Annotated in this window: 112 protein-coding genes, 5 pseudogenes, 1 riboswitch and 1 other annotated feature (2 of these 119 cut by a window edge); of the genes and pseudogenes, 17 read left to right on the forward strand and 100 right to left on the reverse strand. The window is 37.6% G+C overall.

Translation table 11 applies throughout. The annotated features are described in order from the left end of the window. From PYW42_RS09870 to PYW42_RS09890, 5 genes are all read right to left on the reverse strand, one after another. On the reverse strand, positions 1–129 hold the 5' end (the start) of the coding sequence (locus tag PYW42_RS09870) for a hypothetical protein (RefSeq protein WP_010707318.1). The gene continues 402 nt to the left of window position 1, outside the view; only the first 129 of its 531 coding nucleotides appear in the window; its start codon is at positions 127–129; its stop codon lies beyond the left edge, outside the window. Positions 130–644: 515 nt separating this feature from the next. Next, positions 645–2,363 carry a proline--tRNA ligase gene (locus tag PYW42_RS09875; RefSeq protein WP_002359769.1) on the reverse strand — a complete coding sequence of 573 codons (1,719 nt, stop codon included), beginning with the start codon at positions 2,361–2,363 and terminating at the stop codon, positions 645–647. Positions 2,364–2,434: 71 nt separating this feature from the next. Beyond that, positions 2,435–3,703, reverse strand: a complete 1,269-nt coding sequence (gene rseP / locus PYW42_RS09880; protein ID WP_002408800.1) for an RIP metalloprotease RseP — start codon at positions 3,701–3,703, stop codon at positions 2,435–2,437. A gap of 1,335 nt (positions 3,704–5,038) precedes the next feature. After that, complete coding sequence (locus tag PYW42_RS09885) at positions 5,039–8,188, reverse strand: type I restriction endonuclease subunit R (RefSeq protein ID WP_002410834.1); 3,150 nt, start codon at positions 8,186–8,188, stop codon at positions 5,039–5,041. A 12-nt stretch (positions 8,189–8,200) separates the two neighbouring features. Continuing rightward, on the reverse strand, positions 8,201–8,449 hold the full coding sequence (locus tag PYW42_RS09890; protein WP_256586871.1) for a restriction endonuclease subunit S: 249 nt from the start codon (positions 8,447–8,449) through the stop codon (positions 8,201–8,203). A gap of 97 nt (positions 8,450–8,546) precedes the next feature. Between PYW42_RS09890 and PYW42_RS09895 the strand changes: the two genes are divergently transcribed. Beyond that, on the forward strand, positions 8,547–9,506 hold the full coding sequence (locus PYW42_RS09895; RefSeq protein WP_000221326.1) for an IS30-like element IS6770 family transposase: 960 nt from the start codon (positions 8,547–8,549) through the stop codon (positions 9,504–9,506). A gap of 8 nt (positions 9,507–9,514) precedes the next feature. Here the strand turns inward: PYW42_RS09895 and PYW42_RS09900 are convergent. Further along, positions 9,515–10,012 (reverse strand): annotated as a pseudogene (locus PYW42_RS09900) (restriction endonuclease subunit S); the annotation flags it as partial. A 57-nt stretch (positions 10,013–10,069) separates the two neighbouring features. Between PYW42_RS09900 and PYW42_RS09905 the strand changes: the two are divergent. After that, positions 10,070–10,751 (forward strand): annotated as a pseudogene (locus tag PYW42_RS09905) (IS6-like element IS1216 family transposase). 293 nt (positions 10,752–11,044) lie between these two features. Here the strand turns inward: PYW42_RS09905 and PYW42_RS09910 are convergent. The 8 genes and pseudogenes from PYW42_RS09910 to PYW42_RS09945 all read right to left on the reverse strand — a co-directional run. After that, a complete protein-coding gene (locus PYW42_RS09910; protein WP_002362847.1) occupies positions 11,045–11,854 on the reverse strand; it encodes a triose-phosphate isomerase family protein in 810 nt (269 codons plus the stop codon). A 73-nt stretch (positions 11,855–11,927) separates the two neighbouring features. Continuing rightward, positions 11,928–12,575, reverse strand: a complete 648-nt coding sequence (gene fsa / locus PYW42_RS09915) for a fructose-6-phosphate aldolase (protein WP_002380569.1) — start codon at positions 12,573–12,575, stop codon at positions 11,928–11,930. Between the two features lie 70 nt (positions 12,576–12,645). Further along, on the reverse strand, positions 12,646–13,311 hold the full coding sequence (locus tag PYW42_RS09920) for a bifunctional 4-hydroxy-2-oxoglutarate aldolase/2-dehydro-3-deoxy-phosphogluconate aldolase (RefSeq protein WP_002388302.1): 666 nt from the start codon (positions 13,309–13,311) through the stop codon (positions 12,646–12,648). Next, on the reverse strand, positions 13,311–14,411 hold the full coding sequence (locus PYW42_RS09925; protein WP_002362844.1) for a PTS fructose transporter subunit IIC: 1,101 nt from the start codon (positions 14,409–14,411) through the stop codon (positions 13,311–13,313). The genes PYW42_RS09920 and PYW42_RS09925 overlap by 1 nt, the downstream gene beginning before the upstream one ends. A gap of 17 nt (positions 14,412–14,428) precedes the next feature. Further along, a complete protein-coding gene (locus PYW42_RS09930; RefSeq protein ID WP_002362843.1) occupies positions 14,429–14,740 on the reverse strand; it encodes a PTS fructose transporter subunit IIB in 312 nt (103 codons plus the stop codon). Between the two features lies 1 nt (position 14,741). Continuing rightward, positions 14,742–15,194 (reverse strand): PTS sugar transporter subunit IIA, encoded by a 453-nt coding sequence (locus tag PYW42_RS09935; protein ID WP_002362842.1) that lies wholly within the window; start codon positions 15,192–15,194, stop codon positions 14,742–14,744. Next, complete coding sequence (locus tag PYW42_RS09940) at positions 15,187–17,145, reverse strand: BglG family transcription antiterminator (RefSeq protein ID WP_002362841.1); 1,959 nt, start codon at positions 17,143–17,145, stop codon at positions 15,187–15,189. The genes PYW42_RS09935 and PYW42_RS09940 overlap by 8 nt, the downstream gene beginning before the upstream one ends. A gap of 279 nt (positions 17,146–17,424) precedes the next feature. Beyond that, positions 17,425–17,613: pseudogene (locus PYW42_RS09945) on the reverse strand (family 1 glycosylhydrolase); the annotation flags it as partial. Between the two features lie 103 nt (positions 17,614–17,716). Between PYW42_RS09945 and PYW42_RS09950 the strand changes: the two are divergent. Continuing rightward, a pseudogene (locus tag PYW42_RS09950) lies at positions 17,717–18,445 on the forward strand (transposase); the annotation flags it as partial. Positions 18,446–18,447: 2 nt separating this feature from the next. Then, positions 18,448–18,780 (forward strand): sugar phosphate isomerase family, encoded by a 333-nt coding sequence (locus PYW42_RS09955; protein WP_002362835.1) that lies wholly within the window; start codon positions 18,448–18,450, stop codon positions 18,778–18,780. 68 nt (positions 18,781–18,848) lie between these two features. On the opposite strand, the gene PYW42_RS09960 is transcribed toward PYW42_RS09955, so the two are convergent. Genes PYW42_RS09960 through PYW42_RS09995 form a run of 8 tightly spaced genes read right to left on the reverse strand, consistent with a single transcriptional unit; the run spans position 18,849 to position 25,950 of the window. Beyond that, on the reverse strand, positions 18,849–19,385 hold the full coding sequence (locus PYW42_RS09960; RefSeq protein ID WP_002362834.1) for a histidine phosphatase family protein: 537 nt from the start codon (positions 19,383–19,385) through the stop codon (positions 18,849–18,851). Continuing rightward, positions 19,382–19,873: a hypothetical protein gene (locus tag PYW42_RS09965; protein ID WP_002362833.1), complete on the reverse strand. Its 492-nt coding sequence runs from the start codon at positions 19,871–19,873 to the stop codon at positions 19,382–19,384. The genes PYW42_RS09960 and PYW42_RS09965 overlap by 4 nt, the downstream gene beginning before the upstream one ends. A gap of 23 nt (positions 19,874–19,896) precedes the next feature. Further along, entirely contained in the window at positions 19,897–21,042 is a 1,146-nt protein-coding gene (gene dgoD, locus PYW42_RS09970) for a galactonate dehydratase (protein WP_002362832.1), read from the reverse strand. A gap of 14 nt (positions 21,043–21,056) precedes the next feature. Continuing rightward, a complete protein-coding gene (locus PYW42_RS09975) occupies positions 21,057–22,424 on the reverse strand; it encodes a PTS galactitol transporter subunit IIC (protein WP_002388305.1) in 1,368 nt (455 codons plus the stop codon). 24 nt (positions 22,425–22,448) lie between these two features. After that, complete coding sequence (locus PYW42_RS09980) at positions 22,449–22,727, reverse strand: PTS sugar transporter subunit IIB (protein ID WP_002362830.1); 279 nt, start codon at positions 22,725–22,727, stop codon at positions 22,449–22,451. A gap of 47 nt (positions 22,728–22,774) precedes the next feature. Next, the gene (locus PYW42_RS09985; protein ID WP_005469866.1) at positions 22,775–23,233 is read right to left on the reverse strand and encodes a PTS sugar transporter subunit IIA; all 459 of its coding nucleotides are present in this window, start codon (positions 23,231–23,233) and stop codon (positions 22,775–22,777) included. A gap of 46 nt (positions 23,234–23,279) precedes the next feature. Next, positions 23,280–23,897 (reverse strand): bifunctional 4-hydroxy-2-oxoglutarate aldolase/2-dehydro-3-deoxy-phosphogluconate aldolase, encoded by a 618-nt coding sequence (locus tag PYW42_RS09990; protein ID WP_002362827.1) that lies wholly within the window; start codon positions 23,895–23,897, stop codon positions 23,280–23,282. A gap of 10 nt (positions 23,898–23,907) precedes the next feature. After that, positions 23,908–25,950, reverse strand: coding sequence for a BglG family transcription antiterminator (locus tag PYW42_RS09995; RefSeq protein WP_002411299.1), 2,043 nt, complete (start codon positions 25,948–25,950; stop codon positions 23,908–23,910). A 262-nt stretch (positions 25,951–26,212) separates the two neighbouring features. Here PYW42_RS09995 and PYW42_RS10000 point away from each other — a divergent pair. Beyond that, positions 26,213–26,894 (forward strand): annotated as a pseudogene (locus tag PYW42_RS10000) (IS6-like element IS1216 family transposase). 33 nt (positions 26,895–26,927) lie between these two features. Here PYW42_RS10000 and PYW42_RS10005 read toward each other — a convergent pair. The 6 genes from PYW42_RS10005 to PYW42_RS10030 all read right to left on the reverse strand — a co-directional run bounded on the left by PYW42_RS10005 (position 26,928) and on the right by PYW42_RS10030 (position 31,099). Beyond that, entirely contained in the window at positions 26,928–27,146 is a 219-nt protein-coding gene (locus tag PYW42_RS10005; RefSeq protein WP_002392002.1) for a restriction endonuclease subunit S, read from the reverse strand. Beyond that, the gene (locus PYW42_RS10010) at positions 27,139–28,731 is read right to left on the reverse strand and encodes a type I restriction-modification system subunit M (RefSeq protein WP_002388306.1); all 1,593 of its coding nucleotides are present in this window, start codon (positions 28,729–28,731) and stop codon (positions 27,139–27,141) included. Before PYW42_RS10010 ends, PYW42_RS10005 begins: the two co-directional genes overlap by 8 nt. Positions 28,732–29,239: 508 nt before the next feature. Beyond that, entirely contained in the window at positions 29,240–29,965 is a 726-nt protein-coding gene (locus PYW42_RS10015) for a hypothetical protein (RefSeq protein ID WP_002362722.1), read from the reverse strand. Positions 29,966–30,118: 153 nt separating this feature from the next. Then, positions 30,119–30,445 carry a hypothetical protein gene (locus PYW42_RS10020; protein WP_002287730.1) on the reverse strand — a complete coding sequence of 109 codons (327 nt, stop codon included), beginning with the start codon at positions 30,443–30,445 and terminating at the stop codon, positions 30,119–30,121. A gap of 36 nt (positions 30,446–30,481) precedes the next feature. Next, entirely contained in the window at positions 30,482–30,847 is a 366-nt protein-coding gene (locus PYW42_RS10025) for a zinc ribbon domain-containing protein (protein ID WP_002287729.1), read from the reverse strand. 36 nt (positions 30,848–30,883) lie between these two features. Beyond that, a complete protein-coding gene (locus PYW42_RS10030) occupies positions 30,884–31,099 on the reverse strand; it encodes a helix-turn-helix transcriptional regulator (RefSeq protein ID WP_002296546.1) in 216 nt (71 codons plus the stop codon). A 128-nt stretch (positions 31,100–31,227) separates the two neighbouring features. On the opposite strand from PYW42_RS10030, the gene PYW42_RS10035 reads away from it, so the two are divergent. Then, the gene (locus tag PYW42_RS10035; RefSeq protein ID WP_002287726.1) at positions 31,228–31,563 is read left to right on the forward strand and encodes a helix-turn-helix domain-containing protein; all 336 of its coding nucleotides are present in this window, start codon (positions 31,228–31,230) and stop codon (positions 31,561–31,563) included. Between the two features lie 75 nt (positions 31,564–31,638). Here the strand turns inward: PYW42_RS10035 and PYW42_RS10040 are convergent, their stop codons facing one another. Both PYW42_RS10040 and PYW42_RS10045 read right to left on the reverse strand, forming a co-directional pair. Then, positions 31,639–33,636: a hypothetical protein gene (locus PYW42_RS10040; protein ID WP_002362716.1), complete on the reverse strand. Its 1,998-nt coding sequence runs from the start codon at positions 33,634–33,636 to the stop codon at positions 31,639–31,641. A 97-nt stretch (positions 33,637–33,733) separates the two neighbouring features. Then, positions 33,734–34,009 carry a helix-turn-helix domain-containing protein gene (locus PYW42_RS10045; RefSeq protein WP_002287723.1) on the reverse strand — a complete coding sequence of 92 codons (276 nt, stop codon included), beginning with the start codon at positions 34,007–34,009 and terminating at the stop codon, positions 33,734–33,736. 231 nt (positions 34,010–34,240) lie between these two features. Here PYW42_RS10045 and PYW42_RS10050 point away from each other — a divergent pair, with 231 nt between their 5' ends. Together PYW42_RS10050 and PYW42_RS10055 are read left to right on the forward strand one after the other, a co-directional pair. Further along, positions 34,241–34,975, forward strand: coding sequence for a helix-turn-helix transcriptional regulator (locus PYW42_RS10050; protein WP_002332746.1), 735 nt, complete (start codon positions 34,241–34,243; stop codon positions 34,973–34,975). Positions 34,976–35,013: 38 nt separating this feature from the next. Then, the gene (locus PYW42_RS10055) at positions 35,014–36,156 is read left to right on the forward strand and encodes a tyrosine-type recombinase/integrase (RefSeq protein ID WP_002362715.1); all 1,143 of its coding nucleotides are present in this window, start codon (positions 35,014–35,016) and stop codon (positions 36,154–36,156) included. 94 nt (positions 36,157–36,250) lie between these two features. Here PYW42_RS10055 and sufB read toward each other — a convergent pair whose 3' ends face one another. The 11 genes from sufB to PYW42_RS10110 all read right to left on the reverse strand — a co-directional run bounded on the left by sufB (position 36,251) and on the right by PYW42_RS10110 (position 46,524). Further along, positions 36,251–37,645 (reverse strand): Fe-S cluster assembly protein SufB, encoded by a 1,395-nt coding sequence (gene sufB / locus PYW42_RS10060; RefSeq protein WP_002356769.1) that lies wholly within the window; start codon positions 37,643–37,645, stop codon positions 36,251–36,253. Between the two features lie 18 nt (positions 37,646–37,663). Then, the gene (gene sufU / locus PYW42_RS10065) at positions 37,664–38,131 is read right to left on the reverse strand and encodes a Fe-S cluster assembly sulfur transfer protein SufU (protein ID WP_002411117.1); all 468 of its coding nucleotides are present in this window, start codon (positions 38,129–38,131) and stop codon (positions 37,664–37,666) included. After that, the gene (locus PYW42_RS10070) at positions 38,118–39,353 is read right to left on the reverse strand and encodes a cysteine desulfurase (RefSeq protein WP_002411116.1); all 1,236 of its coding nucleotides are present in this window, start codon (positions 39,351–39,353) and stop codon (positions 38,118–38,120) included. Before PYW42_RS10070 ends, sufU begins: the two co-directional genes overlap by 14 nt. Continuing rightward, the gene (gene sufD / locus PYW42_RS10075; protein WP_002368983.1) at positions 39,350–40,636 is read right to left on the reverse strand and encodes a Fe-S cluster assembly protein SufD; all 1,287 of its coding nucleotides are present in this window, start codon (positions 40,634–40,636) and stop codon (positions 39,350–39,352) included. Before sufD ends, PYW42_RS10070 begins: the two co-directional genes overlap by 4 nt. A gap of 14 nt (positions 40,637–40,650) precedes the next feature. Continuing rightward, positions 40,651–41,421 (reverse strand): Fe-S cluster assembly ATPase SufC, encoded by a 771-nt coding sequence (gene sufC, locus PYW42_RS10080; protein ID WP_002356763.1) that lies wholly within the window; start codon positions 41,419–41,421, stop codon positions 40,651–40,653. 369 nt (positions 41,422–41,790) lie between these two features. Next, complete coding sequence (frr, locus tag PYW42_RS10085; RefSeq protein WP_002356762.1) at positions 41,791–42,348, reverse strand: ribosome recycling factor; 558 nt, start codon at positions 42,346–42,348, stop codon at positions 41,791–41,793. A 3-nt stretch (positions 42,349–42,351) separates the two neighbouring features. After that, positions 42,352–43,074: a UMP kinase gene (gene pyrH, locus PYW42_RS10090; protein ID WP_002356761.1), complete on the reverse strand. Its 723-nt coding sequence runs from the start codon at positions 43,072–43,074 to the stop codon at positions 42,352–42,354. A 260-nt stretch (positions 43,075–43,334) separates the two neighbouring features. Then, on the reverse strand, positions 43,335–44,216 hold the full coding sequence (tsf, locus tag PYW42_RS10095) for a translation elongation factor Ts (RefSeq protein WP_002356760.1): 882 nt from the start codon (positions 44,214–44,216) through the stop codon (positions 43,335–43,337). Positions 44,217–44,321: 105 nt separating this feature from the next. After that, positions 44,322–45,107, reverse strand: coding sequence for a 30S ribosomal protein S2 (gene rpsB / locus PYW42_RS10100; protein WP_002356759.1), 786 nt, complete (start codon positions 45,105–45,107; stop codon positions 44,322–44,324). Between the two features lie 183 nt (positions 45,108–45,290). Further along, complete coding sequence (locus tag PYW42_RS10105) at positions 45,291–45,728, reverse strand: GNAT family N-acetyltransferase (RefSeq protein WP_010816156.1); 438 nt, start codon at positions 45,726–45,728, stop codon at positions 45,291–45,293. 19 nt (positions 45,729–45,747) lie between these two features. Further along, a complete protein-coding gene (locus PYW42_RS10110) occupies positions 45,748–46,524 on the reverse strand; it encodes a TrmH family RNA methyltransferase (RefSeq protein WP_002356757.1) in 777 nt (258 codons plus the stop codon). A gap of 106 nt (positions 46,525–46,630) precedes the next feature. Here PYW42_RS10110 and PYW42_RS10115 point away from each other — a divergent pair, with 106 nt between their 5' ends. Both PYW42_RS10115 and yidC read left to right on the forward strand, forming a co-directional pair. Then, positions 46,631–46,906: an acylphosphatase gene (locus PYW42_RS10115; protein ID WP_010706543.1), complete on the forward strand. Its 276-nt coding sequence runs from the start codon at positions 46,631–46,633 to the stop codon at positions 46,904–46,906. 166 nt (positions 46,907–47,072) lie between these two features. Further along, the gene (yidC, locus tag PYW42_RS10120; RefSeq protein WP_002411113.1) at positions 47,073–48,005 is read left to right on the forward strand and encodes a membrane protein insertase YidC; all 933 of its coding nucleotides are present in this window, start codon (positions 47,073–47,075) and stop codon (positions 48,003–48,005) included. A 33-nt stretch (positions 48,006–48,038) separates the two neighbouring features. On the opposite strand, the gene PYW42_RS10125 is transcribed toward yidC, so the two are convergent. The 12 genes from PYW42_RS10125 to PYW42_RS10180 all read right to left on the reverse strand — a co-directional run bounded on the left by PYW42_RS10125 (position 48,039) and on the right by PYW42_RS10180 (position 59,293). Continuing rightward, entirely contained in the window at positions 48,039–48,230 is a 192-nt protein-coding gene (locus tag PYW42_RS10125; RefSeq protein ID WP_002382766.1) for a DNA-directed RNA polymerase subunit alpha C-terminal domain-containing protein, read from the reverse strand. 39 nt (positions 48,231–48,269) lie between these two features. Further along, positions 48,270–50,354: a glycine--tRNA ligase subunit beta gene (gene glyS / locus PYW42_RS10130; RefSeq protein WP_002411111.1), complete on the reverse strand. Its 2,085-nt coding sequence runs from the start codon at positions 50,352–50,354 to the stop codon at positions 48,270–48,272. 1 nt (position 50,355) lies between these two features. Beyond that, a complete protein-coding gene (gene glyQ, locus PYW42_RS10135) occupies positions 50,356–51,264 on the reverse strand; it encodes a glycine--tRNA ligase subunit alpha (RefSeq protein WP_010816157.1) in 909 nt (302 codons plus the stop codon). 730 nt (positions 51,265–51,994) lie between these two features. Beyond that, positions 51,995–52,789 carry a DNA repair protein RecO gene (recO, locus tag PYW42_RS10140; protein ID WP_002382765.1) on the reverse strand — a complete coding sequence of 265 codons (795 nt, stop codon included), beginning with the start codon at positions 52,787–52,789 and terminating at the stop codon, positions 51,995–51,997. A gap of 82 nt (positions 52,790–52,871) precedes the next feature. Beyond that, on the reverse strand, positions 52,872–53,774 hold the full coding sequence (era, locus tag PYW42_RS10145; RefSeq protein WP_002359745.1) for a GTPase Era: 903 nt from the start codon (positions 53,772–53,774) through the stop codon (positions 52,872–52,874). Between the two features lie 13 nt (positions 53,775–53,787). Then, positions 53,788–54,189, reverse strand: coding sequence for a diacylglycerol kinase family protein (locus PYW42_RS10150; protein WP_002382764.1), 402 nt, complete (start codon positions 54,187–54,189; stop codon positions 53,788–53,790). Next, entirely contained in the window at positions 54,173–54,652 is a 480-nt protein-coding gene (ybeY, locus tag PYW42_RS10155) for an rRNA maturation RNase YbeY (protein ID WP_002356745.1), read from the reverse strand. Before ybeY ends, PYW42_RS10150 begins: the two co-directional genes overlap by 17 nt. Further along, positions 54,652–56,850, reverse strand: a complete 2,199-nt coding sequence (locus PYW42_RS10160) for an HD family phosphohydrolase (protein WP_002382763.1) — start codon at positions 56,848–56,850, stop codon at positions 54,652–54,654. The genes ybeY and PYW42_RS10160 overlap by 1 nt, the downstream gene beginning before the upstream one ends. A gap of 28 nt (positions 56,851–56,878) precedes the next feature. Then, positions 56,879–57,793: a PhoH family protein gene (locus PYW42_RS10165; protein ID WP_369810298.1), complete on the reverse strand. Its 915-nt coding sequence runs from the start codon at positions 57,791–57,793 to the stop codon at positions 56,879–56,881. A 242-nt stretch (positions 57,794–58,035) separates the two neighbouring features. Further along, entirely contained in the window at positions 58,036–58,485 is a 450-nt protein-coding gene (locus PYW42_RS10170) for a GatB/YqeY domain-containing protein (protein ID WP_002356741.1), read from the reverse strand. Between the two features lie 25 nt (positions 58,486–58,510). After that, positions 58,511–58,687 carry a 30S ribosomal protein S21 gene (gene rpsU / locus PYW42_RS10175; protein ID WP_002356740.1) on the reverse strand — a complete coding sequence of 59 codons (177 nt, stop codon included), beginning with the start codon at positions 58,685–58,687 and terminating at the stop codon, positions 58,511–58,513. A 165-nt stretch (positions 58,688–58,852) separates the two neighbouring features. Further along, the gene (locus PYW42_RS10180) at positions 58,853–59,293 is read right to left on the reverse strand and encodes a Fur family transcriptional regulator (RefSeq protein WP_002387080.1); all 441 of its coding nucleotides are present in this window, start codon (positions 59,291–59,293) and stop codon (positions 58,853–58,855) included. A gap of 98 nt (positions 59,294–59,391) precedes the next feature. Between PYW42_RS10180 and PYW42_RS10185 the strand changes: the two genes are divergently transcribed. Beyond that, a complete protein-coding gene (locus PYW42_RS10185) occupies positions 59,392–60,249 on the forward strand; it encodes a pyruvate, water dikinase regulatory protein (RefSeq protein WP_002389973.1) in 858 nt (285 codons plus the stop codon). A 42-nt stretch (positions 60,250–60,291) separates the two neighbouring features. On the opposite strand, the gene thrB is transcribed toward PYW42_RS10185, so the two are convergent. From thrB to guaD, 12 genes are all read right to left on the reverse strand, one after another. Next, positions 60,292–61,155: a homoserine kinase gene (gene thrB / locus PYW42_RS10190; RefSeq protein ID WP_002359743.1), complete on the reverse strand. Its 864-nt coding sequence runs from the start codon at positions 61,153–61,155 to the stop codon at positions 60,292–60,294. After that, on the reverse strand, positions 61,152–62,207 hold the full coding sequence (gene thrC, locus PYW42_RS10195; RefSeq protein ID WP_002356733.1) for a threonine synthase: 1,056 nt from the start codon (positions 62,205–62,207) through the stop codon (positions 61,152–61,154). Before thrC ends, thrB begins: the two co-directional genes overlap by 4 nt. Positions 62,208–62,209: 2 nt before the next feature. Further along, a complete protein-coding gene (locus tag PYW42_RS10200; protein ID WP_002359742.1) occupies positions 62,210–63,502 on the reverse strand; it encodes a homoserine dehydrogenase in 1,293 nt (430 codons plus the stop codon). Positions 63,503–63,553: 51 nt separating this feature from the next. Beyond that, complete coding sequence (locus tag PYW42_RS10205; RefSeq protein WP_002356730.1) at positions 63,554–63,862, reverse strand: ArsR/SmtB family transcription factor; 309 nt, start codon at positions 63,860–63,862, stop codon at positions 63,554–63,556. 116 nt (positions 63,863–63,978) lie between these two features. Beyond that, positions 63,979–64,761: a pyrroline-5-carboxylate reductase gene (proC, locus tag PYW42_RS10210; protein WP_002362189.1), complete on the reverse strand. Its 783-nt coding sequence runs from the start codon at positions 64,759–64,761 to the stop codon at positions 63,979–63,981. 106 nt (positions 64,762–64,867) lie between these two features. Continuing rightward, entirely contained in the window at positions 64,868–66,592 is a 1,725-nt protein-coding gene (locus PYW42_RS10215; RefSeq protein ID WP_010816158.1) for a phospho-sugar mutase, read from the reverse strand. Between the two features lie 120 nt (positions 66,593–66,712). After that, positions 66,713–68,164, reverse strand: a complete 1,452-nt coding sequence (locus PYW42_RS10220; protein WP_002411109.1) for an aminotransferase-like domain-containing protein — start codon at positions 68,162–68,164, stop codon at positions 66,713–66,715. Between the two features lie 134 nt (positions 68,165–68,298). Next, a complete protein-coding gene (locus PYW42_RS10225; RefSeq protein WP_002356724.1) occupies positions 68,299–69,327 on the reverse strand; it encodes a permease prefix domain 1-containing protein in 1,029 nt (342 codons plus the stop codon). Beyond that, the gene (locus tag PYW42_RS10230) at positions 69,324–69,656 is read right to left on the reverse strand and encodes a PadR family transcriptional regulator (RefSeq protein WP_002356722.1); all 333 of its coding nucleotides are present in this window, start codon (positions 69,654–69,656) and stop codon (positions 69,324–69,326) included. Before PYW42_RS10230 ends, PYW42_RS10225 begins: the two co-directional genes overlap by 4 nt. 161 nt (positions 69,657–69,817) lie before the next feature. Continuing rightward, a complete protein-coding gene (guaC, locus tag PYW42_RS10235; RefSeq protein WP_002362677.1) occupies positions 69,818–70,795 on the reverse strand; it encodes a GMP reductase in 978 nt (325 codons plus the stop codon). 141 nt (positions 70,796–70,936) lie between these two features. After that, complete coding sequence (locus PYW42_RS10240) at positions 70,937–72,268, reverse strand: nucleobase:cation symporter-2 family protein (RefSeq protein ID WP_002359736.1); 1,332 nt, start codon at positions 72,266–72,268, stop codon at positions 70,937–70,939. Between the two features lie 3 nt (positions 72,269–72,271). Continuing rightward, on the reverse strand, positions 72,272–73,657 hold the full coding sequence (guaD, locus tag PYW42_RS10245; protein WP_002411108.1) for a guanine deaminase: 1,386 nt from the start codon (positions 73,655–73,657) through the stop codon (positions 72,272–72,274). A 219-nt stretch (positions 73,658–73,876) separates the two neighbouring features. Here guaD and PYW42_RS10250 point away from each other — a divergent pair, with 219 nt between their 5' ends. Continuing rightward, positions 73,877–74,503 carry an MBL fold metallo-hydrolase gene (locus tag PYW42_RS10250; protein ID WP_002411107.1) on the forward strand — a complete coding sequence of 209 codons (627 nt, stop codon included), beginning with the start codon at positions 73,877–73,879 and terminating at the stop codon, positions 74,501–74,503. 40 nt (positions 74,504–74,543) lie between these two features. Next, positions 74,544–75,254: a histidine phosphatase family protein gene (locus PYW42_RS10255; protein WP_002411106.1), complete on the forward strand. Its 711-nt coding sequence runs from the start codon at positions 74,544–74,546 to the stop codon at positions 75,252–75,254. 49 nt (positions 75,255–75,303) lie between these two features. Here PYW42_RS10255 and PYW42_RS10260 read toward each other — a convergent pair whose 3' ends face one another. The 5 genes from PYW42_RS10260 to PYW42_RS10280 all read right to left on the reverse strand — a co-directional run bounded on the left by PYW42_RS10260 (position 75,304) and on the right by PYW42_RS10280 (position 80,547). After that, the gene (locus PYW42_RS10260) at positions 75,304–76,152 is read right to left on the reverse strand and encodes a MurR/RpiR family transcriptional regulator (RefSeq protein ID WP_002382748.1); all 849 of its coding nucleotides are present in this window, start codon (positions 76,150–76,152) and stop codon (positions 75,304–75,306) included. 86 nt (positions 76,153–76,238) lie between these two features. Next, on the reverse strand, positions 76,239–77,693 hold the full coding sequence (locus PYW42_RS10265) for a PTS transporter subunit EIIC (RefSeq protein WP_002382747.1): 1,455 nt from the start codon (positions 77,691–77,693) through the stop codon (positions 76,239–76,241). A 22-nt stretch (positions 77,694–77,715) separates the two neighbouring features. Further along, the gene (murQ, locus tag PYW42_RS10270; RefSeq protein ID WP_010816159.1) at positions 77,716–78,606 is read right to left on the reverse strand and encodes an N-acetylmuramic acid 6-phosphate etherase; all 891 of its coding nucleotides are present in this window, start codon (positions 78,604–78,606) and stop codon (positions 77,716–77,718) included. Continuing rightward, entirely contained in the window at positions 78,581–79,690 is a 1,110-nt protein-coding gene (locus PYW42_RS10275) for a DUF871 domain-containing protein (RefSeq protein ID WP_002382746.1), read from the reverse strand. The genes murQ and PYW42_RS10275 overlap by 26 nt, the downstream gene beginning before the upstream one ends. Positions 79,691–79,986: 296 nt before the next feature. After that, entirely contained in the window at positions 79,987–80,547 is a 561-nt protein-coding gene (locus PYW42_RS10280; protein WP_002382745.1) for a PTS sugar transporter subunit IIA, read from the reverse strand. A gap of 115 nt (positions 80,548–80,662) precedes the next feature. Between PYW42_RS10280 and PYW42_RS10285 the strand changes: the two genes are divergently transcribed. Beyond that, entirely contained in the window at positions 80,663–81,493 is an 831-nt protein-coding gene (locus tag PYW42_RS10285; protein ID WP_002356708.1) for an undecaprenyl-diphosphate phosphatase, read from the forward strand. Positions 81,494–81,531: 38 nt separating this feature from the next. On the opposite strand, the gene PYW42_RS10290 is transcribed toward PYW42_RS10285, so the two are convergent. The 3 genes from PYW42_RS10290 to PYW42_RS10300 are packed head-to-tail and all read right to left on the reverse strand — an operon-like array spanning position 81,532 to position 84,007. Then, the gene (locus PYW42_RS10290; RefSeq protein WP_002374323.1) at positions 81,532–82,317 is read right to left on the reverse strand and encodes a ChbG/HpnK family deacetylase; all 786 of its coding nucleotides are present in this window, start codon (positions 82,315–82,317) and stop codon (positions 81,532–81,534) included. Positions 82,318–82,336: 19 nt separating this feature from the next. Further along, entirely contained in the window at positions 82,337–82,960 is a 624-nt protein-coding gene (locus tag PYW42_RS10295; protein ID WP_002411104.1) for a DUF47 domain-containing protein, read from the reverse strand. Positions 82,961–82,972: 12 nt separating this feature from the next. Beyond that, positions 82,973–84,007: an inorganic phosphate transporter gene (locus PYW42_RS10300; protein WP_002356704.1), complete on the reverse strand. Its 1,035-nt coding sequence runs from the start codon at positions 84,005–84,007 to the stop codon at positions 82,973–82,975. A gap of 210 nt (positions 84,008–84,217) precedes the next feature. Here PYW42_RS10300 and rpsT point away from each other — a divergent pair, with 210 nt between their 5' ends. Further along, positions 84,218–84,469 (forward strand): 30S ribosomal protein S20, encoded by a 252-nt coding sequence (gene rpsT / locus PYW42_RS10305; protein ID WP_002356703.1) that lies wholly within the window; start codon positions 84,218–84,220, stop codon positions 84,467–84,469. Between the two features lie 86 nt (positions 84,470–84,555). On the opposite strand, the gene PYW42_RS10310 is transcribed toward rpsT, so the two are convergent. Further along, the gene (locus PYW42_RS10310) at positions 84,556–85,113 is read right to left on the reverse strand and encodes an acyl-CoA thioesterase (protein WP_002382741.1); all 558 of its coding nucleotides are present in this window, start codon (positions 85,111–85,113) and stop codon (positions 84,556–84,558) included. A gap of 168 nt (positions 85,114–85,281) precedes the next feature. On the opposite strand from PYW42_RS10310, the gene PYW42_RS10315 reads away from it, so the two are divergent. Continuing rightward, the gene (locus PYW42_RS10315) at positions 85,282–86,223 is read left to right on the forward strand and encodes a ketopantoate reductase family protein (protein ID WP_002411102.1); all 942 of its coding nucleotides are present in this window, start codon (positions 85,282–85,284) and stop codon (positions 86,221–86,223) included. Between the two features lie 51 nt (positions 86,224–86,274). Here PYW42_RS10315 and holA read toward each other — a convergent pair whose 3' ends face one another. The 19 genes from holA to PYW42_RS10410 form a co-directional block, all read right to left on the reverse strand. After that, a complete protein-coding gene (gene holA, locus PYW42_RS10320) occupies positions 86,275–87,303 on the reverse strand; it encodes a DNA polymerase III subunit delta (RefSeq protein WP_002411100.1) in 1,029 nt (342 codons plus the stop codon). A 57-nt stretch (positions 87,304–87,360) separates the two neighbouring features. Continuing rightward, positions 87,361–89,625 carry a DNA internalization-related competence protein ComEC/Rec2 gene (locus tag PYW42_RS10325; protein WP_161936765.1) on the reverse strand — a complete coding sequence of 755 codons (2,265 nt, stop codon included), beginning with the start codon at positions 89,623–89,625 and terminating at the stop codon, positions 87,361–87,363. A 34-nt stretch (positions 89,626–89,659) separates the two neighbouring features. After that, positions 89,660–90,163 carry a ComE operon protein 2 gene (locus tag PYW42_RS10330; RefSeq protein WP_002356697.1) on the reverse strand — a complete coding sequence of 168 codons (504 nt, stop codon included), beginning with the start codon at positions 90,161–90,163 and terminating at the stop codon, positions 89,660–89,662. A 122-nt stretch (positions 90,164–90,285) separates the two neighbouring features. After that, on the reverse strand, positions 90,286–90,963 hold the full coding sequence (locus PYW42_RS10335) for a helix-hairpin-helix domain-containing protein (RefSeq protein ID WP_002384213.1): 678 nt from the start codon (positions 90,961–90,963) through the stop codon (positions 90,286–90,288). Positions 90,964–91,025: 62 nt separating this feature from the next. Next, positions 91,026–92,033, reverse strand: a complete 1,008-nt coding sequence (locus PYW42_RS10340) for a SepM family pheromone-processing serine protease (RefSeq protein ID WP_010816161.1) — start codon at positions 92,031–92,033, stop codon at positions 91,026–91,028. 48 nt (positions 92,034–92,081) lie between these two features. After that, complete coding sequence (gene coaD, locus PYW42_RS10345) at positions 92,082–92,573, reverse strand: pantetheine-phosphate adenylyltransferase (protein WP_002356693.1); 492 nt, start codon at positions 92,571–92,573, stop codon at positions 92,082–92,084. 1 nt (position 92,574) lies between these two features. Next, on the reverse strand, positions 92,575–93,168 hold the full coding sequence (gene rsmD / locus PYW42_RS10350; RefSeq protein WP_002414371.1) for a 16S rRNA (guanine(966)-N(2))-methyltransferase RsmD: 594 nt from the start codon (positions 93,166–93,168) through the stop codon (positions 92,575–92,577). Positions 93,169–93,227: 59 nt separating this feature from the next. Further along, positions 93,228–93,578: a YlbG family protein gene (locus PYW42_RS10355; protein WP_002359714.1), complete on the reverse strand. Its 351-nt coding sequence runs from the start codon at positions 93,576–93,578 to the stop codon at positions 93,228–93,230. Continuing rightward, positions 93,568–94,002, reverse strand: a complete 435-nt coding sequence (locus PYW42_RS10360; protein WP_002356689.1) for a YlbF/YmcA family competence regulator — start codon at positions 94,000–94,002, stop codon at positions 93,568–93,570. Before PYW42_RS10360 ends, PYW42_RS10355 begins: the two co-directional genes overlap by 11 nt. Beyond that, a complete protein-coding gene (locus PYW42_RS10365; RefSeq protein WP_002379682.1) occupies positions 93,999–95,123 on the reverse strand; it encodes a CAP-associated domain-containing protein in 1,125 nt (374 codons plus the stop codon). The genes PYW42_RS10360 and PYW42_RS10365 overlap by 4 nt, the downstream gene beginning before the upstream one ends. A gap of 16 nt (positions 95,124–95,139) precedes the next feature. After that, a complete protein-coding gene (locus PYW42_RS10370; protein ID WP_010816162.1) occupies positions 95,140–98,568 on the reverse strand; it encodes a pyruvate carboxylase in 3,429 nt (1,142 codons plus the stop codon). A 32-nt stretch (positions 98,569–98,600) separates the two neighbouring features. Next, a complete protein-coding gene (locus tag PYW42_RS10375; RefSeq protein ID WP_002356686.1) occupies positions 98,601–99,809 on the reverse strand; it encodes an FtsW/RodA/SpoVE family cell cycle protein in 1,209 nt (402 codons plus the stop codon). A 3-nt stretch (positions 99,810–99,812) separates the two neighbouring features. Continuing rightward, positions 99,813–100,118 (reverse strand): Fpa/YlaN family protein, encoded by a 306-nt coding sequence (locus tag PYW42_RS10380; RefSeq protein ID WP_002356684.1) that lies wholly within the window; start codon positions 100,116–100,118, stop codon positions 99,813–99,815. Positions 100,119–100,344: 226 nt separating this feature from the next. Continuing rightward, positions 100,345–102,114 (reverse strand): DNA helicase RecQ, encoded by a 1,770-nt coding sequence (gene recQ, locus PYW42_RS10385; RefSeq protein ID WP_002411096.1) that lies wholly within the window; start codon positions 102,112–102,114, stop codon positions 100,345–100,347. Positions 102,115–102,431: 317 nt separating this feature from the next. After that, positions 102,432–104,267, reverse strand: coding sequence for a translational GTPase TypA (gene typA / locus PYW42_RS10390; RefSeq protein WP_002356682.1), 1,836 nt, complete (start codon positions 104,265–104,267; stop codon positions 102,432–102,434). A gap of 220 nt (positions 104,268–104,487) precedes the next feature. After that, a complete protein-coding gene (locus PYW42_RS10395; RefSeq protein ID WP_002379684.1) occupies positions 104,488–105,270 on the reverse strand; it encodes an inositol monophosphatase family protein in 783 nt (260 codons plus the stop codon). Further along, entirely contained in the window at positions 105,271–105,549 is a 279-nt protein-coding gene (locus PYW42_RS10400) for a UPF0223 family protein (protein WP_002356679.1), read from the reverse strand. A gap of 49 nt (positions 105,550–105,598) precedes the next feature. Further along, the gene (locus tag PYW42_RS10405) at positions 105,599–106,864 is read right to left on the reverse strand and encodes a voltage-gated chloride channel family protein (RefSeq protein ID WP_010816163.1); all 1,266 of its coding nucleotides are present in this window, start codon (positions 106,862–106,864) and stop codon (positions 105,599–105,601) included. A gap of 76 nt (positions 106,865–106,940) precedes the next feature. Beyond that, positions 106,941–107,010: riboswitch (Fluoride riboswitch) on the reverse strand. Positions 107,011–107,074: 64 nt separating this feature from the next. Beyond that, positions 107,075–107,398, reverse strand: a complete 324-nt coding sequence (locus PYW42_RS10410) for a hypothetical protein (RefSeq protein WP_002384203.1) — start codon at positions 107,396–107,398, stop codon at positions 107,075–107,077. Between the two features lie 131 nt (positions 107,399–107,529). Here PYW42_RS10410 and PYW42_RS10415 point away from each other — a divergent pair, with 131 nt between their 5' ends. After that, entirely contained in the window at positions 107,530–107,823 is a 294-nt protein-coding gene (locus PYW42_RS10415; protein WP_048941565.1) for a helix-turn-helix domain-containing protein, read from the forward strand. Between the two features lie 81 nt (positions 107,824–107,904). Here PYW42_RS10415 and PYW42_RS10420 read toward each other — a convergent pair whose 3' ends face one another. From PYW42_RS10420 to pbp4, 7 genes are all read right to left on the reverse strand, one after another. After that, a complete protein-coding gene (locus tag PYW42_RS10420; protein ID WP_002356666.1) occupies positions 107,905–108,405 on the reverse strand; it encodes an HD domain-containing protein in 501 nt (166 codons plus the stop codon). Between the two features lie 155 nt (positions 108,406–108,560). Next, positions 108,561–110,252: an arginine--tRNA ligase gene (argS, locus tag PYW42_RS10425; protein WP_002411093.1), complete on the reverse strand. Its 1,692-nt coding sequence runs from the start codon at positions 110,250–110,252 to the stop codon at positions 108,561–108,563. Positions 110,253–110,325: 73 nt separating this feature from the next. Next, positions 110,326–110,529, reverse strand: a binding site (T-box leader). 42 nt (positions 110,530–110,571) lie between these two features. Next, positions 110,572–111,618 (reverse strand): tRNA (adenosine(37)-N6)-threonylcarbamoyltransferase complex transferase subunit TsaD, encoded by a 1,047-nt coding sequence (tsaD, locus tag PYW42_RS10430; protein WP_002411092.1) that lies wholly within the window; start codon positions 111,616–111,618, stop codon positions 110,572–110,574. Then, positions 111,615–112,079, reverse strand: coding sequence for a ribosomal protein S18-alanine N-acetyltransferase (rimI, locus tag PYW42_RS10435; protein WP_002359702.1), 465 nt, complete (start codon positions 112,077–112,079; stop codon positions 111,615–111,617). Before rimI (PYW42_RS10435) ends, tsaD begins: the two co-directional genes overlap by 4 nt. Positions 112,080–112,086: 7 nt before the next feature. After that, positions 112,087–112,641 carry a ribosomal protein S18-alanine N-acetyltransferase gene (rimI, locus tag PYW42_RS10440; RefSeq protein WP_002384199.1) on the reverse strand — a complete coding sequence of 185 codons (555 nt, stop codon included), beginning with the start codon at positions 112,639–112,641 and terminating at the stop codon, positions 112,087–112,089. Further along, positions 112,613–113,332 carry a tRNA (adenosine(37)-N6)-threonylcarbamoyltransferase complex dimerization subunit type 1 TsaB gene (gene tsaB / locus PYW42_RS10445; protein WP_002362637.1) on the reverse strand — a complete coding sequence of 240 codons (720 nt, stop codon included), beginning with the start codon at positions 113,330–113,332 and terminating at the stop codon, positions 112,613–112,615. Before tsaB ends, rimI (PYW42_RS10440) begins: the two co-directional genes overlap by 29 nt. Before the next feature lie 115 nt (positions 113,333–113,447). Further along, on the reverse strand, positions 113,448–115,343 hold the 3' portion of the coding sequence (pbp4, locus tag PYW42_RS10450; RefSeq protein WP_002411091.1) for a penicillin-binding protein PBP4(5). The gene runs 147 nt beyond the window's last position; the window shows 1,896 of its 2,043 coding nt (coding positions 148–2,043); its start codon lies off the right edge, out of view; it ends in the stop codon at positions 113,448–113,450.

The following is a 115,343-nucleotide window of genomic DNA, read 5'->3' on the forward strand; positions in this document are numbered from 1 at the left end:
TTTTTGAATTAAACCGATGCCTTGTTGGTAATCTTTTTCTATTGCTTTTTTATCCATGTATTGTTTCCCTCCAATTCCTATTATGATTAGTACTACAGCAGCTAAGGTACTTAGTTTTCCTTTTTTCACTGGCTTCCCTCCTTTCTTTTTTATGTACAATCATGTTTTAACACTTATTGGATTCGTCCCATAAATTCCTTTCACTAGTACAGCACCAATGCTACTGGGTTCCCTTTACTAGCCTAACTTCATTCAATCGTTTCTCTTCTGAAAGAGTATTTTCTTTAATTTTCTAACCTATTTTTTATTAGTTATAATCTCTTCCATTTAATCTAATGAATTAGCCACTATTTTATAATATCACCAACATATAATTAGTGTAAATATAATTTTAAATTTTATCTATATATGAAAAATTTGTTTAAAAACAAAAAAATATCATTTAATCAGCTTAAACCACTTATTTATTTCTTTTATTATTAAAAACAATAAAGGAAATAATTTTATATAGATTAATCTTTAAAATCGAATATTGTTTATAGCTTGAGACATTTAAGTTTTTTATTACATTAAAAAAGCTTAAAACAAAATCAGAGAAACTTTGATTTCGTTTTAAGCTTTATACTGTTATTAAGTTTGTTTATTTATTCTACTTCTGATGTTGTGTTCATCAAAATAGAAAGTGTGCTTTCTAATTCTTCTTTGCGTACTTCCAACATTTCACCAGTACGTTTGATTTTGACTTCTACCACACCATCGACTGCTTTTTTACCGACTGTGATACGGATTGGACAACCAATTAAATCAGCATCAGCAAATTTTACACCTGCGCGCTCATTGCGGTCATCAACTAATACTTCGTAGCCCGCTTCGGTCATCATTGCTTCAACTTCTTGTGATAGTTTTGTTTGATACTCATCTTTCACATTCATTTGGACCACGTGTAAATCAAATGGCGCAATTCCTGTTGGCCAATTAATACCGCGCTCGTCTGCATTTTGTTCAACGATTGCTGAAAGTAAACGACTAACGCCGATGCCATAGCAACCCATGATCACTGATTTTTCACGACCGTTTTCATCTAAAACTGTTGCGCCCATAGCATCACTATAACGCGTTCCTAATTTAAAGATATGGCCAATTTCGATTCCTTTAGTAAAGGCTAAGACACCATTGCCATCAGGAGAAGGATCGCCTTCTTGAACAAAGCGTAAATCTTCGTAACTAATTGGTTGGAAGTCACGATCTGGATTTACATTTGTCAAATGATAGCCATCTTCGTTAGCCCCAACAATGGCGTTGGCTAAATCTTGAACAGCTAAATCTGCATAAATTTTAACATCTTCGGAAACATTGACTGGACCAATTGAACCAAAGCCAGCTCCTAAGACACGGCGAGCATCTTCTTCTGTTGCTTCATCTAGGAAATCAGCGCCTAAGAAGTTTTTCAATTTGACATCATTGACATCATGATCGCCACGAACCAAGACCATTACTGGCTCTTCATCGGCAATAAATAGTACTGATTTAATAATACGTTGTGGCTCAACTTCAAAGAAGTTTGCCACTTCGGCAATTGTACCCACTTCTGGTGTTGCAATTTTTTCTAAATCTAATTGTGTTTCATGTGATTTTTTCGGCGTATAAAGACTTGTTGCCATTTCTAAATTGGCAGCATAATCACTTTCTGTTGAATAACAAATAGTATCTTCCCCAATTTCAGAAATCGCCATAAATTCTTTAGAATCTTTACCACCCATGGCACCACCGTCCCCAATAATGGCACGGAATTCTAGTCCACAGCGTTCAAAAATGCGTGAGTAAGCTTTTTCGTAATCACGGTATGATTGATCTAAACTAGCTTCATCGGCATGGAAAGAATAGCCATCTTTCATGATAAATTCACGGCCTCTTAATAAGCCAGAACGTGGGCGTTTTTCATCACGATATTTTGTTTGAATTTGGTATAAATTCAAAGGTAATCGTTTGTAAGAATTGATTTCATCACGAATTAATTCTGTGAAGGTTTCTTCATGCGTTGGACCTAAGATATAGTCACGGTCATTGCGATCTTTTAAGCGATACAAGTTAGGTCCATAAGTTTCATAACGGCCTGATTCTTTCCAAAGTTCTGCTGGTAATAACGCAGGCATTAACATTTCAACTGCATCAATTTTCTCAAATTCTTCTCGCATAATCGTTTTTAATTTTTCTAAAACACGATTGGCTAAAGGTAAATAAGAATAAATCCCTGCAGCGACTTGACGAATATAGCCTGCGCGCAACAGAATTTGATGACTTAAGACTTCTGCATCATTTGGTACTTCTCTTAACGTTGGAATTAACATTTTTGACTGTTTCATTAAAACTCTCCTCTATTTTAAAATCAACTATTTTTGATTTCTTTACACACTTTTTTACTTAAGCTTTCTCCTTAAAAGAAAAAGCGTTGAATATCGTTCCAAGTAACTAACACCATTAACACCATGACAAACCCAAAGCCAATTAACGTAATGATGCCTTCTTTTTCAGGACTAATTGGTTTTCCACGTACACCTTCAATAATGTTTAAGACAATTTTCCCGCCATCTAAAGCTGGGATTGGCAACAAATTAATAATCCCTAAGTTCATTGACAACATGGCCATTAAGAATACAACTGTACTTACTCCAGCATTGGATGCTTCTTCCGATAATTTAAACATCATGACTGGCCCACCTAGTTTGTTTAAACTAAAGCCTGTGAATAGTGAGCCGAGTGCTTTAAAAATCTGTGTCGTACTATTCAAAGTATCCTGAATACCGCCCATCAATTTTGACGGTAAATCGGTTTTCATATAAGGATAAACGCCGACTTTACCAATCGTTTGTTTTTCCACTTTTTGTTTTTCTGGTGTCACTGTTAGTTGCTCTTCTTTGCCGTTACGCTCAACTATGAACGTTAACGGCTTTTCGGGGTTCTTCTGCACAATGGTTGTAAAATCTTCGTATTTTTTGATTTTTTGATTATTAATCGATAAGACTTTATCGTTTTCTTTCAACCCAGCTTCTGCGGCTGGGCCATTAGGAATCACTTGTCCAATTTGATTCGTGTTTAAATCAGTGACGCCTCCTTGTAGAAAGACCGCTAACGTAAACAGAATAAACCCTAAGATAAAGTTATTCATGGGTCCCGCAAAGTTCGTTAAAATGCGTTGCGATAATTTCGCTGATTGAAATTGAACGTCAAGTGGCGCAATCCGCACCTCGGTACCATCACTTTCAATAATCGTTGCATCATGGTCAACTTTATAAACGGTTTCTTCTTCCTCGTTTCCATTGACATAGCCCTTGATGAATAATTCTTTTTCAAGATCAAAATCAACGACTTCCATCGGAATACTATGAGGTAATTGTACTTTTTTACTTGTATTAATTTTAACCACATTACCCACGGCATTTAACTCAACAGATAGAGGCATACCTGGTGTAATTTCTGTCATGTCTTCGCCCATCCCAGCCATTCGCACATAGCCACCAATCGGCAATAAGCGAATCGTATAAGTGGTGCCATCTTTTCCACGATGCGCAAAAATCTTTGGTCCCATTCCGATTGCAAACTCACGAACTAAAATACCCGCTCGTTTTGCAAAATAAAAGTGGCCAAATTCATGTACGAGGACAAGAATACCGAAGACAATAATGAATGTGATAATTGTTTTCATAAATGTCCTTCTTTCTTCCTTCATTCACTGACGTTCAGTGCTTTTTATTATTACATGGGAAAGTCTCGTAAAAATTGCTCTGTTCCCTTCCCGATAAACCAGTGCAACTGTTTACTGAGAACAGTCGCCACTGTTAGTGAACAAATCTTTCCTTATGTAAGACAAGTTTTATTTTAGCATATTCACTCATAAATAACCATTGGACTTGACCACTTCGTCTGGATATTTTGTGTTTTTTTAGAAAATCCGTTAATTTGAGAACGTTGCTTTAAAAATTCAATAAGAATGTGGTTTGTTTAGCTCGTTATAGAAAAAATATAAGCTATAGTTGATTGGTTCTAATAGAAATAACTTTGAATAGACAAGGAAATTTCTTATTTGTTTTTTGCAAGGCAGAACGGTAGTTGTTAAAGAAAGAAACCAGCGTTAGACGCTGGTTTCTTGAAGTATGTTGTTGGTTTGAGGTTTTAACCCACACTACCTTCCATATAGATTTTTAAATTACACACTAGTTTAAACTAAAACAAACAAGGAAACACTTACCATTTAATCATAAAATTAGCTCATATGAATATATTAGAATGTAAAATAGACTGGTCAAAATCTGGTCAAAAAAGAGGACTAATACAGGTAGTCCTCTTTTTTGTTATTTTGATATTCTAAATCATTTTTTATTGGATTATTCCCTTGTTCGATATAGACCCAAATTGATCTATCAATAATTATCAAACTGAGTCATATAGAGACAAAAATTTCAAAAATGACCTGTTAAATGGTCATCGAATATCATTTAAAATCAATACGACGGAGTCAGACACGGAGTCAAAACAAGCCCGCTGAGAGTAAAAAATATATACAGTCCCATAGGTAAAGTGCCACAGGACTGTATATTTTTTTATTTGAGATTACCTGAAATGATTCCATTTACTTTTTATCTCATTTTTTCCTACTAGTTAGTATCAAATACTCTCCTATTTTCTCAATAAACTATTTTGGGTTACATGGTATCTGAAACAGCTAAAACCTTGTCATTACAGCAAAAAATCACTTTATCTCCGTTTCATTTCAGATACATTTCACTTAAGCGGATTCCAAAAAAACAAAAGAAAAAGGAACCCCTAGTTAGCCTATGCTTTTTATTGGTTCCTCTCAAAACACGGTCATATAACAACGGGGTGGGGTAAATGAATGAAAAAGGTGGAGGAAACATTATTCAATAGCTGTCTTAAATACTTCGTTATAAAATGTGAACAAATAAAAGACATCTATCCCTATTTTCTACACTTCCACTTTACTACCATCTTTGAATCGTACAATTTTCTTAACTCTTCTCGTTTACCTCAATTCATTTTCAAGTGGAATCAGCTCATCATCTAACATTTTACGCCATGCTCGCTTCATTTCTTGTGGGTATTTAAATGGTTTCGCTTCTGGATGGTTGGCTTTATATCCTTCGTAATCCTTACTGTTGATAATTGCTTTCATATTAGGAATTGGATCTTCACCTGGCATATATTGCAGATTAGAAGCATGTAATTCTTTCTCAGAAACAAACCACTCGTTGGAAAAGACATGAATCAAATCATCACTCGCTTGTGTAAAATAGCGACGTTTAATGACAAAGATATCTTCATTACTATCTAAAGTCCCCACATCAAATGCATTTAAAATTTGTCGGTAAACTTCTTTGACTCCTTCTGTTTTATTCAATTTAGCCAAAGCTTTTTCAATTTCATCTCGTGCATCTGAACTGTTCGCAGCATAAGTTCCTAGTAATTGATCAATATAAGTAGAATCAATATCATACAACTTAGTAGTATTTTCACTATAAAATTCGATCGTTGAAAAATCTTCTCCTTCTTTTTCTGGTTCTTCCTCTATCAATGAACCTTTCACGGTCTCGTACACGCCAATTTGTTCTTCCAAAAGTTGAATTTGATTGTTCAAAGTTGAAGATTGCACAATGTCATCATTGTAATCGTCATAAGTCACTAACGATTCATACGCACGATTCAATTCTTGAAATGCTTTGACGTACTCGATACGGATTTCAAGTGGCGTATGTTCATCAATGGATTCCATGGATGAAACCTCCTTTAACTTACCATATGCTTGCTTGAATCTTTTTTTGGATTCTTGATAACTTGGACAAATCAAGCCCGATTCCTCTTTAGCTTCTGAATACAGTTTTGTCGCATCCTCGACATTCTTCTCCATTGTCGCTGGCTTACGAAACGTCACAATCAATCCTTTTGTCTTATCAGGATACGTACGATTCGTACGTGAAAAAGCTTGGATCAGTCCTGCATACTCTAGATTACGATCCACAAATAGGGTTTGAATCGTAGGCGCATCAAAACCTGTCAACAGACGATCCACTACGATCACTAAATCAATTTGTTTCCCAAATTGTTTGAATTCCGCTCTTTTTCGTGCCAAACGATTATTGATATCTCCGTTATAACGCTCAATGTCTGCTAATGACCAGGAAGTATCATAATACTGATTATATTCCTCAATAATTTTTTGCATTTCTTCTTGTTGGACACTTGAATCTCGGCTGTTTTCTTCTAATGAATAGGTAATAGCGATCCTTGGGAAATCAGGATCCTCCATCGTTCGTCCTTCACGAATGGGCTGATTGGGAAACTCTTTTGTTAACCATTCAGGTTCTTTTGTCATTTCTTTGATGGCCCGATAATACTTTTTGGCCATGTCAATGGAACTCGTGGTTAAGATTGCAGATTTCGTTGGACGGCCATTTCGAAAATCAAATTTTGTATAGGCATTATCTGGACGGAACATTTTATGGATGACTTTTTGGATATGCTCATCTACTTCAAAAACAGCAGGGTCCAAATAACTTTCTTTTTTGATTGACTCCATTTGATCGATCATACGATTGATCTGTTCTGATGAATACTCTGCATATGTTTCTACTTCTTTTAATTTCCGATAGATTTTATTCTCTAATGAAGTCGGCTCAACGGTATTTTCATGCTCTACTTGAAATCCTAAAACCGAGCCATCTTCTAATGCATTCTTGATGGTGTAGGTGTGCAAGACCTCTCCATACTGATCATGGGTCGTACGTGCCAATTGCCCTTTGGCTTGTTTCCGATTCTCAGGGAAAATCAGCGTACCTGTAAAGCCAAACCAAGTGGACTTCGGAAACATTTTTTTGATTTCTTCCATATTTTCAGCACTTAACGCTCGATGACACTCATCTACTACAAACACGATATGTTGTCCCATTAATTTTTGGAAGCGATTGGTTCCTTTTTTCTCTTCTTGTTTCTTTGCATATTTCAACGCCGCATCTAGTTTTTGACGGGTTGTAATAATCACAACATTTGCATTGGCATCTGCCAACAGAGTTTCACTTAACTCTTTGGCACTTCCTGTTCCCACGATCAAGCTATTCGCTTTGGCATTACCAGAAGAAATCCCAGTATTAAACTCCGAAGCAAATTTCGTAAACTCTGTGGTGGTCTGATTATCTAAATCTTTGCGGTCCACTAACATGATCGTTCGATCGATCCCCGATTTTCGTGCTAAAAGCTTAGTAGATACAAAACTAGTCAACGTCTTTCCTGAACCAGTCGCATGCCACACATACCCTGATTGATGTTTATTTGCGGCAATAAACAAGGCTTGAATCGCATGAACTTGATAAGGATGTAACACCATGAGGGTTTTGTTGTCTTGATCTTCACTGACAATCGTATAATCCGCAATCAAGCGATGGGCATCCGGGATATTTAGCACTTGTTTACAAAACTCATATAAGTTTTCTACTTTTTCATTGTCTTTCGTTCGCCAACTAAATAAAAACTTAGGGTGCAAGTCTTTCGGTAAGGCATTTGCAAAATACCGGGTCGTTTGTTCATTGGAAACTACAAACAACTGCAAGGTCGAAAAGATATTGTTCCGAAACATGCCTTCTTCTGCATACTTTTTGATTTGGTTAAACGCCTGATAGACGCCATCTTTTGCGGTTACTTGTTTCAACTCGATTTGGACAATCGGTAATCCATTGATTAATAAGGTAACATCAAAACGTCGATCCCGTGCTTCTATGTTACTTCCACGTTTTGCAATTTGATGAACCACTTCATACGTAGAGATTCCTCCACCAATGTCTTGATTGGAATAAAGGATAAGTGAGACAGAACCCAATTGCGAATCTTCCCGTTCAATCGTGATCCGAGCCATCCCATTTTCACCTTTTAACCATTTCGCAGCATCAAAGGGGATTTTCGTCCGTAGCAATAATTCCGTTTTGATCGTTTCAAATTCTTTATCGGTCAAAGGAGAATCATTCAGTTCTGCTTGATTATTTGAGATAATTTTTTGGCGTAAATTGACCCAAAGATCTTCTTCTGATTTTAGATCGGGACGATACGTCCACTGATTATGTCCTTCCCCAAGTACACGAATCAACTGTTCTTCGACTTCCGCTTCCTCACGGTGACTAATTTTCATTCTTCTTCCCTCCTAGACAAACATCTTTTGCAAGAAGCCTTTTTTCGTTTCTTTTAGTAAATCTAACTTGCGTTGTTGAAGAGCGATCGTGTCGTCGAGTTGTTTGAAGAAAGTGCCGATTTTAAATTGTTCATTATAGCTTGGAATAATTATTGGTACTTTAAGCAAAACATCTCGAGTTAATTGCGGCTGTGCGCCACCTGTAATATATTTTTTTAGTGAATAAGACAACAACATTGCATAGAGAAATTTTTTATTAATACGCGAATTGTAAAATTAAGTTAGAAAAATAAAAAGGCATTTATGGTACACTCAAATTGTATTTCCGACGAAAGAAAACAAAGGAGTGTAACCATAAATGACCTACAAACATCTTACCATAGACGAACTGACAATGATAGAATCATATTATCTTCAACATAATAAACCGGTTGAAATCGCTAACCGAATGGGACGTGCTATACAAACTATTTATAATGTAGTCAATAAGTTCAAGCAAGGCAAGACTGCTCTTGATTATTGGCACCAGTATAAAGAAAATAAGAAAAAATGTGGTAGAAAAGTCATTCAATTACCTGCTCATGAAGTAGATTACATTAAAGAGAAAGTCACTCTTGGTTGGACGCCTGACGTCATTATCGGGCGAAAAGAAAGGCCTGTTTCATGCGGTATGAGAACACTTTATCGTTTATTTTCTAAAGGGATATTTGATATTGACACACTACCGATGAAAGGTAAAAGAAAACCCAATGGCCATCAGGAAAAACGGGGAAAACAACAATATCAGCGCTCAATCCATGATCGACCTGATAATTATCCTGATTTCAATTCTGAGTTTGGTCACCTTGAAGGTGATACGATCGTTGGCATTCATCATAAAAGTGCCGTCATTACTTTAGTTGAAAGATTATCTAAAGTCATTATCACGATTAAACCCAACGGCCGTAAGGCATTAGATATTGAAACCGCCCTTAATCAATGGTTTTCTCGCTTCCCTAAAAACTTCTTTAAATCTATTACGTTTGACTGTGGAAAAGAATTTTCTAACTGGAAAGCCATTAGTAACCAACACGATATTGATATATATTTTGCGGACCCTGGAACACCTTCTCAACGCCCATTAAACGAGAATTCTAACGGGATTCTGCGTCGTAATGGACTGCCGAAATCAATGGATTTTAGAGAAGTGAATCAGACATTTATTTCCAGTGTCAGCAATCAACGTAATCATATTCCAAGAAAATCATTGAATTACAGAACACCAATTGAGATATTTTTGAGCTATGTACAAGAAGCATTTTATTCTAACTTAATTTGACAAATCATAATATCAAAATCTTCAACATTAATCACCATTGAATTTCCAGTAATCCAAACAGGCGCTTTAACATAACTGGGAGTTCCTGTTCCTTCTCCACGTGCAGAAATTGTTACTTGGTCTTCTAGGTGATTTGATTTTGAATAGAACCCAATGTAACCATTTGCTCCAAAAACAGGATATCCAGTATCTAATAGCTCAGATCCTGAAATAGTTGGTGGTTGATACATTTTGGCAATATCCCCCAACTTACACTGTTCCCAATCTCCCGTAAATCCAGGAAACCGGATTTCTGGCACTTTTGCTCCGTTTTTAGGGAACATTTTTTGTAAGAATCCTTTTTTCGTTTCCTTCAGCAAATCTAATTTGCGCTGATGAAGAGCGATGATGTCGTCGAGTTGCTTGAAGAAGTTACCAATTTGTTGTTGTTCTTCAATATGCGGAATTTTAAGTTCAATATTTTTTACTATTTTACTATTTAATTTAGGTGGTTCTGTTGCAAAGTTTTAAATCTACTATCAGATAAGGTAGAATAATAGAAAAAGATAGCAGGAGGAATGACGATGAGTCATTTTAAAGGAAAGCAATTTCAGCAGGATGTGATTATTGTAGCCGTGGGCTACTATCTTCGTTATAACCTTAGCTATCGTGAAGTTCAAGAAATCTTATATGATCGTGGCATTAACGTTTCTCATACGACGATTTATCGTTGGGTGCAAGAATATGGCAAACTACTCTATCAAATTTGGAAAAAGAAAAATAAAAAATCCTTTTATTCATGGAAAATGGATGAAACGTACATCAAAATTAAAGGAAAATGACATTATTTGTATCGAGCCATCGATGCAGATGGTTTAACCTTGGATATTTGGTTACGTAAAAAACGGGACACACAAGCAGCCTATGCTTTTCTTAAGCGGTTAGTGAAGCAGTTTGATGAACCGAAGGTTGTAGTCACAGATAAAGCCCCCCTCTATTACAAGTGCCTTTAAGAAACTAAAAGAATACGGCTTTTATCAAGGGACAGAACATCGTACCATTAAATACCTGAATAATTTGATTGAACAAGACCATCGTCCAGTAAAGAGACGCAATAAATTCTATCGAAGTTTACGCACTGCCTCTACCACGATTAAAGGCATGGAAGCCATTCGAGGATTATATAAGAAAACCCGAAAAGAAGGCACTCTCTTCGGGTTTTCGGTCTGTACTGAAATCAAGGTATTATTGGGAATCCCAGCTTAAATCATAGATACCGTAAGGGATTTTATTCTTTATTTAAAACTTTGCAACAGAACCTCTTTCGCTAACAGTTCCTACTGCCAAGCCTGTAGTGGACTTTCACCACCAAGTTTTCACCCATGCAGGGCGCACGCAAAAATAGCTCAATCATCAGATACAGATGATTGAGCTTCAAAATAATACTATACGTTTATAAATTGAGTTATTTTCAATAATATAACTCAATCCCTCGTGTTACATTTTGAAATTTTGAACAGTTCTATGATTTTCATAAATTAGTTTAAAACTCAAAATATTTAACATCTAATCTGCTCTACCACTTCAATCGTTTGCTGCAATCTTTCTGGGTCACTTCCAAAACGTCCCAACAAGACACCGTCTAAATCTGCTAAATCCAGCATAGTCTTGGTATTCTCTGGACTAACAGTTCCACCATAAACTACTCGAATATTATCCGCGTCCTTCCCAAATAGTTCAGTTAATGAATTCCTAATAATGGCAACCGCTCGACTGATATGAGGCGCACTGGCAGCTTTGGTTTTCCCAACGGCCCAAGCAGGTGTATACGCTATCACGATTTTCTTCAATTTATCGCGATCAATTTGATATAAAGCATTGAAAATTCGTAAAAATAATTCTTCTTTTAGTTCTTGTACATAATTCGGATTCTTGATTTCATCAATGACGTTATTCGCATCTTTTTCTTCAATCTCGCCAATACAAACAATCGGGGAAATGTCATATGCTAAAGCAAGCTTCACTTTTTTATTAATCGTCTCATCTGTCTCATTGTATAATTTTCTACGTTCCCAATGACCAAGTTCGACAAATTTCCCATGCATATCCACTAAGGATTGAATCGAAAATTCACCACTGAGTTCACCTTGATCGATCTCGGCCATATTTTGAGCACCGAAAGCAAATTGACTGCCTGTAAGAACTTTTGAAACTTGATGGATGGTACCCATTGATGGCAAAAGTACAACCTCAACTTTATGGTTTTCAGATTGATGGTTGAGAACATCAACAGCATACTCTTCTGCTTCAGAAATCAAGTTTTGCCTCATAGACCAATTCATAATTACGATGGGTTTTCTTTGTTCCATTTTGATCATCTCCATTGTTACTTCTATTTATTCTTACCTTAAAAATGACTATATAACTCACAGAAATCTGTAATTACCTATTGGAGAATGCCACCCAGTCTTTTTCAAACTGCTCGATACCCTTATCAGTTAACGGATGACTCCATAATTTCGGGAATAGATTACCAGGAATTGTCGCGATATCTGCACCTAGTTCAGCCACTTTCTCCACATGTTCAAGTCCTCGAACACTCGCGGAAATAATTTCTGCTTTGTATCCATAGTTATCTAGTACTTTTCTCAAGTTTTTAATTAAAGCCATACTGTCAGTTCCAATATCATCTAAACGACCTAAAAATGGGCTGATATAAGTAGCGCCAGCTTTTGCGGCCATCAAACCTTGAGCTACGGTAAAGACTAACGTTACATTGGTTTTGATTCCTTTTTTAGATAGAGTGTTTACTGCTTTCAATCCTTGTTCTGTCATCGGGATCTTGACGACAACATTACGTGCCCACTTTGCAAGCACTTCTGCTTCGGCGATCATTTCTTCAGCTTGCGATCCTGTTACTTCCGCACTTACAGGCCCATCGACGAGAGAACAAATTTCTTTGATGACCTCTTCAAAATCTCGTCCTTCTTTAGCAATAATTGTTGGATTCGTCGTTACTCCATCAACTAAACCCAACTCATTGATTCGTTTGATTTCATCTACATTTGCCGTATCTAAGAAAAATTTCATTATTAACCTCTTTCCGCGATTTTCTTTCAGCGTTCATTTTTTAAAGACACTATCCCCTTTGTCAATAGGGCTAGTTTGAGACATTATTTTCTCTTACAATGCTCATCATTTCCAAGGCATGTTTGGTAATCGTCGCAAAATCACCTGTATCAATCAAACGTTTATCCGTTAAATAGCCGCTAATCCCAGCACCGCTGAAACCTAGATCAAGATAGTCTTGCAAGTTATCAGGTGTGACTCCTGCTGTTGCGACTAGTTTAATATGATTGATTGGCCCAAGAATGTCCTTGATATATCCTATCCCCAAAGCTCTAACAGGGAACACCTTGACAAAATCTGCACCCGCTTCATTCGCTGAGATTATCTCGCTTGGTGTTAGCGCCCCAGGCATCGAGACCATATCTAATTCTTTTGTTCGTTTGATAACACTTGAATTCGTATTAGGCGAGATAATATATTCTGCTCCTGCTTGGTGAGCGGCTTCAACTTGTTCAATGGACAGAACAGTACCCGCTCCAATTTTAACTTCATTTCCAAACTCCTTAACCAGCGAGGCGATGGCCTTTGGAGTCTTAGTCAAACATTCAGGATCTCCTTGATCAAAAGTAACTTCTACAAGCTTTACTCCACCATCGTTTAGCGCGGACACCAAGTTAATAAGCTTTTCCCCATAAGTTCCTCGACAAATTGCAATTACTTTATTCTTTTCGATGAAATCGTTCATTTCTAGTTTCATTAGGCTTTCTCCTTTGTTAAATCCGCCACTTGACTCTTATTTTTCTTTTTTGCTGGTGTTTCTTCTAAAGCCGGCTTTAAAAAGCCAAGTATCAACGCTGTCACTAATGATCCAATTATAATTGCAGCAATAAACCATAGTTTATTGTCAACAACCGGTAATACAACAAATCCACCATGAGGAACATAGCATTTCACATTCCCAATCGCTCCAATTACACATCCTACCGCTGTCCCAATCATTGTTGAAGGCAAGATTCGTTTCATATCACTAACTACGAAGGGAATGGCTCCTTCAGTAATTCCAATACATCCCATGATTCCAGCAGCAACCGCCGCATCCCGATCACCTTCAGTAAATTTCTTTTTAAAGAATAATGTCGCTAAAAAGATCCCAATAGGTGGAATAGCCACGGCGATTCTAAACATACCGTTCGGTTCATAAATACCTTCATTCATAAGTGCAAGTGTAAACATCGAAACTGATTTGGTGATTGGTCCTCCCATGTCGACTTCTCCGAACAATCCAATAAATACTGCCAATAAAATGGCACTGCTACCGTTTAGACTGCTCATGATACTAGTTAATCCGTTCATCAAAAATGCCAATGGTGTGGCAACAACATAGATGTAAATCAAACCTAGAATAAAAACCGAAATGGTTGGTATGATCAGAATCGGTAAAATGGTTTTAATCGTTTTGCTAACTTTCCATTTTTTCATCCATTTGACCAAATATCCTGCAGCAACACCTAGAAGCATCGCCCCTAAAAATCCTGACTTTACTTCCACATCATTTACAGTAACAGGATTATTAGCAAGGAACCCTAGAATCATCCCTGGCGCCAAACCAGGCTTACCCGCAATTGAATATGCGATATAGCCGCCCAAAATAGGAATCATCATTGCAAAAGCTGCTTTACCTAAAAGGTTAATGTTCTGCATTAATTCGTTAGTAACAACAACTCCTGTATCGCTTTTTTCTCCAGTAGCAAGTGAGATGGCCAACATGATACCACCAGCAACTACTGCAGGCATCATGAAAGAAACCCCACTTAAAAATGATTTTTGAACTTCCTTTAAAGTAGCTTTGATATTCATTTTATCCTCCTTTATTTTTACCCATTTACTAACTTCTCAGCAGCATCCAATACTTTCGCAGGATACGAAATAGCATCATTGACATCAGCATTTAAAACTAATTTATCTTCAAAACGTTCTTCATTCTCAATAAAGACAGATACCGCCAAAATGACTACATCTGCTTCTTCAGCTTCTTCCTCAGTAACCTCATTCTCGATCCCGATGCTGCCTTGAGTTTCAATTTTGATTTCATGTCCTCTCTTTTTTCCTTCTTTTTCCAATGCTTCTTGAGCCATGTATGTGTGGGCTACTCCTGTAGGACATGCCGATACTCCAACGATTTTCATATTAAATTCCTCCTATTTTCTTTTCTACTTGATATAGTGAATCTAAAATTGACTCTTTGCTCCCAGTTAATAAATCATTTCTAAAACCTTCATCTAAAAGCTTTTTGCTGATTTCAGCGAGTACTTTCAAATGAAAAGTCGTTTTATTCTCTTCTGGTATTCCTAGCATAAACACCAATTCAACTGTATTACCATTTGTATCCCATTGAATTGGTTGGTTCGTTCTAAGAAAACAGATAAAAGGATTGATTACTTCTTTTGATTTCCCATGAGGGATACTTACGTCATAGCCGATCGCTGTAGAAAATTCTTCTTCTCTTTTGTTTACAGCTTTAATATAATTTGCGCTATTTTTTAAATAGCCGAACTCTTTTGCCTTTTCTGATAAATAATGAATGATGGATTTCTTATTTGTTAACGCCGAATCCAAAACGATTAAACCTTCATCAATCAATTGTTTGACCTCCTAATACTTTCACTATTTCTTCTTCATCTTTGCTAAAGATAAAACGATCGATATTTTTCTTCGTCTCAACGATCCGATAGATTTCTGATAATATTCCTTTAATATGCTTTAAATCCTTTTCTGCAACACAGATCATTAAAACAGTGTTGATCATTCGAAAATTCCAACGTATTGGTTTTACTAATGTCATAATTACTAATTTGCTTTCCTTAACTGTTGATGGTGAAGGATGTGGAATCGCCGCCCCAATTGGAAGATCTGTCACCCCTAGCTTCTCTCTATCCCAAATTGCCTGTTCGAACGAATCCGTAACGAAATCATTTTGCAAAAGCTTTTGAGTGATCCTTTTGATGCATTGTTCTTTAGTAGCAACTGTTTCGTTCAAAAAAATCAAATCTGAATCGATTATTTTTCCTAAGTGCTCAAACGGTTGATCGTTTACTTCTTCCTCATAAAATAAATCTAGATAAGTCGCGGAAACTTTTTTTAGATCTTGTTTACTCATTAGCGGGGAAACATACGTTACAGGAACATCAATTTTTTCTAATTGTACTGAAGAGATCACCAAATCAATTTTATTCAAATCTCTTTTATAGAGTGTTCGTAATGAGACAACTTCAACTATATCCTGTGGAGAGAATACCCTTTTTAAACGATTGGCAATCAGCTCTGATGTTCCGATTCCAGTAGGACAAACAATTAATATCTTACGATTTGCCGACAACCGATCGATGGCCCCTTGAAAATGGATCATCATGAACGCGACCTCATCATCGGTTAAGCGAATATCTAATTCCTTTTCAATCCCGGCCAATATTAGCCAAGTTGTACTGTATAACACAGAATACTCTCGCTTTATTTCCTCCAAAAGCGGATTACTGACAGGAACGTTCAATTTAGAACGATATATCATGGACACCAAGTGATAAAGAATGTTCATGTAGAGTTTTTCATCTCTGGTTAAGTCAACCTGAATTGAATCACTCATCTTCTGAATCATCTTTCTTACCACAGCATCGTATTCCTTCTGAATTGCTAAATCTCTCAAACGTGGTTCGAAGCCATGAGCCACTAATTGTCGATTGAAGTATTCAAAATCGTTTGAATCTAGCTTGATACTGTTATCCAGTTCAAGATTCTCTACTAATTCATTTGCTAAAAAGAAAGTTTTAAGCGACTCCACATTTTCAAATAAAAAATTATCTTGATATTCAATATGAAAACCTTCCTGCAAACGAAGAACAAATATACTGATTGACAATACTAATGATTGAAAATGATCATCAGACAATTTATCGATATTAAAGTGATCATTTGTTTGCAGAAGTCCAGAAACTTTTTTGATGATGTCCTTAGGTAAAAAACTGAATAATAAGCTGGGAAATTGAACTCTATAGCTATTGGTTAAGTCTGATTTATCAATGATAAAGTAAGCATATTGTTTAATTGCCTTTTGTATCTCAGACTCATTTCCGTTTACCTTTGTTCCATTATTATCAGAACGAATCGTGACCGAACTTCCTTCAATAACAGTCTGTATTTGATCTAAGTCATTTGAGATCGAGGTTCTGCTGACGAGAAACTCATCAGATAATAGTTGGTAAGACACCTTTTTGTTTCTCAATAATAAATATTCCGCCATTTTGATTTGCCGCTCGAGTGGAAGCTGATTGAAGTCTATTTGAGTTGAAGCTTCACCAAAAATTTTTAATATTTCATCATTTGACAAATCAGACTTACTTAGAAAAATACCTTTACCTTGCCGTTTCAAGATTTCAATTTTCCTTTTTTTTAATGCCTTATTCAGTTCATCAATGTCTTTATACAATGTACGATCGGAGATAGATAAAATCTTGGAGAAATGATTTACCGGTAAAAAATCTTTTTGCTCCAAAAGCAATCTCAATAATTTATGTTGACGCTTGCTTATTTCATGCATGATTTTTCTCCTTTCTAGGGAGCGCTTCCCTGTATCTGTAATTTATCATTTTATTCTACATTTGGATATCACATCTCGTTTCAAGATGGTTCCTGAAGTTTTCTAAACATATTGAAAATATAGGATCATAAAACCAATTTCATACAGTAAGCAATTTTTTTATCAAATAAGAAATTCTTTTAATGTCTGTCTCTTCAAATCCTCTATACAAAGAGAAACAGATTGCCCTTATCTGTTTGACAAAATAAGAGCAATCCGTTTCTACTAAATGTTTAAGAATTAATACGATAAATCTTCCCCATTAGTTGCAATAACCTTTTTATACCAGTCAAATGATGCTTTCTTGATTCTCTTCTTCGTTCCCTTACCTTCATTATCCATATCTGTATATACGAACCCGTAGCGTTTTGTCATTTCCCCGGTTGCTAAAGAGACCAGATCAATTGGCGCTCATGGTGTATACCCCATTACAGGAATCTTGTCTAAATTAATTGCATTGCTTATTTGTGTGATGTGGTCGGGGGTGCGGACATAATCCTGGACTAAAAATGAACTTAGGAGGAATATCCGTATGTTTTCCCACGAAGAACGTGTAAAAGCAATTCAGTTATTTTTAAAATATGATTGCTCCTACGCCGCTACCATTCGGAAATTAGGTTATCCGTCCGTTGGAGCACTACGTCAATGGTATAAAGAATATTTGGTATCTGGAGAGCTCCATCAGGAACTCCGGAAGAAGTCAAAGTATTCTGAAGAACAAAAAAGAGTCGCTGTGAATCATTATTTTGAATATGGTCAATGTTATGCACGAACCATTCGAATGCTTGGTTACCCAAATAAAGGCTCCTTACGACAATGGTGTGAAGAACTCGCACCAGGTGCTAGAAAACTTCGAAAAAGTGCGGTAAAGTTAACCAAAGATCAAAAAGAAGACGTGTTGAAAAAGTTCTATAAACCTCAAACCAACAGAAAAGGCTTAGCTGAAGCTGAAGGAATCAGTAGGGTTGCTCTATATCAATGGAAGGCCACTTATCTTGGAAAGGATTTCCCTCTGCCCATGACTTCAAAAAATCAAGGAAAACAAAAAGAATTACTTTTAAAGGAAGTAGAAGAGTTACAAGAACAAGTACACCAATTGCAGCTTGAGAAAGCATTACTCGAAGGAGCAGCTGAACTACTAAAAAAAGGAAAAGGCATCAATCTACTTCGTCTATCAAATCAAGAAAAGACTCTATTGATTGATGCCTTACGAAATCAATTCAACTTGAAAGATCTTCTTCAACAGCTCCAGTTGTCTAAGATTTGATACTAACACCAAACTCTCTAACAGAACAATTTGTCTATGATTTTTCTTTCTTTTCTTGTCGTGGAATCGACCTAGACGGGGTTTATGAAGCTAGCTTGGGACAAGCTAAAATCAAACAACAAATAATGAGACGGTCAAAACATTCTATTTTACTAGTTGATGAACACAAATTTGACTCGCCTCACTTTTACAAAATTGCTGATTTCGCTGATTCTCACTCAGTAATAACAAATACTTTACCGACAGAAGATTATCAAAAGAGAATCGATGATGGAATCACTGATTTTATTTGGTTGAACCCGAAACTTAGGAGCCAACCAAATGAATAGTAATTGAGCCTCATAAAAAAAGGCGATCCACCTCAGATGGATTGCCTTTTTAATATAAATATCATTAATTAATATCGTTTCCTTTCGTACCTCAACAGCTGAGTATTGTCCACATTGAATTTCAAGAAGTCAATCATCGTCTTCCCATGAAAATAATTGTCAATCACCCGAATCAAGGCATTGTGACACACCAACAAAACATCTTCGTCACTTTGTTCCAACTCTGCCAGCAAAGGATACACCCGACCGGCAACATCCATGATGGATTCGCCGTCTGGTAATGGTAGCGAGAATTCCACACGAACCTTTTGGAATTCCGGTGTTTCAATTGGTAAGCCATCATACTGTCCAAAATCCATCTCAATTAGGCGCGGTTCCACCTCAATGGGTACCGACACTTTTTCATTAATGATTCGGGCCGTTTCCTGGGCCCGCCTCAATGGTGAGACATAGATTTTAGTGATTGGCTGCTCCAAGTCGCTGACCAATTGAGCCAATTCCTCTGCTTGAGCATAACCGACTTCCGTCAGCTCAATATCCGCATGACCGCAAATTTTGCCGTCCACATTATATTGGGTCTGACCATGACGTGCTACGTAAATCATCGGGCACTCCCCTTTGCAAGCGGACGTTTCTCATCCGCCATTTCACCCAGAACCAGCTCTGAATCAGTGGCCAATTGTTGTAAAGCCGCCACCATCTCAGCTTGCGATTTGCCAAAGACCAGGGAGAAAGAATTATTCTTACTCTTGTAGAAGGAAACAAAAGAGTTGCCACCAGCTAATTCTTCAATTTGAATTTGGGGGTAGCGGGCAAACTCGCCGTTCAAGACACCTAGTTTAACGACTCCTTCTTGTGACAAGCCTTCTTTTAAGAAACCATTGATCAGGATAATAGCGGCAAAAGCCCCCAGTTTGATTTGATCCGCCAGATTACTTGGCCAAAAGATTACAAGTATCGCTACCGTCAATGCGATACTCAAACCCATACGAATCCAGCTGGTTTGAGCCGCCACGATAATTTTCTTTTGATCTTTTACTTGTAAGACGACCAACAATCCTAAAAAGCCTGCAATCACTAGTGCTTCTGCCATTTTCTATCATCCTTTACTTATTTTTACCACTCGGCGATGGTGCCGTCGTAGTTTTTCCATTGTGGGTTGGTCCAAACCAAACCTTCTTGAGAAATTTCCTTAATGCGGTCTTCATCCATTTCCAAACCAAGGCCTGGTTTAGAAGGTAGGTCAACATAGCCGTCTTTGTATTGGAAAACTTCTTTGTTTTTGACAAAATCCAACAAATCAAAGCCTTTATTGTAGTGGATACCCAAGCTTTGTTCTTGGATAAAGACATTTGGTGTACATGAGTCCACTTGCAAGGTAGCTGCTAATGCAACTGGTCCGTATGGTGCATGTGGTGCCACGGCCATATCATGAGCTTCAGCCATAGCCGCAATTTTGCGGGTTTCTAAAATTCCGCCGCAAAGGGCTACGTCTGGTTGGATAATATCGATGGCGCCTTGTTTGAAGATATTTTTAAACTGCCAGCGAGTGTACAAACGTTCGCCGGTTGCTAAAGGGACAGCAACTGCATCGGCAACTTCTTTGTAATGCTCTTCATTTTCCGGCAAGACAACTTCTTCCAAAAACATTGGGTGGAATGGCTCCAGGGCCTTCGCTAGAACTTTAGCCATTGGTTTATGCACCCGACCGTGGAAATCCACACCGATATCCATCGCGTCACCAAAACGTTCCCGAATGGATGCCACCCGTTCGACAACTTCATCCACTTTTTTGTAAGAGTCGATATAGTGCAATTCTTCGGTAGCATTCATTTTAACGGCAGTAAAGCCACGATCAAAACGGTCTTGCGCTTGTTCAGCGACTTCACTTGGCCGGTCGCCACCAATCCACGAATAAACTTTAATGTTATCCCGGGCGGCTCCGCCTAATAATTCATAGACAGGGACGTTAAAGGCTTTTCCTTTGATATCCCACAGCGCCATTTCCAATCCGGAAACAATCGTCCCATTGATGGGGCCACCACGGAAGAAGGAGCGATGCATTTCTTGGAATAAGCGTTCAATTTCAAATGGATTACGCCCAATCAAACGATTACCGATCTCATAAGCACCCGCAACAACTGTTTCAGTCTTGGTTCCGGAGATCATTTCCCCCCAGCCGTCAATGCCTTCATCGGTGGAAATCTTCACGAAGATCCATCTTGGTTTTACTTTGTATACTGTAATATCTGAAATTTTCAATTTAAACCCTCCAATTATTGTGCTTCTACTGGTTCATTCATTTCTCGGTTCACTTTTTTCACACCGTCAAAGTAGTACCATACACCTGCCAATACCAACAATAAGACCGGAATCCCGATGATTGGTTTGTAGGCAAAGGCGATGAATACCAAATAACTTTGGATCATGGAAGTTGCCGCAAATGATGAGATCAACATTGATGAAGTACCCAAGTCGATACCCACTGATTTAGCAATTGCTGTCAACATTGGGGATGTTGCAGAACCACACCATAGCAATGAAGCAGTAATGACTAAACCGATCACGATGTTTTTCAACAAATTCCCGCGAGTCAAGGCAACCACCATCGCTACCCGGAAAGGCACAACGGCCAAATCGGCAAATGGTAAAACGCGGTTTCCTGGCAAGACTAAGGCCATGGCGATTGTTAAAGGAATAATGATCAATGCTGTTGTAATAACATCTGGATTCCCAACGACAACCGCTGCATCCAATCCGATAAATAAACGTGTTCCTTTGAATTTTTCTTGGGACCATTTTTGAGCTGCATCAGAAATTGGCATCAGACCTTCCATGAACAATGAGGTCATTTTAGGAATCAAAACCAAAACGGCGGACATGCTGACACCTAATTGCAAGACGGCCTTGATATCGTAACCGGCCAAAGCACCAATCACCATCCCAATAACCAGCCCCATGATCATTGAGTCACCGAAGAACCCAAGATATTTTTGTGCATCCTTGATCGTGAATTTCGATTTGCGGAATAATGGAATACGATCCAGTAACCAGTTCAACGGCCAAGCAATCACTAAGGAAGACAAGGCGGACACAGTTGGCAAGGAAACGCCCGGAATTCCAAAGAAGCTTTCCACCATCGGTTGTGACCAGTCGGAGATTTTAAAGGTAACGATTGCCATCACAACAGAGGCACCAACACCTAAAAACACATTTTTGGTAACAAAGTAGACCATCACCCCAACGATGGCCATGTGATGGTAATTCCAAATATCCACGTCCAACGTATGGGTACGTTTCAAAACCAATAAAACGATATTAACCAGTAAGATGGCGAAAATCAGGATTGGAATGATGGGTGATGCCCACGTAACTGCGGCGATTGAACCCCAACCGACATCCAACGCATCCAGCTTAACACCGGTCCGTTCAACCATAGCCTTCGCAGCCGGGCCGACGTTAGTGGTCATAAAGTCCAAAATCAATTTGATTCCGGCAAAACCAATACCCAACGTCAAACCTGATTTAAATGCACGGGTAATCTTTAAACCAAAGATCAACCCGATGATGGTAATGATGACTGGCAACATAACTGTCGGTCCAGCATCGATAAAGAAGTTAAAGACATTCATAATGATTTTCATTTTTTCAGCTCCTTTAATCCGCTATTATTTCAATAAGTTCAAGATTTCTTCCATCGTTTTGTCAGCACCGATTCCTGTCAGGATAGGCATGCCTTTTACCACTGGCACATTGCCGGTTTGACCATCGAATTGACCGGTTGTCACCAACAAATCATACCCTTCGACTTTGCCGGGCACTTCCATTAGTTTGGTTTGGGTAGTTGCCACTTCAACTCCGTGTTCTTGCAAGTATTCTTTAACCTTTGTTGCTACCACTGTTGATGTTGCAATACCGTTTCCACATGCGACTAAAATTCTTTTCATGATAATTTCCTCCGATTGCGAGCTTTCCACTCGTGATTTTTTATTTTTTAAAAAACGGCTTTCTTTAATAAAGCCAATAATTCTGTATCATTGCGGGCGTCAATCATTTCCTGACGCAATGGTTCATCTTGGATGATGCCGACTATTTTTTGCAACATTTCCACTTGCCCATGGGGCTCACCAATTGCCATCATAATCACGATCTGAATTGGTAATTGAGCTTTATTGTCTTCCATATTATGGAAAAGTACCGGCTCTTTTAGCGTGGCAATCGCCAAAGTCGTTTTATTGACCATTTCATAATTTGCGTGGGGAATAGCAATTCCCGGGGGCGTTGATGGCAATCCCGTTGGGTATTCTTTTTCCCGATCTTGGATTGCTTGGATGTACTCCTCTTTGACATACCCTTTTTGATAAAGTTCACCTGCCAGATAGGCCAAAACTTCACTATCTGTTGAAGCTTCGACGTTTCGGAAGACAAGTTCCTCATTCAGATAAAGTTCCATACTTTCCACTCCTTGTTCATATTTCACCTGTATATCGCCCATAATATTAAATCGCTGCCAGCAATTCTTTCATTGATTGGGCAAGATTCTTAACATTCAATTCTTCGATATCCTGCTTATTGAACATCCCGGAACCCAGGCCTAAATAACTGGCGCCGTTTTCAAAAAATTCTTTAGCGTTTTCTTTACTGATGCCACCGACACCCATCAAGGGCAATTTGCCAAGAGGCGCTTGGATATCTTTGAAAAATCTCGGTGTAACTACTGCTGCTGGAAAAACTTTGACGATGTCCGCCCCTTGGGCAAACATTTGATTGACCTCTGACGGTGTCATCGCAGCCGGTACTGCCAATACACCTTTTTCATTGGCGTAGGCCAACATTTCCTCAGTAAACATGTGCGGGCCTAATAAGAATTTGGCACCAGCTTCGTAACAAGCTTTTGCCTGTTCTAAGGTTCTAACGGTGCCGGCTCCGATGTAGGTCGTATCCCCGTAGCGTTTATTCAACTCACGGATATGATCGATGGCTCCTTCAGTATTCATGGTCATTTCCACTGCAAATTGATGATCAAATTCCTGCATTGCTTGTAAAATCGCATCTGCTTGATCAAACGTGTAGCCCCGCATAATTACGGTAAATCTTGGATAATCAGCTAATTTCATTTTTTCCTCCTTAAGAACTTTGTCTTAATAATTGATAGATGGTTTTTTCATCTGCTGAAGCCACCAACTGATCAATCAAAGAATCATCTTTGGCGATATCGGCGATCTGATTGATAGCTCGTAAATGCTTGGTTAAATCAAAGAAGGATAATGGCAAAATCAAACTGATGGCCTCCCCATTCGGAAAAATCACCGGTTTTTGACAAACCATAATGCTGACACCGTCATTAATGACCCCTTTATCAACAGTGGTATGCGGGATGCAGGTTCGCATCCCCAGATAACCGGCGTAACCGGGTTGTTTGATTTGATTCACGCAATCATTAATAAAGCGTGAATCGATGATCTGATGATCCAATAATGGTTGACATGCCAGACTGACTGCCTCTTCCCAAGTCATCTCCTGATCGATTACTTGCACATAATTTGGACGCAGGTAGTGAGTCAAAGAAGGTAAGACTTGGAAATTATCCAATGGAGTACTTTCATCTTGTTTCACCAAGAAGTATTGCAACTCTTCCCGCAGAGACGCTTGATCGTTGACCGTCGCATATTTTTTGACGATTTTCAACAATTCATCCAGCGCGCGATCCACCTTAGTGATGCCCAAGTCACTTAAGACTCGGTAGCGCAAACTGATTTGTTCCTGATAAGTCATGATGGGATCAATAATGAACTGCATCATGGCGCTGTTTAAAGGTGTTGTAGTAAAAACCAAGTCGTAATCGACTTCAAACTTGTAAAAGTCTCGCACCGATAAGGAAGCCAAAAAATGAATTTCGGGAAAAAGTTTTTCCATATTGGCCCGTACTAACTTGGAAACCATAACGCCGTTGGTACAAACCACCACTGCTCGTGGCCGCTGTTTGTTCAGCTTGTTATGACTGCTTAACTGGTAGCCGAAATAATAAGACAACAAATCCAATTCGTCGTTCGGAAAGGCTTTGTTCAGCCAATTCTCGATGGGAATAATCAATTCTTTCATCAAGTCGATCAAGATTGCATGGTTGCTGTCTTTGATCAGGCTATCGACAGAATAGACCCCCAAACTCAAGTTAAAGCGGATCCGGAAACAGGCCGGTCGTAAATGACTTAATATCCGACGTTCAAAGTCTTCGCGATCATCGATCATAATCAAGGTTTGGTTTTGAAAATTTTCCACCATTTGACTGATCAATTTACGTAAATCTTGATCTGAATCGTAGTTCTGGGTGGTCTTACTTTCAAAAATATTGGAAGTCAAAAATAAGAGCGTGAACCATTCCAGGTAACTCTTGGATAAGTTCCAAGCCGTCTCGCCGACTAAAATCGTCAACATCCGGTATTCCGGTGTATTACTGACCTCACCGGGAAAGAAATCCGGTTTAGTGGATACTTTGATGCCCCGGCTGACTAAAAAACGGGCCGCCGTTTGCAGGTAATCCACCGCCTCATCGGAATAACTAAGGTGTAACATTTGTTCCATATTGTGAACCAGATGGACAATTTCTTCTTCCGTCACGCCATGAACCAACTTGCCTCGGATGGTTTCCCGACGGAAAATCGGGCACTGCTTCACCAAATCAGATAACAGTTGCAAGATTCGGTGTTCCGATCCAGCCAATTGATACCCGTTAATCCGGTCGTATTGAATTGTCAAACTGTAGTTTCTTAGTAGGGCGTCGGTTCGTTTGATATCATCCATGATGGTAGTTTTGCTGACTTCTACTATATCCAACAAATGATCCAGACTAACATATTCGATATTGGTAATCAAAGTCATCACTATCAGCGCCCCACGTTCTCCCTCCGTCAATGCCAACGTTGCTTGTTCGTCCACCGTTTCCTGATCCAACTGGGACATCATTTGGATCACTTCAATCGGTACTGTAATATCACCAGAGTGACTACGCTGGATCGTTGGGATATTTTTCATCTCCAAGTCTTCATTGAATTGGTTGATGGCATAGTTGATTTGACGACGTGTCAAATCGAGTTCACTTGTCAAAGCGGAAAGTTTCATTTCAGGGTTTTTAATAATCATTTTGAGTATTTCACGAATTCGTTTGTTCATTTGACTATCCTCCTGACAAAATCATTATATATTCACGCAAGCGCTTTTTGACGACGCTTTCATCACGATATTTGTCACACTCACTTTTTTAGTTTGTCACACCGGTGTGACACAGATAGCATAATCGGCGTTATATCAAGTGTACCATGGCGTGACAATTATTTGTTACACCAGAAAATTAGCGCAAAGGTTCTGTTGCAAAGTTTTAAATCTACTATCAGATAAGGTAGAATAATAGAAAAAGATAGCAGGAGGAATGACGATGAGTCATTTTAAAGGAAAGCAATTTCAGCAGGATGTGATTATTGTAGCCGTGGGCTACTATCTTCGTTATAACCTTAGCTATCGTGAAGTTCAAGAAATCTTATATGATCGTGGCATTAACGTTTCTCATACGACGATTTATCGTTGGGTGCAAGAATATGGCAAACTACTCTATCAAATTTGGAAAAAGAAAAATAAAAAATCCTTTTATTCATGGAAAATGGATGAAACGTACATCAAAATTAAAGGAAAATGACATTATTTGTATCGAGCCATCGATGCAGATGGTTTAACCTTGGATATTTGGTTACGTAAAAAACGGGACACACAAGCAGCCTATGCTTTTCTTAAGCGGTTAGTGAAGCAGTTTGATGAACCGAAGGTTGTAGTCACAGATAAAGCCCCCCTCTATTACAAGTGCCTTTAAGAAACTAAAAGAATACGGCTTTTATCAAGGGACAGAACATCGTACCATTAAATACCTGAATAATTTGATTGAACAAGACCATCGTCCAGTAAAGAGACGCAATAAATTCTATCGAAGTTTACGCACTGCCTCTACCACGATTAAAGGCATGGAAGCCATTCGAGGATTATATAAGAAAACCCGAAAAGAAGGCACTCTCTTCGGGTTTTCGGTCTGTACTGAAATCAAGGTATTATTGGGAATCCCAGCTTAAATCATAGATACCGTAAGGGATTTTATTCTTTATTTAAAACTTTGCAACAGAACCACCATTGAATATATAATCATCGACATAATCGATAATTCCCGTAGCACCATAATAAGGGTATTTACCTGAAATACGAAGATCTGAATCGATAGGAACACGTTTCCCGTCGAATGATTCAGTCAATTCCCCCAACTTCCGCTCTTCCCAATCCTCTGTAAATCCTGGGAAACGGATTTCTGGTCGTGTATCATTACTCATGCTTAAACACCTCCAGCGCACCTTGTAACCACGCTTCATTTTCAGGTGTTGTTTGCAGGGAAGAGATAGCTTCTAAAAGTTCTTTTTCTAGCACTTGCTGTTCTTGTCGTATCTTCTTGATGTCATTTCCGACATGAACCATATCAATTGGTTCTTCTTCTTCAAACGTATCTACATAGCGTGGGATATTTAAGTTATAGTCATTTTCTTTGATTTCATCAAAGGTTGCCAAATGAGCGTATTTCTCGACATCTTTTCTTTCAGCGTAGTTTTCGAGGATTTTTTGAATGTTTTCTTCCGATAATTTATTCTGATTTTTTCCTTTGACAAATTCTCGACTAGCGTCAATGAATAATACATCTCGATTTTGGCGGTTCTTTTTCAATACAATCACCGTCGTTGGAATCGACGTACCAAAGAACAAGTTCGCAGGCATACCAATCACGGCGTAAATACTGCCATCTTCTAATAATTTTTGACGAATGACTCCTTCTGCAGCGCCACGGAATAAAACTCCGTGTGGCAAGACGATGGCCATAGTCCCTGTTTCCTTCAAATGATAGAAACCATGAAGAAGAAACGCAAAATCTGCTTTGGATTTTGGCGCTAATTTTCCATAACGATTAAACCGAGAATCGTCTAAGAAGGTCGTATCTGCTGACCAATTAGCCGAATAAGGTGGGTTCATTACTACTGCATCAAATGTGTAAGGTTCATCTGTTGGCCAATCCTTATTCAACGTATCCCCATTGCGGAGATTCATTTCTTCGGCATCTACCCCATGTAAAATCAAGTTCATTTTTGCTAGATTGTATGTCGTTGTATTTAATTCTTGCCCATGATATTTAACGTTATCTGGGTGAGTTAAGTAGTTACGCACATTTAACATCAATGAACCTGAACCCATGGTTGGATCAAAAACACTAAAGAATCGTCGTTCTTTTTGATCCAACGTCACGATTTGTGCCATCATATCAGAAACCATATGAGGCGTGTAAAATTCTCCGGCTTTCTTCCCTGCTTCTGAAGCAAATTGACTGATCAGAAATTCATAAGCATCCCCGATCACGTCCCCATCGTGACCTAAAACTTCCACGTCATTCAATTTCTTAATGACTTCGGTAATCGTCACATTTCGTTGTTGCTCATCTGTTCCTAGTTTTTTTGATTGGAGATCCACATCATCAAATAACCCATTAAATTGATTGTAGGTAGATGCCAATTGCACAAAGGCTTTGTTTAGATCATTCAATTGGAACGTTGCTTGTTTTGCTTGATCCGCTAAGACGTTGAAAAGATACTCTGGCGAAATCGCATACCCCAAAATATCAACGATTGTTGCAATCAGATCTTCTTTTGATTCTTCATCTGAAAGTAATTCGCGATACAACATCGTTTGTTTGCTTACCGTATCATATTCCTCTAAGGATTCATCTGCTAAAAGAACCACTTGTTCCAACAAACGGTCGGATAAATATTTATAGAAAATCAGTCCCAATAAATAATTTTTATATTCTGACGCATCCATTTTGCTACGGAGATTATCTGCCGCACTAAATAATTTTTGATTTAATTCTGCACCCAAAAAGATACACTCCTATCTCTTATTTAAAGTTGCTATATACCCTCTTATTTTAGCATACTCCCTTTTAGAAAAAGCAAAAAAAAAAGAAAGAAACTTATTCTTGCTAATAAACTACGCGAAAGGAGTCTAACGTTGTTTGATATAACTTAGACTGATCGTTAACTTATTTTTTATATTTCTACATAGTTATCTTTAGAACCATTTCAGATACATATGAAACAATTACATATGATTTTTTCATAAAAAAACAGTACTGTCTAGTAGTATAAAATATACAAATTTCTTAAAAATTTTTTCACTAAAATCACTACCTGAAACAGTCTAAAACACTTATATATCAACGTTTAATGAAACTATCTCCGTTTCATTTCAGATACAAATAAATATAGTCGGGCTCCAAATCCGAAAAAAAATACCCCCAGTAGCTTATCCTAAGCTACTGGAGATGTATAAGTACGGTCATATAACAACGGGGTAGGGTAAATAAATGAAAAAGATGGAAGAATCATTATTCAATAACTTTTTTAAATACTTCGTTGTAATCAGTTACCTGTCCGTTCTTAAATACCACAGAATAATCTTTTTTCCCATTTTCAAGTAACCGAAGTGGAATATCTTTACCAACTTGCTCTGTCACTGCATTACTGATACCTGTTAGATTAGCTAATAAATCTGATAAAGATTGAGCATCTGTAGAAATCTCTGTATCAGTATTTATCGTGATTCCTTTATCTTCATTTACAAGTTTCCAAGTAGGTGGTATAGCTGTGTATGTTTCTACAAATGAATTAAGTTTTTCATTAAGTGACTTCTCTTTTATATTTCCATCTAAAAACTCTGTATATATGGCTTGAGCTATACTAAAACAAAGCTGGCCTTGTTCTAATAATTTTACATCATTAGTTAGTAAAGCTGTGTTCACGTTATCAATCGCTTCAAGAAGAGTATCTTTGGTGTCCCTAACAGCTTTAGGTGTGCCTTCTGGAATTTCCCTACTTGATACCTCGTCCATTTTATCTTCCATAAACCCCTTAAAATCATATCTTTCTCCCAAATCCATAGAAGTTTTTGAGAAAGCTTTCATTTCTGAGTCTATTTCTTCAATAATATTTAACATGTCTGATACATATTGTTTAGGCTGATTCGTTTTTAATCTATATGTGGTAAATATCTCAATTCCTCCAATTATCAATAAAATTGCCAAACAAATCCATAATAATTTTTTCTTTTTCATTTTTCCTCCTATACACTGCTGTTATAACAGTGACTAATGTAAAGATTTTCCCAGCAATCATCAGACTATTATTTACAGGGAATCAAAAAAACTCCTTAGTAAGCTTACACCTTTAGGAGTTCCTGTTTGAACGGTATGCATAATACATTTAAATCAATTTAACATTAACACCTCAGTATATGGTATCTCTACATATACACGGTCTTTTTTTGGATAGTACTCGACATTTATATTGATAGCACTTCCATTGTCTAACGTAGCTTTAGCCCGGTACGTGTTATCACCATTATCATGAGTGATCGTCACATCATCACATGTCCGATTTAAGTTATACTGTTCTTGTAAAATCTGAGTTACCAATGGTACAGATGACTTCTCTAGTCCAGATGAACCCGTCATTCTTGAAAAAATTATACCTATAATAGCCAATACAACGATACCTATAATGACAAACTTCTTATTCATATTTACTTTATTCAACTTTTTATCTCCTATCTCCAAAATGATTTTCTCTCATCAGTAACTCATTGACATCCCCAATAGTACACCAAAGATGGCTCCAGCTACCCCTGCTATCATCAAAATCGTACCCATTTGTTCATCTTTCTCTCGATATAAGTAACCCATAATAACAGCAACAGCACCAAATACCACAGGAATAAATGCTAATGATACTACCATAGAAATCCAACCAATAATCAAATACAGCTTCCCTGTCTCTTGTCCATGTACGATTTGTTCCTTCATTTCATTAATTGTCTGCTCAGTACTTTTCTTTACTGTGTCTGTTCCGGTTGTCTCATCTGTTTCTTGTAATGCTCCGCAAAACTGGCAATACTTACTTTCATTTGTTATTTCTTTACCACATTTTCTACAATACATGTCTTCTCCTCCTAAAATCATTCAATTGCTTATTAGCTAACTGTTTACTTTATTAAATACATCAGAAAACAGCTCATTTATTGGTACACTTAATATCTCAGAAAGCATTTTCATTTGATAGGGTTTAGGAATCGTTCTCCCTGTTTGCCACGAACTTACACATTGCTGTGTAACATTCATTTTTTTGGCTAACTCAGTTTGGGAAAGTCCTTTTTCTTTTCTGTATCGGCTGAGATTACTTACTTTTTTCATGATTCTCCCCTCCTGTTTTATTATATACAACAATATGATGTATTTCAACTCATAAAATATATAAATACTTCAAATGTCATTACAAATACAACAACTTGTTGTACTCTACTGAGAAGGGGGGTGTATTAATGAAACAGAAGCAATATGCAAAGGTCATTAGAGAAAAGCGAAAAGCACTCGGGTGGACACAAAAAGAATTAGCTAAAAAAATCTTCTCTACACAACAGGCAGTAGCAAGATGGGAAAATTCTGTAACAGAACCTAACCTCGATAGCTTAACAGCTCTTTCTAGAGCCCTAGGAACCCCTGTAAGCCATTTTCTAGACAATGTTGACATAGATTATGAGGAAGAGTTTTTGGCTCTCTATCGCTCTCTTAGTACTGAAGATGCAATTCGAACAATTGACTATATGAAGCTATTAAAAAGGCAAGAAAATGAACGCAATCAGCTATTGAAAGATTGAAAAATAAATAACCCACCGAACTTTAACGGTGGGTGTATTGAGATGAAATAAGATTAAGAGCTATGGATAACCTGTCTAGTTTAATATAATTGGGTCTCTTCTATTCCTTACTCTCCGTCCATCATCTCTTGTTACACTTGTAAATTGATAAATAGGAACTAATTCAACTCCTGATAATATCAATTCTTTTATTACTTCATCTATCCCTGCCCCTTTCGCTAGATATACTAAAAAACTACTGCTTGCTTTCACATTGTATAGTTTCTTAATATCCTTAGAAGCTCGTTCAAGAGTGAATCCTTGTTTAACAAAGTAGCCTCTGTTTTCTATTAAAGCATTTTTCACGCTGTTATCCCTGACATTTCGTAGGCGTTCACAAACAGTGTTAATAAGTTCTTTCTCTGTCATTAGATATGTCCCTTGCCACGATAAGCCCTGTAAAACTTCATGTGCTTCATCTAAAATCAATTGTTTTTCCTTGCTAAGTTCTGATCGGGAATTTTGAGGAAATACTCTTTTAGCCTCTTTTTCGTTAAAACATATCTTAACCCATTCATAAGAAAAATATTGATATGTAAAATGAAATTTTTCCAGAAGTGGAAGGATATCTTCATTCAATTTTTGAATCACAGAAGTTGTATTAAAAACGTCTAATCGATAGACATTGCTTCTCTTATGATTAAAGTTTCCTAACGCTTTCTCTTCCTTTAACCTATTTAGGTATTCGAGCATCTTCAAAGGAACATCTTCATCATCTAATTTTTTTATCAATCCTATAAAAGTCATAAGTGATAGTAACTTATTACATTTATCTATGTCATAAGTTTTACCATAGTAAGAACTCATTTTTTTAGCTAATTGTTCCCCCGACAAAATACAAGTCACACTTTCCTTACTATCATCAAAAAAATTAACATCAGAAAGCAAGACATCATAGACACGTCGCATTTCCTCTAGATAATTCCTTATTGTCCTGAAAAGTTTGTCTTTCATTGATTCAAGAGTGTCAAAAAGTACTTTTGATTCCTCTTTCAATTTTCGAAAATGTGTAGGATACAAGTCTAGGTTCTCTAATAGCCAATTAAATGTTTCTACCCGACTGTCTTTCTTTAAAATTAGCATCACAACTCCAATAAAATTTTCACTGATATCACAATTACTGGAATGACAATAAAAAATGGAATGCCCAGTTTTACTGGTAAAAATACTAGCAGAGGGATTATGATCGTTGTGAAACAGACATCTTAAGTTTTTACTTGACTTAAGTAATTTATTCATATCAATGGTTAACAATCTTTCATAAATCTCATTAAAAGACATGTCGGAGGAATCAAACAGGCAGTCTTTAAACCACTGTTTCATTTCTTCTTTGTCGTCATTTTTTATCAACTTAACAAAATAGGTTTCATTGACTAGTTCATACTCTCTCCCTGAATCACTTTGACAATTTTTAGAACATGTCATGGTAAAATCAATCGGAAGCTCAGTAATATCTAACATGTTGTCTTCATTAATTATTATCACTGCATCTGACTTATATCCTCCAAAAAACATTCTATTCGAAGCATTTACATTGTCATCACACCCGGGGATGTTCTTTTTCAAGTATTCGTAAACAGCAACCATTTTACCATAGTCAGTAATTGCTTCTTTTAATAGAAAGACAATCTTGTATTTTTCTAGATTTTCAGAGTACCGAATACTTTTTTGTATCGCAAACGCAGAATTATGAACTAAATTGATAGATAAAACCTTTTCTATGCTTAAGTATCTACTATCATCTTTACTCAAATCTACTACCTTCCCCTTCTCATCTTTAACAGTGTTATCGACATCCAGAATAATTACTCTGGTTTCCACAAAACTCTCCTTGTCATTGCCTTTATTCTTTGTCTTGCTTGGAATAAATGATTGTGATGAATTTAGTATCTCTACAAACTCATCTCTTGTAACTTCTCTATAGTTATCTAAACACCTATCTCTTACATCAGTTTTTTCTTTTTTTGTAACTGGCTTCTCTAATAATTTTTCTTTATCTACATAAATTGGAATATTAATCATTGATGTTTCCATTTGTGTTTCCTCCTTATAAAATTCTGTTAAAGACTAAAACATACAGATAATAAAAACAAACTCTTTATTACTATATGTTTTAGTCTTATTTGTTTACTCAACCTTTATACCGTTCCATGAAACTATCAATATCAGATTTTTTAAATCTAATGACCGTATCAATTTTTATAACAGGTAACCCGTATTGAGAAACATATTTTCTAATCGTTCCTACTGATACACCTAGATATTCACTTGCCTGCTGATAGTCCATATACTCTAGAGTGACTCCAGAAATAATGTCTTCTAGCATAGGCTTTAGCACTGTAATTATCTCTTTCACTTGTTGTTCAACTTGTATAGAAACAATGCTATCAATGATTTGTAGAGACATATTTCCCCCTCCTTTCGTGATTGCTTGAACAAATTTTCTAAGAATTATCTTCGTATTTTTTGCTCAAAATAAAAGTATTTTGTTATTAACCGATTAATCAAACAAAAAATGATTACCAGTTCATCGACATACACATAATACCTCGATAAAAAAGGGGTGTCAATAGTTTTGTAAAATTTATTTACAACACCCCTTTTTTGAGGTATACTAATTTTAGGAGGTGTGGTCAATATGATAAAACGTCCACCAATAAATTATTTAGAACGAAAAAAGATACTCGGAACAAAAATAAAAGCTATAAGAAAGAGTAAAAAATTAACACAACCAGCATTTGGTCTTATGATTAACAACGGTCAATTAATTGACAAAAAAACTATCTACGAATGGGAGAAGGGAACCTATTTACCAATACCAGAGCGATTATCCCGAATTGCTGATTTGGGAAATATGAGTATAGAGGAGTTAGTTTGTGGCAATGTAGAAGAATATATTTTGGGAATTATTCTTTATAGAGATAGCATTGTACTAGATGGTATAACATTTCCAGATAAAAACCTGTTCCAGCATCTTCGTCAACAGTTCCCACCAGTACACTCTAATTTAGATACATGGCTGGATAGATATTCCAAATTAGAACCAGAGATGCAAGAATTTATTGCTAACAAGACTTGTAATAAAGTTAAAAATGAAAAAATTAGTCTTTTCAATATCTTAAAAATAGAAGAATTATTCATCAATGCTATTGTAGAAGAATTTGACAATAACATTCTTTTCCTCACTAGCAGTATAGAAGAACTACTAGAAAGAATGGTAAATGAATGGCTACCTATTCAATTGAAAGACATGTCTTATCCCGAAGAAGCTGTGAGAGAAATTACTGATAATATAAACAAGCTAGAACAAACGATTTCATCAATTGGGAAAAAATACACTAAGAAAAAAATGAAGGGAGGTGATACCATCTAGTGGTAAGTACTCCTTGTAAACTAAGAGGAGATGATTTCATGGCAAAAATATCAAAGTACAAAAAGAAAAACGGTCAAGTGGCGTGGATGTATAAAGGACACATTGCCACCGATCCACGAACTGGTGAAAAAATAAATACTACGAGAAGAGGTTTTAGTAGCAAACAAGAAGCTCAAAAAGATTATGACGAGTACAGACATCAAATATTATACGGTGTTAAAAAGAAAGCACCTGATATGACATTTGAAGACCTGTATAATGAATGGATAACTCATCAGCGTACCAGTGTTAAAGCTTCAACAATCGCAATCTCAGTAAGATACGCAAATAATCAAGTACTTCCAGCATTTGGTAAGCTTAAACTATCGAATATCTCTGTCCCATATTGTCAAAAAGTGGTAGATGAATGGCACAGTAAATATGAAAGTTACGATTATATGAGAAAACAGACTGCACAAATTTTACGCTACGGGGTTGCAATGCAATATATTGACAATAATCCTATGGAAAAAACACTTCTTCCACGAAAAAAAGAGTATGAGAAAAATCGTAAATTTTACTCAAAAGAGGAGCTTAATAATTTACTGGATGCTTTTAAAGATTTTGGTAACATGAAACAATACGCCTTCTTCAGATTATTGGCATACACAGGTATGAGAAAGAGTGAAGTACTCGCTTTACAGTGGAAAGACATAGACACGTTTAATAAAGAACTACATGTCAATAAAACTCTTGCTGTAGATGAATTTGGTAAAGTTATAATTCAATCTCCGAAAACAAGAGCTTCTAGACGAGTTATCTCTTTAGATACTGAGACTCTTTCTATCCTCAACAACTGGAAATTACAGCAAAAAGAAGAGTATTTAAAACTTGGATACAATACTAGCTCTAAAGAGCAACATGTTTTTACAACAGTTAAAAACACTCTATACATTCCAAACACTGTTAATGATTGGTTAAGATATATTTTGAAAAAATATAACTTGCCTCGTATTACACCTCATGGGTTTAGACATACACATGCTAGTTTATTATTAGAAGCAGGAGAATCTGTCAAGGTAGTTCAACAACGATTAGGGCATGAAAATAGTAAAGTGACATTAGACATCTATGCACATATTACAAATAATGCACCTAAGAAAACAGGTCAAGACTTTGCTGATATGATGGCTCATCAGTAAAAGAGCTGGTCAAAATCTGGTCATTTCTAGTATACAGGCAAAACAAAAAAGCTAGAACCCTTATATATCAAGGGTTCTAGCTCCTATAACAGGTTTACCCAACACTGCCTTCCATCTCATAACTAATCAACCGATTCAACTCAACCGCATATTCCATCGGTAATTCTTTCGTAAATGGTTCAACAAAGCCCATAACAATCATTTCTGTCGCTTCGGCTTCAGATAAGCCGCGACTCATTAAATAATATAATTGTTCTTCAGAAATTTTTGAAACTTTGGCTTCGTGTTCTAAGGACACTTGGCTGTTATGGATTTCGTTAAACGGAATCGTATCTGATTTTGATTTTTCGTCCATGATAATCGTGTCGCATTCGATGTGGGAAATCGAGCCTGCGCTGTCTTTTCCAAAAGTCACTTGGCCACGGTAGTTAACTTCGCCGCCGTCTTTAGCAATTGATTTTGAAACAATTGAGCTAGAGGTATTCGGCGCATTGTGAATCATTTTGGCCCCAGTATCTTGGATTTGGTTAGCACCAGCAAAGGCAATCGATAACATCGTGCCACGGGCGCCTTTGCCATCTAAGTAAACGCTTGGATATTTCATGGTTGTTTTAGCTCCTAGGTTACCATCAATCCATTCGACAGTGGCACCTTCGTAAGCTTTAGCACGTTTGGTTACTAAGTTGTAGACGTTATCTGACCAGTTTTGAATAGTGGTATAACGACAATAAGCATCTTTTCTTGTAAAAATTTCTACGATGGCCGCATGCAAGCTGTTACTTGAATACGTTGGTGCCGTACAACCTTCAACATAGTGAACGCTAGCCCCTTCATCGACAATAATCAAGGTCCGTTCAAATTGGCCGGTATTTTCAGCGTTGATTCGGAAATATGTTTGTAATGGTACATCAACTCGAACGCCTTTTGGTACATAAATAAAGGTTCCACCTGACCAAACAGCTGAGTTTAAAGCGGCCAGTTTATTATCTGTTGGTGGCACAAGTTTTGAAAAATACTCTTTGAATAAGTCAGGATATTCTTTTAAAGCAGAGTCAGTATCTGTAAAAATGATGCCTAATTTTTCAAATTCTTCTTTCATGTTGTGGTAAACAACTTCTGATTCATATTGAGCCGAAGCCCCAGCTAGATAAGCACGCTCAGCTTCGGGAATCCCAATTTTTTCAAAGGTTTCTTTGATTTTATCAGGTACATCATCCCAATCGCGTGCGGGTTTGTCACTCGGTTTTTGGTAATATTTAATTTTACTAAAGTCAATATCTGACAGGTCTGGACCCCATTCTTGCATGGGCATTTTATTGAATTGTTCTAACGATTTTAAACGGAAGTCAAGCATCCATTCTGGTTCGCCTTTCACGCGAGAAATTTCGCGAACGACGTCTTCTGTTAGGCCGTCTCCGGTACTAAAGACTGGTTCCACATCGTCGTGAAAGCCAAATTTATATTCTTCTAATTCAGGTACTGTACTCAATTCGTCGTCACCCTTTCTTTATTTTTCACAATGTAAATGACCGGCTTCGCCTTGGCCGTTATTAGCAACAGCCTGCTCTAAGGCTTTCCAAGCCAAGGTTGCACATTTGATCCGAGCTGGAAATTTAGCTACGCCGCTTAACATTGCTGCATCGCCTAATTTTTCATCTTCGGCCACTTCATTTCCTTGAACAAGTTGAGAAAAATCCTCTGCTAAGGCCGTTGCTTCGGCGATTGTTTTTCCTAATACCGCATCAGTCATCATACTAGCACTTGCTGTACTGATAGAACAGCCACTTCCTTGAAAGGCGATATCTTTAATCACACCGTTTTCAATGGCCACATCCAGTTCAATCACATCTCCACAAGTAGGATTATTCAGTTCAATTGTTTGGCTAGACGCATCTAGCGTTCCGTGGTGATGTGGGTGGCTAGAATGGTCCAAAATGACTTGGCGATATAAGTTATCTAATTTAGAAAGTGCCATGCTGGAAAAACTCCTTTGTCGCTTTAATCGCTTCAACTAAGCGATCTGCGTCTTCTTTGGTATTGTATAAATAAAAACTTGCCCGTGCAGTTGCTGGCACGCTCAGATAGTTTAATAGCGGTTGCGCGCAATGGTGACCCGCTCTGACAGCGACCCCTTCCATATCTAACGCCGTAGCCACATCATGTGGATGTAAACCGTCAATATTAAAAGTAATCACACCTGTGTGGTCTTTTGGATCCTGTGGACCATAAATCGTCAAGCCCTCGATAGCTTGCAACTTCGGCAAAACATAGTGAACAAGGGCTGCTTCATGTTGATGAATGGCCTCTAAACCAATTTCTGTTAAATAATCAATGGCGGCACCTAAGGCAATTGCCCCAGCAATATTAGGTGTGCCAGCTTCAAATTTCCATGGAAGCTCTTTCCAAGTACTTTCTTGAAGATGAACAAAGTCAATCATTTCGCCACCAAATTCCACAGGTTCCATTTGTTCCAATAAATGACGTTTGCCATAAAGGACACCAATTCCAGTTGGTCCACACATTTTGTGACCACTAAATGCATAAAAATCAGCATCGATGGCTTGAACGTCCACAGGCATATGAGGAACTGCTTGCGCGCCGTCTACCACCATCACAGCGCCATTTTGATGAGCTAATTGTGTTAATTCTTCGATTGGATTAATGACCCCTAACACATTTGAAACATGAGCAATCGAAACAATTTTCGTTTTTTCTGTAATTTGTTGACGTGCACTTGCCATGTCTAAAAAGCCGTCTTCAGTGACGTCTATATACTTCAAAATGGCCCCTGTCCGTTGGGCTAATTGTTGCCAGGGAATAATGTTTGAATGATGTTCCATGTAAGATATGACGATTTCATCCCCGGCTGTAACTGCCAAGTCACCATAACTTTTGGCAATCCAATTCAAACTGGTTGTTGTTCCTCGTGTAAATAAAACTTCCGCTGTTTCTTTAGCATGTATAAATTGGCGAACCTTTTCGCGGGAGGCTTCATAGTCCTTCGTTGCTCGTTCGGCTAACGTGTGCACCCCACGATGAACATTGGCATTATCGGTTTCATAATAATGTCGTAAAACATCTAACACTGCCGATGGTTTTTGGGTTGTTGCAGCATTGTCTAAATAAACTAGCGGTTCATCATTAACTTCTTGAAATAAAATAGGAAACGATTGCCGAATGGTTGCTGCATCCATCATGCGTTTAACTTCCCTTCGATTACTTCTACAAATTCATTTTGTACTTCTTTAACTGGAATTGCTGTAATGACAGAACCTAGGAAGCCACGAATCACCAAACGTTCCGCTTCTTCTTTACGCAAGCCGCGGCTCATTAAATAATACATTTCTTCTGGATCTACTCGACCAACGCTGGCTGCGTGTCCGGCAGTCACTTCATTTTCATCAATTAAAAGAATTGGATTGGCATCACCACGAGCTTTATCAGACAACATTAAAACACGACTTTCTTGCTGTGCGTCGGCTCCTTTTGCGCCTTTTAAAATGTGGCCAATTCCGTTAAACGTTAAAGTACCACGTTCACGAATAACTCCATGTTGTAAAATATGACCAATCGAATGTGGCGCTTTGTTTGTCACTCGTGTGTCGATGCCTTGTGTTTGTTTACCTGCACTAATTGCAACGACTTTAACTTCTGAATGAGCACCTTCGCCAACTAAATCAGAATCAAAATCAGCAACAACATCGCCATCATTCATGACGCCTAGAGCCCAATCAACAGAAGCATCCCGCATAATATAGCCACGACGATTCATATAAGTCGTTACAGTTTGCCCTAATTGATCCACAGCTGAGTATTTAACTTTTGCGCCATCTTTCGCAATCACTTCCACAACGATATTTCCAGAAGCTTTCTCTGCATGATGACCAGTGGATTGAAAACGTTCTAAATAACTGAATTCACTATGATTATCTGCAACGATTAAAACATGTTTAAAGAAAGGTTGGTTGCTATCTGAATCCTGAATAAACAAAGATTCAATGGGCTCTTCAATCACTACGTTTTTAGGAACGTATAAGAAAACGCCACTATTCATGAAAGCTGCATGAGCTGCTGTCAGCTTATCTTCTTCTGGTAATACGGCTTTAGTCATATAGTATTCTTTAACTAATTCTGGGTGCTCTTGTAAAGCAGTAAAAATGTCTGTAAAAATTACCCCTTGTTCCGCTAATGAGGCTGGCAATTGCTCAAAAGCATGAAAAGATCCTTGTTGAACAATTAAAGGATTGTCTTTCATTTGATCAAAACTTGCGACATTTCCTTCAGAAGGCACATAACTTTCCATGTGAACATTTAATAAAGGCCAACGATGAAATTTCACACGATCAATATGTGGTAACTCACTTTCGTCAGCGTTTTTTAAAGCCGTTGTTCGCAATTCAGTCATCCAAGCTGGTTCTTCATGTTCTAGTGAAAAAGCGGTGACTTCGTCAAGATAATCCATTAGATTTACTTTTTTCATTTATCTTGTCCTCCTTACGCTTCTTCTTTGTAATCAATACCTAATTCTTGGCTGATACCAGCATAGCCTTCTGTTTCTAAACGTTTTGCCAAATCAGCCCCACCGGTTTTCACAACGCGGCCTTCCATCATGATATGAACAACATCCGGCGTGATATAGTTCAATAAGCGTTGGTAATGGGTAATAATTAACGCACCAAAGTTCTCGCCGCGCATTTCATTAACCCCTTTAGAAACTACTTTTAACGCATCGATATCTAAGCCTGAATCAATTTCATCTAAAATGGCAAACGTAGGCTCTAACATCAATAATTGTAAAATTTCATTTCGTTTTTTCTCGCCGCCAGAAAACCCTTCGTTTAAGTAACGCTCAGCCATTTCTTCAGGCATATTTAATAATTCCATTTTGCTATCTAATTTTTTTAAGAACTGCATGACTGACATTTTGTTGTCTTCGTCACGTTTTGCATTGATTGCTGCACGCATGAATTCAGCATTGGTAATCCCTGGAATTTCACTTGGGTATTGCATTGCTAAGAATAAGCCTAGGCGAGCGCGTTCGTCTACTTCTAAATCTAAAACGTTGACGCCGTCAAATAGAATTTCTCCTTCTGTGACTTCATAGTTAGGATTTCCCATAATTGCTGCTGATAAAGTAGATTTACCAGTTCCATTAGGCCCCATAATTGCATGGATTTCTCCAGTATTAATTGTTAAATCGACTCCTTTTAGAATCTTTTTATCTTCAATTGATACGTGTAAATTTTTGATTTCTAACACAGACATGTACAATTCCCTCCAACTTGTTTTAATCGTTTTTCCGTTCTCACTCATTTTAGCCTAATTGAGAATGAATCGCAAATTACAATTGCTAAAAATAACAACTCTTATCATCAAATTTTAGGATTCAATTTGTGAAGGAAAATTTTAAAAGGCTGATATTTCAAAGTTTCTCTATATTTTTAAGTGATCCTCCCTACACAAAGAAAAAAATTCTGGTAGAATAAAAAAATTTATTAAAGAAAGCGTTTTCTTAAATAATTACTTTAGAATGACTTTCGCAAAGAGAGCGTTGAGATACGCCTTCCTCATCTATACAAAAAAATCCAGAGCATTTGCTTCTCTGGATTCAATAATTTTTATTAGTGATTGGTTTTATACTTCTAAAAGTTCTTGTTCTTTTTCAGCAGTAATCGCATCGATATTTTTGATGCTATCGTCTGTTAATTTTTGAACATCTTTTTCAAATGAACGTAATTCATCTTCAGTGATGTCGCCATTTTTTTGAGCTTTTTTCAACTCATCCATTGCATCACGACGAACGTTACGGACAGCAACTTTTGAGTTTTCCGCTTCTTTTTTCACGTCTTTGGCTAATTCTTTCCGACGTTCTTCCGTTAATTGTGGAATCACTAAACGGATGACATTTCCATCATTGGTTGGACTAATGCCGATATCACTCATTTGAATAGCTTTTTCAATATCAGCGATAGAATTTTTGTCAAACGGTGTAATCATTAATACACGTGCTTCTGGGATATTGATACTTGCTAATTGGTTAACTGGTGTTGGTGCACCATAATATTCTACTTGAATACGGTCTAATAGACTTGCGTTCGCACGACCAGCACGAATTTGACCTAATTCACGGCGTAAGCTTTCTTCCGCTTTTGTCATTTTTTCTTTGGCTGTTGCTAAAACTTCTTTAGACATTCTTTATTTCCCCCTTACAGTTGTTCCGATATTTTCACCAAGGATGGCACGACGGATATTTCCTGCTTCATTTAGGTTAAAGACAACTAAAGGAATATCGTTATCCATACTTAATGAGCTTGCTGTTGAATCCATTACTTGCAGCCCTTTAGAAATAACATCTAAATGTGTTAGTTCTTCAAATTTTGTCGCTGTTTCATCCACACGTGGATCTGCAGAATAAACACCATCAACATTGTTCTTCGCCATTAAGATGACGTCTGCATCTACTTCTGCAGCTCGTAACGCAGCCGTTGTATCTGTCGAGAAGTAAGGATTTCCTGTTCCTCCGGCAAAAATAACAACGCGGCCTTTTTCTAAATGACGTTCTGCACGACGACGAATGTATGGTTCTGCAATTTGACGCATTTCAATTGATGTTTGAACACGTGTAGGCACACCAAGATTTTCTAATGTATCTTGCAATGCTAAGGCATTCATCACAGTAGCTAACATGCCCATATAATCTGCTTGTGCACGTTCCATGCCCATTTGAGCACCAATTTGTCCACGCCAGATGTTTCCGCCGCCAACCACGATGGCCATTTCGATACCTAATTCATGGACCTCTTTAATTTCTTGGACGATTTCTTTAATGACTGGTGGTTTAATGCCAAAACCGTCTTCTCCGGCTAGCGCTTCTCCACTTAACTTTAATACGACACGTTGATACTTAGGTTTAACCATCATAATTCCCTCCAAGATTCTCTAAAAATCATTCAATTCCTCATTTAGATGACTTTTCACCAAAATGATTTTTTAGACCAAGCAGTGCGATCCACTGGTTTTGCCTAAAAAAAGGGAGCGCATATCAAAGTTATGCGTTCCCAAATGGCTGAAAGACTGCCTTGAATCAAGCAGTAATCAATTTATGCAGCTTCCTTTGGGGATCGCTGTCTGTTTAGATACTTATGATTCACGGCTTTTCAACCGAGCGTTTGATGCTCTTAGTTTTTCATTTGGCTCATTACTTCATCCGCAAAGTTATCTTCACGTTTTTCGATACCTTCGCCAACTTCAAAACGTACGAATGATTTCACTTCGCCGCCTTTAGAAGCAACAAATTTTTCGACAGTCATATCTGGATCTTTAACAAATGGTTGGTCAACCAAAGCGATTTCTGCTTTGAATTTTTGTAGACGACCAACAACCATTTTTTCAACGATATTTGCTGGTTTACCTTCGTTTAATGCTTGTTCAGTTAACACAGCTTTTTCGTGTTCTAATTCTTCTTGAGGAATTTGAGATTCATTGACATAGCGAGGGTTGATTGCCGCGATGTGCATAGCAACATCTTTCGCTACTTCTTCGTCAGTTGTGCCATCGATAACTGTTAATACAGCAATACGGCCACCCATGTGTAAGTAAGCGCCAAATGCAGCATTGTCAGCTTTTTCGACAACTTCAAAACGACGGAAGCTGATTTTTTCACCGATAACAGTTGTTGCTTCGATTAAATCAGATTCGATTGTGCCTTTTTCAGTTTTAATAGCCATTGCTTCTTCCATCGTAGCTGGTTTGTTTTCAGCAACTTTAGTCGCAATATCTTTAACTAAATCTTGGAACATTTCGTTTTTAGAAACGAAGTCAGTTTCTGAGTTTACTTCAACGATTGCTGCAACGTTACCTACAGTTGCTACGTTTGCTAAACCTTCAGCCGCAATGCGGTCATTTTTCTTCGCTGCTTTAGCCATACCATTTTCACGTAAAAAGTCTACGGCTTTTTCCATGTCGCCTTCTACTTTTACTAATGCTTTTTTAGCGTCCATCATTCCAACGCCAGTCATATCGCGTAATTCTTTTACCATTTTAGCTGTAACGTCTGCCATTATTTGTGTCCTCCTCGGATATTATCAATTCTTTTTAAAAAAGCTATCTCAAAGGAGAATCAGGCTTTTTGTCGCCTAGCCTTTGAGACAGCTCCGTAATCATTATTATTCAGCTGATTCGTTGTTTCCTTCAACAACATCAACGATTTCTTCGATTGAAGTTGCTTCTGGTGTTTCTTCAACGAATAACTCTTCAGTTGCTTGGTCTTCCCCTTGGTTACCTTCGATGAAAGCATCAGCCATTTTAGCAGTGATTAATTTCACGGCGCGGATTGCATCATCATTTGAAGGGATTACAACATCGATCTCATCAGGATCACAGTTTGTATCAACCATTGCAACGATTGGAATGTTTAATTTGTGTGCTTCTTGAACAGCAATGCGTTCTTTACGTGGGTCAACGATGTACATTACATCTGGAATTCTCGGCATATCAGCGATACCACCTAAGAATTTTTCTAAACGTTCACGTTCTTTGTTTAAGCCAGCAACTTCTTTCTTAGGTAAAACTTCGAAAGTGCCGTCTTCTTCCATTGCATTGATTTTTTTCAAGCGAGCAATACGTTTTTGGATTGTATCCCAGTTAGTTAACGTACCACCTAACCAACGATGGTTTACATAGTATTGACCAGCGCGGATTGCTTCATCTTTGATTGCTTCTTGTGCTTGTTTTTTAGTTCCTACGAATAAAGCAACGCCGCCTTCTTCTGCAACGTTTTTCATGTAATCGTAAGCTGCATCTACTAATTTCACTGTTTTTTGTAAGTCAATGATGTAGATACCGTTTCTTTCTGTGAAGATATATTTCTTCATTTTTGGGTTCCAGCGACGAGTTTGGTGACCAAAGTGTACGCCGGCTTCTAGTAATTGTTTCATAGAAATTACTGCCATGTTGTGTTTCCTCCAGTTTGGTTTTTATTTTCCTCTTCTTTTCGTCAACTCCTTGAAGAACTACCGTAGTAGCACCACTTCGCAGATGGAAAAGAATGTGGATTTCGTGTGTGAAAATCACACCTTTAACAGTATAAGATATTTTCAGAAAAATAGCAAGCCTTAAAACTAGAAATGTCGCTCCTACTGCGCTTGCCAAACAAGATGACATTCTTCGTTTCCCGTTTCATCGATGGTTCGCTTTTGTTGGACAAAGCCTTGTTTTTGATAAAAGGCATAAGCTGCTTGATTTTCCCTGTAAACAGCCAAAGATAAGACATCCTGTTCTTCTTTTGCTACTTGCAGTAATTTCTGACCGATGCCCTTCCCTTGAAACGCTTTTTTTATAAAAATTCCTGCGATATAGTTATCCATTAATCCTAAAAACCCAATTATCTGATCCTCTTCTTCTGCTAAGATCAGTGTTGCTTTTGGTAACGCAGCGCGGACAAATGCTTTATTTTCTTGCCAATAAGTTGGCGCGACAAATGGATGAGCTTCTAGATTCGTTTGCAGCCAAATAGCCATAATGGTTTCTAATTCTTTTTCTGTTAACTGGGTTGTCTTTTTGATAGTCATCATTTTTTGACACTCATTTCTGTTATTGATTATTTTCAAAATAAAACATTAACACGCCCGCTGCGATAGCGACATTCAATGATTCTGCTTGACCTTTCATTGGAATATAAAGATTTTTCGTGGTTTCTGCTAACAATTCTGGCGAAACCCCGCTACCTTCATTGCCTAAAATCAACGCATAATTTTCCACTGCCTCTTGTTCATAATAAGCAATCGCAGCTTCATTTAGTTCTGTACCGAAAACTGGTAGACCTTGCTTCTTGAATGCCTGAACCACTTCGGTCAATTCTCGTTGGAGAACCGGCAAATGATAGTGACTTCCCTGCATTGAGCGCAACACTTTTGTATTGTAAATATCTGCTGTGCCCTTACCTAAAATCACACCTGCTAAACCTGCTGCATCAGCTGTGCGAATCATCGTACCAACATTACCAGGGTCTTGGATATTATCTAAAAGTAACCAACCACCTTTAAAAGAAAGCGACTGCTCTTGTTGCGTTTCCAAGGTGACAATTGCCAAAATTCCTTGTGAAGTTGGCAGCTCCGACAAGCTATTTAAAACCTCATCACTAACAAAAATTAATTTTTCTGTTTCTTGTTCAGCTAACCAAGTTCCCCATTCTTGTTGACCTCTTTGGTTAAACAAAATCCACTGAACATCGGCGTTGGCCTTCACAGCTTCTTCAACTAAATGAAATCCTTCTATTATATATTGGTTCAGTTCTTCTCGGTACTTCTTTTTGTGTAATTTTTTCCATTCTTTTAATTGGTTATTTTTCGTTGATGTAATTTCTTTCATAAGTCACCTCGCCTTTGTATTATAGCATGCTTCTAGCTTGCTTGGATACTTGCTAGAACCAAGAAAAATCGCTATCATAAAGAAAAAAGCAAAGGAAGTGTCTCTCATGGAAAAACTAAGAATGAATGTACAAGGGCGTGTCCAAGGTGTTGGCTTCCGCTACATGACCAAAATGGTGGCAGATCAATTAGGTGTCACTGGTTCAGTGAGAAACGAAGACGACGGGTCCGTTTCAATCACAGCAATTGCACCTGAAGACATAATGGAAACATTTATCAAAAAAATCAAAGATTCCCCCAGTCCAGCGGGACGTGTAACGTATGTTGATATTCAAGAAGACCCTTTGTTAGAAGAAACGGAACAATTTAAAGTAATCCAATAAACTTACTTTCTAACGATTGATTTCTTTGGGAAGAAGCCTTGAACAGCAAGTAGTTCCTGCTTTTTATTGATTTTTGTAAGAGCTTCTTTTCGATTTTGATTGAAAAAGAGCGCTGTTTCAAGTATAGTTAACCATGTAAAAATTTTTTAGAAAAGGACCGAATTACATGCGTAAATTAAACCGATGGCTTTACGGCTCTGGCTTACTATTTTTAGTAATGTTTTTATCAGGCTGTGTGAAAACAGGAGCAGATGGACAACCAACTGGTGAAGGTTTTGTCTATAACTTCCTTGTTTTACCGATGAGTAATGCAATTACTTATCTTGTCGATAACTTTAATTGGAACTATGGTTGGGCGATTATTTTTATCACCATTATTGTACGGATCATTATTTTACCGTTAGGCTTACATCAATCGAAAAAAAGCTTTATCCAAACGGAAAAAATGCAAGCAATCAAACCTCAAGTGGATGTTGCACAAGCAAAAATGAAACAAGCAAGTACGCGTGAAGAACAAATGGCCGCACAAGCAGAACTACAAAGGATTTATAAAGAAAACAATGTGAGTATGGTTGGCGGAATTGGTTGTTTGCCTTTATTAATTCAAATGCCTATTTTCTCTTCTCTGTTCTTTGCTGCTCGTTATACAAAAGGTATTGCCACGGCAAGCTTCTTAGGAATGAATTTAGGGCAACCAAATATGATTTTAGTGGCATTAGCTGGTTTAGCCTATTTAGCTCAAGGTTATATTTCAATGATTGGTATTCCTGAAGAACAAAAGAAAACAATGAAATCAATGCTGATTGTTTCACCATTAATGATTGTTTTCATGTCCTTTAGCTCACCTGCAGGCGTAGCGCTTTACTGGGTAGTTGGTGGTATTTTCACATGTATTCAATCTGCCATCACAAATATCCTCTTACGTCCAAGAATTAAAAAACAAGTACAAGAAGAATTGAAAAATAACCCACCAAAACAAGTGGTTACTCCTATTAAGGATGTGACACCAAAAGAAACAAACAAAGTAACGCAAAAAACGAACCAACCAAAAGCAAACGGCAATAACGGTCGCAATGCTGGAAAACAAAAACGTAAATAAAAAAAGGATCGCCTCTAAACGGCGATCCTTTTTTTACTTCAATTCTTTCCCAGTCATCTCTTCAATAGTTCGAATAGACTTTGGACCAAAGCCATGCAACGAAAGTAACGCTTTTCGGCCTCGTGCGTAGAGTTCATCCACACTGTCGATTTTTTCATTCGTTAGTGCACGAACAGCTGGCTTTGATAATTGTGTTAAAATTTGTTCAAACGTTGTTTCAGACATGCTGTCGGTTCCTCCTTAGCGGTCGAAAAACAGCGCTTTTTATTTTACAATTAATAAATCTAAGCTAGCAATTGATAACGCCATTTTAGCAATTTGCATTAATTGTTTTAATCGGTTTTGTTTGACTTTTTCATCCTCAACCATAACCATCGTTTCATTGAAGTACGCATCAATTAACGGACGTAGATTTACTAGTGCTTCATAGTTTTCTGCAATCGTGCGTGTCGCAAATGCTTCAGATAAATCGTTAACCGCTTGATACAGTTCTTTTTCTGCCTTATTTTCAAACAGACTTGGATCAATCCCTTCTTCAGTATCACCTAAAAGTTCTTGACCTTTTTTCGCTAAATTAATAACACGCGTTAAGGCTTCCATTGATGGTTTAAAATCTTGATCTTCAAAACGGCTTTTTAAAATATTTGCTGAAGCAAATAATTTCGATAAATCGGCTTGCTCAGCAGACACCACTGCATCGATAATGTCATGGCGAACATTTTTCGTCATTAATAATTGACGTAAGCGAGCTTTCACAAATTCAACGACTTCTGCTTGTCCTTCGTTTAGTAAAACGCCATATTTCTCAACATCTTGATTCACTGCTTCATCAACTTCTGTTTGTAATTGGACTAATGGGAAGGTCCAGCCTTTATCTTCAATAATTCGGATAACGCCATAGGTTTGACGACGAAGTGCATAAGGATCGTTAGAACCTGTTGGAATCATACCAACTGAGAAGAATGAAAAGACGCTGTCAAGCTTATCGGCTAAGGCCAAAACAGCCCCGATTGCTGTTTCTGGCAATTCACCTTCACTGGAAGTTGGTAGATAATGTTCTCGAATCGCCGTTGCTACGGCTGGTTTTTCGCCTTGTAATAAGGCATATTTTTCTCCCATAATTCCTTGTAATTCTGGGAATTCACCAACCATATTTGTTACTAAGTCAAATTTATAAATTTCAGAGGCACGTTTTAAATCTTCCAATTCCTCCTCAGATAAGCCAACTTTTCGACCAATGATTTGTGCAATCAAAGCAACCCGTTGCATTTTTTCATAAATTGAGCCAATCTTTTCATGGAAAGTCACATTTTTTAGTTTTTCAACACATGCTTCAATCGTTAATTTTTTATCTTCATTGTAAAAGAATTCTGCATCTTCTAAACGAGCAATTAACACTTTTTCATTTCCTTTAATCACGTTTTCAAGGTGAACATTATCCCCATTGCGAACAGCGATAAAATGCGGCATTAATAAGCCTTGGTCGTTACGAACTTCAAAGTAACGTTGGTGTTCTTTCATAGAAGTCACTAATACTTCATCTGGAACAGATAAATATTTTTCATCAAAACTGCCTACAAATGCAGTTGGATATTCCACTAAATTCGTAACTTCTTCCAATAACTCTTCATCTAAAGCTAACTGCCAATTTTTTTCTGCAGCGAGTGCGTTCGCTTGATCAACAATCATTTGTTTCCGTTCATTCGGTTGAACCACTACAAATTGTTCTTTTAATTTTGCTTCATATTCATTAGCATGTTGGAACGTCACATCGTCTCCCAAGAAACGGTGGCCACGAGAAGTTTGCCCTGTCGTCACGTCTAACACGTTGAAAGAAATTACTTCATCATCAAGTAGTGCCACAATCCAGTGAATTGGACGAATATATTCGAAATCATAGTTTGCCCAGTGCATTGTTACCGGGAAAGTTAGACTTGTAATCACGTCATTTAATTTTGTTAATACTTCTTTGGCACTTTGGCCTTTGGTAAACTTCGTCACATAGACATATTCGACACCATTTAATTCTTTGAAAACAATGTCCTCAGTTGTGACTCCTTGACCGCGTACAAAACCTTGTGCAGCTTTTGACCAATTTCCTTCAGCATCTAAAGCAATCTTTTTCGCTGGACCTTTTACTTCTTCTTCAACATCCGCTTGTTTTTCAGGAATCGCAGTTACTTTCACGGCTAAACGACGAGGTGTGGCAAAGGATTGCACTGTTTCATAGTCTAAATGATGTTCATCTAAAAATTTGATTACTTTTTCTTCAAGTTGGATACGGCTTAATGTGACAACATGTGCGGGCATTTCTTCTAAGCCAATTTCTAATAATAAATCTTTTGCCATGTTATTCTGCCTCCTTGGATACACTTTGATCTTTATTTAATAATGGGAACCCTAATTTTTCACGTTCAGCCACAAAAATTTTCGCTACGGAACGAGCCATATTCCGAATGCGGGCTAAATATCCTGCACGTTCCGTTACAGAGACAGCGCCGCGAGCATCTAATAAATTGAATGTATGGCTACATTTTAAAATATAATCATAGGCTGGGTGAACTAAGCTTTCTTCAATACAGCGTTTAGCTTCTTTTTCAAATTTGTCAAAGTTTTCTAAAAGCATTTCTTGGTTACTAATTTCAAAGGAATATTTTGAATGTTCATATTCAGGTTGGACAAAAATTTCACCATATTTAACGCCTTGTGTCCATTCTAGATCATAGACACTTTCGACTTCTTGGATATATGATGCCAAGCGTTCTAACCCATAAGTAATTTCAGAAGTGACAGGATGACATTGTAAGCCCCCGACTTGTTGGAAATACGTCAATTGGGTAATTTCCATGCCATCTAACCAAACTTCCCAACCTAAACCAGCACAGCCCATTGAAGGATTTTCCCAGTTATCTTCTACAAAACGAATGTCATGTTCTAATGGATCAATTCCTAATAATTTCAAACTTTCTAGATAAAGTTCTTGGATATTTTCAGGAGAAGGCTTCATTACAACTTGGAATTGATGATGTTGGTATAGACGGTTTGGATTTTCACCATAGCGTCCATCAGCTGGACGACGAGAAGGTTCTACGTAGGCAGCATTCCATGGTTCAGGTCCAATGGCACGTAAAAACGTGTAAGGACTCATGGTGCCGGCTCCCTTTTCTGTATCATAGGCTTGCATTAACATACAGCCATTAGATGACCAAAATTTTTGCAAGGTTAAAATCATTTCTTGTACGGTTAACTTGTTTTTCATTGTTTTCCTCCTTGGAATATTTTTTATAGACATAGGGATTGGCTTTGCTTCGGGAATGTAAATTTAAAAAGGGCTACAGAGAAACAATTTTGTAGAATGGGATAATTTTTATGCTGTTATAACGTTCCACATCTGCTCCATGTTTTTGGCTAAACAGTTTGTTTTAGCACAGAGGAGACAACGTTCCCTTTGGTCACCTTGTACTGTTCATCATCTACTCCATGTTTTTGGCTAAGCAGTTTGTTTTAACATAGAGGAGACAACGTTCCCTTTGGTCACCTTGTGCTGTTCCACATCTGCTCTGTCACCTTTGCGCCAATTGAGCTTTTTTGAATAAACGTTACTATTTTTTCTTTTGGTGTTAACTGTTTGCTTTTTTTATTCGGTTACAACGTTCCCTTTGGTCACCTTGTACTGTTCATCATCTACTCTGTCGCATTTGCGCCAATCGTAGTGATTCACAGCAAAAAGTCCCCATGCCTATTAATAGACATAGGGACGAATAATTATCGCGGTTCCACCCTACTTCCGATGTGTTCATCGGCAGCTTCGTTTGTCGTACTCCAAAGTGCCTTTCAAAAGTTCCGTGTTTCTGGCTCCCACTCTCCCAGATTCGCTTAACAGAGGGTTCTTTTTACTTCTCTTTTTCTTCGTACGTATTTAACTTCTCTATCATAATACGGTGTCTGAGGGAAGTTGTCAAATTTTTTTTAGAAAAATGACTGCTTGTTTATGTTTCTTTTTCTTCCTTCTTTCGTGGTGGAATTTTTAACGTATTTTCCCACGTTTTCATTTGATCAATAAATTTTTTGCTTTTTAAGTGCAACCCGACATATTCATCGTATAACATATCAATCGTTTCTCGAATACTTTTCTTAGTTTCTTCTTTTACTTGAATGTTTTGGACTTTTTCATAGGAGACTTGCGAAAATAAGCGAATAAAATGAATTGCTCTAGGATCTGCATGGTATCGCTGTTCATCTAAATGCCAATGTTTTTCACAAAGCACACCGCTATATCTTGAGGAATAATCAAATTTCCCTTGTGTTTCGCCACAAGCCACACAATGATGCCATTCTGGTCGTACACCAAACCGTTCTAACAATTGAATTTCAAAAATATTTGTAATGATTTCCGGATCTTTTTGCTCATTTAAAGCGGATAATGCCATGTGGGTAAATTGAAATAAATTAGGGTCATAGTGCTGATCTTCAATTGCTGCATCGACTAAGTTTAAAATATATGTTCCATATGCGTTAATAAATATGTCTTGTTGAATGTTTCGAAAAGGTTGAACTTCTTTGCTGCTATTGAGAAAAGATAAGCCTTCTTCTCTAAAATTTCCGATGTAGACGGCTTCTGTAAATGGCAGAATCGCTGGCAAAAGAGGATTATTTTTTCGATGCGCGCCTTTCACAAAAAACATCAATTTCCCATAGGATTCTGTAAAAATTTTGACGAGTTTATCCTTCTCTTTAAAATCCTTCGTAAATAAAATAATGCCTTTGGTCTCCCCTAATGCCATTCAATTCACTTCCATTTCTTATGTAAATTAGTGTAGTGTTTGGAAAGTTCGTTTATACACTCGCTTCCCAAACACTACTTTCTTAATATTCTTCTTTGCGATAACCAAAATCTTGTAAATAGATTTTTTTGTCACGCCAGTCTTTTTGGACTTTTACCCAAAGCTCCAAATACACTTTGTCATCTAATAAATATTCAATATCTTGACGCGCCTTGGTACCAATTTGTTTCAGCATTTTTCCGCCTTTGCCAATAATGATACCTTTTTGACTGTCCCGTTCCACAATAATGGTTGCTTGGACATGGACTTTATCGTTTTCATCCCGTTTCATTGAGTCCACAACGACAGCGACAGAATGAGGAATCTCATCTCTTGTTAAAAGTAACACTTTTTCACGAATTAATTCGGAAACGATAAAATATTCTGGATGATCCGTAATTTGGTCATCAGGGAAATATTGTGGTCCTTCTGGCATTTGCTCAACGAGAACATCCATCAAATGCTCAAAATTATTTCCTTCAGTGGCAGAAATGGGAATAATTTCTTTAAAGTCCATTTGTTTCGAATAGTCTTCAATAATACTCAATAAATCATCTGGATGGACTTTGTCAATTTTATTAATAATCAAGTAGACTGGACTATTATTATTTTTCAATCGTTCAATAATAAAGTCGTCACCTTTCCCGCGTTTTTGATCAGCACTTACCATAAATAAAGTAGCATCTACTTCACGCATCGCATTGTAGGCACTTTCCACCATGAAATCGCCCAAGCGGTGTTTAGGTTTGTGAATCCCTGGAGTATCGATAAAAACAATTTGTGCTTCAGGAATTGTATAAATTCCTTGAATCTTATTACGAGTTGTTTGTGCTTTGTCACTCATAATTGCAATTTTTTGGCCGACAATTCGATTTAACAATGTTGATTTTCCAACATTTGGTCTGCCGACAATGGCTACGAAACCAGATTTATGTTCAGTTGTCATTGTATTTCTCCTCTTATTTCCACATTTGAATGATTTGTAAAATTTTTGGTACAAATAGAATTAGTCCTACTAGCACTGCGAAACCGGCTGTTAATAAAACAGCTCCTGCGGCCATGTCTTTGACTTTTTTTCCGATTGGATGAAAGTGAAAATCCGTAAACATATCTACGACATTTTCAAAAATTGTGTTGATAATTTCTGCCAACCAGACAAGAAAAACGGCCAATAACAACCACAGCCATTCAGCAAGTGTTAAGGAAAACAAGAAACCAAACACAATGGCCGTGACGCCAAACGCCACATGTTTGCGCATATTACGTTCTTCTCGAAAAACTGTTTTGATTCCTTGCCAGGCAAATTCTAATGAATTAATAAAATGTTTATTTTTTCCTGTTTGCTCATCTTTTAAGGCCATACGCATCTAAAATCTCTTTCTGTAAACCAAACATTTCTTTTTCATCTTCAGGTTCCATATGATCGTACCCATTCAAATGTAAAAAGCCATGTACTGCCAAAAAGCCCATTTCTCGCTCCAATGTGTGCCCATATTCAACTGCTTGTTCTGCTGCTCGCTCTGTTGAAATAATTAAATCACCTAGATTACGTGGTAGCTCTGCCAACTCTTCATCATCAAAAATAATTGGCAATTCGTCTTCCCCTTCATCCTCTAAAGCAAAACTGATGACATCTGTAGGCATATCTTTGCCCCGATAGTCACGATTAATCACTTGGATACCTGCGTTATCTGTAAAAGTCACCGACATCTCCGTATCTTCGGCAATTTCTAGAAAACCCGCTGCAAATTGCAGCAAATTTTCGATTTCTTTGATTTCTTCTGTTGGTACTTTCTCGGTTTCATCAATGAAAGTAATATCCATTAGTCATCTCTCTTTTCTTGTTCATCTTTCATTTCTTCTGCTTCAGCTTTCATTTTTGGATACTTAATCCGTGAATGGAAGGTACTGCATAATCCATTAATTAATGATTTTTCAATGATGCGAATCTCTTTCATCGTTAACCCGCATTCATCTAATTGGCCATCTGAAATTCTATCTTGAATCACATTATGCACAAAGGCTTGAATTTTTTCGTTGGTCGGATGATCCATCGCCCGCACAGCAGCCTCACAAGTATCAGCAATACTCACAATCCCTGCTTCTCGTGTTTGTGGACGTGGCCCAGGATAACGGAAGTCTGATTCTTTAATTTCAGGATTGCGTTCTTTTGCTTTCACATAGAAAAATTTCATCAATGTTGTGCCATGATGTTGACGACAAATGTCAATCACCATTTGCGGCATATTGTACTCTTCTAAAATTTTGGCGCCATCAATTACGTGGCCAAAAATAATTTGTTTACTATCTTCTGGCAATAAAAAGTTATGTGGATTTTCTGCGCCAGCAGGTAAGTTTTCCACAAAGAAATTGGCGTGTTTAATTTTGCCAATGTCATGGTAATAACAAGCAACTCGTGTTAATAGCGACCGTCCACCAATCTCAGCAACAGCGTTAGCGCTCAAACTAGCCACCATCATGCTATGATGATAGGTACCTGGCGCTTCTTCTAACAGTTGTTTTAACAACGGATGGTTCGGATTACTTAATTCATTCAAGACAATCATACTATCATCAGTCACTAATAATTCGATATATGGATGCAAGCCCATTGTTGCTAAAAATGAAAGTACCGTTCCTGCACCTGCACAAATTAAAGCTGTCCACGTTTTACCATCTGTTAAACTCATTCCTTGATAAATCATTAAGACAACCGCCATGAAAACAGGAAAGACCACTACCCACATTAAAGCTGGGAAAACTTGCTCACTCATCCGTTTCCGTTTAACAACTGTTGCTAGAAATCCTGAGAATAAGTACATAATCAGAATAACCGTCAACGAGTTTGTGCCAATAGAATTATAAAAGATAAATAACGCAAAAACGACTTGGAAAATGGCAGCGATTATCCCTGAACGACGATTTACAAAATGATTTAGAATCAGCGGCGCAAAGGCTGCCGGATAGAACAAGGGAATATACATCAACTGCTCTGTTTGGAAAATCTGGAAGAATTTCATTAAAATAACACTGATTAGCATAGCACCCGTGTAAAAGATAATAAACGAGCGTTGTCGCGAAGGCTCAGTCACTTGTTTTGTAAAGAAAATTAACACTTCAACTTGAAGTAAAATAGCTAATGCTAATGCCACCATCGGAAAAATAGAGGTATTTTGACTAGTCATTCCTAGTAACTCAAGTTTTTCGACCGCTTTTGCATCAATTTGAGTACCTTCACGAACAATAATTTCGCCTTGATAAATCATTGCGGGTTGAACAGCATTCATCGCTTTTTGACGCAGCTCTTCTGTTCGTTTTTCATTGGCAATATCGTTTACCACAATCCCTTGGTTAACAATGTAACGAATGACTTGTTGCATGGTACTCGTAATATCTAAGTATTGAATTTTACCGTTAGCTTCTTGGCGAATTTTATCCAAATCAGATTCTCGAACGTGATTTTGCATTGCGTCATCCACCAACATCAAACTTTCTGAACGAACCTTATCCAATTGCTCAGAGGTTAATGTAAAGATTGTTTGATAAAAAACATTAGGAAAACTTTGATAAAACGTAACTTCATCTTGCGGTAAAGATTCAAACAATGACTTTAAGCTAGCTACTCGTTCTTCCACGGTCGGCGCAGGAATCGTTTCTTCCTTTTTGGCCTTCGCTTGCTTATTGCTGTACTCTTTGTCTACTTTTTCATTCGCAGAATCAATCAATTTAAATAATTTATCAATACGATTATGTTGGACAGATGCCGTATCTTCTTGATAAATATATTCGGGGGTGACAGCTTCTGCTGCCAATTTTTTTCTTTGTTCTGTTTCGTAGGTATTCTCGATATTTTTATTTGCACGAATGGTTTTCTCGGCCAGTTGACCTTCTTTAATTTCTACTCTTTTCTGATGGACACTGCCAAACATAATCATAAATAAAAGAAGAGAAAAAACGGCTAATAAAATAGGTAAGTAGGCCTTACCTAAACGATCCCCTAACTTTGTAAGTACTTTTTTCAAAAGGTACTTTCACTCCTTCCCTAACTGCTTAGGAATGCTTTTGTTGTTCTTTTTCATAGGCTTGAATAATTTGTGCTACAACCGGATGACGCACAACGTCACTGGCTTCAAAATTTACAAAGGCAATTTTTTCAATGTCTTTTAACGTACGCTCGGCGTTAACTAAACCACTTGTTACACCACGTGGCAAGTCAATTTGACTAGTATCTCCATTAACAATCATTTTTGAACTAAACCCTAAACGAGTTAAAAACATTTTCATTTGGGCAACCGTGGTATTTTGTGCTTCATCTAGAATGACAAAAGCATCATCCAATGTACGACCACGCATATAAGCAAGCGGGGCAATTTCAATAACGCCGCGTTCCATTAAACGATTTGTATGATCCATACCAAAAATTTGATATAAGGCATCGTAAACTGGACGTAAATAAGGATCGACTTTTTCTTTTAAGTCACCTGGTAAAAAGCCCAAGCTTTCGCCAGCTTCCACCGCTGGACGAGTTAAAATAATTTTTTGTACTTCGCCTTTTTTCAAAGCTGCTACCGCCATCACCACGGCTAAAAAGGTTTTTCCTGTTCCCGCAGGTCCCACCCCGAAAATGACGTCATGAGTTTTAACTGCATCGATATATTTTTTTTGACCAACATTCTTAATTCGGATGGCCCGACCATGATGGTCCTTCATAATTTCTTCTTCATACATGGCAATAAACGCCTCTAAATTTCCAGCTTTGGCCATTTTTAAAGCAGAAACGACATCTGGCGTATGCACTTTGATGCCTCGTTGAATTAATGTTTGTAGCGCTCTTAACACGGAAGCGACTAACTCTACCTCTGATGATTCGCCAATTAACTGAATAACTTCGCCACGACTATTAATCGTTACGTGGGTATTCTCTTCTAAAAATTTGATATGTTTATCATGTGTTCCTAAAAGCATGTGTGCATCATCAGAATCAGTAAGTATTAATTCCAAAGATTTTGACTGATTATCTGTCAAAAAACGTCCATCTCCTTTATTATATAGTCCTTTACAATGATACCACATTCTTATCTGTTTAAAAAGAAGTCGTACCTGATTTGACTTTGAAAGTCAAAAAAGAGAAAACCGTAAAAAGCTACCGGTTTTCTCTTTACATAAAAAAACTAGGACAGTATACTGTCCTAGTTTCGATAACGCTCTTAGTTTTCTTGTAATAATTCTTTCACAATTGCGTTAACTTGGTTGCCATCGGCTTTGCCTTTGACTTTCGGCATCATAGCGCCCATCACTTTACCAAAATCTTTTGGTGAAGTGGCGCCAGTTTGCGTCATTACCTCTTGAACTAGTTGACGAATTTCTTCCTCTGTTAGTTGTTGAGGCATATATTTTTCAACAATTGCTATTTCAACTTTTACTTTTTCAACAAGATCGTCGCGTCCCGCCTTTTCAAACTCTGATAAAGAATCTTTTCTCTGTTTCATCTCACGAGACAATACAGTGAGTTCTTCTTCTCCGTTCAATTCACGGCCCGCTTTAATCTGATCATTTTGAATGGCAGTCTTTAACATACGAAGTACGGCTAAAGTTTCTTTGTCTTTAGCTTTCATCGCTGTTTTAATGTCGTCATTCAATGTGGTTAGCAATGACATACCACCAACTCCAATTCATTCAAAACTAGAATTTTTTACGTTTTCTAGCTGCTTCAGATTTTTTCTTACGCTTTACACTTGGTTTTTCGTAGAATTCACGTTTACGTGATTCTTGTAAAGTACCCGCTTTTGAAACGGAACGTTTGAAGCGACGAAGAGCATCATCAAGAGATTCGTTTTTACGAACGACTGTTTTTGACATGTTATTCCCTCCCTCCGAGCTTAAAAAGTAACCGTTTTTCTTATTTGTGGGAAAAACCCACAAATTAAAATACTGTCCTTGTTATATTATAGCTAAAGCATAAATAACCGTCAACCACTCTACTGATAAAATACGAAATTTTTGTTTGATTTTTCGTCTTATTCGCTATTTTTCGCAACAATCGGCACAACGACCAAGTATTTCAAAGCGATGTCCTTCAATTGAACAACCTTTTAACTGTTCTTCAAAAAAATTCATCGGACACATGTGAATTTCTTCCGTTTTGCCACAAACCGTACAAATAAAGTGATGATGATGTTCCACCTCTTGGCAACAACGGAAACGAAACTTTTGCTCGCCATTTAATTCTGTTTTTTCCAGTAATTCTAAGCGCTCAAAGTCATGCAAGTTACGATAAACCGTATCATAACTGACTCCTTTAAAGGTTTCATTCATAAATTCATACACTTCACGTGCAGAAACATACCGATTTCGCTTAATCAAATAGCTCATCAGTAATTCTCGTTTTTTAGTATATTTTAATCCACTGGCTTTCATGGTTTCTAAGGCTTGTTCAATATTGGTTTTTACTGGTGCCATCGCCATTTCCTCCCTCACCAACCTAAATCAGAATCATTACGAAATAGATTCTGGACTTATGGTATAATAAAATTATTAAAAATGCAAGAAAGGACTTACCCTCTATGACTATTTCTGAAGAAAAAAAATGTGTGACGATTTTTGTCATCTCAGATTCTGCTGGCGAGACCGCTTCAAAATTGGCGGCTGCTTCAATGGCCCAGTACCCCACTGTTGATTTTACTTTGATTAGACGAACATTCGTTAAAGACGAAGATAAACTGGTGCAAGCGTTAGAAGATGCCAAAAAAGCAGAGGCCATGGTACTGCATACTATCATTAATGATCATCTCGTGGCGATTGCTAATCAATTTTTCAATGAGCATCAATTGTTCCATTTTGACATTTTGACACCACCAGTTGCGGAAATCGAACGATTAACAGGTGTCGCACCCATGCGGGAACCAGGTGCCTTACATCATCTGAATGAAAATTATTTTAAACGAATTGAAGCAATGGAATTTGCTGTCAAATATGACGATGGCAAGGACCCACGAGGCTTTTTAGAAGCGGATGTGTTACTTCTTGGCGTTTCCCGAACTTCTAAAACACCGCTAAGTCTCTTTTTAGCCAACAAGAACTTAAAAGTTGCTAATTTGCCACTAATTCCTGAAGCACATTTACCGAAACAATTATTCGAAATGGACCCTAAAAAAATTGTTGGCTTAACCAATGATCCCAATGTTTTAAACGGGATTCGTAAAGAACGAATGCGCGCATATGGATTGCCTGAAAATACTTCTTATTCAGATATTGAAAAAATTCGGCGAGAACTGGCTTTTGCTAATGATCTTTATCAAAAATTAGGTTGTATCGTTATTGATGTCGCTTCTCTTTCAATTGAAGAAACTGCCTCAATGATTCTTAATGCTTTGAACTTAGAAGATCATAGTTATTATTCCACGGAAACAGCCGAGGATTAAAAAAAACGAGAAAAAATCACTAGTGATTTTTTCTCGTTTTTTTTAAAAGACTTGAACACCTTCTTGATCAATATTGAAAATTTGGATGCTCGCTTTGGTAGATAATTTCTCCAAACTTTGAACAATTTCGTTGGTTCGTTCTTCTGGCGACAAGATTAGCACAGTTGGACCAGCACCGCTTAAGAAAGAGCCATAAGCACCTTTTTGCTGAGTTAAACGACGAATTTCTTTTAAGTGAGGAACCAATGAACGACGATACGTTTCATGCCATTTATCTTGTTCCATCATTTTGCCTGCTAAAGGTAAATCCCCGTTTAAAATTGCGGCAATCATAACATTGGCAATTGAGCTGGCCGCGACCGCTTCTTTATAAGTCAATTTTTCGGGCAAAACAGCGCGACTTTTTTCGGTAAATAATGGTTCCTCTGGAATAAATGCAATGACATCACACATTGGAAAGTGATGTTTGACATGGTAGACTTGGTTTTCTACATGGCTAGCCACCACGAAATCTCCTAAAATAGCTGGGGCAACATTATCAGGATGTCCTTCCATCTCTGTGGCCAAACGAACTTTTTCTTTAGGGGACAAATTTAAATGTGCTAGTCGGTTAGCTAATTCAATGCCTGCTACAATCACACTTGAGCTACTGCCTAGTCCTCTTGCAAGGGGAATGTCAGAAACCATCCGAATAACTTTTGGTGTTAATTCTGGTGCAATTTTCAATGCCGTTTGAATTAATAAATTCTCTTCATTAGTAGGAATCTCTTCTCCCAAAGTATGTTGAATTTCCCAAAATTCACTTTCACCTAAAACGTTGATTGTTAAATAAGCGGATAATGCAATGCCACATGAATCAAAGCCAGGTCCTAAGTTGGCACTAGTGGCAGGTACTCTTATTTTCATAGTGTTGCGACTCCTTTTCGTAAGTGCAGACGCATTTCTTCCACGTCACTCATTTTTGAAATAGCTACTTCTGTCTCCATTGCTGTATCAGGATCTTTCAGTCCGTTACCAGTAAAGACTGCCACGACGGTTTCACCTGCTTTGATTTTACCGCTTTTAACATGTTGAATAACTCCAGCTAATGAAGCAGCCGAACCAGGTTCAATGAAAACCCCATCTTGAGCAGCAATTTTTCGGTAAGCCGTTAAAATTTCTTGATCTGTCACGGCATCAATGAAACCACCGGATTCATCCCGTGCCTGTTCTGCTAGTTGCCAACTAGCAGGATTTCCAATCCGGATCGCTGTTGCCACGGTTTCAGGTTGCTCAATCACTTGGCCTTTCACGATCGCTGCGGCACCTTCTGCTTCAAAACCATGCATTCTTGGTAAAGTTGTTCCTTGTTTTTCATGCCATTCTTTAAAGCCTTTCCAGTAAGCGGAAATATTGCCGGCATTTCCAACTGGAATCGCTAAGACATCGGGCGCTTGACCTAATTGTTCACAAACTTCAAAAGCTGCTGTCTTTTGCCCTTCTAAGCGATAAGGATTCACTGAATTAACTAGCGCAACTGCCTCAGTTTTCGCAATCTCTCGCACCGCTTTTAATGCTTCATCAAAGTTACCTGGAATCGAAATAATGTCTGCCCCATACATAATAGCTTGCGCCAATTTTCCCAGTGCGATTTTCCCTTCTGGAATCACTACATACGCTTTAATGCCTGCTCTTGTGGCATACGCAGCAGCGGCGGCACTAGTATTTCCTGTAGAAGCACAAACAATCGCTTTGGCACCTTCTTCTACCGCTTTTGCTACAGCCATCACCATCCCGCGATCTTTGAATGAGCCGGTGGGATTTAAGCCTTCGTATTTTCCATATAATTGAATACCTAATTCTTTGGATAAATTAGGTAAAGGAATCAGTGGCGTATTTCCTTCGGCTAAAGAAATCATTGGTGTTTTTTCTGTTACGGGCAAATACGCTTGATACTGTTTTAACAAACCTTCATACATGTTTACTCATCTCCTATAACCTTCATTACATTCAATAACTGAAAGGCTTCCGTATTTTGAATAGCTATCACAACTTGTTGCATTTGTGCTTTTGATATCTGGTGTGTAATGGCAACAATTCTTGCTCGCTGTCCATCTGATTTCTGTTGAACTAATTGATCAAAGCTGACTTCTGCTTTAGTCATTAATTGCGTCAACTGCAAAAATTGTCCTGGTGTATCTGGAACATCTAATGAAAAATAGTACTGCCCAAATACATTTTCGGAACTCGTCAATTGTGTTTTATGTTGATACGAATTGAACATATGGCCAGTCGTTGCCAAGCGAATGTTTTTAGCAATCGTAATTAAATCACTGACCACACTGGTTGCTGTCGGTTTAGCTCCAGCTCCTGGACCGTAATACATTGATTCCCCCACGCCTGCACTTTTAATAAATACTGCATTGTACTCATTCCGAACAGATGCAATAGGGTGCTTTTGATTGACTAGCATAGGCGCCACTTCCACCGAGATACTATTCTCATTTTGTTCAGCAGAGCCAATCAATTTGATTTCATACCCCAGTTGTTTAGCCATAGCGACATCATCTAAAGACAATCCGCGAATTCCACGAATATCAACTTGTGGTAATGAAACATTCATCCCAAAAGCAAATTGACTTAAAATAACCATTTTATAGGCTGCGTCAATTCCATCGACATCATTTGTCGGATCCGCTTCAGCAAATCCCAACGCTTGCGCTTCTGCTAAAGCTTCTTCATAACTTTTATCAGCAGAAACCATTTGCGTAAGCATATAATTCGTCGTACCGTTCACAATCCCTAAAACTTGTTGAATATTGTCTGCCGCTAAGCTATTAGCAATTGTTCTTAAAATTGGAATCCCGCCAGCAACACTTGCTTCATAATATAAATCACAATGATGTTTTTGGGCTAACGCTACTAATTCACTCCCATGTTGCGCCAGTAAATCTTTATTAGCAGTCACAATATGTTTACCCTTTTCTAAAGCTTTCATGATATACGTTTTGGCTGGTTCAATGGTTCCCATTAATTCCACAACGATTTGAATCTCTTTATCTTCTAAAATATCATCAATTGAAGTTGTTAAAGAAAGACCGTATTCTTCCGCTTGCGCTTGTTTCGTTTCAAGATTTCGGACAAATGCTTTTTCAATGACTACATTCATTCCTGTCACTTGTGAAATTTTCTCTTGATGTTCTTTCAAGAGAGTTAAAACGCCAGTGCCTACAGTCCCTAATCCTAGTAACCCGATCTTTAAGGTATCCTTCATTTTTACCTCCATCAACAGCGCTATTCTAGTTACGCTATTTTTTCCTACTTTTTATCGATGTTCAATATGCTCAAAGGTCTGATTTAAAATATCTATTACATGATGATCATCCAATGTATAAAAAATCGTTTTTCCTTCGCGACGTGCCTTGACAACCCGGCTATCTCTTAATAATTTTAGTTGATGAGAAACGGCGGACTGTTCCATTCCCAATTGTTCACTAATCGCCGTTACGTTATGCTCGCCTTCTTTTAAAAGTAGCAAAATTCTTAAACGTGTTGGATCACTTAATACTTTATATAATTGACTTACTTGTTTGATTTCTTCCATTTGTTTCATTATAGTCGCCTCACTTTGCACTCATTATAACACAGAGTTTTTTAAAATAAGAACTGCGATTGTTCTTTCCTACGAAAAATATGGCACAAAGAAAGTTGGAAAAATGACAAACTTGTCGATTTTCCAACTTTCTTCATCTATTCGTGGTTGGCTTGCTGAACTGCATCCATCACGGCATAACGGAAGCCATTTTTTTCTAGAGCTACGACACCGCGAATCGTACTTCCTCCTGGAGAAGTCACTTCATCTTTCAATGCTCCTGGGTGTTTTTTCGTGTCTAAGGCTAAGGTCGCCGTTCCTTTTATCATTTGAGCGACAATTTCATAAGATAAGTCTCTTGGTAACCCTTCTAAGACTGCTGCATCTCCCAATGCTTCCATAAAGATATCAACAAAAGCTGGACTGCAACCAGCCACAGTACCAAAAGTTTCCAGTTGCGCTTCACGAATTTCTTTGACTAACCCTAAAGTAGCAAGAAGTTCCATTACCAGGTCCTTCGTTTGGCCTTCAATTGTTGGTGCCAAGGCTACGCCAATCACACCCTGATTCACGCTAACTGGTGTATTAGGAATGGCATGAACAACTTTGGCTTCTTTATTGCCAAGAGCCATTTGTGCTTCTTGTATGGTATGACCTGTTGCAACAGAAATCAATAAACTTTCGTTGGAAAAATGAGGGGCTAATTCCTGAAGGACAGGTAACACGACCTTTGCTCCTGTCGCAATAAAAATAACCTTACATTCTTGGAAAAGTGCATAATCTGTGACAAGTTGAAAGCCCCACTCTTTTTGAAGTGCTTCTGCTGTTCCACTTGAGCCGCCTTTCACATATAAATGTTCCTTCTTGACTGCCTCAGCTTTCAGTAACCCTTTAATCATGGCACCGCCCATACTGCCAGCACCGATAAAGCCAATTTTCATAGCATTCCCTCCTTAGTTAAATAAAGTGTTTGTGTCAAAAGTCAATTAGCTTTTGACACAAACACTCACATTCGTACTTTTTTCCGTACAGCCTGTTTCGTTTATTTTATTTTGTTAATTCATTAACGACTGCTTCAAACGCAGCAATTTTTTCAGAAGCTTCTGAACTACTTGTTGCTTTTGTTGCTAGATAGAATTTAATTTTTGGTTCTGTTCCTGATGGTCGGATAGCAATCCAACTGCCATCTTCTAAATGATATTTCAACACATCAGAAGGAGGCGTTTGTAATTGTTCTGTTTGACCATCTGCAAAAGTGCGTGTTAATTCTTTAAAATCTTCCGTTTGAGCAACTTGAATCCCGGCAAACTCAGTTGGCGCTTGTTCACGACATTTTGCCATTAAAGCTTTGATTTTACCGCTTCCTTCAATTCCGCTCATTGTTACGGAAATAGTTTTTTCTTCAAAGTAACCAAATTCTTCAAAGATATCTTGTAAGCCATCGTATAATGTTTTTCCTTGTTTTTTATAGAAAGCCGCTACTTCTGCTAATAAAACTAACGCTTGAATTGCATCTTTATCACGAACAAAAGGTTTCACTAAGTAACCATAACTTTCTTCAAAACCAAACATAAACGTTTGACTGTGGTCTTCTTCGTATTGTTGAATTTTTTCAGCAATAAATTTGAAACCTGTTAAAACATTAAACATCTTCGTATTATATTTCTCAGCAATCGCTGTAGCAAGTTCACTAGAAACGATTGATTTTAGAACCGCAGCATTTTGAGGCAACGTGTCTGCTTGTTGATGGGCTTCTAAAATATAATGAATCATAATTGAACCTAATTGATTTCCTGTTAATACTTGGTAGTCTCCGTTTGGCATCCGCACAGCAGCACCTAAACGATCAGCATCTGGATCTGTTGCAATCAATAAATCAGCGCCTTCTTTTTCCCCTAAACGAATCGCGTATTCAAAAGCTGAATGTTCTTCAGGGTTTGGTGACTTAACTGTAGTAAAGTCAGGATCAGCAACGGCTTGCTCAGGTACTAAAACAAATTTTTCAAAACCGGCTTGTTTTAATGCCTTTTCTCCTAACATTTTCCCAGTTCCATGTAAGGGAGTGTAAACTAATTTTAATTCTTTACCCATTTCGTTAATTAATTCTTGATTAATCGTAACTGTTTTAATTTCTTTCAAATACGCGTTATCGACTTCTTCACCAACAATGTTAATTAAACCGCTGTGGGCAACTTCTTCATCTGATAAGACATCAATTTTCAAAGGATTTTCGATACTACGAACATATTTAGTTAATGCATCTGCATCAGCTGGCGGCATTTGACCACCGTCTTCACCATAGACTTTGTAGCCATTATAGGCAGCTGGATTGTGAGAAGCCGTAATCATGATTCCCGCAAAAGCTTTAAAGTAGCGGACCGCAAAAGATAATTCTGGTGTTGGTCGTAAGCTTTCAAACACAAAAGAAGGAATATCATGTTTAGCTAATGTTTTAGCTGCTTCCATTGCAAATTCTGGAGACATATGACGTGAATCATAGGCAATAGCTACACCGCGACGTTTTGTTTCAGGATCTTGCGTATCCATAAAACGTGCAAGCCCTTCTGTCGCTTGACGAACTGTAAAGATATTCATCCGATTAATACCGGCGCCTAAAATCCCGCGCATCCCGGCAGTCCCAAATTCTAATGGTGCGTAAAATGCATCTTCACATTTTTCAGGGTCTGTATTTAAGTCCTTTAATTCATTTTTTAAATTTTCTGGAATATTTTCTTCATTTAACCATTGTTGGTAAACTTGTTCCCAAGACATGGAAAACACCTCATTTGTTTTTTTGTTTTTACTTTTTAAGTATAGCATTGGATATTCGTTTAGAAAAGGGAAGTTGTAGCGTTTTCTCTCAGCAAATGATTTTTATAAGAAAAATCTTACTTAGTGTTCTATTTTTGTTTGTCTATTTTCAGAAAGCTGTCGTGTAATCCGTACCATTCGCTCACAAAAAAGAGGAATTTCTTCTGGTGAAATTCGGGAACAGTTCAAGCGAATACTTCCACGTTTTTCACTAAAAGCTACACTTGGTGCTACCAAAACACCTTCTCGTAAAAACACTTGCCAATCTTCTGGCTTAAGTGCCCCTTGACACCAATGTGCCCATAAATAAAAGCCGCCTTTTACTGGCGAAACTTCCCATTCTGACAACGATTTAAATACTTGATATACAGCTGTTGCTCGTTGTTCCACTTGTTTATTTAATAACGTAATTTTTTCAGAAAAAGAAGGATCTTCAATCGCCATTTTAGCGAGCATCTGCGGAAAAATACTCAACGAAACATCCATCATTTTTCTGGCTTCTGCAATTTGTTTCGTCACGGAGGCGGGCGCACTTAACCAACCAATTTTCGTGGTCGAACCTAAAATTTTTGACAACGAACCGATATACAAGACATTATCTGGATCTAATTTTTTTAAAGGAGGAATTTCTGTTTTCGGGATAAAACTTAGCTGCCCAAAAACATCATCTTCTAAAATAGGAACTTGATACGTTTGACAAACTTTCACGAGCTGTTCTCTTTTTCTTAAAGGCATCACTGTCCCAGTCGGATTTTGAAAGGAAGGATTAACCATAACCATTTTGATGCGATGTTGTCGGATTGTTTGTTCTAGCGCTTCAAGATCAATCCCTTCCTCTGTCATGGGCACACCAAATAAGCGCACACCAGCAGCTTGGAAAATTGGTAAGGCATAGAAGAAAGATGGATCTTCTACGGCAACACTATCTCCTTGTCTCAATAAAACTTGTAAAACTAAAAAAAGTGCTTGTTGCGCACCTGAAGTAAGCAATAAACTTTCACTTGGTAAATGAAGCTGATATTCCGTTGCTGTAATGGCTTGGATTTCTTTTCTTAACGGCAAATAACCTAATTCATCTTGTGCTTCCTCTTTTAAAAATTGTTTCCAATTTAATGCTGGAAAATCGAAACTGGGAATTAAGTCTAACGGCAACTCGCCTGTATACATATCTAAGTCAGTCGGCAAATTTTGTTTAGCACGTAACTCAATCTCTGCCACCAAGGGATGAACTTGTTTGAACACATTTTGTTCTAAATAACGATGCCAATCCGTTCGTGGCGTCATCATTACCCCCCATTTTCCTTCGTTAACAATCGTTCCGCTCCCTCTTTTTCGCACAATCCAGCCTAAGTCCACCAGTTCGTCTAATGCATGAACAACGGTTGAACGATTGACAGACAAGTACTCTGCCAGTTTACGTTCTGAAGGGATTTTTTCGCCTGGTAATAATTCGCCTGTTTGAATCTTTTGAACAATCATTTCCATAATACTGCGATAAATGGGAACATTTTGTTCTTTTTTAAGTTGCCACATAGCAATCACCTCAACAATTGGATGAGTTAAAAGTAATCCAGTTTAATGCTTTTGTCAATCGAAAATACAAGAAAAGTGAGACAGCCGTTTTGACGAATGTCCCACTTTTCTGTTTTACTATTAACAGGTTTGTCTCAATGTTTGTGTAAAAATGCTTGGATGGTGTTATAAAAGATTCCTGCGAACATAAAGATTAACCAACTAAACCGCCAATCCCCTAAAACAAAACTAATAAATAGATAGAGTGCAACAACTAAGGGCCAATAAACGGATGCAATAATTGCACCGACAGGATTTCCCACAGGTCCTTCCTCTGTTTTTGTTTGTTGAGGGGCAAAATCAGGATGACCAACATGTTCTGAATAAAAATAAGTTTCATTCAACAATTTATTAAAACTTCCTTTAATTACTCCACCAAATATAAACAAGAAGACGCCAACCGATACTAAAAAGAAGAGCCAACTAATCCCCATCGTTCCATTATAATATTGTCCGCCCATCATTTGATGCATGGAACGGCGCATCATCAGATGAAGGCCACTACTAAAGACAACAACTGGGATTAAACCCAAAATACAAAAAACGACGCCCGCTGCCATACAAAAAATAAATGATCGTTGAAAACTTTGTTCTCTTTGTGCAACTTCTTTTTTTAACTTAATCGGAATCAATCGTTGCCCCAGTTGTTTGTCCATTGCAACAAACCGATTACCAGCAACAATAAATAATGGAACGCCGATTGCCACACCTATGAAAAGACAAACTAAACCAAGACCGTTAGAAAGAACACCACGCATACCAACCAGCAAGCCAACACCCACCATGATTGCAACAACACCAAGACCAATTTGAATAGCACCTTTACGTTGGACAGCTAAATAGTCAAGTCCTTCCTCCACTGAAATTTCTGGCAAACCGTTCATTGAATCGTTTGTTTCATCCACTTGTTTATTTTCTAAATTCAATTCTTCCATTAATTCATCAATAGTACCAAATTCAGAAATAATTGTACCAATTGCTTCATTTTCCGATTTTCCTTGGCTGAGCAAGTCTTCATAACGATCCTCAGCATTTGCTAATAAGTCCGCCTTTAATTGTTTTGTTTCAGATGTTTCAACAACGCCTGAAAATAAGCTATCAATAAATTCTTCTATAATTTTCATTTTCCCATCTCCTTTACAAATGCTTCGACGACGTCTTTTGTTACTTCCCATTCTAGTAACTTTTCCTCTAAATAACGCTCTCCTGCATGGGTTATTTGATAATAGGTCCGCTTTTTGCCATGCGTTACTTCTCCTGGAAATGATTCAATGTAGCCATTTTTCTCTAAACGTGTAAAAGCAGAATAAAGTGTCGTTTCTTTAATCGAATATTGTTCTTTAGAAATTTCACGAATGCGTTTAGAAATCGCATAACCATATGAAGCGCCGGATTGTAAGATTGAGAGAATAAAGGTATCGTTGTATCCTCGAATTGCATCACTACCAATCACATAAATTCCTCCCTCAAGTACTTCAACTATCGTACTACGTCTGTCGTTGTAATTATCTTAACACGATTACTACGATAGGTAAAGTAAAAAAAGCACGTAATGCAGAAATCATTTTAATTTCTGCACTACGTGCTGTCTTCTTTTCAGTCTATAGTTGAATGTTAAATGGTATCACCATTAAAAATAGAATTTTTTACAATCACATAATCAACTTTACGAATCGCTTCTAAATCGCGACCTCCCGCGTATGAAATGGAAGATTGTAAATCTTGTTGCATTTCGACTAAAGTATCTGCCAACTTCCCTTTATGGCGTAACCAGATTTTTTTGCCTTCAACGTTTTTCTTTTCGCCTTTTTGGAATTCAGAGGCGCTACCAAAGTATTCTTTGTAAACAACACCATCTTCCACTTTTGTTTCACCTGGTGATTCTTCATGTCCAGCAAATAGTGAACCAATCATGACCATAGTTGCCCCAAAACGCACAGATTTTGCAATGTCTCCATGGGTCCGAATCCCACCATCTGCAATAATTGGTTTCCGAGCAGCTTTGGCACACCAACGTAAAGCCGCTAACTGCCAGCCACCTGTCCCAAAGCCAGTCTTAATTTTAGTAATACATACTTTTCCTGGTCCAATCCCCACTTTGGTGGCATCGGCTCCAGCGTTTTCTAATTCGCGAACGGCTTCTGGCGTTCCAACATTGCCCGCAATAACGAACGTTTCTGGTAAAAATTTTTTCAAGTGTTGAATCATATTAATCACCGCATTTGAATGACCATGGGCGATATCAATTGTCACGTAGTCAGGAACTAAACCTTCTCGGGCTAACGTTTCAACAAAAGCGTATTCCCCTTCTTTCACACCCACACTAATTGACGTGATTAAGCCCTTTTGTTGCATTTTTTTAATAAATGGCACTCGCGCCTCTTCATCAAACCGATGCATGATATAAAAATAACCATTTTCAGCAAGGGTTTCCGCAATCGTTTCATCAATAATTGTTTGCATGTTCGCTGGAACGACAGGCATTTTAAACGAATGTTTTCCTAAAGTTACTGTAGTATCACATTCAGAACGACTATTCACGATACATTTATTGGGAATTAATTGGACATCTTCATAATCAAAAACTTTCATACTTACTGCCTCCTAGTTATTTACAAAAATAACGTAAAAACCGAACATTCGGTCATTTAACGTTCGTGTTTACAAACACCATTGTTAATTTACACTATTTACCGCCACTTGTCAAAGGCGTTTTAACGAAAATTAATCTTTTTACCCTTCTTGAACGTTTGGTAAAATGGCCTGCAATAAAATAGCAACAATTGAGGCAGTTGCCACGGGTGAACTAAATAAATATTGTAAAAATTGTGGTAGAGTTTCCAAAAACTCTTTTGGTAACAATGTCAACGCTAATGTCATAATAATCGGAACGGCAATTACATACATCTCTTTTTCATGAATTGTTACATCGCTCATGACTTTCATTCCACTTACAGAAATGATGCCACAAACAACCACAAAAACACCGCCGATAACTGGTGCCGGAATGGCCGAAATCAAGGTGGAAAGTTTTCCAGATAAGCCAAATAAGACAAACCACGCACCTGCAGCCACAAAAACCTTGCGACTAGCAACTCCAGTGATTGAAATAATCCCAGCATTTGTAGAGTAACTAGTTACTGGCGTGCCGCCAATGAATGAAGAAACTAAGCAACCTAAGCCTTCACCAATTACGCCGCGATTAATTTTTTCTTCGGTCAAAGGTTCAGCGACAACATGACTCACAGCAAACCAAGTGCCTGTTGTTTCCGCCATTAAAACCAGATAAATAACTAACATCGTGGCAATGGCTGACCAATCAAATTGGAAAGAAAAGTTAACTAATGGTAACTGAGGCAAACTAAACCAAGCCGCTTCACTAACGGCTGATAAATCAAGTACCCCTAATAATTGTGCCGCGATGCTCCCAAATAATAATGCCAAAATGACAGAAGAAACGCGGAAAATCCGCCCTTTTTTCAAAGCAGAACCTAAGAGCGCAAAGAAGATCAACGTACCCGCTGCTATAAATGCTAATAAAATATTTTGTCCTAATTCCCCTTTTGCATGGTAAATATTATCCGATAAAGCGACTGGCATTAACGAAAGCCCCACCACAAAAATAATTGTTCCTCCCACAATTGGTGGAACAAATTTAGTGATTAAACGATTAAAAATACCAGTAAATCCTAATATAATAACAACAATTGCCCCCACTAAACTAGCACCTAAAACTGCGCCCCAGCCATTTCCTTGTTGGTTATTGGCAAAATAAATTCCCGCAATTGCCCCGATTGGAATAAATGAAGGGCCTTGCGCAACTGGTAATCTCATACAAAAATGAGATTGAATAATCGTGGCAAGTCCTGCTGCTATGAATGTTGCTTGAATTAAAGAAGACGTTTGTGCTGTGCTAATACCAATAATCGAAGCAATGATTACAGGTACGACGTACACGTCCATTGCTAAGACATGCTGAATCCCTAACATAGTGGCCTGCCCAAAAGATACTGAATCTTCTGGCCCCACTGTTAAATGAAGATTATTTTGTTTCTTTTCACTCATTTTTTATACTCCTTTAGTTGCTGACATTAAATTTTTATCATGTACTTTTTCACCTTGTACCCAGACTTCTCGAATATTTTCTGGTCGTGCTAAATATAAGATTTTTTGGAAAACATCAAGCAATGATTCCCCTGGATTTTTAGGGATTCGTGCTTGTGACAAGCTTGTATTAATAATTTGAACATCCCAAGCATACCCTTTTTCTAATTTTCCAATTGGTAAACTTAGCGCTTGACCACCACCAGCAGTAGCTAAATAAAACGCTTCATTTACTGTAATCCGTGCTGTTTTAACACCTCGTACTTCTGGTTTTTTTGTAGCATCGACGCCATCTTCTAACATTCTAGAAGAAATAACCGCTTGCTTTAAATTGTCAAAAAGACTTGGTGAAAAACCACCTGAAAGATCACTACCTAAACCAACTTCTACTTGATGTTGATGTACTAATTTTGCAATCGGTGTTACTGCATTACCAAAATAAGCATTAGAGATTGGGCAGTGCGCCACAGCCGTCCCTGTTTCATGGAATAAATTCATATCTGCTTCTTCTAAAAAGCCTGCATGTGCCATCACTGCTTTTTCTGTCAATAAACCAAAATCATTCAATGCTTGAGCATCATTTTTTCCAAAACGTTCTTGAACAAATTGATGTTCCCAATCACTCTCACTACAATGACTTTGAACATGGACTTGATATTTCGCTGCTAATTCTCCTAATTCTTTAAGTGCTTCTTCTGTACAACTAGGAATGAAACGCGGAGTTACAACGGGATATACGCCTTGTTTTGTTTGCTGCGCTAATGTTTGAATTTCTTGAATAAACCGTTCCGTTTCTTCTAATGCTTGTTCCGTTGTTTGATCACGATAGTACTCTGGATTCTCATTAAGATCATCCATTACAACTTTACCAATTAAGCCACGCTGCCCTTTTTCCGCACAAATCTCTGCCAAACAACGGCTAGCTTCATAATGAATGGTTGCAAAATAAAGGGCTGTTGTTGTCCCATTAGCTAACAATTGGGTTACCAATTCATCATAGACTTGTTGGGCAAATGTTAAATCTGCAAATTTGGACTCCAAAGGAAACGTGTACGTATTCAGCCATTCATGCAATGGAATATCCAAGGCGGTCCCTGATTGTGCCCACTGAGGTGCATGGACATGTAAATCAACAAAGCCGGGTAAAAGATAAGAATCTTGGGGCAATTCTTGAAAACGTTGCGCCTCTTTTTGTTCTGCTAGCACAGTTTCATACGCTTCAGCATCTGGTTCAATTATTTCCTGAATTACTCCGGCCTCATCTATACAAAAAAGTGTCTCTTCATAGACTTTAATCTCTTGCAAATTTTTACTAGAAAAACCTGTTCCTTTTATTACAAAATGAAACATTTAATACTCCTCCTTACTATCACATGAAGATTATACATAAACTTTCGTTTAATAACTATAAAAATGTGATTTTTTTAAAAAAAATCCATGTTCAAACAAGCAAAAACCGAACATTCTAAGAATGATTTATTTTTTCTTTGGATAAACAAGAAAACTTTCTATTCTTAAGATTCTTCGGTATACTTGAAGAGAATCGTTAGAACTTTAGGAGGTCCTGAGATGATACAGATCGAACAAATTAGAACAGGTGTTATTCAAGAGAACTGTTATCTTGTTTATAATGAAGAAGCATTATTAATTATTGATCCAGGTGCAGAAGGAGCAAAACTAATTCAAGAAATTATCCGTTTAGGGAAGAAACCAGCCGCTATTTTATTAACACATACTCACTATGATCATATTGGTGCGGTAGAAGAATTGCGCCATCATTATCAAATCCCTGTTTATGTTAGTCCATTAGAACAAGCGTGGCTTTCCAATCCTATTTTGAATCTTTCAGGATTAGGCAGACATGATGATATAGCAAATATTATTGTTCAACCCGCCGAACACGAATTTAAACTAACCGATTATGAAATTGGCGGCATGAAATTTTCCGTAGTCCCAACACCTGGTCATTCAATTGGTAGCGTCAGCTTTGTCTTTGATGATTTTGTTGTTGTTGGGGATGCATTGTTTAAAGGTAGTATTGGTCGTACCGATTTACACACTGGTGATATGCAACAATTATTACACAGCATTACGACCTATCTATTCACTTTACCAGAAGAATTTCCTGTTTATCCAGGCCATGGTGATGCCACAACCATTCAACATGAAAAAGCCACAAACCCATTTTTTAATTAGAGATTTATTCACTATTTAAAGAAACTTAGGAGGAGTAGCAATGACTGAAGCAACGACACTTTATATTATTCGTCACGGAAAAACGATGTTTAATACGATTGGCCGTACCCAAGGCTGGTCAGATACCCCCTTAACCAAACAAGGAGAAGAAGGCATTTATCATTTAGGCTTAGGTCTTAGAGACATAGACTTTAAGGAAGCCTATAGTAGTGATAGTGGTCGTGCCATGCAAACCGCTCAGATTATTTTACAAGAACATCAAAACCACCAAAAGATTCCTTACCTAACCGATAAACGGATTCGTGAGTGGTGTTTTGGTTCTTTAGATGGCGGCTATGATGGTGAACTTTGGGGTGTGGTGCCACGCATTTTAGCTTTTAAAAGTTATGAAGACATGATGACCACGAAGATTACCTATCGCGAGTTAGCAAATGCTATTATTGAAGCCGATACGGCTGACTGGGCGGAGCCTTATGAAGTTATCCGTGATCGTGTTTGGTCTGGTTTCGAAGATATCGCTCATCATCGAGAAAAAAATGGTGGCGGCAAAGTCATGGTGGTTTCCCATGGACTAACAATTTCCTTTTTACTTTCCTTAATTGATGCAAGTTTGCCTATGCAGATGGCACTGGAGAATGGTAGCGTGACGACCTTAACTTACGAAAAAGGAACATTTACCATTCAAGGAATTAATGATATTTCTTATATTGAAAAGGGAAAAAAGATCGCTGAAAAGCGCTGTTTATTGTAAAAAAAGAGAAGGTTATCTGTCAAAATGACAGATAACCTTCTCTTTTTGTTTATTCTTTTAAACGTTCTACATTTTTTCTTGAGATTTGAATTTTTTCTAAGGTTTCCTTATAGTTTTTTGCTGCATAAGCAAAAAATAAAACATCGACTACATACAATTGTGCCACCAAGGAAACAGTAGCCGCACTTCTCAATGGCACGTCTTCCCCACTAGAGGTTTGGAGGACGATATCACTTTTTTCACCAATCACTGATTTTTCATCTTGTGTGATACTAATAATAGGAATCCCTTGCTGCTTCGCTAAATCAGCTAAAGTACTTGCTTCTTTATTCGTTCCAGAATTAGAAATAACAATAAAAACACTAGGCTTTTCTGTTGAGCCTAACATAGAAGCAAATAAATGATGATCCAATGTTGTAAATACCGTTCGGCCTAATCGCGTAAATTTTTGATAAATATCTTGAGCAACCAACGAAGATGCACCCAACCCATAGACAAAAATTACTTCTGTTTTTTCCAACAAATCAACGGCTTCATTCACTGCGACATCCTCTAATGTCTGACCGCTTCGCTCAACCACATGAACAAAGCGCGCCTGTAACTTTTGTTTAATGTCAGCTGTTGATTCCCCCTTAGTAACTTCAGTGTACATTTGCTGCTTCATTTGGCCAAGATTTGCAGATAATAAAAGTTTCAATTCTGTGAAGCCATTCACATCCATAGAATGACAAAAGCGAATAATTGCCGCTGGACTTGATCCTGCTTGTTTCGCTAGCTCTTGCGCATTCATTGAAATAACTGTTTCTGTATTTTTTAAAATATATTCTGCGATTTTTCGTTCTGATTTTGGTAATTGTTGTAGACGATCTTGGATAGATAAGACAATATTTTGTTGCATAAACACCCCTCCTGATACACCATTTCCTACGCAATTAAATTTTAACAAAGAAAAAGGGAGAAGCCAAGTTCTCCTTTTTCTATTTATTATTTAGTTGTTTGCATATCTTTAGGAATCCCAAAGAATAACGTTGCTACAAAACCACCTGCGTAAGCAGCCAATAAACCTAATACATAAGCAAGCCATTGGTTGTTGGCAATTAATGGAATTAAAGCCACCCCACTTGGTCCAATAGCAATCGCACCAACATTACCGAAGGCCCCAATCACCGCACCACCAATACCACCGCCGATACAAGCAGTAATGAATGGACGTCCTAATGGTAAAGTAACTCCGTAGATTAATGGTTCACCAATACCTAAAATCCCAACTGGCAAGGCACCTTTAATCATTTCAACTAATTTTTTATCTGATTTACAACGAATCCATAATGCTAAAGCTGCACCGACTTGTCCCGCACCAGCCATGGCCAAGATTGGTAATAACAAAGTCATCCCTGTTTGATTAATCATTTCAATGTGGATTGGCGTCAAAATTTGATGTAAACCAAACATTACCATTGGCAAGAAGGTTAAACCAAGAGTAAAGCCAGCAACCATGCCACCTTTTTCTAAGACAACATTGATAATACCAACTAAGCCATTAGAAATAGCTCCGGCTACAGGCATGATTAAGAAAATAGTTGCTAAGCCAATCACTAAAAGTGAAATGGTTGGCGTTACGATAATATCAATTGATTCTGGGACAATTTTATGCAATTGTTTTTCTAACAAGGATAATAACCATACGGCAAAAATAACACCGATAATTCCGCCTTGTCCTGCAGATAATGTTCCCCCAGTGAAAATATTACTGATTGGAGCATCTGGATTCATTCCTGTCAACATTGTGACTGCCCCAATAACACCACCCAACGCTGGCGTTGCACCAAAAACGCTGGCACTGTTAATCCCAGTGTAAAGAGCTAAATAAGCAAAAATCCCATTTTTAATGATATTTAAGACATCAATATATTGTTGCCATGAAGCTGAAATATCACCAGCAACAACTAAGTTAGACATAACAGCTGCAATCCCGCCAATAATACCAGCCCCAACAAAGGCAGGAATCATCGGAACAAAGATACTAGAAATGGCTTTTAACACTTTTTTAAATGGTGAAGTGTTATTTTGTTTCGCTTTTTGTTGTGCTTTCATTTGAGCGGCTTTTTCTTCTACTAAATCTTTTCCAGATTTGCCTGCTGAATCATCAGTTGCGGTGCCATGATTAAATGGTTCTCCCAATTTGACACCTGCTTGATCTACCATTTCTTGTGCAACCTTGTTAACAGTCCCTGGACCAACAACTACTTGCAACGTATCGTCTTCTACGACGCCCATAACGCCATCAATTTTTTTCAATCCTTCAATATCCACTTTGTCATAATCGCGGATATCCATACGAACACGAGTCATACAATGAATGACTTTGTCCACGTTTTCTTGACCACCAACTTCTTTATAAATCCCATCAGCAATGCGTTTAATTCTTTCTTCTGCCATGTTAAAACACCCTCCTAATTCCTTAATTTAATGTATTCTTGATAAATTGATTCCCGTCAATTAATTTTTGTGTTGCTTCTTCTTTAGTACTATCAGTTAAAATCATTACAATTGCTAACTTCACATTTTCTTCTGCTTCTACAAATTTTAGTTCGGCAACTTCATAACTACAACCCGTTGCTTCCATAATAATCCGTTTGGAACGCTCCACTAATTTTTCATTGGTTGGTTTTACATCAACCATTAAGTTATTGTAGACTTTCCCAATACCAATCATGGAAATAGTTGATAACATATTTAAAATTAATTTTTGAGCTGTCCCAGATTTCAAGCGAGTCGAACCTGTTAAAAATTCAGGTCCTGCATCTACTTCAATCGGCATTTGCGCATATTTACTAATTTCGGCATTTTTATTACATGCCACAGTTGCGGTGGCTGCTCCCACCGTTGTAGCATATTCTAAACCGCCAATTACGTAAGGCGTCCGACCACTGGCTGCAATCCCAACAACAATGTCATTTGCTGATAATTTTAGATCAACTAAATCTTGACGACCTAGTTCTTTTGAATCTTCGGCACCCTCTACTGCGACAGTCATTGCTTTTTGTCCACCAGCGATGAGGCCTTGAACCATCTCTGGCTCGACGCCAAAAGTTGGTACGCATTCGGCTGCATCTAAGACACCTAACCGACCACTCGTACCAGCGCCCATGTAGATCAAGCGGCCGCCTTGATTGAAGCTTTTGATGATGGCTTCTACCACTGGTTCAATGGCTGCTAATTCTTGACCCACTGCCATTGCACCTTTTTGGTCTTCTTGATTCATTTTTTGTAAAGCTTCTTTGACACTCATCTCATCTAAGCCCATTGTATTTTCATTTCTACGTTCAGTTGTTAAGTTTTCTAAATTCATTCTCTATCGTTCCTTCCGTGACTAGCGTAAATTGATTGCCTGCCTTGATTAACGGCAATATCGTTTGATCTTTTTCAATAATTTGTGTAATCGTATTGACTTTTTCATCTTTCGGCAAGTCCACCAGTGTGACTTGAATTTCTCCCATATAGCGACCATATTTTTCATTATCAATCGTTACGGTTCCCACTGGACGGGCTTCAGTCTGCTCTGACTCAATCGTTGCAATTTCATCTTTTCTGAACATTTCACTCGTTCTTGATAATTCACTTCGCAAAACATCTCTTGCAGCATCTAAACGATTGGTATGAGTCCCAAGTATTCGCTTCAAATAGCGGCTCTTGCTAGGTGCTACTTCTAACAGAAATTGATTGGTTTGGTGATAATAACCAAATTGAGCCATGGTTCGCTCACTAATTTTGGGATCACCAATATAAACAGCATCGACATAAGGATCAGCCATCAAACCAACAGCAGCGGCGAAAGGATTTTGCCCACGATGTTTTTCTAATGTTGGTAAACCAGCAAAAATTGGGCCTCTTGTTTGCCCATCTCCTGGCACAAAAGTAAAAACTTGTAAGCCTAATTCTTTAAGCCAGCGGTTCTTTTCATTAAAAAATGTTGTTCCAATGCCTGTTTCAGGTCTTGGATAATAATTATGCCAAGCTTCTAAGCGAGAAAAGTCCGCTTGGTGAGCCTTTAACTCAGCCACTTCTTCCAGTGTAATGGTACTAGCATTCAATCCTATATCAATCTTATGTGAAGCATGAGCCATTTGTTCTATCGTAATGCCATAGTCCATCCGGAGGCCAGTTACGCCCAACTCAATTAAAGGCTCTAATTCATCGAAAGAAAAACCCGCTCTTTTTAACGCTTCACCTGAAATATCTACCATAATTTTCATTTTTTCTGCCTTAGCAATTGCCCCTAAATCAGTCAAGCGTTGGCGGTAAAGGGAAGTATCATCTTCTGGAATGTGTAAAGAAGTGAAAATACCATCAAATCCAAGCGCTTTCATCTTTTTGATATAAATAATTGTATCGTTTGTAATCTCTTCACCAAGAAAAACTGAAATACCATACATCTTTTTAGCTCCTCTCTAATACGCTTTCATTATAACTTGTTTGAAATAATATTTCAACTATTTTTCTAAATATTTTTTAATCCCAAAATAAAATTTTATTTCTGTTCAAAAAAAACGAGCGTGGAACAAAAATCACTTTGGATTTTTGCTCCACGCTCAAAAACTGATAAACGGCGGGAACAGAACCAACTCCTTCGGAAATAAGCCGAAATTCTCCAAAAATCAAAGATCAATTTTCGGAAATTTCTTCTTATTTCTCGGAGCTAAACGGTTCTGTCCCGACCTCGTCTAATGCATTAATTGGCTGTGGCAGAGCCAACTGGTGTACCAGCTGTAACCACGCCAGTTTTCTCTAACGAAAATTGTGCTACTTTATCCATGTTGGTAATGATGACAACCATTTCAGTTCCTTTACCAGCTGCTTTAATTGCTTCTAAATTAGCAATTGCGACCACCGTATCTGCAGTCACTTGGTCGCCTTCTTTCACTTTAATAGTGAACGGTGCCCCGTTTAACTCCACCGTATCGATACCCATGTGTAATAAAATTTCAAGACCGTTTGTCATTTTTAAACCAATGGCATGTTTTGTTTGGAAAACGCTTAAAACTTCTCCTTCAATAGGTGCATAAATTTCACCATTTTCTGGAACTACTGCGTAGCCATCTCCCATCATTTTTTGTGAAAAAACAGGATCATTCACTTCACTAATTGGGATAACGGTTCCATTGGCAACGGCATACATTGTATTATTTTCGACAACTTCATTCTTTTTCTTCAAAAATCCAAACATTTCTCTTCCCCCATTTTTTAAAGTATCACTAGTATAGAAAAAAGTTTCATGAATTACAAGTGGCACCTTTGTATAATTCTAAAATTTATTTTAAAATAAGAATTTGCATTGGCATTTACTTTGTCAGCGGGTATACTTATACTTGATGTATTTTGCATTTATTTCAGAAAGGAATGGTGACATGCTTTTTGCTAACCTATGGAAAGCAATTATTCTTGGTATTATCGAAGGAATTACCGAGTGGCTTCCAATTAGTAGTACCGGACATTTAATTTTAGTGGATGAGTTTATTAAACTCGATCTAAGTAAAGATTTTATGGAAATGTTCAACGTCGTTATCCAATTGGGAGCAATTATGGCGGTTGTTATTTTATACTTCCACAAATTGAATCCTTTCTCACCAAAGAAAAATGGCGAAGAGAAAAAAGATACTTGGATTCTTTGGTCTAAAGTCTTAGTCGCTTGTTTACCAGCGGCAGTTATTGGTCTAAAATTTGATGATTATTTAGATGCACATTTTTATAACTTTTTAACAGTATCGATTATGTTAATTGTTTATGGGATTGCTTTTATTATCATTGAAAAACGAAATAAAAATGTTGCACCGAAGTGTACTAATCTAAAAGACTTCACTTATAAAGCCGCTTTAATCGTTGGTGCTTTCCAAGTACTGGCATTAATTCCAGGAACTTCACGTTCAGGAGCGACCATTTTAGGGGCAATCTTAATTGGGGCCTCACGTTTTGTTGCAACAGAGTTTTCATTTTTCTTAGGAATTCCAGTAATGTTTGGAGCAAGTTTTTTAAAAATCTTTAAATTCTTGGCCAAAGGAAATACGTTTGGATCAGAAGAAATCATTATTTTATTAACTGGCTCTATTGTTGCCTTCGTTGTTTCCATCATTGCGATTAAATTCTTATTGAATTACTTGAAGAAAAACGATTTTACAGTTTTCGGTTGGTATCGTGTAATTTTAGGTGCGATTTTAATTGGCTACTGGTTATTCTCATAAAAATAAAACCGTTGCTTTCACTATTGAAAGCAACGGTTTTATTTTTTTAAATCGCCAAACGTTATCCGCTCAATCCCCTGTTCTTCAAACCACTGACGAACACGAGGATCACAAATCGTTGCTAATTCTTTGCAGCGTAAAGTGGTATAAGAAGAATTGTCTAACACAAATTGATCCAAATACCCAACATCAAAATGCATCTCAGCAATTGCCGATTCCGGCATCCGTAATAAACCAAAGTCATCTTCTAAAAAATTCTCCACTGATACGCCTTCGTGAATATAAGATAACGCGCCAGACTCTAACAAATGTGTCACCTGGAAATAACCTTGTTGCGGTGGATATTCTTTTTCCCCACTATATTTCAGGGTTGTATGAAGTCCGTACTCTTCTGCTAATTCTAAAAATACTTGATCAACCACTTCATCACCAATCGAATGGCAATCAAAATGTTCAGGATAATGTCCAGTTAGTTCCTTAAAGCGCGTCAATTGTGCAATCGTTTCAAGTCGTACTTCTTCATATACGAAGGTTACTTGCTTTTGTTGACGATAATAAGAAGAGCGATGAAAATTGCCTTGTTCATCTACCAGTGAAGGAATCATACATGGGTCCGCACAAGGTTTCCCTAATAAAAAATTCGTATGCTGACCTACAAATAAGCCTGGATAATTTTTTGCTAACGCAACGGCATGTTCTGCTGTTGGTAAATTGGGCATCAAAAGTGTCGACGTTGTTAAACCATCGACATAACTTTTGATAATGCCATGATTAATCGCTTCTGACATCCCAAAATCATCAGCATCAATAATTACTTTAACCAACAGCTCCCCCCTCTTTTCTTTACGTATTTTTGATGACAATTCCGACAATAATATTAACAGCTGATTCACAATCATTAATCGTGCGCTCAAGCTGATCATAAACATCTTTCCACTTGATAACTTTTAATAAATCTTTTTCGTTAGTCATCAAATCTTTCATGGCGCTACTGTATAATTTATCGCCTTGAGATTCAATCGTATTGACTTCATCAATCAATGAAACTAACGTTTTAGAATTCTTAAATTTTGCAAATTCCTTCGTTGCTGATTTAACGCCTTCTGTCGCTTTAACAATATAAGCAGTTAATTCTAGCGCGGGCGCAATCATTGCTTCGACAACTAAATGATCAAGTAAATAAGACAAACTATTAATGCTATCAATAATGTTATCTAAGTGATCCGTAATATCGACAATATCTTCTCGATCAATCGGCGTAATAAAGGAAATATAGAGTTCATTTAAAATTTTGCGAACAATTTCATCATTCTCTTTTTCCAATTGATGAACCACTTCTGATTTTTTTACTAAGTTTTCTAATGAATAATTGTCTACAATTTCTTGCAAAACCTTTGCCGCTTCATAAGCATTTGTTGCTAACTGGTTTAATTCTCCAAAATAATCAAATTGTTTTTTACGTGCCATGTTTTTCTCTCCTTAAAAAATTGCAATAAATAATTTTGACATCACATAAGCGATCAGCCCACATCCTGGGAAAGTTAAAATCCATGCTATCAGCATTTCTTTCACGATACGCCAGTCAACACTTGAGATTCGCTTAGAAGCACCTACTCCCATAATCGCTGTCGTTTTTGTATGAGTAGTTGAAACTGGAATCCCAAAAGCCGATGCTAAAAATAAACAAATAGCCGTGCTTAAATCTGCAGTGAAGCCTTGATAGCGTTCGAGTTTTACCATATCCATCCCGACTGATTTAATGATTCTCATGCCGCCCACAGAAGTTCCAATGCCCATTGTAATGGAACACAGAACCATAACCCATAACGGAATCACAAAACCGCCACCTGTTTTTTCGACTAAATTATTATAAAAAAGCACTAACATGAACACGCCCATAAATTTTTGCCCATCTTGCGCACCATGTAAAAAAGCATTAGCTCCTGCACCAAAGGCTTGCCCAACTGTAAAAAATTTGTTGGCTTTTCTTCTAGGCACAGCCGAGAAAGCTTTCACAACAAGTTTGGCAATCAAATAACCGCCGCCAAAGCCCATAACGGTAGAAACAACTAGGCCAACAAGCACTTTGATCCATTCCGAGCCATTGACTGCACCCAAACCACCTAATGCCATTGCCGAACCAGTCAAACCGGCAATTAACGCATGGCTTTCACTTGTGGGAATACCAAAATACCACGCAGCAACTGCCCAAACCACAATTGAAAAAAGCGAAGCAGCCAAAGCCACCTGTGAAGCGTTTCCATTTGCGTCAAAACTAACAATGTTGCTAATCGTTTCAGCTACTTGGGCATTAAAAAAGGTCATGACTAATGCACCTAAAAAGTTCATCACAACAGCCATCCAAATTGCGACATTCGGTTTTAACACCCGAGTCGAGACAGCGGTTGCAATTGCGTTCGGCGCATCCGTCCAACCGTTAACAAAAATTACACCCATTACCAAAGTAATCGTTACCAATAATGCAATACTCACAAAGACACCACCATTTTTCATTTATCTATTTTATCATAGCATGTTTTAAAAAAAATGTATGCTTTTTTCTTAAGGCTCTGGCAAATTTTCTTATTTTTTTCTTGAAATTGTCTGTTAAGGAAAAAAACTTGTCGTCTTTTATTGCAATGGAACAATGGATTAGGTATAATGATTACTGTTGAATTACATTGGCTGACCAGTGTAAAACCTAAATCATCGGAGGTGAAACAAATGCCAAATATCGAATCTGCAATCAAACGCGTACGTACAAGTGCTAACGCGAATGCGAAAAATTCATCTCAAACAAACGCAATGCGTACAGCAATCAAGAAATTTGAAGAAGCTGTAGCTGCTGGAGCTGATAACGTCGATGCTTTATACAACGAAGCTGTTAAAGCTGTTGATATGGCTGCAACTAAAGGTTTAATCCATAAAAACAAAGCTAACCGCGATAAAATTCGTTTAAGCAAATTAGCTAAATAATGTGAGATAGAAGTTAGCATTCATGTTAGCTTCTTTTTTCATCCAAAAATGTCCAAGTCTGTTTTCACAAAGACTCGGACATTTTTTTATAAAGGTGAATCAATCCACGGTAAATCCGTTGTGAGATGTTGACTAAATAATTTAGTCTCTTCTCGCAAAGCTAAACGTTGTTGTCGTCTCGTTTCATAATTGGAACAAATCAACTTTTCTTCTGCAGTTTCTGGGACGACTGCCGCTAATTGGAAGTCACTTTCAGGATTCATATGAGACGGAATGGCTACAAAAGTTGTAAAACAAGTCGCCGCTAAATAACGCTCTCCAGTTGTTAAATCTTCTCCTACAACTTTAACAAATACTTCCATCGATTTATGATGCACACCAGAAACAAACGTTTCAACACACACTGAGTGATTTTCTTTTAAAGGTTTTAAAAAATTCAAGTTATCTAAAGATGCTGTAACTGCCCCTCTCCGACAATGTCGTGAAACGGAAATGGATGCGGCGTCATCAATTAAAGACATTAATTTCCCACCAAATAGTGCACCAAAGGGATTTAAATCAAAGGGAAATACACGATGTGTTTGAATCACTCGTGATTCTCGACAAAATTTTTCTTTCGTCATTAACGATTCCTCTACTTTCATTTATAAACTTTTCCACGCTTTACTTTAGCTTACTTTACCATTTGATGCAATCCTTACTTTTTAGGAAACATTTAAAAAATAACAAATTTGCAAGTCCCATTTATTCATTTTTAAGAAAGTTGCTGTATAATAATAACGGTTAAAGAACTTTTAAGGAGATGGATACACATGAAAATTGCAATTGCTGGTGCCGGCGCTATGGGCAGCCGTTTAGAAATTATGTTGCATCAAGGCGGAAATGATGTAACTTTAATCGATCAATGGCCCGCGCACATTGAAGCCATTCGTAAAAATGGTTTAATCGCTGATTTTAATGGAGAAGAAGTTGTCGCAAAACTACCAATCTTCTCACCAGAAGAAATTGACCATCAAAATGAACAAGTTGATTTAATTATTGCTTTAACCAAAGCACAACAATTAGATGCAATGTTTAAAGCGATTCAACCAATGATTACTGAAAAAACGTATGTACTATGTTTATTAAATGGCTTAGGTCATGAAGATGTACTAGAAAAATATGTGCCAAAAGAAAACATCTTGGTTGGCATTACCATGTGGACAGCTGGTTTAGAAGGACCGGGACGTGTTAAACTTTTAGGTGATGGCGAAATTGAATTAGAAAATATTGATCCTTCTGGTAAAGAATTTGCTTTAGAAGTCGTTGATGTCTTCCAAAAAGCTGGTTTAAATCCAAGCTATAGTAGCAATGTTCGCTACTCTATTTGGCGGAAAGCCTGTGTCAATGGCACGCTAAATGGTTTGTGTACAATCCTTGATTGTAATATTGCCGAATTTGGTGCACTACCTGTTAGTGAATCCCTTGTTAAAACATTAATCAGTGAATTTGCAGCAGTCGCAGAAAAAGAAGCCATTCATTTAGATCAAGCAGAAGTCTATACACATATTGCTCAAACTTATGATCCAAACGGTATTGGCTTGCACTATCCGTCTATGTATCAAGATTTAATTAAAAATCATCGTCTCACAGAAATTGATTACATTAATGGTGCTGTTTGGCGCAAAGGACAAAAATACAACGTAGCAACACCTTTCTGTGCCATGTTGACACAGCTTGTTCACGGAAAAGAAGAACTATTAGGAGCTAAATAATAAGAAAATGCCAGAGACAATCGTTGTATGACGATTGCCTCTGGCATTTTCTTATTTTGCTTGTGCAGTCAATTTTAAAATAAATAATTGGAATAGTAATTCTTTATCCATTTGGCCCGTTTTCATGCGGTAATCATTTTCAACTAATTCATCATAAAGTCTTTCTAATCGAGACAATTCAAATCGTCGGACTTGTTGTAACGCTAACTTGACTCGATAAGGATGAACCTTTAATGTATCAGCGATATTCGCTTGTTGATAGCCCATCTTAGCCAAAATTTTGGTTTGCAGAAAAAGGCGAATCTGATTCAATAAGATTGCATTTAACTTAATGGTTTCTTCTCCTTGTAAAAGTAAATCTTCATACAATTGAACAGCTTTTTCACTGTTTCCAGAAAGTACTTCGTTGGTTAAATCAAAAACATTATGTTCCAAAGACTTAGGGACTAATTCTTGAACCGCACCTCGTGTAATTGTCTTCGTTTCAAGGGCATATAAATACAGCTTCTGTAATTCTCCCATAATTTTTGATAAGTTCAAGTCTGTCAATTGAAGTAATAAATCAAAAGCATCGGAGCGAATAGTGTACCCTTCGCTCTCAATCGTTTGAGAAATATACTGACGAATAGCCTTTTCATCCATTGGATTGACGTCAACTACTGTGGCATTTTTTTTCAATGCTTTGGTAACTTTTTTGCGTTCATCTAATTTTTCATAAGAGGCCATAAAAACAAGAACAGTTGTTGGTGATGGACTTTCCAAATAATTCAATAAAAGATTGACATCATGTTCCACACCGTTTGTTTTTCTTTCGGCAGTTAAAAAGTAAGGATTTTCCACAAAGACAAGGCGATAATCACCAAAAAACGGAATTGTTTCCGCTTCAGCAATCGCTGCACTTAAAGGTGTTTCCTCAATATCAAATGAGAAAAAGTTAAATTGATCATCCTCTTCCGTCAACAATTCTTTCATCAATGTTGTTTTAAATAATTCAGTTAAATAAAGTTCTGTTCCTATTAATAAATACACTGGAGCGATTTTTTGCTCTCGCACTTCTTTCAAAGCTTTTTGTAACTCCATTGGCTCGCTCCTTTTCTCGTTTCTCTTGTTTATCCTATCATGTTACTTCTGGAAATACTAGTCTTGTTCTTTAACAAATTTGGCTTTAGAAAGCCCTTGCCAAGGTAACCATTGATAATAAATCATTCCTTGAAGATCGGTCCGATAATAATTTATTTTTTGCTCCTCCAGCGTCGCTAATGTCTCCTGATGAGGATGTTTAAAACGATTATTCAGTCCAGCTGAAATCAATGCTTCTCGCGGATTAAGCTGTTTGATAAATCTTTTAGTAGACGACGTTTTACTACCATGATGACCGACTTTCAAGATGTCGATTTTCAACTGGGGATAGCGAGCCAACACTTGTTCTTCTCCTTCGGCTTCCAAGTCACCAGTAAATAAAAAATGCCGTCCGCCTAATTGTGTGGAAAACACTATCGAGTCATTATTGCCCCCAATACTGCTCTTATTTGGTGATAAAATTTGAAAAGAAACGGGCCCATTAATTCGCTTGGGCGCTAAAATTGGCCGACAGTCTGTCCCGCTTTTTTGGAGTTGTTTCAAGACTTGGCGAAACGAAAAATTGGCTTCAGCTGCTCCTTTAGGAAAATACAGAACAGAAATTGGAACCTTCTGCGCAATGGCTAATAAATCGCCAAAATGGTCTTCATGTGCGTGTGTGATGATCACTTCATCTAAACGTTTGACTCCTTGACTTTTGAGAAAAGGAATCACTGAATATTCCGCTCCTGATCGACTATTTTTCCGTTGCCGCCAAGCTTCTTTGTCAAAAGACAACCGACCACCTGTATCGATCAATGTATTTTTTCTGTGAAAAGGCGCTTGGATAAACAAACTATCCCCTTGGCCTACATCGATCATTGCAACAATGCCAATTGGCGAAAGGTATTTACTATTTATCAAAACAATTAGTAGTCCGATTGAGAAAAAAATTTTTTTAGACTTGTCTGCTAAATAAATCATTGAAAGTCCGATTAGTAATAACAAACTAATTTGTATCCAAGAATTTAAATAGCCGATGGTCAGCTTCGGATTTAAGTGAACTAGCACCCACTCAAATAAGCCATTCATTGTTAAAAATAGTGGTTCGAGCAAGACTGCTAAATAGCGTGCTGGCATAATAATCACTAGAAAAAAGCTCAACGTCAAAAGCGGTAACAAGAACCGTTCAAAAATTGGTAACAAGAGAAATGTTAAGAAACTTCCTAACAAGGGCCATTCATAAAATGATTGGACTAAAATAGGTAAGGAAGCCACAGCCAATAGGAAAGAGCCTAAACAATTTTTAATGAAAGGCGAAGAATAACCAACCAATGTTTGCTCTAAAAACAGCAGAACAAAAGAAAGTAAGTAACTAAATTGACCGCCGACTGAAAAAAAGAGGGTTGGCTGAACAATCAAGTGCACTAAGAGAGTTAAACTCCAACAATCGAGGGCCGGAACCTGCCAATTAAACCGTCGATTGAACGTATTGAGGTTTGTTTGTAAAAGCGCCCGCATGACACTAACTGAGAATCCTGTTAAACCAGCATATATCAGTGAAAAACCGCATTGCCACAAAAAATAACTTTCTTGCGTTCGGCGAGCAATTCTTAGCATTAGTAAGCGAAATAAACGAAGGAAAAAAGAAACATGCATCCCTGACAAACTAAAAAGATGCAAAATGCCTAATGCTGAAAATTTATCGCTTATTTCAGCAAATTCTTCATTACGAAAACCTAAGAGCAACGCATTCATATACATTGCACTAGTCTCAGCAAAATTTTTCTGAATATGTACCATCGCCCATTTCCGCCAGCCGCTAATGATTTCTTTAAACCGCCAAGAAAAAAAAGGACGCGGTTGTCCTATCTCCTCAATGAATAAAATAGCTTCGATTCCTTGATTCTTTAAAAATAGTTGATAATTGAAGCTATTTTTGTTGGTTTGACCTTGGGGCGAGTCTAAAATACCTACAGCAGTTGCCTGAATGGTTGTGGTTAGTTGTTGCCATTGCTGTTTTTCTTTCACACTTTTTAATTGATAAAATGCCATCACTTTCTGCCTTTTGCCTTTTACGATCCAATTGGCAGGAAATTTTACTTGATCACCATCTACTTGTATTTCATCTGGTAATATCGTTAGCTGTCCTGACAAGCGGACTTCTTTAGGCAACAAAGAGACTGGCTTTAACCACTGGAAAATCAATATGCCCCCTACTATTAAAAAACTGCACAAAAAACCTCCCAATATAACAGGAAAACTTTTTGTACAGACAATACGGATAACAGTGATAGAAAAAAGAAGAGCTCCTAATAGACTAGGTGCGAAAAAACACCACAGCCCACAACTAGTCAGCAGAGCTATGAAGAACCAATTATTCCTCAGCTGAGGAAGGATTGTCCTCAAGTGTGGCAAATTCTTCTCCCCATTGTAATTCGGCAAAATATTTTGGTACTAAAGTCACTTTTTCAACCGTGGCTCCTACTTGTTCAATTAAATTTAGGGCGTACGCATCATTACGGTAATCCTTTAAATAATAAATCTTTTTAATCCCTGCTTGTAAAATCATCTTTGTACATTGCAGGCAAGGGAAATGTGTCACATAAATTTCTGCCCCTTCTGTAGGGACGCCAAACTTCGCACATTGTAAAATTGCATTCATTTCTGCGTGGATTGTTCGAACGCAATGATTATCAACAACATAGCATCCTTCATCAATACAATGCGTTCCGCCACTGACTGAACCATTGTAACCTCCTGCAATAATTCGTTTGTCGCGAACAATGGTTGCTCCGACAGTTAACCGTGTGCAAGTACTTCTTAATGATAATAAGACGCTTTGTCCCATAAAATATTGGTCCCATGGAATTCGTTCCATAATAAACCTCCTTTATTTTTAATGACTCCTGTGTTCGATTTGCCAAATCATTTAATCTTATTACAAATAGTATGTTATCCGCATCCCATAGTCAAGAATTCTCAGGAATTTTCTGTTAAAAGTTAGCCAGTCACTGTCAACATGTCTTTTAAACGTTCTACTGTTTTCTCTCCAATACCTGGAACATTTTTCAGTTCCTCGACGGTTTTAAACGGTCCTTGTTCGTCACGAAAGCGAATAATCTCTTGTGCTTTTTTCGCACCGATTCCTGAAATCGTTTGTAGCTCTGCTTCTGTTGCCCTATTAAGGTTGATTTTTTCCTCCTGATTTTGCTGAGCAGGTGCTGATTCCTGCAGCGTTTCTAATGACTGTGGCACTGGTTCTCCTTTTTTGGGCACGTAAATAATCATTTGATCTTTTACTTTTTGAGCGTAATTGACCTGGGTAGTATCAGCTTCCTCGCTCACGCCTCCAGCTAAAGCTAAAGCATCCCAAATCCGCTGCTGATTTTTTAGTTGATAGATTCCTGGTACTTTCACTGCGCCTTTAATATCAACATAGATCATTGTTTCTGCCCTTTCTTTTGTGGCATCTGTGGCGAACTCTGCCATAGTGGTCAGACTTGTCTCCTCCCACATTGTGGTGTCTACACGTGGCTCCTTATTAACCATCAAATAAATGCCCACTAATAGAGTTATCAAAATAACTATAGACGCGCCACTACCTAGCAATAGCCACTTTTTAGGTAACTGTTTCAACCAATCCATCGTTTGTCCTCCCTTCAAAATATAATTACGCATTTTTTAACAAAAAAATGCGCCTGGACCAAAAATCACTAGTAATTTTTGGCCCAGGCACACTTTTATTTTAATTTTTCTAGATAGTTCAAGGCATCTTGAACCGTTTTTACTGGGACAATTTTCATTTTTGTCCCAATTTTTTTCGCAGCTTCTTGTGCTTCTTGATAATTCGATTTGATTTTCGGCTCAACTTTTTTCATTTCTGAAGTTATTTCATCATCGGGTGCAAAGAAAATTTCTGCACCGTTCTCACTGGCAGTTACAACTTTTTTGTCAATGCCTCCGATTCTACCAACGATTCCTTGACTGTTCATCGTACCTGTTCCAGCAATTTCATGACCTTTACGTAAATCTTTATGACTTAATTGTTCATATGTCTGCAAAGTAAACATTAACCCAGCCGATGGCCCACCAATATCACCCGCTTCAATAGATACTGGGATAGAAGAATCAATTTCTGTATGATCGGTCAAACCAATACCAATCCCCGCTTTTTTATCTGTTGGCAATTCAATTAATTTGCCGGTCGCTTCTTTTGCTTTGCCATCTTGAATAAATTGAACAGTGACTTTTTGATTCACTTTTTGTGCTTTAATGTAATTCATTAATTCTTCACTGCTTTTAAAAGATTTGCCATCCACGCCTGTCACGGTATCGCCAACTTCAATTTTTCCTTTAAAACTTGAGTTGTCTTCCATCGCTAACACATAGACGCCTTTAAATTTCATCTCATATGGAACCTTCGCTAATTTTAAGGCTTGCTCAATTGCGGCGTTTTTTGAGGAATCCATATAGTATTGTTGAATTCGATTATATTCGCTATTACTACTATCTCCCATTAATTCTTTTTTAGACATAACTTCTTGAAAATCCGAAAAGTTTGCTTTTATGGCAGAAAAAATAGTGGCCGAACGAATGCCCACCGTTGTTAAATAAAAAGCACCAGACTGCGTATCTTTTTTCCCATCAACAGTTACAAACTCCTTTAAATTTTCAGTCGTTCCTGGTCCTTCAATATAATAAGGAATGGGGACGATAAACAAACCAATTAGCAGCAATGCCAATACCATTGGAATGAGTGATTTAAACGAAAATTTCTCTGTTTTTTTATCATTATTTTAGCTCCAGTCATTCTTCTTTTGTTTTAACGCGTGATAAATATTTGGAGGAAGATAGTCAGACACATCGCCCCCAAAACGTAAAACTTCTTTTAGTAAACTGGAGCTTACATGTGCATATGGTTCTTCTGCTAATAGAAAAACCGTTTCAATTTCTGGCGCCAGATGTTGATTCATTTTAGCAATGTCTTTCTCGTACTCGTAGTCTTTGACGTTTCTAATGCCACGAATCAAAAAATTAGCCCCTAATGATTTTGCACTTTCCACAGTTAACTGGGTTTCTTGCATAATAACACGCACATTTGGCATTTCTTTAGTTGCTTCTTCAATTAAATATTTTTTCTCTTCTGGCGTAAATAATGTTTGCTTACTTGTATTTATAAAAACGCCAATAATGACTTCGTCAAATAACTTCGCACTGCGTTCAATCAAATTTAAATGACCATTTGTCATCGGATCAAAACTTCCGGGAAATAGAGCAATTTTACGCATCCTACGCCTCCTGACGATAAATCGTTACTTGAGTGATTCCGTAAACGGTTTCTCTTGTTTTTTCTAGTGTGCCAATCGTTTCCGGTAATTTGACAGTTTTATCTGTTTCACAAACGATAACGGCTTCGTTTGTTAATAACTGCCGTTCTAACATCTTTTCTAATTGTGAAACAATTTCTTGTTTGGCATAGGGCGGATCCAATAAGACCAAATCAAATTGTAGCTTCTCTTCATAAAACTGTTCTAAGGCACGATTAGCATCCATTTTTCTAACTTCAAATTTTTCTGGTTCTTTTGTAATCGCAATATTTTCTTTAATTACTTTTAGTGCAGCAAAATTCTTTTCAATACAAATACTTTTGTCCATTCCACGAGAAACGGCTTCAATCGCTAACCCGCCACTTCCTGAATATAAATCCAGCGCCATTCCACCGTCGAAATATGGACCAATCATATTAAAAATAGATTCTTTTACTTTATCTGTTGTGGGCCTAGTATTGTCGCCATCTAACGCTTTCAAGCGTCGGCCACCATATTCTCCAGAAATAACACGCATTGTTTCGACTCCTTTATCAATCATTCTTTTATAATTCATTATAACAAAAAGAGTGAAAAATGTTTGAAATTTCTCATAACATTTCTCACTCTTTTGCATTAGACATTCTCTGCTAAGCGAATCTCTGTAGATAATTCCTCTACTACATAGCCATCGTCTTCTTGTTCTTGATAAGCCGCTTTGGTACCAATTTTTTCAGCAAAATTCATTTCGACATCTGGTCGATACGATTTATCGACACTACGAACAAAATGTAACTGATTAATTTTTTCCATGTTACTTTCAATATTTTCTTCATTCATGTAAATCACCACATATTTCATTTTTCGTGAAACATAGTGAATCAGTCCATATCGGCGTAACTGTTTTAACGGTTTTAATGTGTATACCCAAACAATTAGACAACGACGCTCTTGAAGCGTAAATTCTTTTTCTTCTTTAGCTTGCATGGCAGCTTCCTCCACAACCTGAATGTTTCTTTCCTCGTTCAAAGAAAGGATTTCCAGCATCTACTTTAATGTCTTCAGAAATTAGTTGCGCGATCTTTAAACCAATTGTATCTAGCAACGTTTGAACGTTTGTCTCAGCAAAACGATAATTTGCAACGATTTCATTTAAATCAAGCGCCCGCTTCGCTTTACGTAGGGCTCGTTGTTTCTCCCGAAAATCGGGTGCATGAATTCCATAAGCTTCTACTCGTTCAAAGGCTGACTTAGCTTCTAAAAATGCTTTTTGTAACTGAGCAACTTCCGCCGAAGCATACATAGCTTTTTTTGTTTCTTTATAGTTTTGAACAGCATCACTTTCTAAAAGTGCTGAAATTAAACATTCTGTTTGATCTTCAATTGCAAATAAATGTTCTGTCACAATCATAACTTTTCACTACTCTCCGTGATTTGCCTATTTTCTGGTCGTTTCTCTAATAAGACTAACACACCTTCATTGGAAAAGGCAACGCCCAATTCTGTCGTTTCTGACTCAGCAAAATAGCTATCATATTGCGGGTCCGAAAACCATGACAAAATAGTAAAGGTACTATCATAAACAGGTTCTTGGAAAATACCTGCTGGTTCTCTCAACGAAAGTTTGCTCGTTTTAACTAATAAAGAAAATTCGTCCTTAGTCAAATGAAAGGGATGAATGGCTGTATGTTCCTCTCTCGTTTGTAACAATTCTGCTTGTCGATTTGCCGACAAAATTGTTGGTGTATGGTTAGCCATCGTTTGATACAATGTTTGGGCATCTTTTTGACTTTGTGTGGAAACTGAAAAAGCAGCTTGATTTTCTTGCTGTTTAACCAGATTCATGACATAAATCGCTTGGTTACTTTGAACAGGATCGAAGGTCATTGACTGCGTTATATCAACTGGCAAAGGAGAACCTTCATTTAATTGATACGGCATTTCCGTGAGCAACGTTTCTTTATTGACATAATTAACTGCCATTAAACCGCCTGTCCGCTGATTAAAAAATAACACTGCAAAACTGCCATTATCAAAAGCAACCAGTGGTCGATAGTTCATATCTTCTTCCATCAGCTCGACATCGTAAGCTTCATGATGAAAATTAAATGCAAAATTCGAATAAATCGTCATTAAATCAGACAAGTCAGCAAGCTTCATATCTATCTTAAACGGTTCTATCATTTTGTCATTGTTAAAGGCCTTAATTGCGATGACTTTATTTTCTCGAACGTTGACTTCTAAGTAATCATTCATCGTCAAACCGAACGTCCATAATTCATACGTACGACCTGTTTTAATTTTTTCTTTAGGATTGCCAAACTGGCGGATAAAGGTTTCCACATCTTTCCCTATGTATGCTGCGTAGCCAGAAGCTGGCAATTCTTCATGAGGAACAGCGGTGTGAGCGCTGGATAAGCGCCCACTTTGAGCTGTTTCGGTTGGTTTTTCAGCAGGGAAAAAAACTGGCTCTAAATATCCGATGAGTAGAACTGTTAAAAAAACAGCAGTAAAGGCCCAAAATCGCTTCATTTTTTCCCCTCTCATCTTATTTTTCTTTCACTTCTAATAACAAATCACCTGAGCTGATTGCTTCGCCTTCTTCAACATAAATGTGATCTACCGTGCCCGCAAAACGTGCTTCGATAGTCGTTTCCATTTTCATGGCTTCTGTAATCAGCAACGGCTGACCTTTTTCTACTTTATCGCCACGTTTGACCAATACTTGTAGAACAGAACCAGACATCGTTGCGCCGATTTGTTCTTTATTAGTTGGTTCCGCCTTTTGTTTAACTTGAACAGCTGACTTAATAGAGGCATCTTTAACTAAAACCTCACGACGTTGCCCATTCAAATTGAAGAACAAGACACGGTTTCCGTCAATATCAGGTTCGCCAATTTCATCTAAACGAATAATTAACGTTTTTCCTCGTTCAATTTGAACTTCCAATGTCTCTCCTTGACGAATACCATTAAAGAATGTTGGCGTATCTAATAAGGTTATATCTCCAAAGGTTTCGTATTTTTGTCGATACTCTAAAAATACTTGTGGATACATTAAATAACTTAAAACTTCTTCCAATTTAGGTTGATACCCAATTTTTTCGGCTAATTCTTCTTGTACTTTCGCAAAATCAACAGGTGCTGCTAAGTCACCTGGTCGCTCTGTGAAGGCTGGTCGACCTTTTAGAATAATTCGTTGGAGCTCTTTCGGGAACCCACCAACTGGTTGACCTAAATCACCTTGGAAAAAAGTCACAACGGATTCAGGAAAACTTAGTTCTTCACCACGCGCATAAACATCTTGTTCTGTCAGATTATTTTGAACCATGAAGAGTGCCATGTCTCCCACGACTTTTGAAGATGGCGTCACTTTTACAATATCGCCAAACATCAAATTCACTGTGTGATACACTTTTTTGATTTCATCCCAACGGTGCCCTAAGCCTACCGCTTTTGCTTGCTGCTGTAGATTAGAGTATTGACCACCAGGCATTTCATGCATATAGACTTCTGTTTGCGGGGCATTTAATCCATTTTCAAATGGTTGATAATACATGCGCACATCTTCCCAATAATGATTGATTTTCTGTGCATTATCAATGTTAATAGTTGGCGTCCGTTCACCATTGACTAAAGCATAATATAGACTGTTCATACTTGGCTGGCTAGTTGCGCCACTCATCGCACTCATTGCGACGTCAACAATATCAACGCCTGCTTTAGTGGCTGCTGAATAAGTGATGATCCCATTGCCACTAGTATCGTGGGTATGGAGATGGATTGGTAAATCCGTGGCTGCCTTTAATTCACTAATTAAACGATAAGCAGCTTGTGGTTTCAATAAGCCAGCCATATCTTTAATCGCAATGATTTGTGCGCCTAAATTTTCCAATTCTTTAGCCATATCAAGGTAATATTGAACATTATATTTTGCTCGGGCTGGATCATTGATGTCCCCAGTATAACAAATTGCTGCTTCCGCAATTTTTCCGGTATCCCGAACGACTTGAATACTTTTTTCCATTTGAGGAATCCAGTTTAAGCTATCAAAAATTCGGAAAACATCGACTCCTTGGCGAGCGGATTCTTTAATAAATTCTTCAATAACATTATCAGGATAATTTTGATAGCCTACCGCATTAGATCCTCTGAACAGCATTTGTAAAAGTGTGTTTGGCATCAACTGACGAATTTTTCTTAAACGTTGCCATGGGTCTTCGGTTAAGAAGCGATAGGCAACATCGAACGTAGCGCCACCCCACATTTCACTAGAAAACAGCTCAGGCAGGGCTGCATCAGTTAGACCAGCAATTGCTTTAAAATCTTGTGTTCTCACACGAGTAGCTAATAAACTTTGGTGCGCATCACGGAACGTGGTATCTGTCATTAACACACTTTCTTGATTCTTAACCCAATCGATGACGGCGGTTGCTCCTTGAGCGTCTAGAATATTTTTAGCTGTGATCACTTTTTCTGGAACTTCAATATCTGTCGGCACGCGCGGGGCTTCAAAATATTTTTTCTCCGTTCGTTCAATGCCAGGGAACCCATTGACCGTTACTTCTCCAATGTATTTCATCGTTTTATTGCCACGATCGCGCATACGAGGAAATTCAAATAATTCAGGTGTATTATCAATAAAGGTTGTTTTGGCTTCGCCAGATTGAAACGCTGGATAGCTCACAACATTTTGTAAAAACGGAATATTTGTTTTCACGCCACGAATCCGAAATTCTTTTAAGCAGCGTTGCATTTTACTGATTGCCTGTTCAAAAGAGAAACCATGCGTACAGACTTTAACCAATAAAGAATCAAAGTAAGGCGTCACAGCGTAGCCAGAATAAGCATTTCCTACATCTAAACGCACACCAAAACCACCTGGTGAACGATACGTATCAATTTTCCCTGTATCTGGCATAAATTGGTTCAGGGGATCTTCAGTCGTAATCCGACATTGAATAGCCGCGCCTTTTAATGTCAATTCGTTTTGTTTTGGCAAATGCATATCTTTATGCAAATCAAGCCCTTGCGCAATTTGTAATTGAGAGATCACAATATCAATATCTGTAATCATTTCTGTGATAGTATGTTCTACCTGAACACGAGGATTCACTTCAATAAAATAAAACTGATCCCCTTCTACTAAAAACTCAACCGTTCCCGCATTCACGTAGCCGACATGCGCCATTAACTGCACAGCAGCCGAACAAATGGCTGCTCGTTGTTCTTCATTCATTGATACACATGGTGCGACTTCTACCACTTTTTGGTGGCGCCGTTGAACGGAACAATCACGTTCAAATAAATGCAAGACGTTCCCATGATGATCGCCTAAAATTTGTACTTCGATATGTTTAGGATTAGAAATATACTTTTCAACATAAACCTCGTCAGAACCAAAGGCTGCTTTCGCTTCACTTTTGGCTCTTTCGTAACCTTCTCGTGCTTCCTTGGCATCGTGGGCAACGCGCATCCCGCGACCGCCGCCACCTAAAGCAGCTTTAATCATGATAGGAAAGCCATGCGTTTCACCAAAAGCTACGACCTCTTCCACCGTTGCTACTGGCCCATCTGAGCCTGGAATCGAAGCAATCCCCGCAGCTACAGCTGCTTCTTTCGCTTTAATTTTATCGCCAAAAATATCTAAATGATGTGTTTTAGGTCCGACAAAAATGATTCCTTCTTCTTCACAACGTTCGGCGAAGCGTAAGTTCTCAGATAAAAAGCCATAACCAGGATGAATGGCATCTGCTCCCGATTTTTTGGCAATTTGGATAATATTTTCAATGTCTAAATAGGCTTCAATTGGTTTTTTCCCTTTACCAACTAAATACGCTTCATCTGCTTTGAAACGATGAACAGAATACTCATCTTCTGCAGCATAAATCGCTACTGTCTGGATATCTAATTCTGTACAAGCTCTAAAAATTCGAATCGCAATTTCGCCACGATTGGCAACTAATACCTTTTTCATAACGTCACTCCTACCATCAATTTCCTTCAAATTTATTGGTTCTGTTCTAAAGATAAATAGTACTCATTTTCTAATTTCTGACGTGTTTCATCTGCACTGATATTCAGGACAAAGGCCACAGCAATCGAAATAATCAGCAAACTATTCCCACCTTGACTCAAGAACGGGAAAGTAATTCCTGTTAATGGAATAATCCCAGTAATCCCACCAACATTAATAAAGACTTGAATTAATAACATTGTACCAATTCCAATACACATTAGTGAATTAAAAGGTTTCTTCGAGCGTACACCGACTAAAATAATTCGCGCAATCATAAACATCAACAATCCTAAAATCGCTAGACCGCCGATAATGCCTAACTCTTCTAAAGTAATCGCAAAGATAAAGTCCGTATGTGCTTCTGGTAAAAAGCCTTTTTTCTGAACACTATTCCCTAGACCTTTGCCAAACCAGCCGCCATTACTGATTGCATAATAAGAATTAGCTAACTGATGGCCTAAGTTCCGTTCATCTAAAAATGGATTTTTAAAAACAGCAAAACGATTATAAATATATTGATAACGCGCTGGGAAAATTTTTCCTTTAGACATAATTAATAACTGAATAGCCGTGATACTACCTAAAATGCCCAAGCCACCGACCAAGTAGGTATACATATAATTAATCCCACTTGCTAAAACCATCACGATGGTAATTAATGTTAGAATGGCCGCATTCCCGAAGTCAGGCTGGATTGCAACTAGAGCAATTAATACAAAAACGAGCATCAACGGGCGCCCGGCAGCTTGTTTAAATTGATCCATGCCTCCATTAATTGTCTTTTGTCGCCGTGCTAAAATATAAGACAGATACCAGACAACCATAATTTTTAAATACTCAGCTGGTTGCATCGAAAATCCACCAATCTCAATCCAACCACGTGCGCCGTTAATTTCTTTCCCGATACCAGGAATCCGAACGGCTAAAACCATAACCGTAATTACTGCAATGGCAAACATGATAAAACTTCGATTCTGAAAAACGGATGTTTTCATCTTATAAATAAAAAACATTGCAACTAACCCTACTACCCAAAAGGCAACCTGGTTAATAACGAATGAGGTAGGTGAAAAACCTTTCATTACTTGTAATGCGGATGTGGAACTATATACCATAATCAATCCCACGATGCTTAAAATTAAATATGGAATAAAAATACTATAGTCTAGCAAATGCCGTTTCTTTACTTTGTTTGGCAAAGCTTAACCCTCCTTGCCAATCTCGTTTTTTTCTTGTGTTTCTTCATAAACATCTGTATATAATTGATTCAATTCGCGTTCTAAATCACTTAGTAAGCGATGTCCTTCATCATTAGTTAAAATCCCCAAACGGGTCGCATAGGTCACTTGTCTTGAAAAACCATACATTTGTGTATCCACCACTTCTTCAAACGCTTTACATTGAGAAATGCACAAACTGTTTTTTTGATTACGAATAAGCATTTTAATGCGTTCTGCATCGTCTTCTAATAATTGAATGGCAAATTTCTTTGAAATTCCTTCGTCCATTTGTACAGAACCTCCCTATCTTAATTAAATAATTATAACATAATTCTCAGTTAGATACATGATGATTTCAGAAAATTTCCTTTAAGAAATTTTCTAAAACCAAGCGATATATTAAGTAAGAAATCTCTTTATATAACAAGCTTATTTTATCAATACAACAACAAATACATTAAAAGACTTTTTCCTTATTTTCTGCTTTTAATTTTAAATAAAATAACAAACTATATCATTTTTTTGTCTCTTGATATTCTTTAATTACTTCTAAAAAGGCGGTGCCATATTTATCTAATTTATTTTGGCCGACCCCTTTTATTTGCAATAATTGAATCGTTGTTTGCGGTAATTTTTCACACATTTCTTTAAGTGTACTATCGGAAAAGACTACATATGGCGGCACGCCTGCCTCTTGAGCCATGTCCATACGTAATTCGCGTAATCGTTCAAACAAGGCATCATCCACTGCTACTTTTCGAACTTTTTGGTCTTCTTTTCGGAAGACTTTCCGTTCCCTTAAAAGCACCTGAACACCTTCTGTCGAGACTGATAACAACGGAAATTGCCCATCAGAAGGAATTAAATAACGTTCTGCTGTCAAATAATCAATCAGCTGTGTGACTTCTTTTTGTGTGCGACCTTTCATTAGTCCGTATGTTGGCAAACGATCAAAATGCCATTGATCAATTTTTTGATCTTTTGAACCAGTCAAGACTTTACCAACTAAGCCCTTACCGAAACGTTCTCCCATACGTTTTACACAAGACAAGACTTTTTGGGCATCGACCGTAATATCGACTAATTCTCGATTATCCAGACAATTCGAGCAGCGACCGCAGTCCGTCCCTTCTTCACCAAAATAGCGTAAAATATATTTTTGTAAACACATTTGTGCATTCGCATATTGTGACATTTCCCGTAATTTCAAGTACTCTTTCTGCTTATAATCAATGGTCATTTCAGATTGTTCAATAAAGTATTGTTGAATTTGCAAGTCTTGTGGAGCAAACATTAACACAGCATCACTAGGCAGACCGTCACGACCAGCTCGGCCCGCTTCTTGGTAATAAGATTCAATATTTCCTGGTACTTGTGCGTGAATGACAAAACGAACATTACTCTTATTAATCCCCATACCAAAGGCATTTGTTGCTACCATCACTTGCACTTGATCATACAAGAATGCTTCTTGATTTTCACTACGTAACTGTTCACTCATGCCCCCATGATACATCCCAGCTGCAATTTTTTTACTTTCTAATAAATGATAAATTCGTTCAACTTCCTTCCGCGTGCTTGCATAAATAATACCTGATTGCCCAGTATTCATCTTTAAATATTCCAAAAGAAAAACGTCTCTGTTTTGATCCTTCACGACTTGAAAAGATAAATTTTCTCGAGCGAATCCTGTTTTGATTTCATTTTCTGATGGAATTCTTAATTGCTTGACAATATCCTCCGCTACTTGTGGCGTTGCTGTAGCTGTTAGTGCAATCACAGTTGGTTGCTGTTGAAATTGATCGATAATCTCTGCTAAACGCAAATAGCTTGGACGAAAATCATGCCCCCATTGTGAAATACAGTGTGCCTCATCTACTGCCAATAAATCAATCGGTACATGTGTCAGCATCTGTTGAAAATCATAAGATTCTAATCGCTCTGGCGCAACATACAATAGCTTGATTTCTTTGTTAACCGCTAATTGAATACGATGATTCATTTCTTGATAGGAAATGGTACTATTGATATATGTAGCTGGAATCCCCATTAAATTCAGGGCATCTACTTGATCTTTCATTAAAGAAATTAATGGTGAAATCACCAATGTTAAATTATCCAAAAGTAAGGCTGGCAACTGATAACAAATTGATTTGCCTCCACCTGTTGGCATAATGCCTAAGACATTTTCTTGTCGCAATACATGACGAATAATCGTTTCTTGTCCTGGCCGAAAATCATCATAGCCAAATGTATCTTTTAATAATTCTTGTAATGCACTCATTTATTGCGCTCCAATCTTTGTTCTACAAGTCATTTTAACACGCTAATCTAACAGGAACAAGGTGTGTTAAAACAAGACACAATCGTGAAACACCAGTTAACGTGAAACATCAAAAAGAATGAAAAATTGTGAAAGCTTGCTATCAAAAGCTTTCAAAAATAGCGACATTTGCTTGTTGTGGATAACGAGTAGTTATCCACACATAAAAAAATAACCTTATCTTAAAATACGCATTAATTCGTTTTTGCCATCAAAAAAACCAACTATTTTCGTAGTAAAACGAGCATAGTTGGTTTAAATGTTTATTTGTAGAAAAATTATTCAGCTTTTTTCTTTTTCTTGCTTGCTTTTTCGCGTTCGTTTTTGTTAAGAATTTGTTTTCTTAAACGGATGCTTTCTGGTGTTACTTCACAGTATTCATCTTCATTCAAGAATTCTAATGATTCTTCTAACGTTAATTTTTTCGGTTTTTTAATGACTGATGTTTGGTCTTTCGTTGCCGAACGAACGTTAGTCATTTGTTTAGCTTTTGTGATGTTCACAGTTAAATCGTTGTCGCGGTTGTTTTCCCCAACAATCATTCCTTCGTAAACTTCTGTCGTTGGTTCAACGAAAACTGTACCACGTTCTTCAATACTCATGATTGAGTAAGTCGTTGCTTTACCAGTATCGATTGAAACTAATGCACCTTGATGACGGCCACCAATCGTTCCTTGAATCATTGGTAAGTATTGATCGAAGGTGTGGTTCATAATACCATAACCACGAGTCATTGATAAGAATTCTGTTGAATAACCAATTAAGCCACGAGCTGGTGCTAAGAAGATTAAACGCATTTGTCCGTTACCGGCATTAATCATATCTTGCATTTCGCCTTTACGTAAACTTAGGGATTCAATCACGCTACCCATGTATTCTTCAGGTGTGTCAATTTGAACACGTTCAAATGGTTCACATTTAACCCCATCAATTTCACGTTCAATAACTTCTGGACGAGAAACTTGTAATTCATAGCCTTCACGACGCATGTTTTCAATTAAAATTGATAAATGCAATTCGCCGCGGCCTGATACAGTCCAAGAATCTGGGCCAATTGGATCAACACGTAAAGATACGTCTGTTTGTAACTCAGCCATTAAACGTTCTTCGATTTTACGAGCGGTGATATATTTTCCTTCACGTCCCGCAAATGGAGAATTGTTAACTAAGAAAGTCATTTGTAAGGTTGGCTCATCAATGTGTAGAATTGGTAATGCTTCTTGATTGTGAACATCTACAACTGTTTCCCCAACGAAAATGTCTTCCATTCCAGAAACGGCAATTAAATCGCCCGCTTTTGCTTCATCAATTTCCACACGTTGTAGGCCAAAGAAACCTAAAATTTTCGTTACACGGAAATTTTTCACGCTGCCATCTAATTTCATCAACGCAACTTGGTCGCCGACTTTCATTGTGCCACGGAACACACGGCCAATCCCAATACGTCCAACGTAATCGTTGTAGTCTAGTAATGAGACTTGGAATTGAAGTGGTTCATCTGAATTGTCAACTGGAGCTGGCACATGTTCAATAATTTTATCAAAAATTGGGGCCATTGTTGGCTCTTGATCTGCTGGATCATCTGATTCACTTGAAGTTCCGTTTAAAGCAGAAGCATAAACAACTGGGAAATCTAATTGATCGTCGTCTGCGCCTAATTCGATGAATAACTCTAAAACTTCATCTACTACGTGTTCAGGACGAGCAGAAGGTTTGTCAATTTTGTTAACAACCACGATTGGTGTTACTTTTTGTTCTAATGCTTTTTTCAATACGAAACGTGTTTGAGGCATTGTTCCTTCATACGCATCGACAACTAAAACAACACCATCTACCATTTTCATGATACGTTCTACTTCACCACCGAAGTCCGCGTGTCCTGGTGTATCTAGAATGTTGATACGTGTACCGTTATAATCTACGGCTGTATTTTTTGCTAAGATAGTAATTCCACGTTCACTTTCAAGTGCATTGGAATCCATTGCACGTTCTTGTAATTGTGTGTGTCCATCTAAAGTGTCAGATTGTTTTAAAAGTTCATCTACTAAGGTTGTTTTACCATGGTCAACGTGGGCGATAATTGCCACGTTACGAATATCATCTCTGTATTTCAATTTAATTGCTCCTTATCTATATACGCTTATGTTACTTAAGTCCATAAAAGCCGACTGCTTATTATAGCAAACTTTTTTCATTAAAAAAAGGCTTTCGCCTGCAAAAATAATGAAAGTTTTAGAAATTATTCGGCTTTTTCTGAAAACAAGGACATTTTTTTACAAATCTTTCTCTTTTAAAAGAGGAAGAGCCTTACCTTTCAGCAACGCTCTTCTTTGATTATTCCGATTCATTTAAATACCGGGTAAATACTTCATCATAGGTTTCAGGAGTTGCTGCAATAAAGTATTCACGACCCGCAAAAGTTAATGGTTTTCCTGTAATACCAGAGTATTTAAACCCAAATTCTTCCAAAAGTACTAAGCCTGCTGCATAATCCCAAGGACTTAGATTAGATAAATAGCCATGATGGTTGCCTTTTAACATGGCAATAATTTCCAAACCTGCACAACCGCTAATACGCACGCCCATACTTGCTTGTCCGATTTCCGTTGCGTGATGAATATTTTTTCCATGCATGTAAGCATTCATGCCCCATAATCCATCTGCCAAGGCTTTCATAGTAGGCGCTTTTAATAATTGATTATTCCGATAAACGCCAAGCCCTTTGCCGCCCCAATAAAGTTCTTCTCGCATCACATCATAGATAAAACCTAATTTACCAATGCCGTCTTCATAAACAGCTAACATAATACAAAAATTTTCTCTTTCCATCACGAAATTCATTGTGCCATCAATCGGATCGATGATCCACACGCGACCAGCAAAACTTTTTAAAGTATTGTAGCCTTTTTCTTCCCCTAAAATTTGATCTTCGGGAAAATTTGTTTGAATTTTATTCATTAAAAATTCTTGGGTTTGTTCATCCATATTTGTCACTAAATCAGTGCGGCCATTTTTCTGTTGAACGGTTAACTCTGATTCCAAGTTCATTCGAATCACATCGGCTGCTTCAAAAAGCCAACTTTGAATTGTTTGAACAAATTTTTGCGTTTCAGTCATCTAATCATCCCCCAGCTTTAATTTACCGCTTCCCTGTTTTTTAGCTTGTTGAAGCGTACGATATAACGAATATCCTGAAGCATTTTCAAATTCACGACCTAAGCGTTTTTCTTCGCCGATACTTTTAACGACCGTTTTAAATTGTTGATAAGTTGTTAAAAATTTGTCAACAGGCAAGCCTGTTTCGTTGGCTTGCTCAACTGCTGTCCACATATTAGTGACAATCACCATTTCCTCTGTCGTCCAATCTAAATCTAATGGATATTGATAGTCTTTCATGTCTTCACCTCATCTTCTCTAGTTTAGCATATTTTCATAAAAAAACATCTTATTTACGTCGATTTTTTAATGCGTTAAAGAGAGGATATTCTGCTGTTCCTTTGCGATACAAACTTTGTTGTGAAGCATAAATACCGCTATTTCCTGAACACATAAAACTGATTAAGCAGACCATGAAAAAATAGACCGCCGCTTCACTACCAAATAGTTCAATGCCCATAATGAAGCAAGCAATCGGCGTATTCGTGGCGCCAGAAAAAACACCAATAAATCCTAAACCTGCTAAAAAAGGAATTGACAGATGTAACAAAGGGGCCAAAGAACTACCTAACGTAGCCCCAATTTCAAACAATGGCGTCACTTCTCCTCCTTGGAATCCGGCACCCAAGGATAACACCGTAAAGAATAATTTCCCAACAAAATCAAAAGGCTGCGCATTGCCTGCAAATGCATCTTCTAGTAAAGGTAAACTCAAGCCTAAATAACGTTGGTTGTTTAAGACGAGCACAAACAGAACGACAATGGACGCCCCAAGAAACGCACGAAGGTAGACATTAGCAAACCAATTTGCGTAGGTCTTTTTTAAAAAGACAATGGAACGACTAAAAACCCAACCTGCCAAACCAAAACAAATCGATGCCAAAAATAATTTTACAAATAGTTCAACCGACCAAGTCGGAATTTTGCCCATCGGATAATGCGTATGTGTTACACCAAAACTTTCAGTCACAAAATTAGCAAATAAGCCTGCAAAAAAACTTGGGAAAAGTGCCTCTGCACGAACTTTTCCAATCGCCAAAACTTCTAATCCGAAAACCGTTCCCGCTAATGGTGTGCCAAAAACAGAACTAAAACCTGCACTAATTCCGCTAATAATAATTACTTGTCGTTCCAAAGCGGACAGTTTAAAGACTTTTCCTACAGCATTTGCGATTGTGCCCCCCATTTGCACCGCCGTTCCTTCACGACCAACGGAACCACCAAATAAGTGCGTAGTAATCGTGCCAAACAATGTTAAAGGAATTAAGCGCAAGGGAATATCTTCTTCCCCACCATTGCCTTGTTCAATCACTAAGTTATTTCCTCGGCTAGCATTTTTCCCAAAACGCGTATAGAAATACGTAAAAACGACACCGCTAATGGGGAGGATAAAGAGTAACCAAGGATTTGCTAAACGAACATCTGTTACATAGGTGAGACTCTTTAAGAAAAAGGCGGATAACGCCCCCATAAATAAACCAATAATTGCGGTAATGAGCAACCATTTTGCCATATACCCGCCAATTGATAGTAGTTGCTTTGTTTCTTTTTTCACTTTACATGCTCCTTTACAATTTTCTTATCGCCAATCCTAGCGTACAGAAAAAGCCTACCAAAGGGTACACTTCTCCCGTTTGGTAGGCGTCATTAATTTATTCGTCCAATAAATAGTTCGTGGTGAACACCATCACCATGTTGCTATTAAACTATTAAAAATAATACCACGCAACTCTGGAAAGTGCAATAGAAGAATAACTCATTACCTTTAACAACCTTCACGTGTCTTTTTAGACACTAGTTCATTAAAAAAAATAACCATGATTTCTTCGCTTTCCAAATCTAACAACTTAGAAATCAATTTAATATCTGAAGCTTTAAATACAACCTCTCCTTTTAATTTCTTATAAATTGTTGAAGCTGAGATTGGTTGACCTGCAGCGGTCATTTCACTTGCTAACCATTCAACATTTTTCCCTTTTAATTTCAATTTTGAATGAATTAAATTTGATTCCATTTTACTCCCCCTTTTCACCCCTTTTAGTGTCTTATTAGACACTGGAAGTATATCATTTTGTGAAAAAACCGTCAATATATGCCTATTCAATAGTTATTTATCACTCTATGTATAGAGTAAAACATGTTTCTTTTGCGACACTTTTTGTGCTAGAATGTTTTTACGGAGGTGGTTTTTTGAAAGAGAATTTTTTGAAGCAAAAACGGATGGAGAAAAATCTTACATTAGAACAAGTTGGAAATTTTGTTGGTGTTGGAAAAAGTACCGTCAGGAAATGGGAAACTGGAATGATTGAAAATATGGGGAGGGATAAAATTGTCGCCTTATCTAAAGTTTTAGATGTATCACCTCTTGAAATCTTAGGTATTCCTGAAACGGAAGAAACGCCATTTGTTGTCCCGACCAATATTATGAATGTTTACAAACAATTGACAACTGAAAATCAAGAAGCAGTCTATCGATATGCTCAAAAGAAATTAACAGAACAAAATTACTTTTAATATTTATTTTAAATAGATGAATGCTAGACTTTTTAGTCAACGTCAAACAAAAAAAGCTTATCCTTACGGATAAGCTTTTTATTAGATTGACTGTTGGCCAAAATACTGACGCCATTTGGTTTTCATGGCTGTCGTCATCGGCAACGCCGCTTCTTTCACAGCACAATATTTGTCAACAAAGGTTACAATGTAACTTTCTTTGTATTTTGGTGGTGCAATAGTTGCACCCCACATATGTTTAATAATAATGTCTCGTTCTAAATCAGACAACTCTGTAATTTTTTCAGCATTTTTGGCTGCAATTCGTGGATGAACATAGGCATGAGAGCCTTCGTCAAACTTTGTTGTGCGCCAATCATAGTAAAACAAATCATGTAATAAACCGGCACGAGCTGTTGCACGAGCATTGCCGTTCCAACGCTTTGCTAATTTATAGCTATGATAGGAAACACTAATTGAATGTTCTAAACGAGTTGAATGCATATGTTGTGTGTATTCTGCTAATTTTTGGACTTCTTCGGTTGCTAATAAATCTTCTACATAAGAAAGATATTCTTCGTCTTCACGCCATTTTTCTGTCATATAATTGGGTGCCACCTTTTCTAATCCTTTTATAACTTGACTCGAGTATAGCACCCCAGCTATTTAATTACTATGAATTTCTCAATCTGTAACTTAACTTTAATATTTGCTTAATAAGTTTAGCGTTCAACGCAGTAAAATTTTCACAAAAACTTCTACATTTCTTCTGGTGCATGTAATCCTAGTAAACGTAAATCTTCTTTTAAAACAGTAGCTACTGCATAAACTAACGCTAAGCGTGCCTCTTTTTGATCATCTTCATCCAAAATCCGAACATGGGCATAATATTTATTGAACGCTTGTGCTAAATGAATGCTATGTTTCGCAATAACAGATGGTTCATATTTTTCAGCAGCTTGCATCACAGTTTCAGGGAATTTTTGTAACAACTTCACGACTTCCCAGCTATCCTTGTCATTTAGTGCATAACGTTGTGTAGCGTCTGGTGTAAAGTTTGCTTTACGTAAAATACTCATCGCACGAGCATGCGTATATTGAACATATGGCCCAGTTTCGCCTTCAAAACGAACAACTTCATCTAATACAAAATCGAAATTATTTAGACGATCATTTTTAAGGTCATGGAAAATAACTGCACCTACACCTACTTGTTTCGCCACTTCTTCACGATTTGCTAAGTCTGGATTTTTCTCGTTAATTTGATTTCCTGCTAAAGTAACTGCTTCATTCAATACTTCTTCTAATAAAACGATTTTCCCCTTACGTGTGGATAATTTTTTACCGCCTTGAGTAATTAAACCAAACGGAATGTGTTCCATATCATCTGACCAGTCAAACCCTAGTTCTTTCAAGACTGCTTTTAGTTGTTTGAAGTGATTGCTTTGTTCGTTACCGACTACATAAAGTGATTTGGCAAAATCATACGTCCGTTTACGGTAAAGCGCAGCCGCTAAATCCCGTGTGATATATAACGTCGCACCATCTGATTTACGAATAAGTGCTGGATTTAAATTATATTCTGTCAAATCAACAATTTCTGCACCTTGATTTTCTGTTAATAAATGTTTTTCTTCTAATAAAGTAACAATTTCATCCATTTTATCATTATAAAAGGCTTCGCCATTGTATGAATCAAATTCAACTTCTAACATGGAATAGATTTTATCAAATTCTTTTAGAGACTCGCTACGGAACCATTTCCATAATTCATTGGCTTCTTGGTCTCCTTCTTCTAATTTTTTAAACCAAGCACGTGCTTCGTCTTCTAATTCTGGTTTTTCTTCTGCTTCTTCATGAAATTGCACATATAAGCGCAATAATTCATTAATTGGTTGTTGGCGAACTGCTTCTTCAGAACCCCATTTTTTATAAGCTACAATTAACTTACCAAACTGTGTACCCCAGTCACCTAAGTGGTTAATCCGAATTGGCTGATACCCAATTTTTTCTAAAATAAAGGCAATTGAATTCCCGATTACCGTAGAACGTAAGTGTCCCATAGAAATTGGTTTAGCAATGTTTGGTGAAGACATATCAATAGGAACATTGCCATTATTGCCAAAGGTACTGTTTCCGTAGTTATTTTTTTCTTTGACTACTTCGCCAATGACAGCTTGACTGACTGCTTTTTTATTCATGAAGAAGTTTAAATAAGGTCCTACCACTTCAATTTTTTCAAAATTCGTGCCATCAATTTTTTCTGCTAATTCTGCTGCAATTTGTTGTGGTGCTTTACGATAAATTTTAGCTAATGAAAAGGCTGGAAAAGCCACATCTCCATGATCGACAGATTTAGGATTTTCCAATAATTGTTCGATTTGATCCATCGTTAATTCTTCATTTAAAACATCATGTAACGCTTTTGCTACGATTTCTTTGTTGTTCATAAGAACCCTCCTGATTAATTTGTAAGTATTAAAAAAACAAAAACGTCTCTGACAAAACAAAATAATTTGTTTTGTCAGAGACGAGAATTTACCCGCGGTACCACTCTAATTGTCTATACTACTTGGATAGACCTGCTTCATCGATAACGGTGATTGCCGTCTGCTTTCAGCAGAATTCTAAAAGTGCGCTTCCTCATTCCGATCACTCTTGGCTCCCACCTTCCCAAGATCGCTAAGCTGACGTTGAAATAAGTACTCTCTTTATCATTGAATGTCATTGTTAAACTGGCTTCATTATAGCAAATTTTTGTCTAGCTGGCTAGCCTTCTTCACTAATTGTCATAAAACTAACGCCAGGTTCTGCATTTAAGTTATACGAAGCAAAGTGATTCTTTTCAGCTTCGATAAAGGCGGCAGCGCCAATCATCGCCGCGTTATCCCCACAAAGTTTTAATGGCGGAATAAGTAATGTTACTGCTGGTAATTGTTCACTGATTGCATGTCTCATTGCTTCTCGTAATCCTTGATTCGCAGCAACGCCCCCAGCAATTAGCAATTGCTTAACAGGATATTCTTGACAAGCACGAATGGTTTTAGCCACTAATACTTCCACCACACTCGCCTGAAAACTTGCGGCTAAATCCTTTGTAGACAGTGCTTCACCACGTTGCTCTGCATTATGAACCGTGTTAATAAACGCACTTTTTAAGCCACTAAAACTAAAGTCATAGTTATCCTCTTTTAGCATCGCCCGTGGAAATTGATAGGTATCTGTACCTTCATGGGCCAAAGTATCAATCTCTTTACCACTAGGATAAGGCAACCCTAACACCCGTCCGACTTTATCATACGCTTCACCAGCTGCATCATCACGTGTTTCACCAACAATTTCGAAAGAGCCATCTTCTTTCATGTAGACCAATTCCGTATGTCCTCCACTAACGAGTAAGGCCATCAATGGAAATTCGAGCGGTGCCACAAAACGGGCAGCATAAATGTGTCCAGCCATATGATTGACTGGAATAAGTGGTAATTGGTGCGCCCAAGCAAATGCTTTTGCTGCAGAAAGTCCTATTAATAAAGCACCGACTAACCCAGGCCCATAGGTCACAGCAACGCCACTAAGCTCTTCTGGTGTGACTTTTGCTTCTGTTAATGCTTCTTCAATACAGATCGTCACTTGTTCAACATGATGACGACTCGCAACTTCCGGAACGACCCCACCAAAACGTTGATGGCTCTTAATTTGCGAAGCAACGATATTGGAAAGAATTTTGTCGCCATCTTCAATGACAGCCACACTTGTTTCATCACAGCTACTTTCCACAGCTAATAATAATTTACGTTCTTTTGTAAAAATTGTCATTGGGCTTCCTTCCTTAATTTCGCACACATTACAAAGGCATTTTCTTGAGGTTCTTTATAATAATTTTTTCGAACAGCTACTTTCCGAAAACCTGTTTTCTCATAAAGTTTTTGAGCTAATGTATTCGATTCTCTGACCTCTAAGAAAATTTGTGTAATGTCACGACTTTTAACATATTCTTTAAAAGCTTTCATTAATTGACAACCAATTCCTTGGTGTTGTTTCTGACCATTCACAACAACGTGACTAATTTCTGCTTCATCTAAAATAAAATGATAGGCAATATAGCCTAACCACTGGCCATTTTCAACTAAAAAAAGATATTCGCTATTTTCCTGAGCAAAATCTTCCGCGAATTGTGTTTCTGTCCAAGGGGAGCCAGTTGTATAAGAAGAATTACTAAAACGCCATAATTCTTCACCAATATTTGCTACAGATATTTCTTTTTTTGTTACTAACATTTTTTCTTCACTCTTCTTTTAAATCAATTATCATTTCTAGTGCGTCTTCATTATTTTCGTCATAATAGCCTTTTTTCACCGTCTGTGAGGCAAAGCCAATTTTTCGATACAAACGTTGGGCTTTAACATTACTCATTCGTACTTCTAGCGATAAGGTTTCACAACGATTTTTCTTGGCAAAAATTCGCGTTTCTTCTATTAAAGAACGACCTAAACCTAAGCCTTGGTATGCTGTGTGAACAGCGACATTCGTAATGTGTGCATCCGTTCCTTGAATCCGACAGCCAATAAAGCCAACTGTTTTCCCGTTAATTGCCGCTAACAAATAGAGATGCGGCGCTTTTGAGCCAAGTTCTGCCATGAAAGCAGACATCGTCCAAGGAAGTTCCCCAGCATAAACTTCGCGTTCAATTGCAAGTAAATCCTTAATATCTTGGTAAGTGATTTCACGCAATTGAAATTCTTGCTGGTTCATTGCAATGGTTTTAGTTATATACCGTTGCCGTCTTTTTGTAAAGTATTTTGTCACAAAATTAAAGTTTTTCCACATAGCTTTCTCCATTAGGCGTGTGTGTCTTCAACCAATTTTCTTCCGCTTCTACTTTTTTCAAATACGCAGGTAAGAACCCATGAACATTTTCAACAGGTTCAGCCACACTACCTAACGCAGCCAAAACTGCAGCATTAGGAATTTGCCATTGCGGGACATCACAAATTTCTCCATGAGGAATGATTTGAGCTATTTCTTCAGTGAATTTTTCAACATCTTCACCAACAAAAAAAAGATTTGGTTCATTTTTTAGTTGTTCTAATAACTCCCGCAGTGAAATATGTTGGTCCGGTAACTCATTTTGCCACACGCCATCGACAAACCGATAAGCACCAGCATAGACGTTTTTACGACGCGCATCAAAAAGAGGTACAACTAAACCGGTTTGTCCAACACAATTGGCAGCTAACGTTTGTAGACTGGAAATGCCTACTAGCTCTTTCTTTAAAGTATAGGCCAATGTTTTGGCAGTCGTCACGCCTAAACGTAAGCCAGTGTATGATCCAGGTCCTTCTGCTACGACAAAACGATCAATTGCCGTTGGCGCCAAGTTCAATTGACTCATCAAATAGTCAATTGCCGGCATTAATGTTAAGCTATGATTTCTTTTAACCGTTGCTGTATAACTTCCCAGAATTTTTTGATTTTCACACACAGCAATACTCAATGTTTGGTTAGATGTATCTATTGCTAAAATTCGCACACGAATCCCTTTCCTTCTACAATTTAGTCGCTTCATTGTAGCACACTTTCCTTTTTCTAAAAAGGGAAAACGAGGTTTCTTTTTACAGAAACCTCGTTTCGTTCATTTTCTCTTTTTATTTAATGGTTGCTTCTAAGTAATCAATTAATGGTTTACTGATATCTGTTGCAGAACCATTTTCTCCTGAATTTTCAACCATAATCATTGTTAAGAATTTATTGTTACTACGATCTAACGTTAGAAGGAAACTGTTTTCTTTGCCATCTGTATCTTGTTTATCTTTTATTTCAGCTGTTCCTGTTTTAGCAGCCAATGAGAAGTTCGGATTGTACATATTATAAACATAACCTGAAGGATCTTCCACACTACCTAAAAGATCTGTGGCAATTGTATTCGCTGCGTTGGCGCTGATTATATTGTCTTTTTTCTTCGTTTCTTTGTCTAAAACTAATTTTGGATAGACCAATGTTCCATTATTTTGGAAAACACTATACATGGTAGCTTGCTGGATTGGCGAAATTAACAATTGGCCTTGACCGTAGCCCGTATCTGCTAAAAGAATTTCAGAATTAAATTTATCTTCATTTGAAATTTGAGCAGGCGTCATGGCAATTGGTAAATCTAGTTCCTCACCGAAAATGAATTTATTAAGACCCGCTCTAAATTTGTCTTCCCCCATCCGTAATGTTTGTTGGGCAAAATAAATATTATCTGAATTAACTAAAGCGGTACGCAGATTGACTGGACTTGCTTCTTTTACACGTGTCGCAAAATAGCCGCCCCAAGATTTATCTTTTTGCCATTTCAAACCATTAATTTCTAGCTCTTCATCTGGCTTCAATGTCCCTGCATCTAAACCAATGGCACCGGTAATTGTTTTAAAGGTAGAGCCTGGTGCATAGCCTGTCGCAAAACGTGCTGTGAATGGTAAATCTTTGTTGTTATTGTAAGCATCATATTCTTTTTGAGAAATGCCATTGGCCATTTTATTAGGATCATACGAAGGTGAACTAACCGTTGCTAATAAATCGCCTTTTTGAGGATCGGTAATGACCGCACTACCAGGGCGTTTGTCAAATATAGCGAAGGCTTGTTGTTGTACGCCACTGTCAATCGTTAATTTAATCGTTTGACCATCTTTTTTCTCTTTGGTTTGTAAAGCTTTTTTGACATTCTCTTTGTCATCTAAAATAACTAGTGAGCCACCATCTTGCCCTCTTAATTCTTTATCAAACGCTCGTTCTAAGCCAGTTTTACCAATTACGCCCGTACTACTTAACTCTGGATTTTTTTCAATATCTTCTGCAGTAATGGTGCCCGTATACCCGATTAATTGCGCAGCTGCTTCCCCCAGCGGATAATAACGTGACTCTGTATCTTTTGTCGCAGCCCCTGTTGGTAATTCTGTCACTGGTTCAGAAGCGACTGTGATTGGTACAAAGGAGTCTGCTTGGACCCATCCTTGGCTTAACTTTTGATTGATTTCATCAACAGAAACGCCGAATTTATCACTAAAAGCTTTGATATTGGCTGTTTTTTCTGCGCCAGAACCGAGTTTGCCAGGCACTACGCCCACTTCGTCAAACACTTTGTTAATTGCTAGCCCACTACCATTACGATCGACAATTTCTCCACGTTTGGCATTATCTACTTGAATCGAAATTTTATCATTTCCTGACATATCTGGAAAAATTAAAGACGGCTTCCAAGCGATTTGGTAGGTATCGCCTTTTTTGGCGATACTTGATTGATAAGACAAATCTTTCATTTCGCCTAAAGGGGTACTCATCGATAATTTATAGGTAAATGTGTATTGATTGTCTTTCGCCTTTTTGACTTGAACATCACTAGCTTTGACTCCTTCTGCTTGAATCCCTGAATAAATTGCTTGGTATTTTTCAACAACAGATTTAGTATCATAGCCATTTTTCTTTAAGCTAGCTTCTTGAACAACGGACGGTAACTTATCAAATTCCTGTTTTGACAATACGTTTAAAAATGTAGTAGCTGT

The organism is Enterococcus faecalis (assembly GCF_029024925.1).
In the GTDB taxonomy this organism is placed as follows: Bacteria; Bacillota; Bacilli; order Lactobacillales; family Enterococcaceae; genus Enterococcus; species Enterococcus faecalis.

Excerpts from the sequence above, each read along its gene's own strand:
- PYW42_RS10295 (WP_002411104.1), bottom strand. The coding sequence starts at position 82,960 with ATGGCACGTAAAAAACAATTTGATTATTTTGGAGAATTAAACCAGTTA.
- proC (WP_002362189.1), bottom strand. The coding sequence starts at position 64,761 with ATGAAAATTGGCTTTATCGGTGCTGGCAGTATGGGCGGTGCCATGATT.
- PYW42_RS09925 (WP_002362844.1), bottom strand. The coding sequence starts at position 14,411 with ATGAATATCAAAGCTACTTTAAAGGAAGTTCAAAAATCATTTTTAAGT.
- PYW42_RS10050 (WP_002332746.1), top strand. The coding sequence starts at position 34,241 with ATGATAAAACGTCCACCAATAAATTATTTAGAACGAAAAAAGATACTC.
- holA (WP_002411100.1), bottom strand. The coding sequence starts at position 87,303 with ATGGAGTTACAAAAAGCTTTGAAAGAAGTGCGAGAGCAAAAAATCGCT.
- PYW42_RS09975 (WP_002388305.1), bottom strand. The coding sequence starts at position 22,424 with ATGAAAATCATTATGAATGTCTTTAACTTCTTTATCGATGCTGGACCG.
- guaC (WP_002362677.1), bottom strand. The coding sequence starts at position 70,795 with ATGAAAGTTTTTGATTATGAAGATGTCCAATTAATTCCCAATAAATGT.
- PYW42_RS10255 (WP_002411106.1), top strand. The coding sequence starts at position 74,544 with ATGACTGAAGCAACGACACTTTATATTATTCGTCACGGAAAAACGATG.
- sufC (WP_002356763.1), bottom strand. The coding sequence starts at position 41,421 with ATGTCTGTGTTAGAAATCAAAAATTTACACGTATCAATTGAAGATAAA.
- era (WP_002359745.1), bottom strand. The coding sequence starts at position 53,774 with ATGACAACTGAACATAAATCTGGTTTCGTAGCCATTGTCGGCAGACCA.
- PYW42_RS10360 (WP_002356689.1), bottom strand. The coding sequence starts at position 94,002 with ATGATTGTGACAGAACATTTATTTGCAATTGAAGATCAAACAGAATGT.
- PYW42_RS10260 (WP_002382748.1), bottom strand. The coding sequence starts at position 76,152 with ATGCAACAAAATATTGTCTTATCTATCCAAGATCGTCTACAACAATTA.
- sufU (WP_002411117.1), bottom strand. The coding sequence starts at position 38,131 with ATGGCACTTTCTAAATTAGATAACTTATATCGCCAAGTCATTTTGGAC.
- PYW42_RS10125 (WP_002382766.1), bottom strand. The coding sequence starts at position 48,230 with ATGTCTGAAACAACGTTTGAACAAATTTTAACACAATTATCAAAGCCA.
- recQ (WP_002411096.1), bottom strand. The coding sequence starts at position 102,114 with ATGAGTGCATTACAAGAATTATTAAAAGATACATTTGGCTATGATGAT.
- PYW42_RS10035 (WP_002287726.1), top strand. The coding sequence starts at position 31,228 with ATGAAACAGAAGCAATATGCAAAGGTCATTAGAGAAAAGCGAAAAGCA.
- fsa (WP_002380569.1), bottom strand. The coding sequence starts at position 12,575 with ATGAAATTTTTCTTAGATACGGCAAATGTAGATGAAATCAAACGAATC.
- PYW42_RS10250 (WP_002411107.1), top strand. The coding sequence starts at position 73,877 with ATGATACAGATCGAACAAATTAGAACAGGTGTTATTCAAGAGAACTGT.
- murQ (WP_010816159.1), bottom strand. The coding sequence starts at position 78,606 with ATGAATTTAGAAAACTTAACAACTGAACGTAGAAATGAAAATACAATG.
- PYW42_RS10165 (WP_369810298.1), bottom strand. The coding sequence starts at position 57,793 with ATGCTTTTAGGAACACATGATAAACATATCAAATTTTTAGAAGAGAAT.
- PYW42_RS10365 (WP_002379682.1), bottom strand. The coding sequence starts at position 95,123 with ATGAAGCGATTTTGGGCCTTTACTGCTGTTTTTTTAACAGTTCTACTC.
- PYW42_RS09920 (WP_002388302.1), bottom strand. The coding sequence starts at position 13,311 with ATGAAACTAGAAATGAACGATTTCATCGAAAAGAATAAAGTAATTGCA.
- thrB (WP_002359743.1), bottom strand. The coding sequence starts at position 61,155 with ATGAAAATAAGAGTACCTGCCACTAGTGCCAACTTAGGACCTGGCTTT.
- rimI (WP_002384199.1), bottom strand. The coding sequence starts at position 112,641 with ATGGAGAAAGCTATGTGGAAAAACTTTAATTTTGTGACAAAATACTTT.
- PYW42_RS10200 (WP_002359742.1), bottom strand. The coding sequence starts at position 63,502 with ATGAAGGATACCTTAAAGATCGGGTTACTAGGATTAGGGACTGTAGGC.
- PYW42_RS10400 (WP_002356679.1), bottom strand. The coding sequence starts at position 105,549 with ATGAAAGACTATCAATATCCATTAGATTTAGATTGGACGACAGAGGAA.
- PYW42_RS09885 (WP_002410834.1), bottom strand. The coding sequence starts at position 8,188 with ATGAAAATTAGTCACCGTGAGGAAGCGGAAGTCGAAGAACAGTTGATT.
- PYW42_RS10030 (WP_002296546.1), bottom strand. The coding sequence starts at position 31,099 with ATGAAAAAAGTAAGTAATCTCAGCCGATACAGAAAAGAAAAAGGACTT.
- PYW42_RS10310 (WP_002382741.1), bottom strand. The coding sequence starts at position 85,113 with ATGAAAGTAGAGGAATCGTTAATGACGAAAGAAAAATTTTGTCGAGAA.
- PYW42_RS10265 (WP_002382747.1), bottom strand. The coding sequence starts at position 77,693 with ATGGCAGAAGAAAGAATTAAACGCATTGCTGATGGGATTTATAAAGAA.
- PYW42_RS09875 (WP_002359769.1), bottom strand. The coding sequence starts at position 2,363 with ATGAAACAGTCAAAAATGTTAATTCCAACGTTAAGAGAAGTACCAAAT.
- argS (WP_002411093.1), bottom strand. The coding sequence starts at position 110,252 with ATGAACAACAAAGAAATCGTAGCAAAAGCGTTACATGATGTTTTAAAT.
- PYW42_RS10335 (WP_002384213.1), bottom strand. The coding sequence starts at position 90,963 with ATGCGTAATTATATTTTGAAGGGAGGACAAACGATGGATTGGTTGAAA.
- PYW42_RS10015 (WP_002362722.1), bottom strand. The coding sequence starts at position 29,965 with ATGAAAAAGAAAAAATTATTATGGATTTGTTTGGCAATTTTATTGATA.
- rsmD (WP_002414371.1), bottom strand. The coding sequence starts at position 93,168 with ATGAATTATAAAAGAATGATTGATAAAGGAGTCGAAACAATGCGTGTT.
- PYW42_RS10285 (WP_002356708.1), top strand. The coding sequence starts at position 80,663 with ATGCTTTTTGCTAACCTATGGAAAGCAATTATTCTTGGTATTATCGAA.
- PYW42_RS10240 (WP_002359736.1), bottom strand. The coding sequence starts at position 72,268 with ATGAGTGAAAAGAAACAAAATAATCTTCATTTAACAGTGGGGCCAGAA.
- yidC (WP_002411113.1), top strand. The coding sequence starts at position 47,073 with ATGCGTAAATTAAACCGATGGCTTTACGGCTCTGGCTTACTATTTTTA.
- PYW42_RS10300 (WP_002356704.1), bottom strand. The coding sequence starts at position 84,007 with ATGAAAAATGGTGGTGTCTTTGTGAGTATTGCATTATTGGTAACGATT.
- PYW42_RS10005 (WP_002392002.1), bottom strand. The coding sequence starts at position 27,146 with ATGAGTAATGATACACGACCAGAAATCCGTTTCCCAGGATTTACAGAG.
- PYW42_RS09895 (WP_000221326.1), top strand. The coding sequence starts at position 8,547 with ATGACCTACAAACATCTTACCATAGACGAACTGACAATGATAGAATCA.
- PYW42_RS10225 (WP_002356724.1), bottom strand. The coding sequence starts at position 69,327 with ATGAAAATTATAGAAGAATTTATTGATAGCTTATTTTCAGGCGTTGTT.
- pyrH (WP_002356761.1), bottom strand. The coding sequence starts at position 43,074 with ATGGTTAAACCTAAGTATCAACGTGTCGTATTAAAGTTAAGTGGAGAA.
- glyQ (WP_010816157.1), bottom strand. The coding sequence starts at position 51,264 with ATGAAAAACAAGTTAACCGTACAAGAAATGATTTTAACCTTGCAAAAA.
- PYW42_RS10115 (WP_010706543.1), top strand. The coding sequence starts at position 46,631 with ATGGAAAAACTAAGAATGAATGTACAAGGGCGTGTCCAAGGTGTTGGC.
- PYW42_RS10220 (WP_002411109.1), bottom strand. The coding sequence starts at position 68,164 with ATGTGGCAACTTAAAAAAGAACAAAATGTTCCCATTTATCGCAGTATT.
- PYW42_RS10040 (WP_002362716.1), bottom strand. The coding sequence starts at position 33,636 with ATGGAAACATCAATGATTAATATTCCAATTTATGTAGATAAAGAAAAA.
- tsaD (WP_002411092.1), bottom strand. The coding sequence starts at position 111,618 with ATGACAATTTTTACAAAAGAACGTAAATTATTATTAGCTGTGGAAAGT.
- rpsU (WP_002356740.1), bottom strand. The coding sequence starts at position 58,687 with ATGTCAAAAACAGTCGTTCGTAAAAACGAATCTCTTGATGATGCTCTT.
- rpsT (WP_002356703.1), top strand. The coding sequence starts at position 84,218 with ATGCCAAATATCGAATCTGCAATCAAACGCGTACGTACAAGTGCTAAC.
- frr (WP_002356762.1), bottom strand. The coding sequence starts at position 42,348 with ATGTCTAAAGAAGTTTTAGCAACAGCCAAAGAAAAAATGACAAAAGCG.
- PYW42_RS10025 (WP_002287729.1), bottom strand. The coding sequence starts at position 30,847 with ATGTATTGTAGAAAATGTGGTAAAGAAATAACAAATGAAAGTAAGTAT.
- PYW42_RS10185 (WP_002389973.1), top strand. The coding sequence starts at position 59,392 with ATGACTATTTCTGAAGAAAAAAAATGTGTGACGATTTTTGTCATCTCA.
- PYW42_RS10170 (WP_002356741.1), bottom strand. The coding sequence starts at position 58,485 with ATGTCATTGCTAACCACATTGAATGACGACATTAAAACAGCGATGAAA.
- PYW42_RS10355 (WP_002359714.1), bottom strand. The coding sequence starts at position 93,578 with ATGCAAGCTAAAGAAGAAAAAGAATTTACGCTTCAAGAGCGTCGTTGT.
- PYW42_RS10150 (WP_002382764.1), bottom strand. The coding sequence starts at position 54,189 with ATGGCCTTAAAAGATGAGCAAACAGGAAAAAATAAACATTTTATTAAT.
- PYW42_RS09960 (WP_002362834.1), bottom strand. The coding sequence starts at position 19,385 with ATGATTTACGTAGCACGTCATGGTCAGACCCAATATAATGTGGACGGC.
- sufD (WP_002368983.1), bottom strand. The coding sequence starts at position 40,636 with ATGAAAAAAGTAAATCTAATGGATTATCTTGACGAAGTCACCGCTTTT.
- ybeY (WP_002356745.1), bottom strand. The coding sequence starts at position 54,652 with ATGGATATTACTTTCATTGATGAAACCGAGAAAGTACCAACAGAAGAA.
- glyS (WP_002411111.1), bottom strand. The coding sequence starts at position 50,354 with ATGGCAAAAGATTTATTATTAGAAATTGGCTTAGAAGAAATGCCCGCA.
- PYW42_RS10070 (WP_002411116.1), bottom strand. The coding sequence starts at position 39,353 with ATGATGGATGCAGCAACCATTCGGCAATCGTTTCCTATTTTATTTCAA.
- PYW42_RS09930 (WP_002362843.1), bottom strand. The coding sequence starts at position 14,740 with ATGAAAATCGTTGGAGTATCGGCATGTCCTACAGGAGTAGCCCACACA.
- PYW42_RS10315 (WP_002411102.1), top strand. The coding sequence starts at position 85,282 with ATGAAAATTGCAATTGCTGGTGCCGGCGCTATGGGCAGCCGTTTAGAA.
- PYW42_RS10380 (WP_002356684.1), bottom strand. The coding sequence starts at position 100,118 with ATGGACGAAGGAATTTCAAAGAAATTTGCCATTCAATTATTAGAAGAC.
- thrC (WP_002356733.1), bottom strand. The coding sequence starts at position 62,207 with ATGTATGAAGGTTTGTTAAAACAGTATCAAGCGTATTTGCCCGTAACA.
- PYW42_RS10415 (WP_048941565.1), top strand. The coding sequence starts at position 107,530 with ATGGAGAAAAATCTTACATTAGAACAAGTTGGAAATTTTGTTGGTGTT.
- PYW42_RS10340 (WP_010816161.1), bottom strand. The coding sequence starts at position 92,033 with ATGGTATTGGCATTGCTGCTAATTGGTTTGTTTATCGTCCCCATTCCT.
- coaD (WP_002356693.1), bottom strand. The coding sequence starts at position 92,573 with ATGCGTAAAATTGCTCTATTTCCCGGAAGTTTTGATCCGATGACAAAT.
- PYW42_RS09940 (WP_002362841.1), bottom strand. The coding sequence starts at position 17,145 with ATGCATGAAATAAGCAAGCGTCAACATAAATTATTGAGATTGCTTTTG.
- rpsB (WP_002356759.1), bottom strand. The coding sequence starts at position 45,107 with ATGGCAGTAATTTCTATGAAACAATTACTAGAAGCCGGCGTACACTTT.
- PYW42_RS09910 (WP_002362847.1), bottom strand. The coding sequence starts at position 11,854 with ATGGAACAAAGAAAACCCATCGTAATTATGAATTGGTCTATGAGGCAA.
- PYW42_RS10395 (WP_002379684.1), bottom strand. The coding sequence starts at position 105,270 with ATGACTGAAACGCAAAAATTTGTTCAAACAATTCAAAGTTGGCTTTTT.
- PYW42_RS09985 (WP_005469866.1), bottom strand. The coding sequence starts at position 23,233 with ATGGAACTTTATCTGAATGAGGAACTTGTCTTCCGAAACGTCGAAGCT.
- PYW42_RS10055 (WP_002362715.1), top strand. The coding sequence starts at position 35,014 with ATGGCAAAAATATCAAAGTACAAAAAGAAAAACGGTCAAGTGGCGTGG.
- PYW42_RS10110 (WP_002356757.1), bottom strand. The coding sequence starts at position 46,524 with ATGAAAGAAATTACATCAACGAAAAATAACCAATTAAAAGAATGGAAA.
- tsf (WP_002356760.1), bottom strand. The coding sequence starts at position 44,216 with ATGGCAGACGTTACAGCTAAAATGGTAAAAGAATTACGCGATATGACT.
- PYW42_RS10215 (WP_010816158.1), bottom strand. The coding sequence starts at position 66,592 with ATGTCTTGGGAACAAGTTTACCAACAATGGTTAAATGAAGAAAATATT.
- PYW42_RS10045 (WP_002287723.1), bottom strand. The coding sequence starts at position 34,009 with ATGTCTCTACAAATCATTGATAGCATTGTTTCTATACAAGTTGAACAA.
- PYW42_RS09965 (WP_002362833.1), bottom strand. The coding sequence starts at position 19,873 with ATGGCAGAAGCACTAGTGATTGCAGGCTTTTTAGGATTGTTGGTCGTC.
- recO (WP_002382765.1), bottom strand. The coding sequence starts at position 52,789 with ATGGCATTAGGGGAGACCAAAGGCATTATTTTATTTACGAAGGATTTT.
- PYW42_RS10275 (WP_002382746.1), bottom strand. The coding sequence starts at position 79,690 with ATGTATGGTATTTCAGTTTTTCTTGGTGAAGAGATTACAAACGATACA.
- PYW42_RS10370 (WP_010816162.1), bottom strand. The coding sequence starts at position 98,568 with ATGAAAAAGGTATTAGTTGCCAATCGTGGCGAAATTGCGATTCGAATT.
- rimI (WP_002359702.1), bottom strand. The coding sequence starts at position 112,079 with ATGTTAGTAACAAAAAAAGAAATATCTGTAGCAAATATTGGTGAAGAA.
- PYW42_RS09990 (WP_002362827.1), bottom strand. The coding sequence starts at position 23,897 with ATGAAATTAGCTGATTATCCAAGATTTACCGTAATTATGCGGGGCTAC.
- rseP (WP_002408800.1), bottom strand. The coding sequence starts at position 3,703 with ATGAAAACAATTATCACATTCATTATTGTCTTCGGTATTCTTGTCCTC.
- PYW42_RS09995 (WP_002411299.1), bottom strand. The coding sequence starts at position 25,950 with ATGAACAAACGAATTCGTGAAATACTCAAAATGATTATTAAAAACCCT.
- PYW42_RS10420 (WP_002356666.1), bottom strand. The coding sequence starts at position 108,405 with ATGACAGAAAAATGGCGTGAAGACGAAGAATATCTTTCTTATGTAGAA.
- PYW42_RS10105 (WP_010816156.1), bottom strand. The coding sequence starts at position 45,728 with ATGATGACTATCAAAAAGACAACCCAGTTAACAGAAAAAGAATTAGAA.
- PYW42_RS10180 (WP_002387080.1), bottom strand. The coding sequence starts at position 59,293 with ATGGCGATGGCACCAGTAAAAACCAATATTGAACAAGCCTTAGAAACC.
- PYW42_RS10330 (WP_002356697.1), bottom strand. The coding sequence starts at position 90,163 with ATGGAACGAATTCCATGGGACCAATATTTTATGGGACAAAGCGTCTTA.
- PYW42_RS09980 (WP_002362830.1), bottom strand. The coding sequence starts at position 22,727 with ATGAAAAGAATTTTAGTCGCATGTGGAAACGGTATTGCAACATCAACA.
- guaD (WP_002411108.1), bottom strand. The coding sequence starts at position 73,657 with ATGTTTCATTTTGTAATAAAAGGAACAGGTTTTTCTAGTAAAAATTTG.